Origin of the sequence: Hahnella aquatica (SeqCode), assembly GCF_965194505.1 — a bacterium.
Classification (GTDB): Bacteria; Pseudomonadota; Gammaproteobacteria; order Burkholderiales; family Burkholderiaceae_A; genus Hahnella; species Hahnella aquatica.
On the sequence record NZ_OZ239144.1, the window covers coordinates 277,952 to 392,203 of the forward strand.

The 114,252-nt window shown below is 62.1% G+C and carries 103 protein-coding genes and 2 other RNA genes (2 of these 105 only partly in view); 54 read left to right on the plus strand and 51 right to left on the minus strand.

Annotated features, from left to right (window positions below):
- The 14 genes from AC8GDA_RS01430 to AC8GDA_RS01495 form a co-directional block, all read left to right on the plus strand.
- A protein-coding gene (locus AC8GDA_RS01430) for a glycosyltransferase (protein ID WP_506556542.1) crosses the window boundary here: on the plus strand, positions 1-309 show its 3' portion. The gene continues 900 nt to the left of window position 1, outside the view; 309 of the gene's 1,209 nt are visible here — the last part of the coding sequence; the start codon falls outside the window, past its left edge; the stop codon is at positions 307-309.
- Between the two features lie 193 nt (positions 310-502).
- On the plus strand, positions 503-1,543 hold the full coding sequence (locus AC8GDA_RS01435) for a glycosyltransferase (RefSeq protein WP_506556543.1): 1,041 nt from the start codon (positions 503-505) through the stop codon (positions 1,541-1,543).
- A gap of 61 nt (positions 1,544-1,604) precedes the next feature.
- Positions 1,605-2,327, plus strand: a complete 723-nt coding sequence (locus tag AC8GDA_RS01440) for a class I SAM-dependent methyltransferase (RefSeq protein ID WP_506556544.1) — start codon at positions 1,605-1,607, stop codon at positions 2,325-2,327.
- 357 nt (positions 2,328-2,684) lie between these two features.
- Entirely contained in the window at positions 2,685-3,656 is a 972-nt protein-coding gene (locus tag AC8GDA_RS01445) for a glycosyltransferase family 4 protein (RefSeq protein WP_506556545.1), read from the plus strand.
- A gap of 41 nt (positions 3,657-3,697) precedes the next feature.
- Positions 3,698-5,677 (plus strand): asparagine synthase (glutamine-hydrolyzing), encoded by a 1,980-nt coding sequence (gene asnB / locus AC8GDA_RS01450; RefSeq protein ID WP_506556546.1) that lies wholly within the window; start codon positions 3,698-3,700, stop codon positions 5,675-5,677.
- Positions 5,678-5,691: 14 nt separating this feature from the next.
- Positions 5,692-6,480: a class I SAM-dependent methyltransferase gene (locus AC8GDA_RS01455; RefSeq protein WP_506556547.1), complete on the plus strand. Its 789-nt coding sequence runs from the start codon at positions 5,692-5,694 to the stop codon at positions 6,478-6,480.
- A gap of 81 nt (positions 6,481-6,561) precedes the next feature.
- Positions 6,562-8,841 (plus strand): bi-domain-containing oxidoreductase, encoded by a 2,280-nt coding sequence (locus AC8GDA_RS01460; protein WP_506556548.1) that lies wholly within the window; start codon positions 6,562-6,564, stop codon positions 8,839-8,841.
- Positions 8,842-8,848: 7 nt separating this feature from the next.
- Complete coding sequence (gene wecB / locus AC8GDA_RS01465) at positions 8,849-9,940, plus strand: non-hydrolyzing UDP-N-acetylglucosamine 2-epimerase (protein WP_506556549.1); 1,092 nt, start codon at positions 8,849-8,851, stop codon at positions 9,938-9,940.
- Positions 9,941-10,057: 117 nt separating this feature from the next.
- Positions 10,058-11,821: a heparinase II/III family protein gene (locus AC8GDA_RS01470; protein ID WP_506556550.1), complete on the plus strand. Its 1,764-nt coding sequence runs from the start codon at positions 10,058-10,060 to the stop codon at positions 11,819-11,821.
- 19 nt (positions 11,822-11,840) lie between these two features.
- Positions 11,841-13,058 carry a glycosyltransferase family 4 protein gene (locus tag AC8GDA_RS01475; RefSeq protein ID WP_506556551.1) on the plus strand — a complete coding sequence of 406 codons (1,218 nt, stop codon included), beginning with the start codon at positions 11,841-11,843 and terminating at the stop codon, positions 13,056-13,058.
- Entirely contained in the window at positions 13,055-13,660 is a 606-nt protein-coding gene (locus tag AC8GDA_RS01480) for a sugar transferase (RefSeq protein WP_506556552.1), read from the plus strand. The genes AC8GDA_RS01475 and AC8GDA_RS01480 overlap by 4 nt, the downstream gene beginning before the upstream one ends.
- Positions 13,657-14,307, plus strand: a complete 651-nt coding sequence (locus AC8GDA_RS01485) for an acetyltransferase (protein WP_506556553.1) — start codon at positions 13,657-13,659, stop codon at positions 14,305-14,307. Before AC8GDA_RS01480 ends, AC8GDA_RS01485 begins: the two co-directional genes overlap by 4 nt.
- A gap of 114 nt (positions 14,308-14,421) precedes the next feature.
- A complete protein-coding gene (locus AC8GDA_RS01490) occupies positions 14,422-15,744 on the plus strand; it encodes a DegT/DnrJ/EryC1/StrS family aminotransferase (RefSeq protein ID WP_506556554.1) in 1,323 nt (440 codons plus the stop codon).
- Positions 15,745-15,925: 181 nt separating this feature from the next.
- Positions 15,926-16,174, plus strand: a complete 249-nt coding sequence (locus AC8GDA_RS01495; protein WP_506557167.1) for a type II toxin-antitoxin system Phd/YefM family antitoxin — start codon at positions 15,926-15,928, stop codon at positions 16,172-16,174.
- 60 nt (positions 16,175-16,234) lie between these two features.
- Here AC8GDA_RS01495 and AC8GDA_RS01500 read toward each other — a convergent pair whose 3' ends face one another.
- The 5 genes from AC8GDA_RS01500 to AC8GDA_RS01520 form a co-directional block, all read right to left on the minus strand.
- The gene (locus AC8GDA_RS01500; RefSeq protein ID WP_506556555.1) at positions 16,235-17,203 is read right to left on the minus strand and encodes a class 1 fructose-bisphosphatase; all 969 of its coding nucleotides are present in this window, start codon (positions 17,201-17,203) and stop codon (positions 16,235-16,237) included.
- The gene (gene rsfS, locus AC8GDA_RS01505) at positions 17,200-17,844 is read right to left on the minus strand and encodes a ribosome silencing factor (protein WP_506556556.1); all 645 of its coding nucleotides are present in this window, start codon (positions 17,842-17,844) and stop codon (positions 17,200-17,202) included. The genes AC8GDA_RS01500 and rsfS overlap by 4 nt, the downstream gene beginning before the upstream one ends.
- 96 nt (positions 17,845-17,940) lie before the next feature.
- Complete coding sequence (nadD, locus tag AC8GDA_RS01510) at positions 17,941-18,645, minus strand: nicotinate (nicotinamide) nucleotide adenylyltransferase (protein ID WP_506556557.1); 705 nt, start codon at positions 18,643-18,645, stop codon at positions 17,941-17,943.
- A 21-nt stretch (positions 18,646-18,666) separates the two neighbouring features.
- Positions 18,667-20,019: a chromate efflux transporter gene (chrA, locus tag AC8GDA_RS01515; protein ID WP_506556558.1), complete on the minus strand. Its 1,353-nt coding sequence runs from the start codon at positions 20,017-20,019 to the stop codon at positions 18,667-18,669.
- 11 nt (positions 20,020-20,030) lie between these two features.
- Positions 20,031-20,657, minus strand: a complete 627-nt coding sequence (locus AC8GDA_RS01520) for an SCO family protein (RefSeq protein ID WP_506556559.1) — start codon at positions 20,655-20,657, stop codon at positions 20,031-20,033.
- A gap of 76 nt (positions 20,658-20,733) precedes the next feature.
- Here AC8GDA_RS01520 and AC8GDA_RS01525 point away from each other — a divergent pair, with 76 nt between their 5' ends.
- Positions 20,734-21,831 carry an FAD-dependent oxidoreductase gene (locus AC8GDA_RS01525; RefSeq protein ID WP_506556560.1) on the plus strand — a complete coding sequence of 366 codons (1,098 nt, stop codon included), beginning with the start codon at positions 20,734-20,736 and terminating at the stop codon, positions 21,829-21,831.
- A gap of 12 nt (positions 21,832-21,843) precedes the next feature.
- On the opposite strand, the gene AC8GDA_RS01530 is transcribed toward AC8GDA_RS01525, so the two are convergent.
- Together AC8GDA_RS01530 and AC8GDA_RS01535 are read right to left on the minus strand one after the other, a co-directional pair.
- Positions 21,844-22,242, minus strand: coding sequence for a type II toxin-antitoxin system VapC family toxin (locus AC8GDA_RS01530; RefSeq protein ID WP_506556561.1), 399 nt, complete (start codon positions 22,240-22,242; stop codon positions 21,844-21,846).
- Positions 22,239-22,490: an AbrB/MazE/SpoVT family DNA-binding domain-containing protein gene (locus AC8GDA_RS01535; RefSeq protein ID WP_506556562.1), complete on the minus strand. Its 252-nt coding sequence runs from the start codon at positions 22,488-22,490 to the stop codon at positions 22,239-22,241. The genes AC8GDA_RS01530 and AC8GDA_RS01535 overlap by 4 nt, the downstream gene beginning before the upstream one ends.
- A gap of 102 nt (positions 22,491-22,592) precedes the next feature.
- Here AC8GDA_RS01535 and AC8GDA_RS01540 point away from each other — a divergent pair, with 102 nt between their 5' ends.
- From AC8GDA_RS01540 to AC8GDA_RS01550, 3 genes are all read left to right on the plus strand, one after another.
- Positions 22,593-23,522, plus strand: a complete 930-nt coding sequence (locus tag AC8GDA_RS01540) for a LysR substrate-binding domain-containing protein (RefSeq protein WP_506556563.1) — start codon at positions 22,593-22,595, stop codon at positions 23,520-23,522.
- On the plus strand, positions 23,519-24,367 hold the full coding sequence (gene panB / locus AC8GDA_RS01545; RefSeq protein WP_506556564.1) for a 3-methyl-2-oxobutanoate hydroxymethyltransferase: 849 nt from the start codon (positions 23,519-23,521) through the stop codon (positions 24,365-24,367). The genes AC8GDA_RS01540 and panB overlap by 4 nt, the downstream gene beginning before the upstream one ends.
- Positions 24,368-24,459: 92 nt before the next feature.
- The gene (locus tag AC8GDA_RS01550) at positions 24,460-25,284 is read left to right on the plus strand and encodes a hypothetical protein (RefSeq protein WP_506556565.1); all 825 of its coding nucleotides are present in this window, start codon (positions 24,460-24,462) and stop codon (positions 25,282-25,284) included.
- On the opposite strand, the gene AC8GDA_RS01555 is transcribed toward AC8GDA_RS01550, so the two are convergent.
- The 4 genes from AC8GDA_RS01555 to AC8GDA_RS01570 all read right to left on the minus strand — a co-directional run bounded on the left by AC8GDA_RS01555 (position 25,235) and on the right by AC8GDA_RS01570 (position 28,353).
- Positions 25,235-26,104 (minus strand): Wzz/FepE/Etk N-terminal domain-containing protein, encoded by an 870-nt coding sequence (locus tag AC8GDA_RS01555; RefSeq protein WP_506556566.1) that lies wholly within the window; start codon positions 26,102-26,104, stop codon positions 25,235-25,237. The genes AC8GDA_RS01550 and AC8GDA_RS01555 overlap by 50 nt on opposite strands.
- Before the next feature lie 23 nt (positions 26,105-26,127).
- Complete coding sequence (locus AC8GDA_RS01560) at positions 26,128-26,919, minus strand: hypothetical protein (protein ID WP_506556567.1); 792 nt, start codon at positions 26,917-26,919, stop codon at positions 26,128-26,130.
- Entirely contained in the window at positions 26,900-27,970 is a 1,071-nt protein-coding gene (locus tag AC8GDA_RS01565) for a hypothetical protein (RefSeq protein ID WP_506556568.1), read from the minus strand. The genes AC8GDA_RS01560 and AC8GDA_RS01565 overlap by 20 nt, the downstream gene beginning before the upstream one ends.
- Before the next feature lie 89 nt (positions 27,971-28,059).
- The gene (locus tag AC8GDA_RS01570; RefSeq protein WP_506556569.1) at positions 28,060-28,353 is read right to left on the minus strand and encodes a MarR family transcriptional regulator; all 294 of its coding nucleotides are present in this window, start codon (positions 28,351-28,353) and stop codon (positions 28,060-28,062) included.
- Positions 28,354-28,653: 300 nt separating this feature from the next.
- Between AC8GDA_RS01570 and AC8GDA_RS01575 the strand changes: the two genes are divergently transcribed.
- From AC8GDA_RS01575 to earP, 7 genes are all read left to right on the plus strand, one after another.
- Complete coding sequence (locus tag AC8GDA_RS01575) at positions 28,654-28,824, plus strand: antitoxin MazE family protein (protein WP_506556570.1); 171 nt, start codon at positions 28,654-28,656, stop codon at positions 28,822-28,824.
- The gene (locus AC8GDA_RS01580) at positions 28,821-29,144 is read left to right on the plus strand and encodes a type II toxin-antitoxin system PemK/MazF family toxin (RefSeq protein WP_506556571.1); all 324 of its coding nucleotides are present in this window, start codon (positions 28,821-28,823) and stop codon (positions 29,142-29,144) included. Before AC8GDA_RS01575 ends, AC8GDA_RS01580 begins: the two co-directional genes overlap by 4 nt.
- A gap of 3 nt (positions 29,145-29,147) precedes the next feature.
- Entirely contained in the window at positions 29,148-29,921 is a 774-nt protein-coding gene (locus tag AC8GDA_RS01585; protein ID WP_506556572.1) for an electron transfer flavoprotein subunit beta/FixA family protein, read from the plus strand.
- On the plus strand, positions 29,922-30,869 hold the full coding sequence (locus tag AC8GDA_RS01590; RefSeq protein ID WP_506556573.1) for an electron transfer flavoprotein subunit alpha/FixB family protein: 948 nt from the start codon (positions 29,922-29,924) through the stop codon (positions 30,867-30,869).
- A complete protein-coding gene (locus AC8GDA_RS01595; protein ID WP_506556574.1) occupies positions 30,866-32,377 on the plus strand; it encodes an Rne/Rng family ribonuclease in 1,512 nt (503 codons plus the stop codon). Before AC8GDA_RS01590 ends, AC8GDA_RS01595 begins: the two co-directional genes overlap by 4 nt.
- Before the next feature lie 82 nt (positions 32,378-32,459).
- Entirely contained in the window at positions 32,460-33,020 is a 561-nt protein-coding gene (gene efp / locus AC8GDA_RS01600) for an elongation factor P (RefSeq protein WP_506556575.1), read from the plus strand.
- Between the two features lie 27 nt (positions 33,021-33,047).
- A complete protein-coding gene (gene earP / locus AC8GDA_RS01605; protein WP_506556576.1) occupies positions 33,048-34,253 on the plus strand; it encodes an elongation factor P maturation arginine rhamnosyltransferase EarP in 1,206 nt (401 codons plus the stop codon).
- A 15-nt stretch (positions 34,254-34,268) separates the two neighbouring features.
- On the opposite strand, the gene AC8GDA_RS01610 is transcribed toward earP, so the two are convergent.
- Genes AC8GDA_RS01610 through AC8GDA_RS01620 form a run of 3 tightly spaced genes read right to left on the minus strand, consistent with a single transcriptional unit; the run spans position 34,269 to position 36,735 of the window.
- Positions 34,269-34,628: a type II toxin-antitoxin system PemK/MazF family toxin gene (locus tag AC8GDA_RS01610; RefSeq protein ID WP_506556577.1), complete on the minus strand. Its 360-nt coding sequence runs from the start codon at positions 34,626-34,628 to the stop codon at positions 34,269-34,271.
- The gene (locus tag AC8GDA_RS01615) at positions 34,603-34,833 is read right to left on the minus strand and encodes an AbrB/MazE/SpoVT family DNA-binding domain-containing protein (RefSeq protein ID WP_506556578.1); all 231 of its coding nucleotides are present in this window, start codon (positions 34,831-34,833) and stop codon (positions 34,603-34,605) included. The genes AC8GDA_RS01610 and AC8GDA_RS01615 overlap by 26 nt, the downstream gene beginning before the upstream one ends.
- Positions 34,834-34,869: 36 nt before the next feature.
- On the minus strand, positions 34,870-36,735 hold the full coding sequence (locus AC8GDA_RS01620; protein ID WP_506556579.1) for a SulP family inorganic anion transporter: 1,866 nt from the start codon (positions 36,733-36,735) through the stop codon (positions 34,870-34,872).
- Here AC8GDA_RS01620 and AC8GDA_RS01625 point away from each other — a divergent pair.
- Entirely contained in the window at positions 36,734-37,948 is a 1,215-nt protein-coding gene (locus AC8GDA_RS01625) for an MFS transporter (protein WP_506557168.1), read from the plus strand. The genes AC8GDA_RS01620 and AC8GDA_RS01625 overlap by 2 nt on opposite strands.
- A gap of 6 nt (positions 37,949-37,954) precedes the next feature.
- Here AC8GDA_RS01625 and AC8GDA_RS01630 read toward each other — a convergent pair whose 3' ends face one another.
- Positions 37,955-38,293 (minus strand): hypothetical protein, encoded by a 339-nt coding sequence (locus AC8GDA_RS01630; RefSeq protein ID WP_506556580.1) that lies wholly within the window; start codon positions 38,291-38,293, stop codon positions 37,955-37,957.
- Positions 38,259-39,602, minus strand: a complete 1,344-nt coding sequence (locus tag AC8GDA_RS01635) for an MFS transporter (protein WP_506556581.1) — start codon at positions 39,600-39,602, stop codon at positions 38,259-38,261. The genes AC8GDA_RS01630 and AC8GDA_RS01635 overlap by 35 nt, the downstream gene beginning before the upstream one ends.
- Positions 39,603-39,688: 86 nt before the next feature.
- Between AC8GDA_RS01635 and AC8GDA_RS01640 the strand changes: the two genes are divergently transcribed.
- Together AC8GDA_RS01640 and leuE are read left to right on the plus strand one after the other, a co-directional pair.
- The gene (locus AC8GDA_RS01640) at positions 39,689-40,564 is read left to right on the plus strand and encodes a DMT family transporter (RefSeq protein WP_506556582.1); all 876 of its coding nucleotides are present in this window, start codon (positions 39,689-39,691) and stop codon (positions 40,562-40,564) included.
- A gap of 3 nt (positions 40,565-40,567) precedes the next feature.
- Positions 40,568-41,227, plus strand: a complete 660-nt coding sequence (leuE, locus tag AC8GDA_RS01645) for a leucine efflux protein LeuE (RefSeq protein WP_506556583.1) — start codon at positions 40,568-40,570, stop codon at positions 41,225-41,227.
- Positions 41,228-41,307: 80 nt separating this feature from the next.
- On the opposite strand, the gene ppc is transcribed toward leuE, so the two are convergent.
- The 3 genes from ppc to acuI are packed head-to-tail and all read right to left on the minus strand — an operon-like array spanning position 41,308 to position 45,862.
- Positions 41,308-44,070: a phosphoenolpyruvate carboxylase gene (gene ppc, locus AC8GDA_RS01650; RefSeq protein WP_506556584.1), complete on the minus strand. Its 2,763-nt coding sequence runs from the start codon at positions 44,068-44,070 to the stop codon at positions 41,308-41,310.
- Between the two features lie 26 nt (positions 44,071-44,096).
- Positions 44,097-44,843, minus strand: a complete 747-nt coding sequence (locus AC8GDA_RS01655) for a pseudouridine synthase (RefSeq protein ID WP_506556585.1) — start codon at positions 44,841-44,843, stop codon at positions 44,097-44,099.
- Entirely contained in the window at positions 44,843-45,862 is a 1,020-nt protein-coding gene (gene acuI / locus AC8GDA_RS01660) for an acrylyl-CoA reductase (NADPH) (RefSeq protein ID WP_506557169.1), read from the minus strand. The genes AC8GDA_RS01655 and acuI overlap by 1 nt, the downstream gene beginning before the upstream one ends.
- Positions 45,863-45,914: 52 nt before the next feature.
- Between acuI and nadA the strand changes: the two genes are divergently transcribed.
- The gene (gene nadA, locus AC8GDA_RS01665; protein WP_506556586.1) at positions 45,915-47,051 is read left to right on the plus strand and encodes a quinolinate synthase NadA; all 1,137 of its coding nucleotides are present in this window, start codon (positions 45,915-45,917) and stop codon (positions 47,049-47,051) included.
- Between the two features lies 1 nt (position 47,052).
- Positions 47,053-47,937 carry a carboxylating nicotinate-nucleotide diphosphorylase gene (gene nadC, locus AC8GDA_RS01670; RefSeq protein WP_506556587.1) on the plus strand — a complete coding sequence of 295 codons (885 nt, stop codon included), beginning with the start codon at positions 47,053-47,055 and terminating at the stop codon, positions 47,935-47,937.
- On the opposite strand, the gene nadB is transcribed toward nadC, so the two are convergent.
- The 10 genes from nadB to AC8GDA_RS01720 all read right to left on the minus strand — a co-directional run bounded on the left by nadB (position 47,903) and on the right by AC8GDA_RS01720 (position 57,046).
- Positions 47,903-49,585, minus strand: coding sequence for an L-aspartate oxidase (nadB, locus tag AC8GDA_RS01675; RefSeq protein ID WP_506556588.1), 1,683 nt, complete (start codon positions 49,583-49,585; stop codon positions 47,903-47,905). The two genes, nadC and nadB, sit on opposite strands and share 35 nt — an antisense overlap.
- Before the next feature lie 20 nt (positions 49,586-49,605).
- Positions 49,606-49,780, minus strand: a non-coding RNA gene (ssrS, locus tag AC8GDA_RS01680) — 6S RNA.
- Between the two features lie 19 nt (positions 49,781-49,799).
- Positions 49,800-50,549 carry an HAD family hydrolase gene (locus AC8GDA_RS01685; protein ID WP_506556589.1) on the minus strand — a complete coding sequence of 250 codons (750 nt, stop codon included), beginning with the start codon at positions 50,547-50,549 and terminating at the stop codon, positions 49,800-49,802.
- Positions 50,546-51,265, minus strand: a complete 720-nt coding sequence (gene ubiG, locus AC8GDA_RS01690) for a bifunctional 2-polyprenyl-6-hydroxyphenol methylase/3-demethylubiquinol 3-O-methyltransferase UbiG (RefSeq protein WP_506556590.1) — start codon at positions 51,263-51,265, stop codon at positions 50,546-50,548. Before ubiG ends, AC8GDA_RS01685 begins: the two co-directional genes overlap by 4 nt.
- Before the next feature lie 63 nt (positions 51,266-51,328).
- The gene (locus AC8GDA_RS01695; protein WP_506556591.1) at positions 51,329-51,991 is read right to left on the minus strand and encodes an OmpA family protein; all 663 of its coding nucleotides are present in this window, start codon (positions 51,989-51,991) and stop codon (positions 51,329-51,331) included.
- A gap of 10 nt (positions 51,992-52,001) precedes the next feature.
- A complete protein-coding gene (locus tag AC8GDA_RS01700) occupies positions 52,002-53,450 on the minus strand; it encodes an FAD-binding oxidoreductase (RefSeq protein ID WP_506556592.1) in 1,449 nt (482 codons plus the stop codon).
- Positions 53,444-54,160 carry a class II aldolase/adducin family protein gene (locus AC8GDA_RS01705; protein WP_506556593.1) on the minus strand — a complete coding sequence of 239 codons (717 nt, stop codon included), beginning with the start codon at positions 54,158-54,160 and terminating at the stop codon, positions 53,444-53,446. Before AC8GDA_RS01705 ends, AC8GDA_RS01700 begins: the two co-directional genes overlap by 7 nt.
- Entirely contained in the window at positions 54,157-55,458 is a 1,302-nt protein-coding gene (gene otnK, locus AC8GDA_RS01710; protein ID WP_506557170.1) for a 3-oxo-tetronate kinase, read from the minus strand. The genes AC8GDA_RS01705 and otnK overlap by 4 nt, the downstream gene beginning before the upstream one ends.
- Positions 55,459-55,469: 11 nt before the next feature.
- Positions 55,470-56,369, minus strand: a complete 900-nt coding sequence (ltnD, locus tag AC8GDA_RS01715; RefSeq protein WP_506556594.1) for an L-threonate dehydrogenase — start codon at positions 56,367-56,369, stop codon at positions 55,470-55,472.
- Positions 56,366-57,046 carry a hypothetical protein gene (locus tag AC8GDA_RS01720; RefSeq protein WP_506556595.1) on the minus strand — a complete coding sequence of 227 codons (681 nt, stop codon included), beginning with the start codon at positions 57,044-57,046 and terminating at the stop codon, positions 56,366-56,368. Before AC8GDA_RS01720 ends, ltnD begins: the two co-directional genes overlap by 4 nt.
- 50 nt (positions 57,047-57,096) lie before the next feature.
- Between AC8GDA_RS01720 and AC8GDA_RS01725 the strand changes: the two genes are divergently transcribed.
- Entirely contained in the window at positions 57,097-57,849 is a 753-nt protein-coding gene (locus tag AC8GDA_RS01725) for a hypothetical protein (RefSeq protein WP_506556596.1), read from the plus strand.
- An 18-nt stretch (positions 57,850-57,867) separates the two neighbouring features.
- On the opposite strand, the gene AC8GDA_RS01730 is transcribed toward AC8GDA_RS01725, so the two are convergent.
- The 6 genes from AC8GDA_RS01730 to ssrA all read right to left on the minus strand — a co-directional run bounded on the left by AC8GDA_RS01730 (position 57,868) and on the right by ssrA (position 64,163).
- A complete protein-coding gene (locus tag AC8GDA_RS01730; protein WP_506556597.1) occupies positions 57,868-58,884 on the minus strand; it encodes a nucleotide-binding protein in 1,017 nt (338 codons plus the stop codon).
- Between the two features lie 58 nt (positions 58,885-58,942).
- Entirely contained in the window at positions 58,943-60,262 is a 1,320-nt protein-coding gene (locus AC8GDA_RS01735) for a hypothetical protein (RefSeq protein ID WP_506556598.1), read from the minus strand.
- Positions 60,263-60,397: 135 nt separating this feature from the next.
- Complete coding sequence (locus tag AC8GDA_RS01740) at positions 60,398-61,837, minus strand: hypothetical protein (RefSeq protein ID WP_506556599.1); 1,440 nt, start codon at positions 61,835-61,837, stop codon at positions 60,398-60,400.
- 98 nt (positions 61,838-61,935) lie between these two features.
- Positions 61,936-63,231 carry a type II toxin-antitoxin system HipA family toxin gene (locus tag AC8GDA_RS01745; protein ID WP_506556600.1) on the minus strand — a complete coding sequence of 432 codons (1,296 nt, stop codon included), beginning with the start codon at positions 63,229-63,231 and terminating at the stop codon, positions 61,936-61,938.
- Positions 63,221-63,481, minus strand: coding sequence for a helix-turn-helix transcriptional regulator (locus AC8GDA_RS01750; protein WP_506556601.1), 261 nt, complete (start codon positions 63,479-63,481; stop codon positions 63,221-63,223). Before AC8GDA_RS01750 ends, AC8GDA_RS01745 begins: the two co-directional genes overlap by 11 nt.
- A gap of 317 nt (positions 63,482-63,798) precedes the next feature.
- Positions 63,799-64,163: a transfer-messenger RNA gene (ssrA, locus tag AC8GDA_RS01755) on the minus strand.
- Positions 64,164-64,316: 153 nt separating this feature from the next.
- Between ssrA and AC8GDA_RS01760 the strand changes: the two genes are divergently transcribed.
- The 15 genes from AC8GDA_RS01760 (at position 64,317) to ubiA (ending at position 82,012) form a co-directional block, all read left to right on the plus strand.
- Positions 64,317-65,408, plus strand: a complete 1,092-nt coding sequence (locus AC8GDA_RS01760) for an alkene reductase (protein WP_506556602.1) — start codon at positions 64,317-64,319, stop codon at positions 65,406-65,408.
- Positions 65,409-65,560: 152 nt separating this feature from the next.
- Positions 65,561-68,167, plus strand: a complete 2,607-nt coding sequence (gyrA, locus tag AC8GDA_RS01765; protein WP_506556603.1) for a DNA gyrase subunit A — start codon at positions 65,561-65,563, stop codon at positions 68,165-68,167.
- Between the two features lie 3 nt (positions 68,168-68,170).
- Positions 68,171-69,124, plus strand: a complete 954-nt coding sequence (locus AC8GDA_RS01770) for an AEC family transporter (RefSeq protein ID WP_506556604.1) — start codon at positions 68,171-68,173, stop codon at positions 69,122-69,124.
- 3 nt (positions 69,125-69,127) lie between these two features.
- The gene (gene serC, locus AC8GDA_RS01775; RefSeq protein WP_506556605.1) at positions 69,128-70,270 is read left to right on the plus strand and encodes a 3-phosphoserine/phosphohydroxythreonine transaminase; all 1,143 of its coding nucleotides are present in this window, start codon (positions 69,128-69,130) and stop codon (positions 70,268-70,270) included.
- A complete protein-coding gene (gene pheA, locus AC8GDA_RS01780) occupies positions 70,267-71,379 on the plus strand; it encodes a prephenate dehydratase (RefSeq protein ID WP_506556606.1) in 1,113 nt (370 codons plus the stop codon). The genes serC and pheA overlap by 4 nt, the downstream gene beginning before the upstream one ends.
- Before the next feature lie 27 nt (positions 71,380-71,406).
- Positions 71,407-72,546: a histidinol-phosphate transaminase gene (gene hisC / locus AC8GDA_RS01785; protein ID WP_506556607.1), complete on the plus strand. Its 1,140-nt coding sequence runs from the start codon at positions 71,407-71,409 to the stop codon at positions 72,544-72,546.
- Positions 72,546-73,466, plus strand: a complete 921-nt coding sequence (locus AC8GDA_RS01790; protein ID WP_506556608.1) for a prephenate dehydrogenase — start codon at positions 72,546-72,548, stop codon at positions 73,464-73,466. The genes hisC and AC8GDA_RS01790 overlap by 1 nt, the downstream gene beginning before the upstream one ends.
- Positions 73,467-73,480: 14 nt before the next feature.
- Positions 73,481-75,763 carry a 3-phosphoshikimate 1-carboxyvinyltransferase gene (gene aroA / locus AC8GDA_RS01795; protein ID WP_506556609.1) on the plus strand — a complete coding sequence of 761 codons (2,283 nt, stop codon included), beginning with the start codon at positions 73,481-73,483 and terminating at the stop codon, positions 75,761-75,763.
- Between the two features lie 143 nt (positions 75,764-75,906).
- Positions 75,907-77,643 carry a 30S ribosomal protein S1 gene (gene rpsA, locus AC8GDA_RS01800; protein WP_506556610.1) on the plus strand — a complete coding sequence of 579 codons (1,737 nt, stop codon included), beginning with the start codon at positions 75,907-75,909 and terminating at the stop codon, positions 77,641-77,643.
- Positions 77,644-77,667: 24 nt separating this feature from the next.
- Positions 77,668-77,976: an integration host factor subunit beta gene (locus AC8GDA_RS01805; protein ID WP_506556611.1), complete on the plus strand. Its 309-nt coding sequence runs from the start codon at positions 77,668-77,670 to the stop codon at positions 77,974-77,976.
- A gap of 6 nt (positions 77,977-77,982) precedes the next feature.
- Positions 77,983-78,726: a hypothetical protein gene (locus AC8GDA_RS01810; protein ID WP_506556612.1), complete on the plus strand. Its 744-nt coding sequence runs from the start codon at positions 77,983-77,985 to the stop codon at positions 78,724-78,726.
- A 6-nt stretch (positions 78,727-78,732) separates the two neighbouring features.
- Positions 78,733-79,662, plus strand: coding sequence for a D-glycero-beta-D-manno-heptose-7-phosphate kinase (gene rfaE1 / locus AC8GDA_RS01815; RefSeq protein ID WP_506556613.1), 930 nt, complete (start codon positions 78,733-78,735; stop codon positions 79,660-79,662).
- Complete coding sequence (gene rfaD, locus AC8GDA_RS01820; RefSeq protein WP_506556614.1) at positions 79,659-80,714, plus strand: ADP-glyceromanno-heptose 6-epimerase; 1,056 nt, start codon at positions 79,659-79,661, stop codon at positions 80,712-80,714. The genes rfaE1 and rfaD overlap by 4 nt, the downstream gene beginning before the upstream one ends.
- A 60-nt stretch (positions 80,715-80,774) precedes the next feature.
- Complete coding sequence (locus AC8GDA_RS01825; RefSeq protein WP_506556615.1) at positions 80,775-81,089, plus strand: ComEA family DNA-binding protein; 315 nt, start codon at positions 80,775-80,777, stop codon at positions 81,087-81,089.
- Positions 81,086-82,012, plus strand: coding sequence for a 4-hydroxybenzoate octaprenyltransferase (ubiA, locus tag AC8GDA_RS01830; RefSeq protein ID WP_506556616.1), 927 nt, complete (start codon positions 81,086-81,088; stop codon positions 82,010-82,012). The genes AC8GDA_RS01825 and ubiA overlap by 4 nt, the downstream gene beginning before the upstream one ends.
- Here ubiA and proC read toward each other — a convergent pair.
- Both proC and murJ read right to left on the minus strand, forming a co-directional pair.
- On the minus strand, positions 81,980-82,858 hold the full coding sequence (gene proC / locus AC8GDA_RS01835) for a pyrroline-5-carboxylate reductase (RefSeq protein WP_506556617.1): 879 nt from the start codon (positions 82,856-82,858) through the stop codon (positions 81,980-81,982). The two genes, ubiA and proC, sit on opposite strands and share 33 nt — an antisense overlap.
- A 10-nt stretch (positions 82,859-82,868) precedes the next feature.
- Positions 82,869-84,476, minus strand: coding sequence for a murein biosynthesis integral membrane protein MurJ (murJ, locus tag AC8GDA_RS01840; protein ID WP_506556618.1), 1,608 nt, complete (start codon positions 84,474-84,476; stop codon positions 82,869-82,871).
- A gap of 49 nt (positions 84,477-84,525) precedes the next feature.
- Here murJ and rpsT point away from each other — a divergent pair, with 49 nt between their 5' ends.
- Complete coding sequence (gene rpsT / locus AC8GDA_RS01845) at positions 84,526-84,795, plus strand: 30S ribosomal protein S20 (protein ID WP_506556619.1); 270 nt, start codon at positions 84,526-84,528, stop codon at positions 84,793-84,795.
- 75 nt (positions 84,796-84,870) lie between these two features.
- On the opposite strand, the gene AC8GDA_RS01850 is transcribed toward rpsT, so the two are convergent.
- The 7 genes from AC8GDA_RS01850 to leuS are packed head-to-tail and all read right to left on the minus strand — an operon-like array spanning position 84,871 to position 92,814.
- The gene (locus AC8GDA_RS01850; RefSeq protein WP_506556620.1) at positions 84,871-85,632 is read right to left on the minus strand and encodes a YggS family pyridoxal phosphate-dependent enzyme; all 762 of its coding nucleotides are present in this window, start codon (positions 85,630-85,632) and stop codon (positions 84,871-84,873) included.
- Positions 85,625-86,818 (minus strand): THUMP domain-containing class I SAM-dependent RNA methyltransferase, encoded by a 1,194-nt coding sequence (locus tag AC8GDA_RS01855; RefSeq protein ID WP_506556621.1) that lies wholly within the window; start codon positions 86,816-86,818, stop codon positions 85,625-85,627. Before AC8GDA_RS01855 ends, AC8GDA_RS01850 begins: the two co-directional genes overlap by 8 nt.
- A complete protein-coding gene (locus tag AC8GDA_RS01860; RefSeq protein ID WP_506556622.1) occupies positions 86,815-87,249 on the minus strand; it encodes a CopD family protein in 435 nt (144 codons plus the stop codon). The genes AC8GDA_RS01855 and AC8GDA_RS01860 overlap by 4 nt, the downstream gene beginning before the upstream one ends.
- Positions 87,250-87,254: 5 nt before the next feature.
- Positions 87,255-88,550 (minus strand): glutamate-5-semialdehyde dehydrogenase, encoded by a 1,296-nt coding sequence (locus AC8GDA_RS01865; RefSeq protein ID WP_506556623.1) that lies wholly within the window; start codon positions 88,548-88,550, stop codon positions 87,255-87,257.
- Entirely contained in the window at positions 88,547-89,491 is a 945-nt protein-coding gene (gene holA, locus AC8GDA_RS01870) for a DNA polymerase III subunit delta (RefSeq protein WP_506556624.1), read from the minus strand. The genes AC8GDA_RS01865 and holA overlap by 4 nt, the downstream gene beginning before the upstream one ends.
- Positions 89,460-90,113 (minus strand): LPS-assembly lipoprotein LptE, encoded by a 654-nt coding sequence (locus AC8GDA_RS01875; protein ID WP_506556625.1) that lies wholly within the window; start codon positions 90,111-90,113, stop codon positions 89,460-89,462. Before AC8GDA_RS01875 ends, holA begins: the two co-directional genes overlap by 32 nt.
- Positions 90,114-90,141: 28 nt before the next feature.
- Positions 90,142-92,814 carry a leucine--tRNA ligase gene (gene leuS / locus AC8GDA_RS01880; protein WP_506556626.1) on the minus strand — a complete coding sequence of 891 codons (2,673 nt, stop codon included), beginning with the start codon at positions 92,812-92,814 and terminating at the stop codon, positions 90,142-90,144.
- Positions 92,815-92,923: 109 nt separating this feature from the next.
- On the opposite strand from leuS, the gene AC8GDA_RS01885 reads away from it, so the two are divergent.
- Positions 92,924-95,191: a UvrD-helicase domain-containing protein gene (locus AC8GDA_RS01885; protein ID WP_506556627.1), complete on the plus strand. Its 2,268-nt coding sequence runs from the start codon at positions 92,924-92,926 to the stop codon at positions 95,189-95,191.
- A gap of 21 nt (positions 95,192-95,212) precedes the next feature.
- On the opposite strand, the gene AC8GDA_RS01890 is transcribed toward AC8GDA_RS01885, so the two are convergent.
- Both AC8GDA_RS01890 and alaS read right to left on the minus strand, forming a co-directional pair.
- On the minus strand, positions 95,213-95,443 hold the full coding sequence (locus tag AC8GDA_RS01890; protein WP_506556628.1) for a sulfurtransferase TusA family protein: 231 nt from the start codon (positions 95,441-95,443) through the stop codon (positions 95,213-95,215).
- Positions 95,440-98,067, minus strand: coding sequence for an alanine--tRNA ligase (gene alaS / locus AC8GDA_RS01895; RefSeq protein WP_506557171.1), 2,628 nt, complete (start codon positions 98,065-98,067; stop codon positions 95,440-95,442). Before alaS ends, AC8GDA_RS01890 begins: the two co-directional genes overlap by 4 nt.
- Before the next feature lie 159 nt (positions 98,068-98,226).
- Here alaS and AC8GDA_RS01900 point away from each other — a divergent pair, with 159 nt between their 5' ends.
- The 4 genes from AC8GDA_RS01900 to AC8GDA_RS01915 are packed head-to-tail and all read left to right on the plus strand — an operon-like array spanning position 98,227 to position 102,060.
- The gene (locus tag AC8GDA_RS01900; protein WP_506556629.1) at positions 98,227-98,688 is read left to right on the plus strand and encodes a tripartite tricarboxylate transporter TctB family protein; all 462 of its coding nucleotides are present in this window, start codon (positions 98,227-98,229) and stop codon (positions 98,686-98,688) included.
- Positions 98,689-98,705: 17 nt separating this feature from the next.
- Positions 98,706-100,217, plus strand: a complete 1,512-nt coding sequence (locus AC8GDA_RS01905) for a tripartite tricarboxylate transporter permease (RefSeq protein ID WP_506556630.1) — start codon at positions 98,706-98,708, stop codon at positions 100,215-100,217.
- Positions 100,218-100,246: 29 nt separating this feature from the next.
- Complete coding sequence (locus AC8GDA_RS01910) at positions 100,247-101,227, plus strand: homoserine kinase (protein ID WP_506556631.1); 981 nt, start codon at positions 100,247-100,249, stop codon at positions 101,225-101,227.
- Complete coding sequence (locus AC8GDA_RS01915) at positions 101,224-102,060, plus strand: BPSS1780 family membrane protein (protein ID WP_506556632.1); 837 nt, start codon at positions 101,224-101,226, stop codon at positions 102,058-102,060. The genes AC8GDA_RS01910 and AC8GDA_RS01915 overlap by 4 nt, the downstream gene beginning before the upstream one ends.
- On the opposite strand, the gene AC8GDA_RS01920 is transcribed toward AC8GDA_RS01915, so the two are convergent.
- The 3 genes from AC8GDA_RS01920 to AC8GDA_RS01930 are packed head-to-tail and all read right to left on the minus strand — an operon-like array spanning position 102,061 to position 106,971.
- On the minus strand, positions 102,061-104,982 hold the full coding sequence (locus AC8GDA_RS01920) for a valine--tRNA ligase (protein ID WP_506556633.1): 2,922 nt from the start codon (positions 104,980-104,982) through the stop codon (positions 102,061-102,063).
- Positions 104,966-105,421 (minus strand): DNA polymerase III subunit chi, encoded by a 456-nt coding sequence (locus AC8GDA_RS01925; protein WP_506556634.1) that lies wholly within the window; start codon positions 105,419-105,421, stop codon positions 104,966-104,968. Before AC8GDA_RS01925 ends, AC8GDA_RS01920 begins: the two co-directional genes overlap by 17 nt.
- On the minus strand, positions 105,418-106,971 hold the full coding sequence (locus AC8GDA_RS01930) for a leucyl aminopeptidase (RefSeq protein ID WP_506557172.1): 1,554 nt from the start codon (positions 106,969-106,971) through the stop codon (positions 105,418-105,420). Before AC8GDA_RS01930 ends, AC8GDA_RS01925 begins: the two co-directional genes overlap by 4 nt.
- Before the next feature lie 102 nt (positions 106,972-107,073).
- Between AC8GDA_RS01930 and lptF the strand changes: the two genes are divergently transcribed.
- Positions 107,074-108,213 carry an LPS export ABC transporter permease LptF gene (lptF, locus tag AC8GDA_RS01935; protein WP_506556635.1) on the plus strand — a complete coding sequence of 380 codons (1,140 nt, stop codon included), beginning with the start codon at positions 107,074-107,076 and terminating at the stop codon, positions 108,211-108,213.
- Positions 108,210-109,337, plus strand: a complete 1,128-nt coding sequence (gene lptG, locus AC8GDA_RS01940; protein ID WP_506556636.1) for an LPS export ABC transporter permease LptG — start codon at positions 108,210-108,212, stop codon at positions 109,335-109,337. Before lptF ends, lptG begins: the two co-directional genes overlap by 4 nt.
- 19 nt (positions 109,338-109,356) lie before the next feature.
- Here lptG and AC8GDA_RS01945 read toward each other — a convergent pair whose 3' ends face one another.
- Together AC8GDA_RS01945 and uvrA are read right to left on the minus strand one after the other, a co-directional pair.
- Positions 109,357-110,427 (minus strand): CDP-6-deoxy-delta-3,4-glucoseen reductase, encoded by a 1,071-nt coding sequence (locus AC8GDA_RS01945; protein ID WP_506556637.1) that lies wholly within the window; start codon positions 110,425-110,427, stop codon positions 109,357-109,359.
- A gap of 31 nt (positions 110,428-110,458) precedes the next feature.
- On the minus strand, positions 110,459-114,252 hold the 3' portion of the coding sequence (uvrA, locus tag AC8GDA_RS01950) for an excinuclease ABC subunit UvrA (protein ID WP_506556638.1). The gene runs 1,627 nt beyond the window's last position; the window shows 3,794 of its 5,421 coding nt (coding positions 1,628-5,421); its start codon lies off the right edge, out of view; it ends in the stop codon at positions 110,459-110,461.

The window sequence follows — 114,252 nt, forward strand, 5'->3', positions numbered from 1 at the left end:
AATACAAATCTAAGTACTGCATCCCAAAATAAGCATAACTTTCCGTCAAAATTACTAAGATATCTTTCGTTTAAGAAACCTATCATTAGTACTTGGACGGAAGGGCTTCCGCCGTACTATCGCGGTATGATCAATGTCGTAGACTCGGACTCACCTGAAAAGCTAGCAGAAATGATTGATTATATCGCAAAAAGACCTAAGGATGGGTTGGCGCCGTGTAGGCGAAATCTAGCTTCCTTCGTTGATAACCATTATTGGAAACGTCGCGTCGAATTTTTTTTGAGCTGGGGATTTTCGTCCTCAAGATAAGAAAAAGCTCTTTTATAAAAATTGATGGGTAAGCAACGCAATATAATTTTATTCAACTATTTAGGTTGACTCCCGCCAGTAAATGGATCCATCAAAATTGAATCAAGTTCGTGTTCATATAATAACACCCCATCCTGCCCCATATCGTGACCCTTTATTTAGACTGTTGCACGAGCGGGGGTTTGACATTGAGGTGGCATTCTACTTCAATAGCGATCCTGGTCATCATGAGTGGAAGTGGAAGCCGCTTGTCTATCCATCATGGACGTCTAATCGAAGACTAAGCATTCTAACGTATAATTTTCCCCTTCATCTTGATATATTATCGTGGGTAATCATTTCAAAATATGATGCTTTAGTCGTTTCCGGCTATGATAAGCCCACATCATGGCTTGCGATCCTTTTCGCAAAGTTACGGTTGAAAAAGGTTGTAATGGCGCTTGATACTGTCATGAATCCCGAACAAGTCGGGGCACTTCGAAAGGCTAAGGATTTATTCAAGAATTTGTTGATAGGAAGTTGTGATCTCTACTGGGTTCCTGGCCGTGCTTCTATAGATTACCTGTCTAGCCTGGGTATCCCGGAGGAGAGAATTTTTTGCGGGCTGTATTGTCTTGATCCGCCGTCTCAAAGGCAGTATTCGGATTCTGCTGCTTTGCGTCGACGTAAGCTTAGGTCAAGGTTGGGGATCGCGGATGATGCTATCGTTTTTCTGTTCGTTGGAAAATTGACGCAGGCTAGGAGAGTTGACCTGCTCCTCGACAGCTGGAGCTCAATTGGCGGTGATGTTAAGCGATATTTGGTAGTAGTCGGCGATGGCCCCTGCTTCGAAATTTTGAGTAAAAGGAAAAAGAACTTAAAACTAGTTAACGTTTATTTCTTCGGCGCAGTAGCGTACGCTCGACTACCAGAGGTCTATCAGGCGAGTGACATCTATGTCCACCCAGGTACAGAGCCATACTCAACCGCACTCGAGCGGGCGGCTTTGGAAGGGCTCGCTATTGTGTCTAACCATAATGTCGGCTACGTTAGCGACCTCCTAAGTCGAGGTGCGGTTCCTTATCTTTTTCATCCCGGAGATGTCGTTGACCTCACCCTTAAGATCGAATTGGCAATCTCTGAATGGCCCCTTTCCGAGGCGCTAAGAGGAAGTATCAGAGTCGCGGCACACCAGCGCAACCCTGATTGGGCAGTCTCTCAATTTTCAAGAATGTTGAGTCGGGTAGTACGATGAGTTACTCTCTTTTGTAATAAAGGGAAAATTCTCTAATTCAAATTGACATAGGGCAAGTAATGTGAAGATCGAGTCAATATACCTTAACGGGACTTACCACCAGCACCATCCAAGTTGGGATGAGGAAGATGGGGCGTGGAAAGCAAGAAATGTCAAGAGGCTTTTTGAGAGAAACGGTTTAAATCCGCGTACACTCATAGACGTTGGATGCGGTGCTGGAGGGGTCTTAGCAGAATTGTCTAATTATGATCCAGGCCTCTCCTTAGTCGGTTACGATGTATCCCCACAGTTGAAAGACTTTTGGCACTCAAAGCCGTCGCATATAGAGTTTTTCTTGGCAGACTTCGCCACGCACAACAGGAGAGGTTATGACGCTCTGTTAATGCTAGATGTTTTTGAGCACGTTAGGGATCCGGCGACTTTTCTTGAGACCGCTCGCGGGCACGCAGAATACTATGTGTTCCACGTGCCACTTGATTTAAGTGCGCAAACAATAATTCGAGGAGCTCCACTCCGATCTGCGAGGAAGAATCTCGGCCATTTATCGTTTTACACAATGGATACTGCTTTAATGTTACTTGAGGATTGTGGTTATGATATTATCGATTGGTACTATACGGATGCGCACAAACTAAGCAGGGGGAAAAACGTGTTCTCCAGGTTAGCGAGTTTGCTTAGGGTAATTCTTCAAACATCCGAATCCGACCTCATGGTGCGTATCTTTGGTGGTCAGACGATAATGGTCCTCTGTAAACAATCACACAATTCCCGAGGTGAAAGCTAGCGAAAGTTATACTGTGGAGCGAGGTATTAAGACTCACTGAAAGAGTATGCCTGTTGTTAGTACTTGTCGAAGTGCCTATAAATTATTGTATTCTTACATGGTGCACAAGAACGACATTTATAATAGATTTTCGTGGTTGTTTAAATCGGTGTTTAATCTCGAAATAAGACCTTGCTGAAGCCGAAAGTCCTAATATTCATTGCATATTTTTACCCAGGGTATAAAGCGGGTGGTGCGCTAAGGTCCTCGATAAATCTTGTCAATCTAATCGCTCGGGACCGGGATGTTTATGTGGTTACGTCTGATCGGGACGTGGGAGATAAGTTCCCCTACTCTGACGTTAGAGCGAATCATTGGATGGCCGTAGGCGAATCGCAGGTACTGTACCTGAAGGTTTCCCCCCTTTCTGTACTTTACCTTTTCCGTCATTTAAGGTCCTGCGATTTTGATGTTATCTATCTCAATAGTTTTTTCAATTTTCACTTTTCGATAGTTCCTCTCCTTTTTAGGTTTATTGGGCTCTTAAAGGGATCTAAGTGTGTACTAGGGCCAAGAGGTGAGTTTGATCCCGCCGCACTAGCCGTTGGAAGGCTTAAAAAAATCTCTTATCTTTTTATTGTAAAAGTTCTGGGTTTGCATAAGGGACTTGTTTGGCATGCGAGCACTCAGTTAGAACTAGACCATATAAAAAAAGTATTCGTAGATAGCAGTACTATTTCTGAAGTGATACCTGATCCCCTATTTTTTCGGGAGAAGGTTGGCTCGGTTAATGCTGTACTGAAAGATGGTAGTGGAACTTTCAGGATAATATTTCTATCCCGTATTCACCCCAATAAAAATCTTCTTTTTCTTCTTGATGCTTTATCTCGCATAAGACAGCTTAATATAGTTCTTAATATCTATGGCCCTATTGAGGATGATATGTATTGGTCTTCTTGTCTGAAGCTTTTAAAGGGGCTCAGTCATAACATGACCGTACGCTATCGAGGCACTTTAAGGTACGACGAAGTGTGCCTCGCTTTTGAGGGGCATCACCTTTTCTGTTTTCCGACACTGTGCGAGAACTTTGGGCATGTTATCTTTGAATCTCTAAGCGTAGGCACGCCAGTACTGTTGAGCGACAAGACACCATGGACCGCTTCGGCAATCAGGTCTAAGGGCGGTCTCGTCGTGAGGGGGTTGGACAGTAATGCATGGGCACACTGCATCGAGAGTTGGGCGGCGATGGATGTTGATGAATACATGTCACGCAGAGTGGCAGCAAGGGATCTCTATGATTCATTAGCGGCACCGTCGATGTTGGGGCGATATTTGTCATTGTTGAGATAGTTATGTTCATTATTGTTCGCGCGCTGGTTGGAAATCTATAGATGTGTGGCATTGCGGGTTATTTTAGAAGTGTCAACTCTAAACAATTGTCTTTTCAGCAAGAGTCACTAAGGAGAATTCTTCGGCACCGCGGTCCTGACGATCTTGGATCATTTTGGCATCCCGATTTTGGCGTCGCTCTATTGCACACTCGGCTAGCGATTCAGGATCTGTCGGCATCGGGTCACCAGCCCATGCTCAGTAGTGATGGCAAGGTGGCGTTAGTGTTTAACGGTGAGATTTATAACTTTCGAGAGCTTCGGCTTGAACTTCAGGCCAAAGGTCATAGTTTCCTTGGGGATTCAGATACCGAGGTGCTTCTACGTCTATATCTGGACAATCGCCATCTCTCAAATCGTCCGTTTGAGTTTCTAACTCGATTAAACGGGATGTTCGCTTTTGCGATATGGGATGCGGACCTCAAGAGGTTGTTCTTAATCAGAGATGCTTATGGAATCAAGCCTGTCTACTATTCAGCCCACGAAACTGGATTATTATTTGCGAGCGAACTGAAGGCTTTGCGACCGTGTAGCTCACAAGGTCCAGAGCTGGATTTTGTTGCGCTGAATCGTTATTCTTCTTTTTTGTGGTGTCCTGGACATCAAACTCCGTTCCGGTGCATCAAGAAACTCAATCCCGGTGAGATGCTAGTGGTGGAAAAGGGCGTCATTGTGGAACGAAACGAGTGGTTTAGCGTTCCACGGGCATCACTACTAAGATCGCCTATCGGTTCCCTTTCTATGACTGAAGATGTAGCAATATCTGGAACCAAGAATTTCCTCCGCCGGGCTGTTCACCGACAAATGATGGCCGATGTCCAGGTAGGAGCGTTCCTCTCTGGGGGGCTTGATTCAAGCAGCGTTGTCGCCTTTGCTCGCCAACAAAACCCTGATATTCGATGTTTCACAATCGAGGCAGTGGGTGCCACTGAAGAGGGAATGACCGGTGACCTTCCCTATGCAACGCAGGTAGCCAAGCACTTGCAGGTTCCCTTGGAAGTGGTGCGAATCGACGCTTCCCGCATGGCCTATGATCTGCCTGCAATGGTCGCCCAGTGTGATGAACCCTTGGCAGACCCAGCGCCCCTAAATGTTCTCTACATCAGCCGCCTCGCCCGCGAGCAGGGAATAAAGGTCTTGCTCTCTGGCGCTGGGGGCGATGACCTTTTTACCGGCTATCGGCGCCACCGAGCGTTAATGGCTGAAAAGTATTGGTCTTGGCTGCCACAGGCTGCCCGATTAGGATTAGAGCGATTAACCAGCAGCCTGGATACAACTAGGCCCTTAGGGCGCCGCCTGCGCAAGCTATTTAATGGCGCAGGTTTGGAGGGTGATGAACGGCTGCTGAACTACTTTCGATGGGTCGATCAGGCGGACTTAACCGCGCTCTACAGCGCGGATTTTAAAACCGCCTTGGGCAATAGCCGGGCAGAGGAGCCCATGTTGGATTTTCTGGCCGCACTCCCGCCCGAAACACATCGGCTGGAGCGCATGCTCGCGCTTGAGCAGCGGTTCTTTCTCACAGACCACAACTTGCTCTACACCGACAAAATGTCTATGGCGGTTGGGGTAGAGGTGCGCGTGCCGTTTTTAGATCTTGATCTGGTGCAATTCGCGGCAACCATACCCGTGCGGTTCAAGCAGCGGGGGTCTGAAGGCAAGTGGGTACTAAAGAAGGCCATGGAACCCTATTTGCCAAGGGAGGTTATCTACCGTCCCAAGTCTGGCTTTGGTGCTCCCTTACGCCGTTGGATGCGGGTAGAGCTTCGGGAGCTCTTGGGCGATGTTCTGGGCGAAAGCAGCCTGCGAAACCGTGGGCTGTTTCACCCCGTTGCGGTGCAAAACCTAATTCGTGCCAATGATCAGGGCAAGGTCGACGCAAGCTATACGCTGCTATCGCTGATGTGCATTGAGCTCTGGTGCCGGCATTTTATCGACCGCCCCAGTGCACCTGTGCCTGAGTTTTCTAAGGCGGTGGCGTGACTACAAAATTGCAAGTGCATGACTTCTGGAACGAAGCTTCGTGTGGCGAAGACCTTTACCTTACGACTAATGATAAAGCGGGCTATTCGGCTCAATCGGCTGAGCGCTATCGCCTTGAGCCCTTCATTCTGACATTCGCAGACTTTGAATCGGCAAAAGACATGAAGGTGTTGGAGATAGGTGTTGGTCTAGGTGCGGATCATCAGCGATTTGCTGAGGCTGAAGCAGACCTTCATGGAATTGACTTGACCGAGCGGGCCGTGGAGCACACGAGGCAAAGGCTAAAGCTCTTTGGTCTCTCATCGCACTTAGCGGTTGGCGACGCCGAAAATCTGGACTTTGAAAATGAAACCTTTGATTGGGTCTACTCATGGGGCGTCCTCCATCACAGCCCCAATACCTCGCTAGCAATTCAAGAGCTGTTTCGAGTATTAAAGAGGGGCGGGCGAGCCAAGGTCATGATGTACCACAAGTGGAGCATCGTCGGCGTGATGCTTTGGCTTCGCTACGCCTTGCTTGCCGGCAAACCTTGGCGCAGCTTGCGCAGTGTTTACGCTGAACATTTAGAGAGCCCGGGTACAAAGGCCTATTCAATCGCCGAGGCGCGGCAGTTGTTTGCCGAATTTACTGACGTTCGAATTTCCACTCCATTGGGTCATGGCGATCTACTCGAATCCGATGTTGGCCAGCGTCACCGTGGCCTGGCACTAACACTCGCCAAAAAGCTTTGGCCCCGTTGGTTTATTCGCCACTTCCTTCCCGGCGCTGGCCTGGGCATGATGATTGAGGCGAGGAAACCCTGATTCGGTGACAGTTTGCTAGTCACACTCAGTACTTTCTCCGGCGGACCTGTGCTTCTCCGCCTCAAAAGTTCGCCAACATAGATGAAACAGTTGCTTCAATCCCTCAAAAACGGCATCGGTAAGGTAGTCGATGTGCCAACGCCTGCGCCGTGCTCGGGCCAGCTGCTGATTACAACATCGCGCACCCTGGTCTCAGCCGGCACCGAGCGCATGCTTGTCAATTTCGGGAAGGCGAACCTGCTTGAGAAAGTGCTCCAGCAGCCCGACAAAGTAAAACAAGTGCTTGAGAAGGTACGCACCGATGGCATCCTGCCAACGATTGAAGCGGTTCGCTCAAAGCTCGACCAGCCGCTTGCGCTGGGCTACTGCAATGCGGGCGTGGTAGTTCAGAGTGGCGTAGACGGTTTCGCGGTGGGAACTCGAGTGGTGTCGAATGGGCATCATGCAGAGGTGGTCCGGGTACCGAAGAACCTCTGCGCGAAGATTCCCGATTTGGTGGATGACGAATCTGCGTCTTTCACGGTGCTGGCCGCCATTGGCCTGCAGGGGATACGTTTGGCGCAGCCCACAATTGGCGAAGCCATTGTGGTGCAAGGCTTGGGGCTACTTGGCCTAATGACAGTACAGATGTTACGCGCCAATGGCTGCCGTGTGCTGGGTATTGATTTCGATTCAGCGCGTTGCGAGTTGGCCAGAGCCTTTGGTGCATCTACGGTCAATTTATCAAAGGGTGAGGATGTAATCGCTACAGCTGCAGAGTTTTCTCGCGGTAATGGTGTGGATGCTGTGTTGATCTGCGCATCAACAAAAAGCGACGAAGTAGTGCACCAAGCCGCCGAGATATGTCGTAAGCGCGGCCGCATGGTGTTAGTGGGCGTGGTGGGCCTAAACCTGCGCCGCGATGACTTTTATAAAAAAGAGCTCAGCTTTCAGGTGTCTGCATCGTACGGTCCAGGTCGCTACGACCCCGCCTATGAAGACCAGGGCCACGATTACCCAATTGGTTTTGTGCGCTGGACGCAGCAGCGCAACTTCGAGGCTGTGCTCGATATGATGGCGGCGGGCACTTTGAATGTGAAGCCGCTAATTACGCATCGCTTTGCAATTGAGGATGCGGCGAAAGCGTATGAGTTGCTGGATGACCCGAGCGCGCTGGGAATTGTGATTGAGTACCCCGATAGAGCGAAGCTTTTAGGCGATGGAACTACGGCGGAATCGGTGGATCGTGTCATAGCGTTGCGAGCTAGTCGCGTGCATGATGGGCTGCACGCAACTGTGCCGCCTGGCAATGAACCTGTTGTTACCCAGAGTAGCGATGCGCCAGCCGCCGTTTCCAGCGGCTTAGCCGCGGAGCAATCTACTCCGGTGGTTGGCTTCATAGGCGCTGGCAACTACGCCTCTCGTATTCTGATTCCCGCATTTAAGCAGGCCAGCGTAGAGCTCAACATCTTGGCCAGTAGCACCGGCGTGAGCAGTGTGCACCATGGTCGCAAGGCGGGCTTTGCCCAGGCCACAACCGACCTAAACACCATCTGGAATAGTCCGCGCATTAACACCGTAGTAATCGCCACACGGCACAACGCCCATGCCCAGCAGGTGGTCGCTGCGTTAAAGTCGGGTAAACATGTGTTCGTGGAAAAGCCGTTGTGTTTGACGTTCGGGGAGTTGGAGGAGATTCGCGCCGCCTGTGGATCGCCACGGGCCGATGGCCCTTGCGATAACGGGCCTATTTTGATGGTTGGCTTCAACCGCCGCTTCTCGCCTCACATCCAAAAAATTAAACAGCTGCTCGATACAGTCACTGCGCCGAAATCCTTCATCATGACCGTCAACGCAGGCGCAATCCCGCCCGACCACTGGACACAAGATTCTGAATCTGGCGGGGGCCGCATTATCGGTGAAGCCTGCCACTTTATAGACCTGTTGCGCTTTTTGGCCGCCGCGCCAATCACCGAATTCGACCGCAGTTTTATGGTGAGTCCCACGCGCGACACCGCCTCAATCACCCTGAAATTCGCAGACGGCTCGATGGGCGCCATTCACTATTTCGCCAACGGCAGCAAGTCATTCCCCAAAGAGCGGCTCGAGGTCTTTACCGATGGCCGCGTACTCGCGCTTGATAATTTTCGCAAACTCTCCGGCTACGGCTGGCCCGGTTTTTCCAAGATGAATTTGTGGAGTCAGGATAAGGGTCAGGCGGCATGTGTGAAGGCGTTTGTGGATAGTATCCGACATCAAGATAAGGATGAACCAAGTATCCATCATCGCGAGGCCGCCCAGCAGTCGCGGCGATTCAACGGTTCAATCCCACTCTCTGAAATTTTCGAAGTCGCCGAAATGACGATCAAGCTAGCGAGTTAACAAATACATGCTCATCGATATCATCGCTGGCGCTCGCCCTAACTTTATGAAGATCGCCCCCATCATTCGGGCGATTGAAGTGCGGCAATCGCTGGGCAGCCCACTCAAATACCGACTGGTGCACACCGGCCAACACTATGACGCCCGCATGTCGGGCGATTTTTTTGCCCAGCTGGGCATTCCGCAGCCGCACGTCAACCTTGAGGTAGGTTCTGGCACACAGGCTGAACAAACCGCCGGAATTATGATCGGCTACGAAAAGCTGCTGTTGCAGGAAAAATGCAATCTTTGTTTGGTGGTGGGCGATGTTACTTCCACCATGGCCTGCGCCATTGCCGCGCAAAAGCTCTGCGTGCCCGTGGCCCATGTCGAGGCCGGTATTCGTTCCGGTGACTGGACCATGCCGGAGGAGATCAACCGCATGGTCACTGACTCTATCACTAATTATTTTTTTACTACCAGTGAAGTGGCCAACGAGAACCTCCGTCGCGCAGGCGTTAGCAACGAGCGAATCTTTTTTGTTGGCAACACCATGATCGATACCCTCCTGGCAAACCAATCGCGCTTTGCCAAGCCCGAGTTTTTCGACGCGCTAGGTTTGAAGCCCCATGAGTATTTCGTAGTAACGCTGCATCGACCCGCCAATGTTGATAAAGGCGATTCTTTCAGCCGGTTGCTTTCTTCTATAAGCAGCAGCGCACGCAACATGCCCGTAGTCTTTCCCGTTCACCCGCGCACGGTAAAAACACTGCGTGAGTTAGACGATTTTCCCGCAAACATTCACATGGTAGACCCACAGCCCTATTTAGAGTTTAGTTATCTGGTGGAGCACGCTAAGGCCGTTGTCACTGATTCGGGCGGCGTAACTGAAGAAACTACCGTTATGGGCGTGCCCTGTATGACCCTTCGCTCTTCCACCGAGCGCCCCGAAACAGTCTCTATGGGCACCAACGAACTTTTGGGCATTGACCCTGCTACCCTTGCCTCGGCCTTTGAAAAACTCTTTGCCGGGCAATGGAAGCGGGGTAGCATCCCTCCCTTGTGGGATGGTAAGACCGGCGAGCGTATCGTTGCGCAGCTCGAGCAGCTACTGCGGTAGTAGGTTTTGAGAACCTCCCAACATTGTTTGGCTAGTTGCTTACTCGAATTTCGAACCTGTTGGCGCCTTGGTGCCCGGAACCTGTGGCGTGTGGGCTGGTACCGTGCCCAGTTGCGCTTGGGTTTTCACGCTGCTCAGCGTGTAAAACGTGAGCTTGGTGGGGAGATTTTTTTTAACACCCCCCAATGCGTCTTAAATTTAGAACCTCCTGGGCACTGGCAGAAAACGGCTCTTTACTTCGGTCGTCATCACTTTCCAATTAGTGATCATCCCCCAGACTGGCACTTAAACCCATTCACGGGTGCGCGTGTATCAGAAAGTGCCAAATCCTGGTGGCAAGTCTCTGACTTTGCAAGCGGTGCTGGTGACATTAAAACTGTTTGGGAAGCATCCAGGTTTGATTGGGTTTTGGCTTTTGCGCAGCGGGCCGTTACAGGCAGTAAGGGGGAGTTAGATCGCCTTAATATATGGCTTGCCGATTGGGTAAGGCAGAACCCAGCATATTGCGGCCCAAATTGGAAGTGTGGGCAAGAAGCCTCAATTCGAGTGTTGCATTTAATGATCGCCGCAAGGTTTCTACAGCAGGACAAATCCCCACAGCAGGAACTTGTATCGTTGATTGAAGCGCATCTCGCTCGCATTGCACCAACAATCGATTATGCAGTTGGTCAGGATAATAACCATGCCACCTCCGAGGCAGTAGCTTTGTTCTCGGGGGGGGCATGGTTACATGCCCATGGTGTGAGAGAGGGTGGACACTGGGCAAGGCTAGGGTGTAACTGGCTTGAAAATCGCGTGGCTAATTTAGTGGAATCGAGCGGAAGCTTTAGCCAGCATTCAGTAAATTATCACCGGCTAATGCTTGATACGTTAAGCGTCGCAGAGGTGTGGCGTGTTTGGTTAGAGCTACCCCGGTTTTCTGAATCCTTTTACCAGCGTGCAAAAGCCGCGACTCGTTGGCTATGCGCAATGATCAACCCCGATACTGGCGATGCACCGAATCTAGGTGCTAACGACGGTTCGAATCTCTTGCCGTTAACGAATGCCGACTATCGGGACTATCGGCCCAGCGTAGCACTTGCGGCGCGAGTCTTTGCTGACGAGTCAGTGTATTCCGATGTAAAGCTGGTTCAAGACCATCTTGCTTGGCTGGAGTTGAAGAGCTCAGAAGATACCTCCTCTAAGCCGTTGTGCGGCGACAGTCGAAAAGATCCTGTCTTCAATGCAGCTGGCTACATTCTTCTCAATAAAGGGCCATGGACGCTGCTTTTTCGCTATCCTTTCTATCGTTTTCGCCCGGGACACTGCGATGCCCTGCACGTTGACTTATGGCATCGCTCATTTAACCTGCTGCCGGATGCAGGAAGTTTCAGCTATAACAGCGATGTGGAGACTATTGACTACTTCACAGGTTGCGCAGGGCACAATACTATTCAGTTTGACAGTCGCGAGCCTATGCCCAAGGTAAGTCGGTTCTTACGAGGCGAATGGCTAGAACCTAAGGGGGTGAAGCTTTATGAATCCGATTTAGCCGATTCGCTCTCTGCAAGCGCAGGCTATCGAGACTGGCAGGGCGCGACACACCATCGAGAGATTAAGCTTAGCGAGTCTGAGCTGCGTGTAACGGATCACATAAGCGGGTTTAAAAAGCACGCTGTGCTTCGCTGGCGCTTGGCCCCTGGTGATTGGCAAGTGCAAGGGCGTTCGATTACTAACCAAAGTTTCAATCTCCACATAGAGTCAACCGCACCGATTGAAAAGATCCAGCTCCTGAAAGGTTGGGAGTCACGCTATTATCTCGACCTGCAGGCTTTGCCAGTGCTTGAGGTTTTTGTCGCTACGCCGGGGTGCCTGACAACGGTAGTGCGCCAGGTGCACTGATCTCCGGAGAGAAGAGGTAGTGAAAGTCTTGTATTTCCACCAACACTTCTCCACGCCGAGCGGTGCAACCGGTATTCGTTCGTATGAGATGGCAAAGGCATTGATCGCATCTGGCCATGAGGTAACGATGGTTTGCGGGGGGTACGCGGGGGGTGCTACGGGGCTTGACGGCGCGTTTATGAACGGATGCCGTCGTGGAAGGGTTGAAAATATTGAAGTTATTGAGTTTGATCTTGCCCATTCCAACGCAGATGGCTTTGTCAAACGAACTTTTAGTTTTCTACAGTACGCACTGCGAAGTGTTAAGTTAGCTTCTACAGAAAAGTATGATGTTTTATTTGCGACAACCACACCCTTAACGGCCGGCATCCCAGGAATTTATGCACGATGGCTGCGTGCTAAGCCGTTTGTTTTTGAAGTACGCGATCTTTGGCCGGAACTACCTAAAGCCATGGGGGTGATTCGAAATCCAATAGTGTTGTGGGCAATGGCGGTTTTGGAATGGGCAAGCTATCGATCAGCGCACCGTCTCATTGGGCTTTCGCCTGGAATTGTTGATGGCATAGCCTCGAAGGGGGTTAATCAAGACCAAATTGCGATGGTGCCGAACGGCTGCGATCTGGGAATCTTCTCTCAGCCCGTTGAGCCTTGGCGGCCTTCGGGCGTCTCGCCTGCTGATTTTATGGCTGTCTTCGCCGGAACGCATGGCATCGCCAACGGCCTTGATGCAGTGCTAGATGCCGCAGTGGAGTTAAAGGCACGGGAAAGAAACGACATCAAGCTGGTGTTAATTGGCGATGGCAAGCTTAAGCCTGCTCTTCAGGCGCGCGCCAAGAGTCTTGGTCTAGACAACGTAGTGTTTCATCCCCCGGTTAACAAGCAGAAACTTGCTGGGCTCATGGCGAATGCTGATATTGGAATGCAGATTCTTGCGAACATTCCAGCGTTTTATTTCGGAACATCTCCTAACAAGTTTTTTGACTATATCGCTGCTGGCGTGCCTGTGTTGAATAACTACCCCGGCTGGCTAGCGGAGATTATTGCAGAGGCGGGTTGCGGATACGCGGTCCCGCCAGATAATCCAGTGGCGTTTGCGGATGCTTTAGAAGCAGCTGCCGGGAGTCGTGAGAAACTCAAAGCTATGGGGCAACGTGGGCATGACCTTGCCAAAGAAAAATTCAATCGCCAGCTTTTGGCAAGTCGATGGGTGGAGTGGGTAACCGCAGTGAAAACATGAAGCGAGTTTTCGATATCGCAGTCTGCAGCGTTGCGCTCTTAATTCTTCTCTTGCCACTGTTAATCCTAGCTTGGCTGATTAGCCGAAATCTCGGTGGCCCAATCTTTTTTCGCCAGATTCGCCCGGGCCTGCATGGCAGCCCTTTTGAGATAGTAAAGTTCCGCACGATGACCAGCGAACGCGGCCCTGATGAACAGTTGCTACCCGATTCGGGCCGCCTAACGCCATTTGGAAAGTTTCTACGCACCACTAGCCTGGACGAACTGCCCGAGCTGTGGAACGTATTGAGGGGCGACATGAGCCTTGTGGGCCCCCGCCCGTTACTGATGGAGTACCTGCCGCTTTACACCCCAAAGCAAGCTCGCCGTCACGCGGTACGACCTGGAATCACCGGCTGGGCTCAGGTGAACGGCCGTAATGCGATCAGCTGGGAAGACAAGTTCAAGCTGGATGTCTGGTATGTGGAAAACCAAAGCTTGTGGTTGGATCTAAAAATATTGTGGTTAACAGTGAAGAAGGTGCTCCTGAGAGATGGAATAAGCGCCGAAGGTGAGGCAACCATGCCTAAATTCAGGGGCAGCAGGGCTGGGCAGCGCCCGTGAAGCAAGTAGCTATCTATGGCGTCAGTGGCTGTGGTCGTGGTGTTATTCCGTTGGCCCGCGACCAATGGCATGCCCGCGGCGAACCCCACCAACTGGTGTTTGTGGATGACAACCCGCCCGCTACCGAATTTAATGGCTACAGGGTGTTAACCTACAGGGAGTGGATGGAGGAACCAGCCTCGAGCCGCTACATCAATATAGCCATTGCAGACAGCAAGATTCGTGAGCAACTGGCGGATCGCTGCGAGAACGATGGCGTCTCGTTCTTTGAGGTGCGGGCGCCTAACGTGGTGCAACTAGACGATGTGCAGCTGCAAGAGGGCGCTATTCTCTGCCCCTTTGTTACCCTCACCAGCAACATATGCATCGGCAAACACTTTCACGCCAATTTGTACAGCTACGTAGAGCACGACTGCATTATTGGTGATTTCGTTACCTTCGCCCCAGGTGTGATGTGTAACGGCAATGTGGCGGTGGAAGACCATGCCTATGTCGGCGCCGGCGCAGTTATTAAGCAGGGTCAGCCGGGCCAGCCCGTAGTAATTGGGCGTGGGGCTGTGGTGGGCATGGGCGCCGTGGTTACCAAAAGCGTTCCCCCCGGCGTCACGGTTGTGGGCAATCCCGCCCGGCCGCTAATAAAAGCTTGAGGCGCCTTGACCGCAACCATGCTAGACACCCCTTTTCCGCCCTGGCCCCGCTGCACTTCCGAAGAAGCCGACGCTGTGCATCGCGCGCTGCTAAGTAACACCTAAACCCGCACCATGCTCAATACCCCGTTCTCGCCGTGGCCGAGCTTCACTTCCGAGGAAGCCGATGCAGTGCATCGCGTGCTGCTAGGCAACCGGGTTAACTACTGGACTGGTGATGAATGCCGCGAATTTGAAAAGGAGTTTGCTGCCTGGGCCGGTACCGCTTATGCCTTGGCGCTGGCCAATGGCACCTTGGCGCTTGATGTCGCCTTAAAGGCGCTAGGTATTGGGCCGGGTGACGAGGTAATTGTTACGCCTCGCACCTTTATTGCCAGCGTGTCCTGCGTGGTGAATGCGGGCGCGACGCCTGTGTTTGCCGATATTGATAGCAATTCCGGCAATATCAACGCGCAGACCATTGCGGCGGTGTTAACGCCCCGAACCAAGGCGGTAATCTGTGTGCACCTGGCCGGCTGGCCCTGCAATATGGACCCCATTATGGCGCTGGCGGCCCAGCGCGGCCTAAAGGTAATTGAAGACTGCGCACAGGCGAATGGGGCGCGGTACAAAGGGCGCAGTGTGGGCAGTATTGGGCATGTGGGTGCCTGGAGCTTTTGCCAAGACAAAATCATGACCACGGGCGGCGAGGGCGGCATGGTTACCTGTAACGATGAGTCGCTTTGGCGCGCCATGTGGGCCTATAAAGACCACGGCAAAACTTATGCGGCGGTGTATGAGCGCGAGCACCCGCCGGGGTTTCGATGGCTGCACGAGAGCTTTGGCACCAACTGGCGCATGCTGGAAATACAAGGTGCCATAGGCCGTATACAACTGCGCCGCATGAGAGCCTGGACGGCCGCGCGTGGAGCCAATGCCATGGCGCTGCGTGAGGCGCTGCTGCCGTTTGCGGATGAGGGCGGGGTGGTGCGCGTGCCACAGATGCAGTGCGATTGGTGCCCGGTAAGGGGGGGGTGTCAGGGGGGTGAGGCCGTGGCTGCTTTGGGTGCTGCGGGCGAGGGCGTGGCACTTCGAGGCGGCAGTCGTGAATCGGCATTGCCGGCCGAGGATGATTCCGTTCACGGTTGCCAGCATGCCTTCTACAAGTTTTACGCCTACGTGCGCCCCGAAAACCTAGCCCCCGGCTGGAGCCGCGACCGAATTATTGAAGAGATCCATGCCCGGGGCGTTCCCTGCTACATGGGCTCATGTTCCGAGGTCTACATGGAGAAGGCTTTCGACAGCACCGGCTGGCGCCCCAAAGAGCGACTGCCCGTGGCCAAAGAGCTGGGCGAGACCTCGATGATGTTCTTGGTGCACCCCACGCTGACGCAGGCGGAGATTCGTAAGACCCAAGACGCCATCACCCAGGTTCTCCGCTGTGCCGTAATTCGGTGACGGTTTACTCAATTCAAGTATTTCCATTTCAATCCGTACCAAATACCGCGTCAGCTGCCGTGCTCGCGGGCGAATTCCACAATCTGCAGCGACAGTTCCGGCAGTGCGGCTAGAGCCTTGCTACTTAAAGTGGCGGGGTGTTGTGCACAATATGGTTAGCTACTTTTTGGAAGGTCTAGACATGATAAACGTACCTTTGGCACAGGCGAAAAACCACTTATCAAAACTTATTAGCCGTGTGAAGCGGGGTGAGACCGTGGCGGTAACACGGCGCGGCAAGCCTGTGGTGCAACTCGTGGTGTACCCCACTGAGGGATCACCCCAGCAAGGGGAGCGAGTGCAGCAGGTCTTTGATCGACTGCGCCTGCTTCGAAGTGGGGTATCGCTTGAGGGTGATTTGAAGGCCATTGCTCGCGAAGGCTTGGACTGATGTCTTTTGTGCTTGATAACTCGGTGGTCAGCGGCGCGGGGGGATTGTGTTCGGTGAGGGTTAATAACCGGCGCTGGCGACTCGTGCGACCTCGTCACCTGCACCGGTGACTACCGCAACCCTTTGGTGAAGGGTTGCAGGCTGGATCGTGAGAATATCTTCCATTCCGTTTGTGCTCTTACCCCCGGCCTCGCTCACGAGAAGGGCCATGGGGTTGGCCTCGTAGAGAAGTCTTAGCTTGCCGGGTTTGTCTGGTTCGCGTTGGTCCGCTGGGTAGAGGAACACGCCGCCTCGGCAGAGAATGCGATGAACATCGGCCACCATACTGGCAATCCAGCGCATGTTGAAGTCCTTGCCCCTAGGGCCGGTTCTTCCAGCCAGTAGCTCATTAATGTAGCTCTGGATGGGTGGATGCCAATGCCGTGCGTTGGAGGCATTGATGGCGAACTCCTGTGTTTCCTCTGGGATGCGCATGGGCCCCTTGGTTTGAAACCAAAAGCCTTTCTTGAGATCTAGGGTGAAGCCATAGACGCCTTGCCCAATGGTTATGACGAGTTCGGTGCCGGGGCCGTAGATGGCATAGCCGGAAGCGATTTGCTTGGAGCCAGGGATGAGAAAGTCTGCGTCTCGAATGGGGCGGTGTTCAGCTGGTGCAGGAAGCACCGAAAATATGCTACCAATCGAGACATTCACATCGATATTTGAGGAGCCATCCAAGGGGTCAAAGGCCGCGAGCAGGCGAGCGCCCCCAGGCACATCCACTGCATGGTCCATCTCCTCTGAGGCCAAACCGCAAGCCACTCTAGATCTCGACAACCCTTCAACAAACAGCTCGTTGGCAATTAAATCGAGCTTTTTTTGTTTTTCGCCCTGCACGTTCCCAGTACCAGCATCCCCGTGAATATCAGCAAGTGCCCCCAGGCAGATCTGGCCGCTGATCTCGGCGCAGATTGCGGCGATTTGAAGCAGTAGGCGCTTTAGGTCGTCTGTGGCTTGGGCCTCATCGAGGTAGTGCTCGAGGGTCTTCACTTTGGTGCGGCCTTCTTCTTGGCTGCAGGTTTCTTAGCAGAGGGCGTCTCTGCGGCTGGCTTGCCAGTCGGGGGCTTTGGAGCGGCGGGCCTCTTGGCTGGCGCTTTACTGGAGGCCGGCTTCTTTCCTGTCGGTGTCTTGGCTGCTGGCTTCTTCGCTGGGGTCTTCTTGCTTGAGGGCTTCTCAGTTGCTGGTGTGCTTGCGGCAGGCTGCCTCGGCAGGGGTTTCTTCGTCAATGCATGTTTCTCTGCTGCTCCCTGCCCGCTCGCAGGCTTCGCACGGCTGGGTTGCTTGGTAGCAGGCTTCCTCGCCGGCGCCTTCTTTCGAAATAGTTTGGTGATCTCCTCCAGCGACACAGACACCTCGCCCCAGATGTCCTCCAGGCGGAAGTGGTCTCGCGTGACGGGCTGCATGATGTGCACGACCACATCCCCCAGGTCCACGAGCACCCACTCACCGGTATCGGTGCCTTCCATGCTCAGCACCGGGGCGCCGGCCTCACGAACCTTGTCATGCACGCTTTTTGCGAGTGCACGGGTCTGGCGATTGCTGGTACCACTGGCGAGCACCACGCGGTCGAAGAGGGTGGTGATGGGGGTGGTGTCGAAGACTTGGATGTCTTGGGCTTTGACATCTTCCAAGGCATCGACCACAAGGAATTGCAGGCGGGCGAGGTCAGTGTTCAGGGCGTGGCTCCAAATAGATGGATGGTAAACCGAGTCGGTCTGGCCAACAGCCTAGCCGCCCGAGGTGTAAACCGGGTGGGTTTCCAGGAACCGGGCCACAGCCCGGGGCACGAGGGCATCGATGGGCAGCCCCCTGTGAATTGCCTCGCGCACCTGGCTGGAGGACACAGCGTCTGCGGTGAAGGACACGGGCAGAATGCGGGCGCCGGGTGGGGCTCGATCCAGTGTGCGCTGCTGGGGCACCCTCCTTGGTCGTTCCTCTGCACCTCGTTCTTCGGGATTGGCGCCGGTCGATTCGACCCCTCGTAACTCCGGCCTTGCACACACCGCAAGCGCCATGTTCTGAACGAGCCACTCCCAGCGGTGCCAGGTGGTAAAGGCCTGCAATTGGTCTTCTCCCATGATCCAAACCAAGGGGCGGCCCGGGAAATCCCGCTGCAGCGATTCAATTGTCACCCACGTTGGGTTGGCCCGTCCACCTTGGGCGAGGGAGATCTCTCGGTCGTCCGCCACCATGCGGGGGTCTCCGAGGTCATCCAGCGCCAGGCGAACCATGTCCAGCCGCTGTGCGGGGCTGGCCACCGCGGGCTTGTGCACGGGGGCGGCGGTGACGAGCCAGCGCACTTCCGAGAGGCCCAATTGGTCAGCAGCCGCCTGGGCCATGGCCACATGGGCACGGTGCACGGGGTCGAACCGGCCACCGAAGAGCCCGAGGGCGGGAAGCGCTGGCGTGGCGAGTGGATCAGCGGCCGTCATGGCATCTGGCCTTCTCGCCCACTAGGGCAGGCCCATGACACTGGCAGCCAGGCCCAGTGCCACACAGACCATCATGGTGCGGATCATGCCCACCTTGAACTGCAGCATTAGCAGGATGGCCATCACCGAGATGACCGCGGCCACGATGTCCAGGCTTCGCCAAGAGATAAGGCCAGAGCCTGCCGTGGGCCAGAGGATGTGCTGGGAGAAGGTGAAGGCGAGATCCACAATCACGGCCACGACGGCCGCGCTGATGGCCGTGAGCGGGGCCATGAGCGCGGGGGTTCTGCGGCTCGCTTCCACCCAGGGGGCACCAGCCAGAATAAAAATGAACGAGGGCAAAAAGGTAAAGAAGGTGACCACCACGGCCCCGAGCACGCCCGCCTGAAGGATGCTGAGCGAGGCCAAGTCTGCATGTTGCGAGGCCCCCACGAACCCGATGAAGGCATTGATCATGATGAGCGGGCCTGGTGTGGTCTCGCCTAGGGCCAGGGCATCCATCATCTGCGCGGTGGACACCCAGTGCCGCTGCTCCACGGCCACATCGAACACATAGGGCAGCACGGCATAGGCCCCGCCGAAGGTGACGAGTGCCGCCTTGGTGAAGAAGGCGGCCATCTCCGAGAGCGCACCGGGGAAGTAAACCGTAATGAGTCCATAGCAAAAGGCCCAGAGCGCCACGCCCGCGGCCACGGCCGTGAGCAGGTGCTTGGCATCCGCATGGGCATGCGCAGGTGGCGGGGTGTGGTCATCAATGATGTAGGGCGGTCGGTCGGGCGTGAGTGGGGCGTGGGCCTGGGTGGCAGCCACGGCCAGGCCCGGCAGGGGCGTGCGTGAGAACAGGTAGGCAAGCCAGCCTACGAGCGCAGCCACGCCAATCACAAACACGAAGGAGGCACCCAGGCTGAGCAGCGCGAGCGCCCCCAAGGCAATGCTCCACCAGAGCGTGCCGTGAAGAACCTTTTGCCCCAGCCGAATGCAGGCGGCCATGACAATGGCGAGCACGGCGGGCTTTAAGCCATAGAGCATGCCCTGCACCTCGGGCACTTGGCCAAAGGTGATGTAGAGCGCCCCCAGGGCTGACATGATGAGCAGCGAGGGCAGGATGAAGAGCAACCCGGAGAGCACGCCGCCCCAGGGGCCGTGGAGCAGCCAGCCCATGTAGGTGGCGAGCTGCTGAGCCTCGGGGCCGGGCAGCACCATGCAGTAATTGAGGGCGTGAAGAAAGCGGTGGGGGGAGATCCAGCGGCGCTTTTCCACAAGCTCCTGCTGCATCATGGAGATCTGGGCGGCCGGTCCACCAAAGGATGTCCAGCCGAGGATGGCCCAAAAAGAAAGGGCACGCCAAAAGCTGTAAGTGGCGGGGGGGTTCATTCCCCCAGATGCTAAAGCAACTGCCGAATGTCTGCGGTGAGTTTGTCCACTTCCAGGCCGGCGGGCACCACCAACCGCAGGGCGCCCTTGGTGTCGTACACATACGTGAAGGTGGTGTGGTCGATGGTGTAGCTCATGGGGTCTGCCTTGGCCACCGAAGATTCCACCTTCTTGGCATACACGCGGAAGTCTTTGGTGAGGGCATCGGTCTGCTCACGCGAGCCGCGAAGGCCCACATAGCTCGGGTCGAATGAGGCCAAGAATTTCTTCAAGGCCTCGGGCTGGTCGCGCTCCGGGTCCACGGTGATGAACACCACCTGAAGCTTATCGGCCTCTGGCCCTAACTGGGCCTTTACCTCTTGCATCTTCTGCAGGTGGGCAGGGCAGGCATCGGGGCAGTACAAGAAACCAAAGAACACGGCGGTGACCTTGCCGGGGAAGCTCTTCTCGGTGGTGATCTCGCCATCGAGGTTGGGCAGACTGAAGGCCTGGCCCCAGTTGGCACCGGTGACATCCATGCTGTTGAAGGCGGCGGGCTTTGGGGAGCAGGCCGCAAGCGCCAGAAAGGCGAGAGGCGCGAGGCGTCGAAGATAGGATGTTCGAGAGCGTCGGAGGGGGGTGGGAAGGGTGACTGTCATGGCCCTAGTATAGGAGTCCGACCCCTTACGAAAGTTCGCGCATTTTGCCTTGCCCTTGGTGTTTCCCCCTCTCCCCATGATGAAACAACGAATCGCTGTGATTGGCCTGGGCCTTGCCGGTGCCTGCATGGTTCGGGCGCTCGCCCAATCGGCTGGGCCCGACACCGAGGTGGTGGCCTACGAGGCCGCAGGCGCCCCGGCCACGGGGGCTTCGGGTAACCCCCTCGGGGTGATGCACCCGCTGGTGTCCAAAGACTGGAACCTGGCGAGTCAGTTCTACGCGGCAGGCATTGAAGAGACCTGGGCCTGGTGTGAGTCACTCGGTGGATTGGCGGCCGGTTGGGCAGACCGGTGTGGTGCGCTGCTGATGCCGCAGGGGAATGTGGAGCCCGGCGTGGAGCCCAGTGTGGAAACCTCAGGAGGCTGGATACAGCCGCAGGCACTGGTGGCGGCCTGCCTGGAAGATGCCCGTGCCCGGCTGGGTGGGAGGCTCACGGCTCACTTCAACGCACGGCTTGGGCCTGCGCAGTTTGAGGAGATTCGGGAGGGTTCTGTGGCCGTGGTGGTCTGTGCGGCGGGGGACATGCTTGCCCCATGGGCGTCGGGCCTGTGCTTAAACCGCATTGCGGGGCAGTTGTCATGGCTGCCCGCGCAGCCGCATGAGGGCCCGTCGCAGGTGGTGTGTGGAGATGGCTATGTGGCCCCAGTGGTGCAGGGTCGTTTGGTGGTGGGGGCGAGCTTTGAGCGGCTTGCGGAGGGGGCGGCCGTCGCCGCGTCCCCCTGGCCCGTCACGGCCGAGGGCCACGCCAGCAACCGCTTGCGCTTGGAGACCCTGCTGCCAGGTCTTGCGGCAGCTCTTGCCGACCGTTGGCCGCAGGCTCAAGGCCGGGCATCGGTACGTGTGGCCACTCGAGATCGGCTTCCTCATGTGGGGCAGCTCTGGGACGCGGCCGCTCCATTGCCGCGCAGTGTGTCTCGCCTGGAGCAGATGCCCCGGCAGGCCAGGCTCTACGCCCTGTTGGGCCTGGGTTCTCGGGGCTTGTCCATTGCGCCCATGGCCGCCAGCGCCCTGGCCCGCTGGATCTTGAAAGATGAACCCCCGCAGGGCCGCCTGTGGCAGGCCGTGGACCCAGCCCGCTTTGTTCTGCGGGCCCATCAGCGCAGGGGGGGCTGAGCGCCGAGCCGTCTAGGCCAACAACTGAAATACGGGAAGTCGAGCCGCCAACTTGTCGAAGGTGAGGGTGGTCTCGCATCCGGCCAATTGGGCGGCATGGCCGATGAGAAGGTCGCTTAGCTCCGCCTTGCCGGCTCGGGCGCTGGCCATGACGGCCTGCACCAGCTCCCGGCTCTCCAGGGCAAGGACGGGCATCAGGAGCAGTTCGTGGAGAGTTTCGAGGAGGCTGTCGCGGTCGACGTCGTAGGCCGACTCCAGCACCCAGAGGGTCTCCAACAGAACCATGTTGGAAACATACAAGCGATCTCGGGAGACTTCGGCCTTGTGAAACAAGTCTCGGGCAAGCTTGGACTGACGGGGCTCATCGTTGACCAAGAACCTCACCAGGACATTGGTGTCGATGGCCTTCACTTTTTCTTGAACCCAGCCACGCGTTTGTGAATGGCCTGGTTCATGGCCTCAATAGAGACTGGCGCCTGCTTGGTGCGGTGAAGACGACCAAATACATCCGAGACACTTCGCGTCATGGGCTTGACCAACAGTTCCCCTCGGGGAGTGATGCTGAAGTCAAGTTGATCCCCCGAACTCAAAAGAAGCTCCTCTCGGATGCCTTTGGGAATGGTGACCTGACCTTTGCTGGTGATGGTGGCGGTGGCCATGAGAATTTCCTTACTTTTAAAGTATGTCTTACTTTACTGTAAGAATTAGTCTGGGGCCAGTGCCCCCTGCGCGTCAGACCGTTTTCTTTTAGTCTCAAGCCCATGAACCTGCAACAACTGCGCATCCTCCGGGAAACCGCCCGCCACGACTTCAACCTCACCGAGGTGGCCATGGCGCTTTTTACCTCGCAGTCGGGGGTGAGCAAGGCCATCAAGGAGTTGGAAGAGGAGTTGGGCCTGGAGATCTTTCAGCGCAAGGGCAAGCGCCTGATGGGCTTTACCGAGGCCGGCGTGGCCGTGGCCGAGCATGCCCAGCGCGCCCTTCAAGAAATTGAAAACCTGCGGGCGGTGGGTCAGTCGGTCTTTGAGGCCGATGAAGGCCGGCTCGTGCTGGCCACCACCCACACCCAGGCGCGCTACGCATTGCCAGAGATCGTGCGCGCCTTTCGGGAGCGCTTTCCGAAGGTGCAGTTGGTGCTGCGTCAGGCAAGCCCCCCGGAGATCTCAGACCTGGTGGAGTCTGGCGAGGCGGACATCGGCATCGCCACGGAGTCCCTCACCCAGAACCCGCGCTTTGTCACCTTCCCATTTTTCAAGTGGTTCCATGGGGTGGTGGTGCCCAAAGAGCATGCCCTGGCATCGGGCGGCCTGCTCAGCCTGGCAGCATTGGCCGAGCACCCCATCGTCACCTACCACGAGGGCTTCACCGGCCGCGGCATGATCGATGCCACCTTTGCCAAGGCGGGCTTGAAGCCCCGGGTGGTGCTCGAGGCCCTGGATGCGGATGTGATCAAGGCCTATGTGGCCCTTGGTATGGGGGTGGGCCTCATTGCCTCGGTGGCTTACGATGAGGCCTCTGACGCAGGCTTGGCCTTGTTGGATGCGAGCGAACTCTTTGCAGAAAACACCTCGGTGATTGCGCTTCGCAGGGGCCGATTGCTGCCAGGCTATGTGGCCCATTTTGCAAGGCTCTGCGCGCGTGGGGTGACCGAGGAGGCCCTGCGGGCGGCCGTGATGAAGGAGGAGGCATGACATACCTAAGTGAAGGCGCCGGGGGCGCTGAGGGTGCTGTGGCGCGCCGCAAGGCCGTGACCCTGCCGGGGCTGGCAGCGGCTGCGGCCAAGGGTGAGCGGCTCACCATGCTCACCTGCTACGACGCATCCTTTGCCCATGTGCTGGATGCCGCGGGAGTGGAGATTCTGCTCATTGGCGATTCCCTGGGCATGGTCTTGCAGGGCCACGACTCCACACTGCCCGTCACGCTAGAAGACGTGGCCTATCACACAGCCTGCGTGGCGCGCGCCAAGCCCGCCGCCCTGGTGATGGCCGACATGCCCTTTGGCAGTTACCAGGTCTCGCCCGAGCAGGCCTATGAGAATGCGGCCGCGCTCATGGCCGTGGGCGCGCAGATGGTCAAGCTTGAGGGCGGTGCCTGGCTGGCAGAGACCGTGGCTTTTTTGAAGGCCCGCAGTGTGCCCGTGTGCGTCCACCTGGGGCTCACACCCCAGAGTGTGCATGCCCTGGGGGGCTACAAGGTGCAGGGCCGCGGTGCGGCGGGTGATGCGCTCATTGCCGAGGCCCAGCAGCTGGAGGCCGCCGGCGCAGACATGGTGCTCGTGGAACTCATTCCCACGCCGCTTGGAGAGCGGCTCACGCAGGCCTTGAAGGTGCCCACCATTGGCATTGGGGCTGGGCCCCACACCAGTGGGCAGGTGCTGGTGCTGCACGACATTCTGGATGTCACGCCCGGGCGCAAGGCCCGGTTCGTGAAGAACTATTTAGCCCAGGAGGGCAGCGTGCAGGCGGCCGTGGCGGCCTTTGTGCGGGAAGTGAAGGATGGCACCTACCCAGGCCCAGAGCATGGATTCGAGTCTTAAAACATTGATTTAAATAAGTTTTTCGTCTCCCCCCCCCCGATAAGAAAAACCCTTTTGACAATTTAGTTTTACCGCTTAAAGTCATCCGCTAGATGGATGACGAACTCTCAATCACAGACCTGATCGATTTCTTTTTGGAGACGTGGGTCTCGCTGCTTGCTGCGGCCGTTGGCGGCCTTGGATTGGGATTGGTCTTGAGCCTCGCCCTGCCCAAGCAATACGAGATCAAGGCCTTGGTGCAAATTGCCGAGGTGGGCGGCCTGGGCCGCGCCGAGCCCCCGGCCGTGGTGATTGAGCGCATCAAGACCGATGGCTTTCGGGCACGGGTGGGTCAGGCCTTGGGCGATGCCCAGGTCACGGCGACCATCAAGATCGACCCTGTGCGCAACACTGAGCTCGTGCAGCTCACCACCCGAGCAGAGACCGCCGAGCGGGCCTTGGACATCTCGAAGGCCTATGTGAGCGCCCTGGCCGATGTGCATGCCGAGCGGGTGGCGCCTTATTTGGAGCGCATGCGGCTGCACTTGGAGTCGGTGGAGGCGGAATTGGTGAGGGCCACGGCCATGCGCGATGGCTTTGCGGCTCGGATGATGCGCTCTGCATCGGCCGGTGGGCAGTCCTCGGGGGATGTGATTCTGAAGGGCAGCCTTCTGCAAACCCAGGAGAGCCTGGTGCGCAGCCTGTCAGACCAGGCCTTCAACCTGCGCAATCAATTCGATGAGAACCGAATCTTCCCCACGCGGCTTTTTGTCGAGCCAGTCGTGTCGGTGGGCATTGCGCCCGTCTTCCCTCGGCCCGAGCTCTTTGCCGCCCTGGGCTTCTTGCTGGGCGGCATGGTCATGTTGGTGGTTCAGGTCTTGCGGCGTGTCAAGCGGCCGCAGCCGTCTCCTGTTTCCGATTCGCCCACGCCTGCGTGAGCAGTGCGACCAGCACACCCAAAAACAAGCCCCCCAGCAGCGCCACGAGTGTGACGAGCCGCGTCTTGGGGTAGACCGCGCCCGTTGGCAGGATGACCTCTTCCACGGCCTTGGTAGGCTCGGTGTGAAGGGGTGAGAGGGCGAGTTGTAAGCGCAGTTGACGCTCCACCAGTTGCGCCTGCTGGGTGACCAATTGGCCTTGCATCTGGCCCATCATCACGGCAATGGTGGGGTCGATGCGCGAGAGGCTGCCGGTCTTGCCCAACAAATCTTGCAGCAGCGCCCGGGTGGACTGCAGCTCGTTCTGCGTGCTCGCGAGCGATTGCTCGAGGTTGCGCACCGTGCTCTCGGCCTGCTGGGCGTGCTGCTGCGCGAGGCTCTGGATGGCGTATTCCACGGCCTGTTTGGCCTGCTCTGGCGAGGCGGCCCGTGCGGTGAGCTCGAGCAGGCCCGTGCCCTTGGGCTCCTTGCCGGTGAGCGAGGAGGAGAAGCCCAGGGCACTCTGGGCCTTCAAGGCAAAGGCATCGCTCTGGAGGCGCTGAAGGGTGGCTGGAATGGACTCGATCTGGGTGGAGAGACCGCCATCCCCCCGGATGGCCGCCTGCAGGTTGCCCACCTTGGCGAGTTGCACCAGGCCGCGGGCCTCGTATTGGTTGGGGATGAAGAGCGTGGCCACAAAGGCAAGGGCCGGGGCCGCGATGCCAAAGGCCGCAATGATCTTCCAGCGGGCTCGGAGGGTGTCGAAGATCTCCCAGAGGGAGATTTCATCGTCGTCGTAGGGGTGGAGGTTTGGGTCTTGCTGCGGAGACTGGGCTTTCATCTCCGAGAGTATGACAAATTTTTTTAACGCATCTTGCTCGTGGTTGTTGTGGTCGCAACGGCAGGTTGTTGGACGGGATAGGACACTGCAGACACCCCGTATTTCTCGGCAAGGCCCAGTTCGACTCGAAGTGGAACACCGTCAGCCTCCCGGATCCACAGTAGAAGGTTCGCATCCGCACTGGTCGTTCTCTTCAACTGGAACTGCACCACATTCACGCGGCTCTTGTTGAAGATGATCTCCATCCTTGAGGCCACAAAGGTTTGCTTTGGATGCAGCTTTTTCGCGTCAAAGACAGAGATGGTCAGAGGCTTGGCTTGCACGGGTCTGCCCATCCACAAATACGGCAAGCTCATGAGGTCCGTGACGAGGCCATCGACTCGCTTCTCTTCCACGGTCTTCTGATTGCGCAGGAATGTGATCCGATCCCGCTTTGGGGAGAGCCGAGCCTCGAGGATGTCTGAGCGCGTGCCGCGCTGTTCAAGCATTCGGTGTCCGAGCCATCCGGCCTTGGTGAGCGACCCCTCGGACAGTCGCCTCACCTTGTCGAGTTTGGAGACCAAGGCCACTGTCCTCGGCATGGGGATCTCCGCCTCTAAGCGATAGGTCTTGCCATCGGCCTGCGGCTTGAACTGCTCATCAAAGTCGGAGATGGTGACGTCTTGCCCGAGGAGTTTTCGGGCTGTGGCCGTGGTGGTAGGCACGCCTGCCTGGTCTGAAAATCGCAGTTGCAGGCGATACATCTCAGCAGAAGCATTGCCCAGGGGTAGCACTGCGCAGGTGAGGGCGAGGGTGCTAAGCAGCAGCGGGCGCATTTCGAAGCCTTTTAAAAAGGCGAACCATCAACAGAACAAAGATAGACAGGAACAATCCACCCATGGCTCCGATGGTGATGTATCGGGCCCCCGATCTTGAGGATCCCTCTGGGACTGACGGCGGCGTGAGGAAGTGATGCAACTCGAGATACCGTTGCTTGGATTCCAGGAGCTGAAGTTGCAGGCCCAGTTGTAGCTCTCGCGCGGGCTGAGGCAGCGTGCCCTCCCCGTCGAAGACATTTTTAATCTCGGTTTCAAGTGCAGTCAAGAGAGACTGGCCCGTGCGGTGTTGTTCTGGAAGTCCAGCAATTCGTTGGGCCATGAGCCCAGACCATTTCGCCTGAATCAAAAGCCGGTCAGCATTGCGCTTCAACTCATTCGCATCGGAGATTGCAGTCTCCAGCGCCACGATCTGAGCGATGGGGCTCATGAATCGATTGCCGCCACCTTCGATGCTCACCACTGTGTTGCTCTCCAGTCGCCGTGCTTCTGGGTAATTGGAGAGCACCGCTTTTAGCTCGCTGATGCGGCGTTGAGCCTTGCGGATATCCTCGTCCGCCTTGATGAATTGGCTCTCGATGTTTGTCTGTGTCTTCTCGGCTGACAAGACCGCGGACTGAATGATCTGCCTCAAGTGACGCCACAGAAGAACGTCTCGGATGAATGCGCCTGTGGCCAGCACACCCGCGTGTGCTTCCTCGGGGGTGGGAGCCGACGCCTTTATTTCAAGGCCAAGCAGTTGGTTTGCCTCTTCCTTGAGGCCGACCATATCCTTCAAGTCCTTCTTAGTGACGGAGGCTGCAAGCTTGACCTGGTTGTCCCAAAAGGTTTCGGATCCGAAGTGCGCGGCAGCAAACCTTGCGGCGGGAGTGTCCGGCCCCAGAGACAGGAACGCTTCACGAGCGCTCGTGGAGCGCAGGATTTCGTTGCTGTCTCTCCAAATACCAATCGAGAGACCGGGTGTGCGCAGCATCCCGGAGGACTCGTATTTCGGCGATACAAGCGTAAAGCCGCCGGCAGCCAGTCCGAATGAAGCAGCGCCCAAGGCCATCCACCGCCAGGTCTGAGCGACGAACTCAAAGACTGTCCTCGCGAGTTCCTCTAGGCTGATCTCGTCGTCATAGGCGTTATCTGGAGGGCTCATCCCTTGCTTGATCCGTTCTGTTGATTTGTGAGGAAGGCGGCGAGTTCAGCCTTGGCTGCGTCAAAGAACTCCGGGGCCAAAACAATGTGCTTGAAGCGCTTGTCGCTGCTGTCCTGTTCGAGTTCCAGCAGCCCTCGAGACTGAAAGCTGGACAGCACCATGTGTAGCGTTGGGCGAGACAGGCCTATCTGTTTTGAGAGGTCTGCAATGGAGAGGCGATCCAAGCCACCGCGCTCCGAGGCTTTGGCAAGGAAAAGTGCAACCGTGAGTGATGACTTGGAGGTGAACACATGAACGATAAGAAAACATGACGCGTCAGGAAGTCTTTACGCGTTGTAAGGGTTTTCCCGGATGGGGGGGGGGGGGGTAAAAGCTATCTAACTAAATCAAGTAGTTAATTTGAGAGAGAGTATTTTTTGCTGCAAAAAACCATTTACATAAAAGGTGTTTTGGAGGGCCCGCTTTGGCCGAGTGGATGGGCATTAAAGGGGCATTTTCGGTAACATGTTAAAAATCATGAATTGACTTTGAGGTTCCCAATGCCCACTTCGCAGAGAGTTTTAAACAACGTCAGTCGCTCAAGAGCTCGGATGCGAGAGGCCGGCCTGCGGCCGATCCAGTTCTGGGTGCCAGATACCCGTCGGCCGGAGTTCGCAGCCGAAATTCGGCAGCAGTGTTTAGCGCTGAAACAGGACGCGCTCGAGACCGAGATGCTCGAGTTCACGGAGCAGGCCGCTTCAGAGATCCTTGACTGGAAATGATTCAGCGGGGTGACCTTGTCACCGTGGCGCTCCAAGGGGACTTCGGAAAACCCCGGCCAGCACTGGTGGTTCAAACAAATTTTCTCGCGGAGCTCGAGAGTGTGATTGTTGCGCCGGTCACCAGCGAATTGCGCAACGCGCAGTTTCGGGTGACCATCGAGCCCTCCCCATTAAACGGGCTGAAGGTTCTCTCACAGGTGATGGCGGATAAGTTAACGGCGGTGCCCCGGGCCAAAGTCACCAAGCCATTTGGAAAAATTGACGATGCTCGGTTGCGACAAGTGGACCGATGCATGCTGGTTGTATTGGGGCTTACCTAAGACATGAAAATTCTGGTCACCGTGAAGCGCGTGGTGGACTACAACGTGAAGGTTCGGGTCAAGCCCGACGGCTCGGATGTGGACATTGCCAACGTGAAAATGAGCATGAACCCCTTCGATGAAATTGCGGTGGAGGAGGCGGTTCGGCTCAAGGAATCGGGTGTGGCCACCGAGGTGGTGGCCGTGAGCTGCGGCACCACGGTGAGTCAAGACGTGCTGCGCACGGCCATGGCCATGGGGGCTGATCGTGCGGTGCTGGTGGTGCTCGATGAGCCCGAGGCAGCGAGTTTGGAACCCCTGGCGGTGGCCAAGCTTCTGGCGGCCGTGGTGGCCCGCGAGAAGCCGGACTTGGTCGTCATGGGCAAACAGGCCATTGACGATGACGCCAATCAGACGGGCCAGATGCTCGCGGCCCTGTGCGGCTTTCCGCAGGCCACCTTTGCATCCAAGCTCGAGGTGGTGGGCACAGACGGTCAGCGTGAGGCGCATGTGACCCGTGAGGTGGACGGTGGGCTGCAGACGGTGGCGGTCTGCCTGCCCGCGGTGGTCACGGCAGACCTGCGCTTGAACGAGCCCCGCTATGTGACCCTGCCCAACATCATGAAGGCCAAGAAAAAAGAGATTGAACAACTACAGGCCTCTGAACTCGGTGTGTCGGTGGCGCCTCGCGTGAAGATGCTCAAGGTCTCAGACCCACCCGTTCGCCCCTCAGGCGTGAAGGTGGAGACCGTCTCCGCGCTGGTGGAGAAGCTGCGCGACGAGGCGAAGGTCATTTAAATGAGCACACTGGTTCTGGCAGAACTCGACGATCAGCAGTTGGCGCCCAGCCTGGGTGCAGTGGTGGCCGCCGCCAGCCAATTGGGTGGGCCCGTGGTGGTGCTCGTGGCCGGCGGCTCGGGCAGTGAGCCTACGGCGCAGGCGGCTGCGGCCTTGGATGGCGTGACCCAGGTACTGTTTGCAGAGGGGTCCGCACATGCGCATGGCCTTGCCGAGCCACTGGCAGACCAGGTGCTCGCAGCCATGAAGGCAGGTGGCTACAGCGCGGTGGTGGCCGCGGCCTCGAGCCAGGGCAAAAATGTTTTGCCGCGCGTGGCGGCGCTCTTGGACGTGGGCATGGTCTCGGATGTCACCGTCGTGCTGACACCCGACACCTTCGAGCGGCCCATTTATGCGGGCAATGTGGTGGCCACGGTGCAGACCACAGACGCCATTCGGTTGCTCACCGTGCGGCCCACGAGCTTTGAGCCGGTGGCTAATCGCGTGGATGGCGCGGCACCCGTGGTACCCGTGGACTGTGTGGCGGCATCCACGCAGTCTCGATTCGTGTCTCAAGACAAGGCCCTGCGTGACCGGCCAGAGCTCGGCTCGGCCAAGGTGGTGGTCTCAGGGGGCCGGGGCCTGGGCTCAGCCGAGCAATACCAGGCCTTGCTCATGCCGCTGGCAGACAAATTAGGCGCAGCGCTGGGTGCTTCGCGTGCCGCAGTGGATGCGGGCTATGCGCCCAACGACTGTCAGGTGGGCCAGACCGGCAAGGTGGTGGCCCCGCAGCTCTACATTGCAGTGGGTATGTCGGGTGCGGTTCAGCACCTGGCTGGCATGAAGGGCTCGAAGGTGATTGTGGCCATCAACAAAGATCCAGACGCGCCCATCTTCCAGGTGGCAGATTACGGCCTGGTGGCGGACCTCTTCGAAGCCGTTCCAGAACTCACGCGGCAACTGCCGTGACCACCCCGCCCGTGCTCACCGAGGAGATCTTCCTGCAGGCCACGCCCTTTGAGGCGCGCGCCGTGCGGCTCATTCAAGGGGTGGTGCAAGAGATCGAGGTGGAGCGCAGCTCACAGCGCGGCCATGTGGGCAACATCGTGATGGGCCGCGTGAGCCGGGTGCTGCCGGGCATGCAGGCGGCCTTCATTGATGCGGGATTTGCTCGAACCGGTTTTTTGCATGTGGCCGATGTCTGGCAGGCCAAGCTGCAAGACGGCGAGGCCTTGGAGACCCCACGGCCCATTGAGCGGGTGCTCTACGAGGGCCAGCAGTTGTTGGTGCAGGTGATGAAGGACCCGCTGGGCAGCAAGGGGGCGCGGCTCTCCACCCAGCTCTCGATTGCGGGCCGTTACTTGGTGTACCTGCCTTTCGACACTCGGCCAGACCCCTCAAGCGCAGAGCCTCGCATCGGGATCAGCCAGAAAATTGAAGACCCAGCAGCGCGGGACATCCTGAAGGCAAGGCTCCTGGCCCTGGTGCCCGCGGATGAAGAGGGCAGTTTCATTGCGCGCACCCAGGCTGAGGATGCCTCCGATGAGGCCTTGGCCAACGACATCGCCTACCTGCGCCAGCGCTGGGAAGAAATTCGGAACGACAGCCGCGAGGCTGCACCGGGGTCGGTCTTGTACCGGGAGTTGAATCTGGCCCAACGGGTGCTGCGCGACTGGGTGGGCGACCGCACCACCCGCGTGCTGGTGGACGACCCCTACCGCATCGATGGCCTGCGTGTGTTCGCAAAGCAGTACATGCCAAGCGTGATGCCGCGCCTGGAGAACTTCACGGGCGATCGGCCTCTCTTTGAACTCCACAACATTGAGCAAGAGATTGCGGCCGCCTTGAAGCGTCGCGTGGACCTTAAGAGCGGTGGCTACCTGATCATCGACCAGACCGAGGCCATGACCACGATTGATGTGAACACGGGTGGCTATGTGAGTGGGCGCAGTTTTTCCGAGACCATCTTCAAAACAAATTTAGAGGCGGCCCAGGCCATTGCCCGGCAGCTGCGGCTGCGCAACCTGGGCGGCATCATTCTGGTGGACTTCATTGACATGGCTGATGAGGCCCACCGCGAGCAGGTGCAGCAGGAACTGGGCCACGCCCTGGAGCAAGACCGTACCAAGGTGCGCATCAGCGGGTTTACATCCCTGGGGCTGGTGGAACTCACCCGCAAGCGCACGCGCGATTCCTTGGCCCAGCAGCTCAGCCAGACCTGCCCCACCTGTGAGGGGCAGGGCCGCATCAAGACCGCGCAGACCATCTGCTACGAGATTCTTCGAGAGATTGCCCGCATGGCCAAGCAGTTTCAGCCGCGGGAGTTCCGCGTGATGGCCAACCCCGAGGTGATCGAACGATTCCTGGAGGAAGAGGCCGGTTTCTTGAATGCCCTGATTGATGAGATCGGCAAGCCGATCACGCTCTCGGTGGAGGGGGAGATTCCGCCGGGTGGGTATGACATCGCGCTGCTCTAGCGCACGTGGCATCGCGCTGGGTCGGTGGCGGCGCGAGTCCAGTTAAACTAGCGGACTTCCTCGAACCTTCACTTTTTGAATCATGAAAATCGCTCAAGAACTCCGCCTCGGCAACGTATTCATGCTTGATGGCCAGCCCCAGGTTGTGCTCAAGGCCGAGTACAACAAGTCCGGCCGCAACGCCGCCGTGGTGAAAATGAAATATAAGAATCTGCTCACGGGCTCGGGCTCCGAGCAGGTCTTCAAGGCCGACGAGAAGTTCGAGGTGCTGGTGCTCGACCGCAAAGAGGTCACCTACTCGTACTTCGCAGACCCGATGTATGTCTTCATGGATGCGGAATACAACCAGTTTGAGGTGGAGGCCGACAGCATGGGCGACGCCTTGAACTACCTGGAAGACGGCATGGCCTGCGAGGTGGTCTTCTACGACGGCCGCGCGATTTCTGTGGAGATGCCCACGAGCGTGGTGCGCGAGGTGGCCTACACCGAGCCTGCCGTGAAGGGCGACACCTCCGGCAAGGTCATGAAGCCCGCCCGCATTGCGCCCACCAACTTCGAGATCTCCGTGCCCGCCTTTGTGGACATCGGAGACAAGGTCGAGGTGGACACTCGAACCGGTGAGTACCGCAACCGGGTGAAGTAGGCCCAGCAAGGCCTGGGGTCCACGCCGATGCCCAGCGCCTTTTCTGTGCTCATCGTCTGCCATGTGGTGGACCACTATGGCGATGCCGGCGTGTGCCTGCGGCTTGCGAAGGGCTTGGCGGCTCGGCAGTGCCGGGTGCAATTGGTCATCGATCAGCCGGCGCTGATTGCCAAGATGTCGCCGACCCTTCCTGCGAATTTGCGTGTGACCGAAGGCCTCACCGCCCTGGAGGCGCGCGCTGTGCCAGACCTCCTCATTGAAGCTTTCCAGCACGAGGCTCCATTCGAGTTTCGGATGGACCTGGAGCGTGCGGCTTCGTTGGGTGCGCGGCCGAGGCGCGTGCTTCTGGATTACCTGGCCACCGAGCCTTGGGCTGATGCCACGCAGGATTTGCTTGCGCCCGACCACGCGATCAACCGTGCCTTGAACACCAAGGGCGGGCCACGGCTTGGCGGTTCTGGCCCAGCGGCCCAGCGGGTGTGGATGGCACCGAGTTTTGGGCAGGGGTTGGTAGTGGGGGAGCCGGGGCAGTTTCGGCGGGTGTTGGAGTTTCGTGGGGCGGAGGATGGAGCGGGGGGCGTGGCGGAGGGTGATGACGTAGGAGCACCTGGTGCTGTGTGGCCTTTGCGGGGGAATCGGGTTGGTGGTGCCGCGGGTAAGTCCCGGGCGTTGCGGGCCGAGCATATTGGTGTTGCCACTTCTACCTTTAGGTTTCTTGGCTTCGGCTACGACGACGCCCCTTGGAGTGCACTGGAGGCGGCCGTTGCTGAACACGGGTTGCCACCAGGGTTTGCTGACTTTCACATCCATCGCCCCACGGGTTTGGATTGCAGCCAAGATGAATTCGACATGCAGCTCTGTGCGGCTGACTTCAACTTCGTTCGCGGCGAGGATTCCTTTGTGCGAGCCCATTGGGCGGCTGCGAGCACTCGGGCGGTGCCCTTTGTCTGGCAGCCCTATCGGCAGGCTGATGCCGCACACCGCGACAAGTTGGTCGGCTGGATGAACCAGGTGCTGCCAGGCGATGCGCTTGCAGCTCTGCGAGATTTCCATCTCGCCTTCAATGGGCTGGCTGGCGAGGCTTCGTTGGGGGTTGAAGATGTAGGTGCTGCCTGGCAGCGCCTTTTGCAAGGCTGGGGGGAGATGCGGCGGGCACTTCAAGCCTCTTGTCAGCGGCTCGCCCAACGGCTGTCGCTGGAGGATCGGTTGATTCAGCTGTTAGAGAGGGTTTAGGCACCGCTTTGGGCGTTATCTGTGCAAGTCCAAAAGACGCTCTAGGTTCTCCCTCACCGCGAAGCGATCCCGGTCAGACAAGAGCCCTGCCCTCCGAATCACCAACTGGTTGTCCAGGGTAAACAACTTCATGCGAACCACAGAAGTTGACGACAGCCCTGCGCAAGCTAAGTCTTGTATCGGTGTATCCAATGGCCAATCGGACTTTTTCGCACTGGTAATCATGGCGAGCACCGAGTGACCTGCCTCCAGACCGAACACGCTCGGATTTGAGATGACCAGAGCAGGACGCCTCTTTGAACTCGTGCGTTCCGTAAACGGGAAAGGCACCACCACGACATCAAATACATCAAAGGTCACGATAGGCCTCGTCATCCTCTCGAGAAGACCACTCGCTCAAGGTCCCTTCCAGGGCAGCGGCAAAGACAAGATCGATGGGACCAGCCTTTCGCAGGTGAATACCACCGGCCTCAATGTCAAAGGCGATGGAGTCACCGGCCTCGAGGCCTAGCGAACGACGCACGGGCTCCGGGATGGTGGCCTGATACTTTCGGGTTAGTTTGCTGACGGGTGTTTGCATGACAAGCGCTCCAATAGATAATAGGTAATACTAGCATTACCCATTACTGATTGCTACGTGTTGCGCAACCCCCGCCGCCAGCGTCTCGAACATCCGTTGCTGGCCAAACGACTGCGCAAAGCCCAGGCGGGTCATGGTGGCCAACACCTCAGGCCGCACGCAGGCGAGTCGCATGGTCACTCCACGCCCAGCGAGATGGGCATCCAAATGCTTCAGGGCATCCAGGCCAGAGCTGTCCACCGACAGCAGGCTTGAGAGGTCGAAGACCTGAATGGGTTCGAGCGGCAGCTTTGGATCAAGCAGGTGCTCGAGCCGGCTCACCGCCCCGAAAAAGAGCACACCCGTGAGGCGGCGAACTTCGATGCCATCTAGGCTTTTGCCTTGCCCGCTGTGCGCAGGCGCTTCGCCGACGCTGGCGTCACCGACGCTCGCTTCCTCTACCTCCAGCACCCCGAGGCGCTCAAGCTCCGTCCTGTCCACCACCTCCACCCGTGTGATCTGGGACATCCGATAAATGAAGACTGCACAGGCCATCACCAGGCCCACTTCCACGGCCACGGTGATATCCACCACGATGGTGAGTACGAAGGTGGACAACAGCGTGGCCCGATAGGCGAGGCTGTAAGCCTTCATTTCTTTGAAGGCGCGCCACTCGCCCATGTTGTAGGCCACCACGAGCGCCACGGCCGCAAGGGCTACGAGCGGAATCTGCTCGGCCAGTGGTGCGGCCCCCAGCACAATGGCGAGCAAGACCAGGGCATGCACCATGCCCGAGACGGGCGTCTTCGCACCCGACCGAATGTTGGTCACGGTTCGGGCCACCGTGCCCGTGGCGCAAAAGCCACCGAAAAGGGGGCTCACGATGTTGGCTGCGCCTTGGGCCATGAGTTCTTGGTTCGGGTCGTGCCGCTCTTTGGCCAGGCCGTCGGCAACACGGGCGCAGAGCAATGACTCCACCGCACCGAGCAATGCAATGGTGAGAATCGGCGCAAACAGAAACTGCACGGTGCTCCAGTTGAAGTCCGGCAGGCTGGGCGCGGGCAGGCCCCTCGGAATCTCACCAAAGGCACTGCCCACGGTTTCTACCGGCAGGCCCAACACGGCCACCAGCAGCGTGCTGCCCACAATGGCCATGAGCGTGCCGGGCAGGCGAGAGACGATGCGCCCCACCATGGTGGGCTGTGGGTTGTAGCTCTTGGGCCACAGCAGAATCACCGCCAGGCAAGCGAGCCCAAGGCCAAAGGTGAGCGGGTCTGCCGTGGGCAGGGCCTGCGCCAACGCCTGCATTTTGGAAAAGAACTCCGCAGGCAGTGCAGGGCCGTCAAGGCCCAAGAAGGCCTTGATCTGCGAGAGGGCGATGAGCACGGCAATGCCACTGGTAAAGCCCATCACCACCGAGATGGGCACGAGCCGAATGAGGTTGCCCATGCGCAGCAGTCCCATGAGGATCATGAGCAAACCCGCACAGGCCGTGGCAATGAGCAGGTTCGGAATGCCATAGCGCTCCACGATGGCGTAGACCACCACGATGAACGCGCCCGCAGGCCCGCCGATCTGAACCGAGGAGCCGCCGAGCGCTGAGATGAGAAAGCCCGCGATGATGGCGGTGATGAGCCCCGTCTCTGGTGGCAGGCCCGATGCGATGGCAAAGGCCAGCGCCAGGGGCAGGGCCACGAAGGCCACGGTAAGGCCGGCCGAGGCATCCGCCACAAAGGTCTGGCGGTTGTAGTCCGCCAGGTGATCCAAAAGCTTGGGGCGAAAGTGGGGTCGCCAGTGAGGCTGAAAGGGCAGCCAGCCGAATGTCCTGCTCAGGGACTTGCTCAGTGACCGGGTGATGGCTGCCATGCCATGATCGCGTGTGCGCACAGCCACCAGCATACTCGCCGCCCACGTCTTGTCCATGTTGGGCTTTTCCAGCTATGCCGTGAGCCTGGTGGAGTTACAGGCTTTATGGCAACTCTCAAACACCGAGTCTGGGCTGGTGGCCAGTGCGTTTTTCATTGGCTACATGAGCCTGGTTTCGATGTGGAACGCACTCACCGATCGGCGAGACCCTCGCGAGATTTATGCCGTGGGCTCGGCCCTGGCCGCAGCCGGCAGCCTGGGCTTTGCACTCTTTGCTTCGGGCTTTGTATCTGGATTCTTCTGGCAGTTCTTGCTCGGTGCCGGGGTGGCCGCCACCTACATGCCTGGCCTGCGGATTTTGTCGGATCAGTTCGAGCCAGGTGCGCGGCAGAGCCGATTTGTGTCTTTCTACACCGCCTTCTTTGGTGTGGGTGCAGCGGCGTCCTTGTGGCTCTCGGGCTGGGCCGTGGATGCACTCGATTGGCGATGGTCCTTCGGGCTTGCGGCCCTGGGCCCAATGGCTGCCTGGGCACTCATGTGGATGGTCACCCAGCCGTGCAAGCCTCCAGAGGAAGCCATCGAGAACCTAGCACTCTCGAGTGCAGGGCCGCACTGGGCTTGGCGGTGGGCCATGATGATTTTTCCAGTGCCGGCGTGGAAGGTGGCCTGGCAGAGCCCAGCTGTAAGGGGCTACACCATCGGCTATGGGGTGCACTGCTTGGAGTTGTTTGGCTCGCGCGCGTGGACGGTCGCCTTCTTGGTGTTTGCATTTGGGGTGGGCTCCGGTGCCTCGCCTTGGTCGGCTGCAGCAGTGGCGGCCTTCGTGAATCTGATCTCCACACCGGCCTCCATTCTGGGCAACGAGTTTGCCCTTCGCATGGGCCGGCGCCGTTGGATTCTCTGGGTGATGGCCTCTGGCAGTTTGGTGGGGGTGGCCATGGCCTTGCTGGCCCAGGGCCCGTGGTGGATGGTGGTCGTGCTCATGAGCATTTACTCGTGTTTGATCATGGCGGATTCGGCCACGCTCACGGCGGGGTTCGTGGGCAGTGCCCCCGCGGCGGTGAAAGGTGCCGCCATGGGGCTTTATTCCTTGGTGGGCTTTGGGCTTGCGGCGGTGGGCCCGGCCATCTTTGGGCTGGCGCTGGATCTCTCCGGTGGTGCGCAGGTGCCCATGGCGTGGGCGGCGGCCTTCTTGGCGATTGGCGCGGGCTGCTTGGGCTATGTCTTTGCGGAGCGGCGGCTCTTCAGAGGCGAGGGTCAGCCTGGTTAGCGTGCTTTAAGGCTGTAACCCCTCAACCTCTCGCGGCATGTTCGAGGTGCACCCGGCCATTCGGAAGAGCGGCGTGGGCAGCGCCACGGCAAGGGAAATGCCTTGGGCACGGAGCTCGGCGCGCTGCGTTGGTGTGGTCTCAAGCCACCACCATCCGGGGGCAAGGCGATTCAGAATCCAGGGCGCCTGTGCGAGCATCTGCGCATCGGAGACCTCCCCGGCCCAGACCAAGGTGGGCAGCGGCTCGTCTCGATCGGACTGCACAACAAGCCAGATGGCCGCAAGCACCATGCCCACGGCCAGCAAAAAGCTAATGGCTTGGAGATGGGGCTGGCGTGGCCACATAGAGTCGTTCTGCAATGGGCAGGTGCACCAGCGCCGCAGCCAGTGAGAGTGCCACACTGACCCACCACACGATGTTGTAGGAGCCCGTGGCGGTGTAGAGCACACCGCCCAGCCACACGCCCACGAAGGCGCCCACCTGGTGAGATAGAAACACGAAGCCGAAGAGGGTGGAGAGGTAACGGTTACCGAACATCACGCCGACCAACTGCACGGTGGGCGTGACGGTGGAGAGCCAGAGCAGGCCCATGCCAGCACCAAACAATAGGGCCGAGGTGGTGGAGATGGGCAGCAACAGAAAGAGACTGAAGAGCACGGCCCGAGACAGGTAGATCCAGACAAGCAGCATGCGTCGAGAAATTCGGGTGCTCAGGCTGCCACTCGCATAGCCCCCCACCACATTGAAAAGGCCAATGAGCGCGAGAGACCAGCTCGCCACCTGGGCGGACAAGCCCATGTCGTTCAAGTAGGGCGGCAGGTGCACGCTCACGAAGGCCACATGAAAGCCGCAGACAAAGAAGCCCGCCATGAGCAGCCAGTAGCTGTTGTGGCCGAAGGCCTGGGTGATGGCATCGCGCAGGCTGTGGGCGGTGGATGTGGTGGTCGTGGGTGGGCTGGATGGCGCGTTGGATGGCGTGCCCTCGCCGGCGGCGACCTGTGCAACCTTTTTCTTCTTGGCCCGCAAGGCGAGTGCCAGGGCCGGGGTGGTGGCCATGGCCACGGCCATGATGAGCACGGCCGTGCTCCAGCCATAGGCCTCGATGAACCCTTGGCCAAGTGGCACCACGAGGAACTGACCCAGGCTTGCCGTGGCGATGCACAGGCCCATGGCCCAGGCACGTCGCTCGGGTGGCATGAGCTGTCCGAATGCGGCCAGCACAATGTTGTGACCTGCCCCACTCATGCCCAGCCCAATGAGGATGCCTGTGCTGAGGCTAAAGGAGGTTACATCGGACGACACGGTCATGAGCACGAGGCCCACAGCAAAGAGCACGCCGCCGCCCGCGAGCACCCGCCATGGGCCGTAACGGTCGGCCAGGGCACCAGCAATGGGCTGGCCAATGCCCCAGGCCAGGTTCTGAAGGGCCAGCGCGAATGCAAAGGCCTCGCGGCCAAATCCAAAACTGCCGGGCAGGTCTGGCTTGGAGACGGGGTCCACGAAGAGGCCGAAGCTTGAGCGAATGCCAAAGGCGAGCAGCCCAATGAGGCAGCCGCAGATGAGCAGCAGCCAAAGCGGGCGCGTCATGTTTGAGGAGGGCGCCATGGCCTCGGGGTTCATGCCGTTGGGGCTGGCATCATTGGGTTTGGACATCGGACTCCGCCTTGAAAAATCTCCCGCATCTTGCCTTAGTCTTCAACGCCTTGGTGTGGGGGCTCTCCTGGATTCCCTATAAGTGGATGGAATCCCAGGGTCTCTCGATCCTCTGGGCCACGGCCATTGGCTACCTGCTCTCCACCGCGGTGCTCGGGCTCTTTCAGCCAGCGGTGCTCTCGCGACTGCTGCGGCCACACCCCCTGTGGATGATGGGCCTGTTTTATGGCCTCACCAACACCTGCTTCAACTGGGCGCTGGCCCTGGGCGATGTGGTGCGGGTGGTGCTGCTGTTCTACCTGATGCCGCTGTGGGCTGCGCTCTTTGCGCGCATCATGCTCAACGAGCGCCTCTCGGCCGAGGGCATGGCCCGGCTGGTCTGGGCCTTGGCGGGTGCGGCGGTGGTGCTGGCCTGGCCGGTCCAGGTGGGGCCTGTCGCAGGCGAAGTGGCGGTCAATGCCCACGTGCTCGCCCCACAGCAGGGTGAATTGGTCTGGGTGGCAGACTGTTTGGCCCTGGCTGGTGGCTTGTTCTTTGGATTGGCCAATGTCTACCTGAGACGCTTTGAGGCCGCCACGCAGGCCGAGCGCACGCTCACCATGTTCATGGGCTCCGGCCTGGTGCCCTTGATGGTGCTTCTGGTGTTGGCGCTGGTGCATCAGTTCGTGCTGGGTGGGGAGGGGTCCTTGCCCTCGCTCATGCCGCCCTGGGAGGCCAGCATGGCGGCCTGGGCACTGGTGCCTCTGGTGGCGCTCTTCTTGGGCCTGGCCAATTTCAGTTTGCAGTACGGCGGCTCACGCCTGCCCACGCAGGTCACGGCACTCATCATGCTCTCGGAGATTGTGTTTGCCGCAGTGTCGGCGGCCTTGGTGCTCGGCAAGCAGTTGAGCATGGCCGAGTGGGTGGGTGGGCTAATGATTGTCTCGGCCGCGGTCTGGGCAAGCCTGCGCAGAGGGCGGTAGGCCGTGCCTTTCATCGATCTCGGCATTCACTCCTTCTGGGAGTTTTTGATTGGCACGATCATCATCGTGGTGCTGCCGGGACCGAACTCGCTCTATGTGATCACGGCCTCGGCCAGGCTGGGCGAGCGGGCCGGCTGGCGCGCGGCCTGGGGCATCTTCACCGGCGACACCATTCTGATGGCGGCCACTGCCGCCGGTGCAGCCTCGATGATGACGCTCTTTCCCACGGCATTCACGTTGATGAAGGCGTTGGGGGCGATCTTCCTCGGATGGATTGGACTGCAGTTGTTGCGGGATGGCATGCAGCGCTGGAAGGTTCCAGGCGAGGACACGTCTTCGGTGGAGTGGACGCAGCCCGATGCAGAACGCTCCGCCCCCTTCTGGAAGGCGCTCGGCCTCTCGCTCACCAACCCCAAGGCCATTCTCTTTTTCATTGCCTTCTTCACCCAGTTCGTGCGGGCCGATGCACCATCGGCGGCGATCGCCTACCTCACGCTGGGCGTGGTGGTGCAGGTGGTGAGCCTCTCCTACCTGGCGCTACTCATCTACGCAGGCCTTAAGCTTCAGGGCGCATTCGGGGCGCACCCGCGATGGGCCGCGGTGGGCATTGTCGTGGTGAGCCTGTGCTTCCTGGGCTTTGCGATCTCCATACTGCTGGGCTGAGAGTTCCACTTGGGATGACCCTGCGCTGCGGGCAACACCCTTCGGCTGAGGCCAGGCCGGGCCTCGGGCTCCGGCTCAGGTCATCCGGTGTTCCGCAGCCCCGCCGCAATCCCGTTGATTGAGATGTGAATGCCTCGCTGGGTGCGGGCATCACTCTCGCCTGCGCGGTGCCTGCGAATGAGTTCCACCTGCAGGTGGTTGAGTGGGTCGATGTACGGGAAGCGGTGCCGAATGGAGTCTGCAAGCACTGGATCTTTGGAGAGCCGCTCGCGCGTGCCGGTGAGCAGGTTGAGCGCGCGCTCGGTGCGGGCATGTTCGGCCTCGATGGCCTTGGAGATGCGTTGGGCCAGGCGCTGGTCTGAGACCAGGCTCGCATACCGGCGGGCCAGGTGAAGGTCCACCTTGGCGAGCACCATGTCCACATTCGAGAGCAGGGTCTGGAAGAACGGCCATTCGTTGGCCATCTCGATGAGCAGGCTGCGGTTGGCGCGCATGGCCTTGGGGCTCGCGTCTTGATTTAAGAAGGCATCAATGGCCTGGCCCAGGCCATACCAGCCCGGCAGGTTCACGCGGCTCTGGCCCCAGGAGAAGCCCCAGGGAATGGCGCGCAGGCTCTCGATGGAACGCTTGCCTGGTGCACCCGGCCGGGCTGCAGGCCGAGAGCCAATGTTGAGTGCGGCAATCTCGCTGATCGGCGTGGCCTCAAAGAAGAATTCTGCAAAGCCAGGGGTCTCATAGACCATGGCCCGGTAGGCCCTCTGGCTCTCGCGCGAGAGCATCTCGGCCGCGGCCAGCCAAGGCTCGGGCACGGTGGCACTCGACTGCAGGAGGCTTGCCTCCAGTGTGGCGGCCACCAGGGTCTCGAGGTTGCGCCGGCCCACGGTGGGCTCGGCGTACTTGCTGGTGATGATCTCGCCCTGTTCGGTGAGCCGCAGTTGGCCTGCCACCGTGCCCGGGGCCTGGGCCAATATGGCTGCATAGCTGGGCCCGCCGCCGCGGCCCACGGTGCCACCGCGGCCATGAAAGAGCCTGAGAGACAAGCCACGCTTGTCGGCAAAGAGTGAGACAAGCCGCTGGCTTGCGCGGTAGAGCGACCAGCTGCTCGTGAAGACACCGCCGTCTTTGTTGCTGTCGGAGTAGCCGAGCATGACCTCCTGCTCACCACCCGAGCGCCGCATGAGCGCCTCGATGCCGGGCAGCTCGTAAAAGGCCCGCATGATGGGCTCAGATTCTTCCAGGTCGGCAATGGTCTCGAAGAGCGGCACCACGATGAGGCCGAGCCGGCCATTGCGCAGCGTGCCCGCGAGCAGGCCCACTTCCTTCTGCAGTACCAGCACCTCAAGCAGGTCGCTCACCGTTTCGGTGTGGCTGATGATGCAGTGGCGAATGGCATCGGGCCCAAGGGCATCTCGAACATCGCGCGCCTTCTCAAAGATGGCGAGCTCTCGTTGGGTGCGCTCGCTGTAGGTGGCACGCGGCACGCGAAGGCCACGGGGGTCTGCAAGCACCTCGAGCAGCAGGCTCTGGCGCTCGTGCTCGGGGCGCTGTGCGTAGTCCGTGCACAGGCCTGCGGTCTGCAGGAGTTCGGCCACGGTCTCTTCGTGCACGTCTGAGCTCTGGCGAAGGTCGATGGTGGCTAGGTGAAATCCGAAGGCCTGCACCGCGCGCATCAGGGGCCGCAGCCGCTCATCGGCCAGGCGCGCCCCCTTGTTGCGAATCAGGGCGGCCTCGAGTGTGCGCAGGTCCGCAAGGAAGTCATCGGCACTCGCATAGGGCTCCGAAGGGGGCAGGGCATGCCGCAGGGCCTGGGTGCCCGTGAGCCGCGTGAGCGTGGCGGCCAGGCGAGCATAAAGGCCCACCAAGGCCTGCCGATACGGCTCATCCTGCCGGTGCGGGTTGGCATCGTGGGCGGCCTGGGCGAGTGCTTCGAGGGCCGGGGTGGTGCCCCTGAGCAGGCGTGAGACCGAGAGCTCGGTGCCGAGCAGGTGCACCTCGGTCAGGTAGTACCGCAGCGCCACCTCAGCATGCTTGCGCACGGATTCCTCCAGCGTCTGGGCCGAGACATTGGGGTTGCCATCGCGGTCGCCACCAATCCAATTGCCCATGCGCAAAAAGGCGGGCAGCTTGGCCTCATCGAGCCGCTCGGCGAGCTCTCCCATGATGGCCGGAATCTGGCGCAGGAAGGTGGAGCGGTAGAAGGAGAGTGCGTTCTCGATTTCATCGGCCACGGTGAGCTTGCTGGTGCGCAGCACCCGGGTCTGCCAGAGCTGGGCGATACGGGCCCGCAGGGCGCGCTCGTTCGCTGGAAGCTCGGCGGCCTGCCCCAGGGATTGGTGCCGATGCCGTTGCGCGAGCAGCTCCGCAATGCGGCGCTCGGCATCCATCACGCTCTTGCGCTGCACCTCGGTGGGGTGGGCCGTGAGCACCGGCGAGACCAGCGCCTGCTTGAGCACGGCCAGCAGGGCAGGCTTGCGAATGCCCGCCTGCTTGAACTGAGACAGGCTGTGGGCGAGTGTGCTGGGTGACTGAGCGGCCTGCGCTTCATCGGCCAGTGCATGCGCCTCGCGCAGCCGGGCCTGGTCCTCGGCGATGTTGGCCAGGTGCGAAAAATAACTGAAGGCCCGAATCACGAGCACGGCCTCTTCGGCGCTCAGGCGGTTCAACAGTCGGTTGAGCCGTTGGCCGGCCTTGGCATCGGCATGCCGCCGGAAGGCCACGCTCAGCTGGCGGACCTCTTCCACCAGGGCGAAGGTCTTCTCGCCTTCTTGCTCGCGCAGGGTGTCGCCCAGCAGGCGGCCGAGGAATCGAATGTCGTCTCGCAGGGTGAGGTCGGTGGTGCGCATGCGTGATTCCTTGGTTGGTCGCGACATTAAAAAACTTCGTGGGGGCCAAGCCGTCGCCAGTGGCCCATGGGCAGTGGGCCCAGCGCAATGCGGCCCATGCGAATGCGTTTCAGGCCCACCACCTTCAGGCCCACGAGCTCGCACATGCGACGAATCTGTCGCTTCTTGCCTTCGCGCAAGACAAAGCGCAGCTGCTGCTCGTTCTGCCAGGACACTTTGGCAGGCTTTAAGGGTTTGTCATCGAGCTTGAGGCCGTGTTGCAGGAGGGCGAGGCCCTTGGCATCGAGGCTGCCCTCCACTCGCACGAGGTATTCCTTCTCAATGGCGGAGTCTTCTCCGATGAGCACGCGGGCGATGCGGCCATCTTGTGTGAGCACGAGCAGGCCGGTGGAATCGATGTCCAATCGGCCCGCGGGTGCAAGGCCTCGGGTGGAGAACGGTGCGGGCCTGCGGGGTGGGGCCTTGGGGTCTACCCACTCGCGGTCGGGCGTGATCAGGCTCACCGCGGGCGGGTACTGGCCGTCGTCATCGGCATGCGAGACATAGCCAATGGGCTTGTTCAGTAAGACCGTGAGGCGCTGGGCCTGCTGGAGCTGCGCGCCCTTGGCCAAAGAGACCGTCTGACTGGGGTGGGCCCGGGTGCCGAGCTCGGTGACCGGCTGGCCATCGAGCAGCACAAGGCCTTGTTCAATGTATTGGTCGGCCTCTCGGCGTGAACAGATGCCGCGCTCGGCGAGCAGCTTGGAGACGCGAACGCGGCCGTCCTCGGACATCAGCGGTTCACATCCACCACCAATCGGCCACGCACCTGGCCATCAAGGATTCGGCTGGCCATGGGAATGGCCTCGGCCAGGCCAATCTCGGTGGTCATGGCATCGAGTGCCGCGGGCGAGAGCAGCCGTGCGAGGTCGGCCCAGGCCGCATCGCGTGCAGCACGCGGCTGCGTCACGCTATTGATGCCATAGAGCGTGACGCCTCGAAGGATGAAGGGCGCCACGGTGGCGGGGAAGTCCATGCCTTGGGCCAGGCCACAGGCCGTGACCGCACCAAAGCTTTTGGTGGCCGCGCAGGCATTGGCCAGCGTGTGGCTGCCCACGCTGTCGACCACGCCGGCCCATTGTTCTTTTTGCAGGGGCTTGCCGGGGGCAGACAGGCTCGCCCGATCGATCACGCGGGCCGCACCCAGGCCCATGAGGTAGTCGGTCTCGGTGGCGCGGCCGGTGGAGGCCACAACAGAGAACCCCAAGGCTTTGAGGAGGGCCACGGCCACGCTGCCCAAGCCGCCGGCTGCACCGGTGACCAGCACCTCGCCCTGCGACGGTTCGAGGCCGTGCTTCAAGAGTGCCTGCACGCAGAGCATGGCGGTGTAGCCGGCTGTGCCCACGGCCATGGCCTGGCGGGCCGAGAGCCCTGCGGGCTTGTGAATGAGCCAGTCCCCCTTCACGCGGGCCTCTTGGGCCAGGCCACCCCAGTGCTGCTCGCCCACGCCCCAGCCGTTCAGAATGACCTCATCGCCGGCCTTGAAGTGCGGGTCGTCGCTGTGGATCACGCGGCCGGCAAAGTCGATGCCCGGCACCATGGGGAACTGGCGCACCACGGCGGCGCGGCCCGCCCCGCCGGTGATGGCCAGGCCGTCTTTGAAATTGATGGTGGAGTAGGCCACCTGCACATGCACATCGCCCTCGCCGGTCTGGGGAAGTTGCTCGGAAGAAAGAGACTGCACCGAGGCCAGGGTGGCCTGGGCGTTGCTCGATTCGGCGGGGGGCTTTTCCAACAAGATGGCATTGAACATGGTGGGTGCTTTCATGGGAGGGTGCACGGGGGACACCCCGTAGAATAAGCCAATGAACACACGCGTTTCCTTCGACTTCCCACGCCCGGATGCCGCAGGCAGTGTCTGCACGGCGCAGGCCTGGGCCCGTGTGCCCGACCCAGTGGCTGCCGAGGCGCGTGCGCCCCTGGTCGAGGAGATCAAATCACTGCTGAAGGCCCGTAATGCGGTCTTGGTGGCGCACTACTATGTGGACCCGTTGCTGCAAGACCTGGCCTGGGAGACGGGCGGCTTTGTGGCCGACTCGCTCGAGATGGCCCGCTTTGGCCGCAACCATGCGGCCAGCACCCTGGTGGTGGCGGGCGTTCGGTTCATGGGCGAAACCGCAAAAATTCTCTCGCCCGAGAAGACCGTGCTCATGCCCGACCTCGAGGCCACCTGCTCACTGGACCTTGGCTGTCCCGTGGATGACTTCACCCGCTTTTGCGATGCCCACCCCGATCACACGGTGGTGGTCTATGCCAACACCAGTGCGGCGGTGAAGGCCCGTGCCGATTGGATGGTAACCAGTGGCTGTGCGCTGGCCATCGTGCACGAACTCCACCAGCGCGGTGAGCGCATTCTCTTTGCACCGGACCGGCACCTGGGCCGCTACATTGCAGACCAGACGGGCGCCGACATGCTGCTCTGGGAAGGCCATTGCATTGTTCACGATGAGTTCAAGGCAGCCGAGCTTGCGTCCTTGAAGGCCAAGCATCCGCAGGCCATGGTGCTGGTGCACCCGGAGTCGCCGGCCTCGGTGATTGAACTGGCCGATGTGGTGGGCTCCACGAGCGGCATGATCAAGGCGGTGGTCGAGGGCGTGGCCCAGGAATACATTGTGGCCACCGACCAAGGCATTCTCCACCGCATGCGCCAACTCGCTCCGGGCAAGACCCTGATCGAGGCGCCCACGGCGGGCAACAGTGCCACCTGCAAGAGCTGTGCGCATTGCCCATGGATGGCGATGAACGGCCTGGTGGGCCTGAAGGCCTGTTTGTCTTTTGAGATGGATGCCGCGCGCGCCAACCCTTACGAGGTGCAGGTGGATCCAGCCCTGGGCGTGAAGGCCTCGACCTGCATCACCCGCATGCTGGATTTCACGGCGGCCCATCCCGACAAGCTTGCCAAGGCGCAGCACGGTTTTGTGAAGAACATCGGCGCAGCCTGACATGCTGGCCTTCGACGACAACGAGGGCCTGGAGGCCGCCCGGGCCCGAAATATTCTGGATGCCCTGCGCGAAGACATGGGCCTGCGCGACCACACCGCCCAGCTCGTGCCGGATCGTCCTGTCACCGCGCAGTTGGTGGTGCGAGAGCCTGCCGTGCTCTGCGGCTGCGACTGGTTCGAGGGCTGCCTGCTCGCACTCGATGCCGATGCACAAGTGCACTGGGCCTTCGAGGAGGGCGATGACATGCCGGCCGATGCCGTGGTCTGTCGCATCCAGGCCAAGGCCCGCGCACTGCTCACGGCCGAGAGACCCGCGCTCAATTTTCTGCAGACCCTCTCGGCCACGGCCACGACCACGCGTGCCCATGTGGCAGCGATTCGGGGGGCCAGCCCCAACCCACAGGGATGCCAAGTGCTCGACACGCGCAAGACCCTGCCCGGCCTGCGTCAGGCACAGAAGTATGCCGTGCGTGTGGGCGGTGGCCACAACCAGCGCATGGCGCTGTGGGCGGGCATCTTGATCAAAGAGAACCACATTGCGGCGGCCGGTGGCATTGCGCAGGCGGTCGCTGCTGCACGCGGGCTGGATGCGGGCGTGCCGATTCAGGTGGAGGTGGAGAACCTTGACGAGTGCGAGACGGCCTTGATGGCGGGCGCGGAGCAGGTGCTGGTCGACAACTTCAGCCTGGACGACATGCGCGCGGCGGTGGCCTTGGCGGCCGAGGTGGCGCAGCGCACGGGTCGGCCCCGAGCACAGCTGGAGGCCTCGGGTGGGCTGGACCTCTATGGCCTTCGGGCCGTGGCCGCCACCGGCGTGGACCGCATCTCGGTGGGCCGGCTCACCAAGGATATTAAAGCGGTCGACTACTCCCTTCGCGTCCTTTGATGGGCGTGAGGATGGTGGGGTAGGCTACGGGCCAGGTCTTTGGGTAATCGCGGCTGTAATGCAGGCCGCGGCTCTCCTTGCGCATGAGGGCTGAGCGCACGATGAGCTCGGCGCACTCAAGCAGGTTGCGCAGCTCCAACAGATCGCGTGAGACACGGAAGTTCGCGTAGTACTCCTGCACCTCGTCTTTCAAAAGTTCAATGCGGTGCAGGGCGCGCTCGAGCCGGCGGTTGGTGCGCACAATGCCCACGTAGTTCCACATGAGCAGGCGCAGTTCATCCCAGTTGTGGGAGATGACCACGGCCTCGTCGGCATCCTCCACCTGGGATTCATCCCAGGCGAGCACGGGCTGGTTGTCGATGGGGTCTGCGCGAAGAATGGCCTGGGCGGCATTCTGGCCCACGACCACGCACTCGAGCAGTGAGTTGCTGGCCAGCCGGTTGGCCCCATGCAGGCCGGTGTAGCCGGATTCGCCCACGGCGTAGAGGCCGGGCAGGTCGGTCTGACCATCGAGGTCGGTGACCACGCCGCCGCAGGTGTAGTGGGCCGCAGGCACCACCGGGATGGGCTGGGTGGCGATGTCGATGCCGAGTGCTGCGCACCGCGCATGAATGTTCGGGAAGTGTTCTTTGAGGAAGGCCTCACCAAGCTTGGTCGCATTGAGGTGCACGTAGTCCAGGCCGTGGCGCTTCATTTCGAAGTCGATCGCACGGGCCACGATGTCGCGCGGGGCAAGTTCGGCGCGGGCATCGTGCTGGGGCATGAAGCGGGTGCCGTCGGGCAACTCCAGGGTGGCACCTTCACCGCGCAGGGCCTCGGTGATGAGGAAGCTGCGGTCTTGCGGGTGGTAGAGGCAGGTGGGGTGGAACTGAATGAATTCCATGTTGGCAATGCGACAGCCCGCGCGCCAAGCCATGGCCACGCCATCACCGGTGGCCGTTTCGGGGTTGCTCGTGTAGCGGTAGACCTTGCCCACCCCGCCCGTGGCCAGCACCACGCCGGCTGCGGGCATGGCCTCCACATGGCCGGTCTCGAGGTTTAAGGCATAGAGGCCGTAGCAGGCCTTCGCAGGCTTGGGCGGGCCGACCCTGCGGTGGGCCAGGTGCCTGCGCGTGATGAGGTCGATGGCCATCCAGCCTTCGAGCAGTCGGATGTTTGGGTGGGCGCGGGCTTTGTCGAGCAGCACCTCATGGATGGCCTTGCCGGTGGCATCGGCCGCATGCGCAATGCGCCGATGGCTGTGGCCGCCTTCCTTTACGAGGTGCAGGCCTTCAGGGCCGGTGGGGTCGGTGGTGAAGGGCACGCCGTGGGCCTGCAGCCACCGGATGGCCTGGGCACTGTGCTCGGCAATGTGGCGTGCCACGGGCTCGACCACCAGGCCTGCGCCAGCATCGAGCGTGTCGTTCACATGCGCCTGGATGTCGTCCTTCTCATCGAGCACGCCCACGATGCCGCCCTGGGCCCAGGCGGTGGCCGACTCGGCCAGGCTGCGCTTGGCGAGAATGACCACGGGCTGCTGGTCTGCCAGTTCGAGCGCCACCGTGAGGCCCGCGAGGCCTGAGCCCACGATGAGCAGCGGCAGGCGGTCGCCCGGCTGCGGCGGGGAATAGGGCGTGGTGCTCGAAGGGGCGTGTGGGCTGGAGGACATGGATGCGCGCAGAGGAGGAGGGGTTGCCCGTGGATGCGAAGGCTCCGACCCCGAACCGGGCGGTTCAGGTGGGCGCGGTCAGCCGGGCTTCGGGTTCATCCGACGGTGGGACGATCACGCCCACCCGGCAATTTCCATGCCCTTTGGGTACACATTGGTTCAGAGGAATATGAGGCCTCCGCACCACAGGCGCTTTGAGCATAGGCCTCTGGGCTCAGTCGCGCAACAAGTCCATCAGGCTGTGTCCGGTTGGCGCCACGGCATCGGCACCCCATTCGTCCACGGGTCGGTCGCTCGAGCAAAAGCCAAAGGCCGCCGCGATGTTGTAGCAGCCGGCATTGAAGCCGCTCTGGATGTCGCGGAAGTCGTCGCCCACATAGATCACCCCTTCGGCGGGCAGGCCCATGGCCTTGCAGGCATGGCGAAGCGGTTCGGGGTGGGGCTTGGCATGCGGGGTGGTGTCGCCACTCACGCACACGGCCACGCGGGTGTGAAGGCCAAGGGCCGACACGAGCGGGTTTGTGAAGCGCTCGAACTTGTTGGTGACAATGCCCCAGGGAATGTGGCGCTGCTCGAGGTCTTCGACCACAGCCTCGAGGCCCTCCATGAAGGTGGTGTGGCGGCTCAAGTCTTCTTGGTAGATGTCCAAGAAGCGATTGCGCAGGGCCTCGAAGCGCTCGTCGTTCCACTCGATGCCCAGCGCCTTTTGAATCATGCCGCGCGCACCTTTGGAGGCATAGGGCCGCAGGTCGGAGATGGGCAGCGCGGGCAGGCCAGCATCTTCACGCAGGCGATTGGCCACGCCGCCCAGGTCGGCTGCCGTGTCGAGCAGGGTGCCATCGAGGTCAAAGAGCACGCCGCGCCGAGGCTGGGCGAGCCAGCGCTCGCGCCAATCTGCACGCGGCTTTGGCAGTGGCCAGTCGGCGATCTGCAGGTCGGGGTTGGTGAGGCCTTGCGGGGTCATGCGGCCCGGGCCTGGGCCATGGGCTTGCGACAGGCGAGGATGTAGTTCACATCGGTGTCGGTGGAGAGGGCATAGACCTTGGTGAGCGGGTTGTAGGTCATGCCCACGAGTTCGATCACCTCGAGGCCGGCATCACGAGCCGAGCGTGCGAGTTCTGCGGGCTTGATGAACTTGTCGTAGCTGTGAGTGCCCTTGGGCAGCAGGCGCAGCACATACTCCGCACCCACAATGGCAAAAAGCCAGCTCTTGGGGTTGCGGTTGATGGTGGAAAACACCAGCGTGCCGCCGGGCTTGGCCAGTTGCGCGCAGGCCTGCACCACGGCGTGTGGGTCCGGCACATGCTCGAGCATCTCCATGCAGGTCACGAGGTCGAATTGCTCGGGGGCTTCTTGGGCCATGGCCTCGGTGGACACGATGCGATAGTCCACGGGCACGCCCGATTCACGGCCATGGAGTTGCGCCACCCGAATGGATTTCTCGGCAAGGTCGATGCCCGTGACGTTGGCACCCTTGCGGGCCATGGCCTCGGCAAGAATGCCGCCGCCGCAGCCCACATCAATCACCGTCTTGCCGGCCACGGGGGCCATGCCATCAATCCACTCCAGGCGCAGCGGGTTGATCTCGTGCAGCGGCCGGAACTCGCTGGTGGGGTCCCACCAGCGGCTTGCGAGCGCGCTGAATTTCTCGAGCTCGGCGGGGTCGACGTTCTGGTTCATGAGGTGGTGTGGCCCACAAGCCGCGCCGATGTTCTGGCGCGGGGCTGGGTGATGGTGGTTGGTTTAACGCTTGGCAATGCGGCTGCCGATGACTTCCACGGCCACACGGCGGTTCTGCGCGCGGCCTTCGGCCGTGGCATTGCTGGCCACGGGCTGCAGCTCACCATGGCCCTCGGTCTTGATGAGGTTTGGGGCTACACCCTCTTTTTGAAGGAAGGCCTTCACCGACTGCGCACGACGCTCGGAGAGGGCCTGGTTGTAGGCACGCGGCCCGATGGAATCGGTGTGGCCTTCCACCAAAATTTGCTCGATGGTGATGTCTTTGGCGTTGGCCAGCAATGCACGCAGGGCCTGTTGACCGGCGGAATTGAGCATGGCCTGGTCGAAGCCAAAGAAGCTGTCGGCCTTGAAGGTGACCTTCTGTGGCGCGGGAATGACCTCTGGAATGGTCTGGCCAGCCGGCATGGCACCGGCCGTGGCCGATGCCGGCGCAGGGCTCGCAGCCGACTTGGCCGCCAGGCTGGGCTCGCAATCGGGGGTGGCCAGTGCGGGGGTGAAGAAGCCAGCACGCACGCACTGGCCGCTGCCGTCGCGCACGATCACACCACCAGAGTCTCGCCAGTAGGCCGAGCCTGGCTGCGGCGCGGGTGCCTGGGCGAGCACGAGGCTTGGTGAGAGGCTGGCCGCCAGGGCCAGGAGCAGGGTGGAGCGCGTGGTGTTTTTCATGTCTACCAGTCTAATGGATGGCTGGACGGGTGGGCAGGACTTTCCCAGGGTTCAAAAGGCCTTCTGGGTCAAATGCACGTTTGACGCGCAGCATGAGGTCTTGTTCCGTGCTGGATTTATAAAAGGCGGCCTCGTCTCTGCGCAACTGGCCGAGGCCATGCTCGGCGCTGATGGAGCCCCCGCGGGCCATCACGGCGTCATGCACGATGCGGCGCAGTCGGTCCTCGTGCTCATCTACAAAGGCTTTGAAGCGTTGGTGGCGCTCGGCGCGCGCGAGGCCCTCGGCCCAGGCCAGGGGTGCTGCAAGGTTGAAATGCAGGTTGCCATCGCCCAGGTGCCCAAAGTTGGAGCAGCGCACGCCGGGCAGGGCACGCGCCAGGGCCTGGCTCATCTCTTCGCAGAAGTCCGCAATGCGGGAGATGGGCAGCGAGATGTCGAGTTTGATCTGTGGGCCGTCTTCGGCGGCTGCCAGCGTGATGTGCTCCCGCAGGGCCCAGAAGGATTGTGCCTGCGCGAGTGACTGGGCGAGTGCGGCATCGGCCACCAGGCCTTGTTCGATGGCCTGGGCCAGGGTCTCCTCCAGGCCCTCGGGTGCTTCGAGCAGCACCAAGGCGGCGTTCGGCGAACCCATGCGCAACGGTGTGGCGAGGTCGGGGTAGTGCTGCGCCACGGGCGCGGTGGCCGTGGGGCTCATGAACTCAAAGGCGGTGAGGCTGGCCTGGCTGAAGGCTTGGGCGGCCTGCAGCAGGGCCACGGCGGCACTGGGGCCTTCCAGGCTCACGAGGGCGGTTTGCGTGTGGGCGGGCTGCGGCCACAGGGCCAGGCTTGCGGCCGTGATGATGCCCAGGGTGCCCTCCGACCCGATGAAGAGGTCGCGCAGGTCGTAGCCGGTGTTGTCCTTGCGAAGGCTGCGCAGGCCATTCCAGACCTCACCCTGCGCGGTCACCACTTCCAGGCCTAGGCAGAGTTGGCGTGCGTTGCCATAGCGCAGCACGGCGGTGCCTCCGGCATTGGTGGCGAGGTTGCCGCCGATGGTGGCCGTGCCACGGGCGGTGAGGTCCAATGGAAACATGAGGCCCATGGCCTGCGCGGCCTCTTGAATGGCCTGCAGGCTCACACCCGCCTCAGCGATGAGTGTCTTGTTCGCTGCATCCTTCGCGCGAATGCGGTTCAGGCGGGTGAGGCAGAGCACGAGCTGCTTGCCCGAGGCATCGGGCGTGGCCCCTCCGGAGAGGCCTGTGTTGCCGCCCTGCGGAACGATGGGCACGCGATGTGTGGCCGCGAGCCTCACCAGGGCTGCCACGGCGTCTGTGGTCTCGGGGAAGGCGATGGCCAGTGCGCGGCCGGTGTATCGGCCTCGCCAGTCGGTGAGGTAAGGGGCCTGGTCTTGTGGGTCGGTGATCAGGCCGCGAGGGCCCAGCAAGACATGGGCGGCCTCAAGAAAGGCGGTGGTCACCACCGGGCCCCGAATGCAGAACGAAGTTCGTCAATGGCGGCGTCTGACAAAGACTCGGCCTGCGGCACCGCGAGCGTGAGCCGCGCAGTCTCTTCGAGCTCTTCGAGCACCGCGAGGGTGGCCTCGGGGCTGCTGTGCCAGACAGTGGGCCCGAGCCGCGCGAGCATCACGGCCCGAATGGGATGCCCCGCCTGGCCATGCGCGTTGATGGCCGATTCCACAACCTTCACCACCGAGGCGGCACCGGGCCGGGCATAGGGGATGTGCGGCACATGGCCCACCTTCATGACGAAGTAGGGCGTGACAGGCGGCAAGAAGTCTGGCGGTTCGGTCTGTGCGTCGATGCGCGTGTCGGCCTGCATGTCGGTGGCCTGCGGCTGGCTGCAGAGCAGGAGGCTGCGGGCCACACAGGCATGGCTGTGGGTGTGAAGCACACAGCATGTCTCGGGGTCGAATGCGCGGGCTGTAGCCACGATGGCCTGGTGGAGCGCGATGGTCTTGCTGGGCCGATCGCCGCTCAGGTGTTCACCGGTAAGTGAGACCTTCGAGAGTGCGGCCGGGTCGAGCTGGCCCAGGCAGGCATCGGTGGGGGTGATGAGCACGGCCTCGGGCAGGCGGATGCTGATGTTGCCCACGGTGCCGTGCAGATAGCCCCGTTGATACAGGCGCTCGCCCATGCGGCAGATGGCGTCGCGGGCCTGGGTCTCGTTCATGCGAGTTGGGCGAAGGCCTTCGTGAAGAAGTCTGTGCTGCCGAAGTTGCCAGACTTCAATGCAATGTGCAGCCCGTTGGCATGGCACCAGGGCACACCGGGGTCGATCTGCGGGCCGATCTGCAACTGGTGCAGGCCCAGTGCCTGCACACAGGCGCCGGCCGTCTCACCCCCCGCGACCACCAACTGGCCCACACCGAGCGCAGGCAGGCCTGCGGCAATGGCTGCCATCAAGCCCTCAAGCGCCTCGCCCACCGCCATGGCACCAGACTGTGATTGATGGGCCTTCACGGCATCGGGGCTGCTGGTGCTGTAAATGAGGATGGGCCCGCGGGTGGTGGCGAGCGCATCCTTCGCCCAGGCGAGTGCCTCGTGCGCCACGGGGGCGCCGGCGAGTGCGCGGGGCACATCGATGGCCAAGGCTGGCTGGCCCGTCGTTTGAAAATGGGCCACCTGTTGGTTGCTCGCCACCGAGCAGCTGCCCGAGAGCACCACGGCACGGCCTCGGGCTGGCGGCAGGCTGGCGGCCTGGTCTGCATGGGCGAGTGCATGGTTTTGCGCAAGGCCAATGGCCACGCCGGAGCCCGCCGTGATGAGGGGCAGCCCTTTCAGGGCGGGGCCCAGCGTGATGAGGTCTTCATTGGAGACGGCATCAACCACGGCCAGGCGAATGCCTTCTTTGCGCAGGGCCTGGATGCGTTGCTCGATGGCCTCGGCGCCTGCGGCCACGGTGCGGTGGTCGATGAGACCGACCCGCCCCTGGCACTGGGACTGCAGTACCCGCACGAGGTTGGAGTCCGTCATGGGGGTGAGCGGGTGATGGGCCATGCCGCTCTCGTGCAGGAGTTGGTCGCCCACAAAGAGGTGGCCCTTGAAGACGGTGCGGCCGTTGTCTGGGAAGGCGGGCGTGGCGATCGTGAAGTCGGTCTTTAGTGCGGCCATGAGGGCCTCGGCCACCGGGCCAATATTGCCCGCGGGTGTGCTGTCGAAGGTGGAGCAGTACTTGAAATAGATTTGTTGGGCACCGGCTGCACGCAGCCATTCCAGCGCGGCACACGATTGCGCCACGGCCTCTTGGGCCGGAATGGTGCGCGACTTCAACGCAATCACCACCGCATCGGCTGGGCTTGTGAGCGGCGCGGTGGGCAGGCCGTTGATCTGAATGACCCGAAAGCCGGTGCGCACCAGGTTGTTGGCCAGGTCGGTGGCGCCCGTGAAGTCGTCTGCGATGCAGCCCAGGGCAACAGGCCCGACGGCAGGCGCGCCTGCGCGATGGTCTTGGGGGGCAGCAGTGGCCATCTGCATGGCCGTCATGAGGACGTGTTGTCGCCCGGGGTGGGCAGGTCGATGCCCGGAAAGATTTTGATCACCGCGCTGTCGCCTTCACCGCCATGGCCGGCGGCGGAGGCCTGCATGAACATCTGGTGTGCAGTGGCCGACATGGGCAGCGGAAACTTGGTGGCCCGTGCGGTGTCGAGCACGAGACCCAAGTCTTTGACGAAGATGTCCACGGCCGAGAGTGGGGCGTAGTCGCCCGAGACAACCTGGGTCATGCGGTTCTCGAACATCCAGCTGTTGCCCGCGCTGTTGGTGATGACCTCATAGAGCGAGGCGGGGTCGAGCCCCTCGCGCAGGCCCAGGGCCATGGCTTCGGCGGCCGCGGCGATGTGCACGCCCGCAAGCAACTGATTGACGATCTTTACCTTGCTGCCCGCTCCGGCCGGCCCGAGCTTGTAGACCTTGGCGGCCATGGCATCTAAATACGGCTGAGCGATGGCATAGGCCTCGGACTCGCCGCCCGTCATCATGGTGATCTCGCCCTTGGCGGCCTTGGCTGCGCCGCCTGAGATGGGTGCATCGAGGTAGCGGATCTTTTTTTCGGCGAGTCGGCCCTCGAGTGTCTTGGACCAATTCGGGTCGACGGTGGAGCACATCACAAAGAGGCTGCCGGGGGCAAAGGTTTCGAGCAGGCCATTGGGGCCAAAGAGCACGGCTTCGGTCTGGGCGGCATTGACCACCACGCTGATGACCACCTGGCAGTGACGGCCCAATTCGGCGGGCGTGCTGCAGGCGGTACCGCCTTCCTTAGCAAAGGCTTGGGCCGCCTCGGGTCGAGCATCGCAGACATGGGGCACGTGGCCTGCGCGTCGCAGTGACTGGGCCATGCCCAGGCCCATGGCGCCCAGGCCAATGACACCCACCGTGGTCATGACTTGGTCTCGGGGTCGCTGAGGGTCTGAAGGGCTGCTCGAAGGCGCGCGAGTTCGGCCCGGGCCTCGGGCGAGAGGTCGGGCACGTTCTTTTGTAGTCGGGCGAGCACCTGTTGAATGGAGGCGTCGTCTTCCATGTTGATGTTGGTTGCACCGTGCGCAGCCGCATCACCTGCATGCGGGGCGGCCGCGCCATTGGAGGCGTGGGCGGATGTGTGGGCAGCGGCGGGATCGGCAGCCGTGCCGGTTCCGGTTTCGCGGGCATGGAGGCTGGGCTCGGCAGATCCGTGTGCCATGGCGCTTGCGCCAGCTGATTGGAAGGCCGTTTGAAGTGCGGGCTCGGAGGATGCATGTGCGGCAGGGGCATTGGCGGTGTGGGCCTGCGCGGCCTGGGATTCGCCCGGGGTGTTGGCCTGTGCAGCAGCGGCGCGGCGCTGTTGGCGTTCCACCATCAAACTAATGAGAAGCCAGCCTGCGCTGAGCACCAGCCACAGGCAGAGCACGGCACCCGCCGAGACCTGGGCCTGGCTGCTGAGGTCCGCGAGTTCGGTGCCAAAAGAACTCCATGGCAAGGCTTGAAGCCAGCCGAGATGACCCCCTTCAGACTGGGTGCGTTGACCCAATATGAGCAGCAGAAGCAGGCTGTTGAGCAGCAGAAGCAGGCGGTTGGCCGTCATGATTGATACAGTAGCAGACATCACCACTCGATTTCGGATCACGCGGCCCGATGAACAACGAATTCGAACTCCCCACCGAGGGCGTCAAAATCTACTCACCCGAGCAGGGCTGGCAGTCTGCGGGACAGCCCCAGCACGAGGCGCAGGATGTGCGGCCCCACGGAACTGATGGGACCGATGGGCCCGTGGGCCCGGCCGCGGCCGCATCCGCGGCGTCCTTCGAAGAACCCGTGGAAGAGGTGCGAGATGACGACACCGTGCTCGTGGCGGAAGACCCGTCTGTGCAGGAGCTCGAGGTGGCCCCTGCGGTGTCGGCCTATGTGAACGAAGAGCGGCTCGCGGAAGCGGATGACGATGCGCCGCGTTACGAAGAGATTGCACGCATGCGTGCCGAGCGCACGATCGATGACAGCCCGCTGCCCCCTGCACTGGCAGCCGACCAGGCCCGTGCGCAGGTGGCCCAAGGCGAGGCGGCTGCCCTGGCCCAGGTGGGCGATTCCCTCAACAGCCTCTTCCTCGCCTTGCAGGCCAGTGCCCCAGGCACCGACCTCACCAACCGCGGGCCCACCTGGCGCGATGTGGCCGACATCAGCCGGCACATGGAAGAGTGTTTGTCTGCGCGGCAAGAGGCGCTCGCGCAATTGGCGAACATCGAGCGTCAGATTCGAGACACGCGCGAAGACCTTCTGGAGACCCTGCGGCTGCTCGCGGCCATGGAACAACAGAACTTAGAGGCCGCCACCGTGCGCGCGAACATCAGCGCACTGGCTGCGAACGTCATCTCGAAGCGATTTACGACCTAGCCTTCGGGGGTTGAAGACTTAGCGTTTGTTGGGGCCGTTGCCGCCGAAGAGTCGTGAGACCAGGCGCAGCACCGGCTTTTGAGCGGGTTCGGCAGCCGCCTTCTCAATGGGCGCGCCGCTGGTGGGAGCGCCATTGGCCACAGCCGTTTGCGGGCTGGATTGCTGAATGGGTGCCGCAGGCGGCCGCTTGGCAATGCTCGGCGGAATGGCCAGCGGCTTGCCCACATGGGTGACGGTGGTCTGGGCCGTGGCATTGCGCTCGGCCTGTGAGACCGCCACGCGGTATTTCAAATTCGAATGCAGCAAGGGGCTGCCACCCACACCAGCGCTGCCGCCCGTGGTCATGGGCCGCTTGTTGTTGGCTGAGTGCAGGGCCATGGCCTGCTCAATGGCGCGTGCAAAGGCGAGGAAGGATTCCTGCAGGCGTTTGTTCTTGTGCTTGACCAGAAACTGCTCGGCAAAGGCGCGTTTGGCGTCGACGGCATCGAGGATGGGCGGCGTGAGCACGAAGGAGACGGGGAAGCGCTCGGAGGAGCTGTGCACGGCGGTGATCTGGTCGGCCCGCACGCGGCTGGGCGCGATGACCAGGGTGGGGTGGTAGCGCGGGGCCTCAAAGACCCACTTGTGCTTCTTCGCGAACTCGATGGTGGTGACCAGTTCCACTTCAGAGACGGCCGAGGGCATGACCACGAGGTCGAATTCAAACAGGAGCTCGCCGTCCAGGAAGTCGTTCCAGGTGAGGTCGGCCAGCAGGATGTCGGTGTCGTCGTTCAGGGTGCGCAGGGTTTTGCGCACATCGATGAGCAGGCGATTGAAGCCACCATCCTTGGGGAAGGTGATGGTCTGCAGTCGGATGGGGTTGGGCGTCTCCGCGGACTGGGCCCCACGAATCCAGCGGCTGGACGAGCCCTGGCTGTCGAAGTCGAGCAGGGTCGTGCGTTTTCCGAGATGGGCCGCGAAGTAATGCACCAGGTTGGCGGAGATGGTGCTCTTGCCCACTCCACCTTTTTGGTTGGTGACGAGAATGCGGAACATGTCTAGAAATCGGAAAGGGGGAGGGAAACTATAGTGTGCATGGGTTCATTTGTACAAACTAGAGTTTCTCACCTTGGCCCAGAACGCGCACGGTATTGAAGCCATATCGGGCCATGATTTCTTCCTCGGAGTAGTCGGGGTTGTATTCCATGGCGTGGGCAATGGTGGCGGCCTCCCAGGCCGGGCCCGTCACGGGGCCGTTGAGCACGAGGGTGGGCGGAATCTTCCAGTTGGGCCTGGATTTTTCCAACTCGGCCTGGGTGGGTCGAAACTTCTCGGGCCGCTCATTGATGAGCTCGAGCACCCGCGTGGGCGTGGTGCCGCCGAGTGACTTGAAGCGGCCAATGTCGTAGATGCCCAGGGATTTCAGCTCGGTGAGGTCGGTCTTCAGGGCCGTGACCTTCTCGGTATCGATGCCGCCGGGCACGGTGGGGTCCTCGACCATTTTGTAGGCTTGGTAACGGCTCACTTTGCTGGGGAAGTCTCGCAGGCTGAGGTCGTTGGCCACAAAGATGTTGGTCAGGATGTTGTTCTTGTTCTGGCGAAGGCTGTCCTCGAAGGCCTGCAGCACGGTCGTGCCGGGGGGCCAGGTGGGGTAGAGGGCCGTGATGCCGGCCTCTGCCAATTTCTCACTGGCCACCAGGGTCTTTTCCAGGGCCTCGGCATCGAGTTCCACGCCATCGATCTGCGGAACGGCAATCTTTTGCCGCAGATAAACCCAACTGAGGCCCTCTGGGAAGCGCTCGGGCAGGCCATCGGGGGTGAAGCCATCGACGTTGTCGGGGTCTGGGGTGAGGCCCAAGGCGGTAATGGCTGCGAGTACTTGCTCACCCAGGCCGGCCTCCAGCAGAGAGGCCTTGGCCTCGGCTTCGGCGGCCAGTTGGGCGGCGAGCGCCTCGCCATCAGCATCTTCGTCGACTTGAAGTCGGTACTGGTTGGCAATGCCGAGGACGGACTGATCGGCCACTGCGCTGCGCAGCTTGTCCGGCATGATTTGGTCGCCCACGACCTTGTTGCGGGTGACCATGGCCCGAGCGTCGGCCCAGGTGACGCCGGCCGGGAAGCGGCGCAGTTCGTCACCCGCGCGCACGGCGGGGTTGCCCTCGGGGTCTTCCTCAAAGGGGGTGTCGGGCAGGCCGAGGAGTTCAGCCTTGGCCGCGGTATTGCGGGCTTCGATTTCTTCTTGTTTGGCGGCTGCGGCTGCGAGGGACGGGTCTCTGGCCAGGGCCGCAGCGCGGGCTTCGGCCGGGAGGTTGTCCAGCGCGGCAAGCCGGTTGAGCTGGGTGGCAAAGGCGTTTTCCCAGGTGCCGTACGAGCGCGAACGGGCCGCGAGTGCACTCGCTGCGCTGGTGGACGAAAAGTCGACGGACGTGACCATGCCGGGCCTCCTGTGTTGCCTACAGCTGGGTATAAGCAAGAGGAGTGCCAGGAGGGGCGGGAGTGGCTCGAGGTGCCTAGATCGCCAGCGACTCAGGGAGGGGCGCAAGCGCTCGATTTCGCCTTTTGTCTGGGCTCACTCGTCATCCTCGAGTTCATCACGCCGCTCGTAATCCTCTCGGCGCTGCGCCGCAAATGCCTCAAAGGCATCAAGCAAAGCATGCTTGGCAGACGTTCTTGAAAACACGGGTCGCATCGGTGCTCGACGATTCCCTGTGACCGCGAGGACTGGATCGTCAAGTTCCTTGAGTTCTACGGGCATATCGGGCAGGGCCAGGACTGCCCAGCCATTGATGTAATCGCCGCGAGAGCCCGCCGTGGACCACTCGTTGAGGAACGTGTGCACAGCCCAGTCTGAGCACGACATGCTCGCGATCCAACGGAGAAATCGCAGCAACTCCGCATCAAAGCCCGGGATAAATTGCTTTGCAGGGTAGGCGTCTCTGGAGGGGGTGGTGCTGGTGGCCCTTGCAGAGAGTTGAAGCAGGCGCCCTTGGCGACGCCGAGTCTCGATCGCGGCCTCCGTCCATCCAGTGTGCTCCATGACCATGGCGAGGTCCCAGTACCGCCCTCGGTCCTCTAAATTAAGGTCGGTCGATTTCAGGCCACTCAGTTCGCCGTCCGGACAAAAGACATGGGCCATTCCAAAGAACAGGTCCTCTGAGTGATCTGCATGATCTATTTCCCTGACGGCCTGTCGGAGCTTCTCTTGTTCGGCCTCTGTCTCCTCTGGGCCACCGTGAAAGGAAAACTCATATGTGATGGCGCCGATCAACTCATGCAAAGTAATGGATGGTGGGGCTTCATCTGAGCCCAATGGCGCACAAACTGTTCGCCTGTCTTTGCGTCGCCTGCCGGCAATAATAAAGGTCATGACACCTGCACCGATGCGCAGCGGTAAATCAATGCACTGGTCAAACATGGCGCTGACCGAGTAGTTGATATGACTCCCTTCTTTGTAGTGCACGCCCGAATACTCGGTGTCGTGCGCGAACGGCGTCGACCGACCACTGACATCCCAGCGTCTCGATGTGTCTCTGACGGTGTAGGACTTGGAGTCGTCTATGGCCCGATGCTCGTCCTCTCCGCTGACCAAGTTCAAATACGGCGTTGCGGTGGGTGAGTTTGGATCCTGTGCAGCCACGATGGTCGACAAAAGTTGATGAGGGATTCGGAGTTCTTGACGCAATGAAAGCTCCAAAGCCTCCAACGCGGGCTCCCCGGAATCATCGCGAGGATGCGCTCGGATGATGTCGCCGGATCGTATGGCCTCATACCTTTCCAGGTAAGCGTGAACCCAGTCACGGGTGTAGACCTCCTGCAGTGACTCGTTCGCTTTTAGTAACTCGAAAATCGCTGAGAGATTTGTGCCAGCCTGAAGAGCGATCTCCTGGTCAAGCCAATGGTGTGCCGCATCGGTTATGTCGGACACACTTTCTCGTAAGCCGCTAGGCGTCTCTACTTGTTGTCTTTTCAGTAGGCGCCCGCTGCCGGTGAGTTCAATTCTTGGATACATGATGTTGCTTCCCTGCTGGGTATGTTGCTCTCGCTTTCCTTATAACGCTACCTTCCACTTGCGCAGTTGGCTGAATCCCCGACCGATCGCATGGTGCTTCACATTGAGGGTTCAGCGGTTCCGTCATTGTCGGCGGCGGGGGCGGTGAGCGTCCGAATGGTCAGGGCACAGCGTTGCTCAATCAGAGCATTGATTCGCTCAACCACGGCATTGCCAGCAAAACGGTGTACGGGGTCAGACTGGAGTTTGCGGGCCGTCGCTGGCAGTAACGATGCCAACTCCAGAATGCGCCGTTTGGCCTGCGCCTTGGTAAAGCCTGTGTCCTTGGCGAACTGCTCCCAATGCCGCGCCTGGACTTCGCTGAACTTGTACTTGCTGCCGATTTTCATCGCCATCTTCTGCGTCAGTGTCGGATACACCGCCGTCGAGAGCGTGTCGTAAAACGGCGCCAGAACGGGTGTCTTGCCCGAGTACAGCAGAGAGACATTCTTGGCGTGTGCATCATGATTGCCAATCAGCGCATTGAACAGCACGTAGTCGAGCAGTCGCAGGACTTGCGGCGCACTGGGGCGCGTCGCACTGCGCACCAGATCAAAACACTGGGCCAGATCCGGGCCACCTTCACTCTGGTATTTCATTTCCGGCACCACGCCCAGCGCCTGGCAAAAGTCCTCTTGATGAAGCCGTTGCCGCTGACCCTGGACATCAATCAGTCGGTCGTAGCGCTCAACCAGCAGAAACGAGCGATCCAACACCCAGTGCACTTTTGATTTTGCTGGTTTGAGCTGCATGGCCTCGGCCAGTGCCATGCAAAACCCCTCGTTGATCACGCTGTCTTCAATGGCGTGGATGGCCGGTTTCAGGATGTGGGAGCTGGGCGTGCCGCGGAGTGGCAGTCCGATGCGCCCATCATCGAAAACCACTGGCAACTTGTCCTGAGCGCCCGCCAATGAGAGTCGCAAGCCGTCTTTGCCTGCCAGCATGGGACGACGCGGCAATTCATCGAGGATTGCCACGACCTCCTCGTTGCTCAGCCATTGAACGTCGTCTTTGCGGCTCGGCACAGGCAATGCCTGCCCCGGCTTAAGGAATGTCACGGCTCCAGCGCACTCACCACCGATGTGGTCCAGCAGCGCAAAGTCGTTTTGGCCCGAGACCTGAAACCGCTGCGCAATCAGTCGGCGCATCTGCCCTTCCGGTAAAAGGCCAGCAAAGAAGGGGCGCGTTTTACGATCATCGAATGGCTCTGCTTGCAGTGGCAGCGAGGCGGACAAGGCCACGGCGTCTTTGTGTGACAACCAACCGGGTGCGTAGCAAAAGTTCAGCCGCCCATCGACCAGCGCCAAAGTACCGACACGATCGGCGAAAAGCCAGACGTCTAGCTCATGCGCCATGGCCGTCGTCCTCTCGTTGATCGTCGGACCCAACGGATGGCAACCCGCTTAAATGGATTCCTCCGCCCAGGGTATCAATGACCCGCAGCACATTCTGCAGCCGCAAGGTGGGCTTGCCCGCCTCAAGGTCCACAATGAAGCGCACACCCACCCCAGCCGCCAGCGCCAACTGGGGCTGGGTCAGCCCGAGTTGCTTGCGAGCGGCACGCAGTGCATCGCCGAGTTGTTGCGGTGATCGAATGGATATCATGGCTTGCATAGTTTCCCGTTCGGGAAATTATGAGGCACAACCGGAGTCAATGAAAGGTTTATTTCCCGATTGGGAAATAAAAAAACTGAATCTTGCCCTTGCAAAAGGAATGTTACCGATCGGGAAATAATTACACTTTCGATTCCACGCTGGCGGGAGTGGCTCCGACATAACTTTGCTACGCAAAGTGAGTCTTCGCCGAACTCCGCAGCCTTTGGCTGCTCCGCTTCGAACCGCGCGTCCGGGCCGTCCACGGATTCCCCGTTCAACAACCCTATCCAAAAACACAAAAAGCCCACGAGGGGCTTTTGTGTTTTTGGTGGAGCCGGCGGGAATCGAACCCGCGTCCGCAAGCCTTCCAAAGACAGTTCTACATACTTAGTCGGTCTATTTGGATTTAATCGAGTTGCTTAGCCGACAGACAGGCCGGCAACCGACGATCCGCTTGTTTTAGGCACCTGACCCACGGCTTGTCCGGTGACGATCTGATGTAAATGACACTGCTGCGGGTTTTACCCCGCCTGGCCCATCAGAGAACCAGTGCAGCGCCCGCCGGGTTTAAGCGGCGAGAGCGAAACGCTCGTCGTTGGCGTTTATTAATGTCCGAATGGATTTACGAGGGAATCGGTCCTCGGTATGCCCTGCGCTCCTTCACTGCCCACGTCGAAACCAGGTCGGCCCCAATTTCAATGCGAGGACGAAGTATTGACCCAACCCCCTGCAGACGCAAGCCTTTTCAGTATGATTTTTCGCAGGCTGTGCACGTGGCGGCGGCACCCGTGGTGTGTTGCACAATCAAGGCTTCCCCACCCCATTCACCGACCAGGAGCGCCGCATGTCCAGCCTGTTTGATTCCTTTGCCTTGTCTGACCTGAGCCTGCCCAACCGCATGGTCATGGCCCCGCTCACCCGCAGTCGCGCAGGTGCAGGCAATGTGCCCACGCCGCTGATGGCCACCTATTACGCGCAGCGCGCCACCGCCGGGCTGATCATTGCCGAGGCCACCCAGGTCTGCCCCGAGGGCCAGGGTTACATCTCCACGCCGGGCATTCACTCGGCCGAGCAGGTCGAGGGCTGGAAGTTGGTGACCGACGCGGTACGTGCGGCGGGTGGTCGTATTTGTCTGCAACTTTGGCATGTGGGCCGCATCTCGCACACGAGCTTTCAACCCGGTGGTGCGGCACCGGTGGCCCCCTCGGCCATCGCGGCCGACATGAAGGCCTATACGACTGAGGGCTTCGTGCCTTGCTCGACGCCGCGGGCTCTGGAGACGAGTGAGCTGCCCGGGCTGGTCGAGGCCTACCGTCAGGCAGCGCTTCATGCCAAGGCCGCGGGCTTCGACATGGTCGAGGTGCATGCTGCCAACGGCTACCTCATCGACCAATTCCTGCGCGACAAGACCAACCACCGCACCGACGCCTATGGTGGCGCCGTGGAGAACCGCGCGCGCCTGCTGCTGGAGGTGGTGGATGCGGTGGCCTCGGTCTATCCGGCCGGCCGCGTGGGCTGCCGCATCTCGCCGGTGTCGGGATTCAATGACATCGACGACTCCAACCCACAGCCCCTCTTCGCGCATGTGGCCAAGGCTCTGGGCAGCCGCGGCCTGGGCTACCTGCACATCATTGAAGGGCAGACGGGCGGCCCGCGGGATGCCGACCAGCGGGTGGACTTTGCCGGCCTTCGGCGCAGCTTCAAGCAGGCGGGGGGCCTCTGCACAGTGGTGAACAACGGCTACACCAAGGCCATGGCGCAGGCGGCCGTGTCATCGGGGGATGCAGACCTGGTGGCCTTTGGTGTGCCCTTTCTGGCCAACCCGGACCTCGTGGCCCGCTTCAGGCTGGATGCGCCTCTGAATGCACCCGATGCGTCCACCTTCTATGGTGGCGGCGAGAAGGGCTACACGGATTACCCCACCATGGCCCGCTGAGCACCCTCCGGGCGGGTTTTGGACAGGTGGCATCGGCTGATGTGCCTGTTATTTCCGCATTTGAGCGGTTTGAGCACCCCGCACGCAGGGGGGTAGGGCTTCGGGCGTCAGGCGCTCAAAACGAGTAAAATCGAGGGATTTCAAGAGGCCTCATGGACTCCTTCGCCAAAGAAACCCTTCCCGTCAGCCTCGAGCAGGAGATGCGTCGCTCCTACCTCGATTACGCGATGAGCGTGATCGTGGGCCGCGCCCTGCCAGATGTTCGCGATGGCTTGAAGCCCGTGCACCGCCGGGTGCTCTTTGCCATGCACGAGCTCAACAACGACTGGAACCGGGCCTATAAGAAGTCGGCCCGCATCGTGGGTGATGTGATTGGTAAGTACCACCCCCATGGCGACTCGGCCGTCTACGACACGATTGTTCGAATGGCCCAGCACTTCTCGCTGCGCTACATGCTGGTCGACGGCCAGGGCAACTTTGGCTCGGTCGATGGCGACAACGCCGCCGCCATGCGTTACACGGAGATCCGCCTGGCCAAGCTGGCCCACGAACTCCTGGAAGACCTCGACAAGGACACCGTCGACTTCGGCCCGAACTACGACGGCTCTGAGAAAGAGCCGCTCATCATGCCGGCCCGCATCCCCAACCTGCTCATCAATGGGTCCTCGGGCATTGCGGTGGGCATGGCCACCAACATTCCGCCCCACAACCTCACGGAGGTTGTGGCCGGCTGCCTGCACCTGCTCGAGAACCCCGAGGCCACGGTCGACGACCTCATGGGCTTCATCCCCGCGCCAGACTTCCCCACGGCCGGCATCATCTACGGCGTGGAGGGGGTTCGCCAGGGCTACCGCACGGGCCGTGGCCGCTGTGTCATGCGGGCCAAGGTGCACTTCGAAGACATGGACAAGGGCTCCCGCCAGTCGATCATCGTCGATGAGCTGCCCTATCAGGTGAACAAGCGCTCACTGCTCGAGCGAATTGCGGAGCTGGTCAACGAGAAGCGCCTGGAGGGCATCTCGGACATTCGCGATGAGTCAGACAAATCGGGCATGCGGGTGGTGATCGAGCTCAAGCGCGGCGAGCTGCCCGAGGTGGTGCTCAACAACCTCTACAAGAACACCCAGCTGCAAGACAGCTTCGGCATGAACATGGTGGCCCTGGTCGATGGCCAGCCGCGCACCCTCAACCTCAAGCAGATGCTCGAGTGCTTCCTCTCGCACCGTCGCGAGGTGGTCACACGGCGCACCGTCTTCGAACTTCGCAAGGCCCGCGACCGCGGCCATGTGCTCGAGGGCCTGGCCGTGGCGGTGTCGAACATGGACGAGATGATTGCCCTCATCAAGGCCTCGCCCACGCCGGTGGAGGCGCGCGAGGGCCTGATGGGCCGGGCCTGGAAGGCCGACCTGGTTCGTGAACTGCTGGCCCGCGCCACCGAGACCACCGTGGCCGAAGCCTTCAAGCCCGATGGCCTGTCGGCGGCCTATGGTGCCCAGGCCGATGGCTATCGACTCAGCGAAACCCAGGCCAACGAGATTCTTCAGATGCGTCTGCAGCGCCTCACGGGCCTGGAGCAAGACAAGATCGTCTCGGAGTACAAAGAGATCATCGAGAAGATCGCAGACCTGCTGGACATTCTCTCGAAGCCCTCCCGCATCACGGCCATCATGACCGAGGAGCTGCAGGCCATCACGAAGGAATTCGGAGACGGCCGCCGCTCGGTCATTGAGCTCAATGCGGAGGAATTTCAGACCGAGGACTTCATCACCCCTCAAGAGATGGTGGTCACGCTCACCCACACGGGCTACATCAAGAGCCAGCCGCTCAACGAGTACCAGGCCCAGCGCCGTGGTGGGCGTGGCAAGACGGCCACGGCCACGAAGGAAGACGACTGGATCGACCAGCTCTTCATCGCCAACACCCACGACACCATCCTGGCCTTCTCCAACCGCGGGCGCGTCTATTGGCTCAAGGTCTGGGAAGTTCCGCAGGGCTCGCGCACCTCGCGTGGCAAGCCGCTGGTCAATGTCTGGCCGCTGGAAGACCAAGAGAAAATCACCGTGGTGCTGCCGGTGAAGGTCTTCTCGGACGACCATTTCGTGTTCATGGCCACGGCCCTGGGCACGGTCAAGAAGACACCGCTGTCGGCCTTCTCGCGTCCGCTCAAGCGCGGCATCATCGCCTGCTCACTCGACGAGGGTGATTACCTCATCGGCGCGGCCCTCACCGACGGCGCCCACGACGTGATGCTCTTCTCGGATGCGGGCAAGGCGGTTCGGTTTGCCGAGGGCGATGTTCGGCCCATGGGCCGAGAGGCCCGTGGTGTTCGAGGCATGTTCCTCGAAGAAGGCCAGTCGCTCATCAGCATGATCGTGGCCGAGGACGAGGCCGCCTTTGTGCTCACGGCCACCGAGAACGGCTATGGCAAGCGCACGGTCATCTCTGAGCACACCCGCCATGGTCGCGGCACCAAGGGCATGATTGCCATTGCCACCAGTGAGCGCAACGGCAAGGTGGTCTCGGCCTGCCTGGTGCGCGAGGGCGATGAAATCATGCTCATCACCGACAAGGCCGTGGTGGTTCGCACCCGCGTCTCGGAGGTGCGGGCGCTCGGCCGTGCCACACAAGGCGTTACGCTCATCTCCATCGACGAGGGCGGGAAACTGGTGGGCGTGCAGCGCATTGCCGACACGGGTGACCTCCCCGAGGTGGATGACGCCGAGGAGCCTTCCGACACCGATCCATCTATTGCCACCTAGGGTGTGACAGACGCCCTTCTTCAGGTCTTCCTGATCGTCTCGGTCGGGATCCTGGTGGCATGGCTGGGCTGGATCGACGAGGCCTCGACCAACCTGTTCTCGGGGCTGGTGCTTCGGGTCTTCATGCCGGCCTTGTTGTTTCGGTCGATGGCCTCGGTCTCCTTTGAATCCCTGAGCGTCACGCCGATTCTGAGTTACCTCACGGCTGGCCTGCTCATGTATGCACTGGCCTTTGTGGTGGCCCGCTACTGGGGGCCACGGGCCGACCGGCAGGAGTCGGTGGTGGGCTTGTCGGCGGCCACGGCCATTTGCGCCATCTTCTCGAACAATGTCATGGTGGGCATTCCCATTGTGAAGCTCTTCTACGGCCCCGAGGGCCTGGTGGTGCTGCTCACGGTGCTCTCGATGCATGCGCTGGTGCTGCTGGGCTTTGGCACCTTGGTCTTTGAACTCACCAGCAAGGGCCGCTCGCCTCAGAGCCGTTGGCTCACGGCCCGGCAACTGGTGCAGACCGCGGTGCTGCACCCGGTGGTGGTGCCCATTCTGCTGGGCGTGGTGGTGAGCTACTTCGCCATTCCCATGCCCATCCTCATCGACTCCACGCTGGCCGCCCTGGGCCAGGTGGGGGTGCCCTGCTGTCTGGTGCTGCTCGGGGCCTCGGTCTTTCATGCCCGCAATCGGTTCCAGGCCCGCGGGGTGGGCCTGATCATCCTCTTCAAGCTCGCCCTGATGCCGGCGGTGGTTTTCCTGTTGGCCCAATTTGTATTTGAACTCGAGCCGCTGGCCGTGGCGGTGCTCACGACCATGGGCGCACTGCCCACGGGCGCCAACCCTTACCTGCTCACGCAGCGCTACAACCAGGGCGTCTCGATGGCAGCCACGGCGGTGGCAGCCACCACGGCCTTGTCTGTAATTTCGCTACCCTATGTCTTGTCGCAGTTTGCCCATGTGAGATAACCCGTGCCCAGCCATCGTCCTTACAACTTCGCGCCCGGCCCTGCCACGCTGCCAGAGCCAGTGCTCGCGCGGGCTGCCGACGAGATGGTGAACTGGCGGGGCAGTGGCATGTCAGTCATGGAAATGACCCATCGCGGCGCGCTGTTCTCGGGCATCCACGAGAAGGTGCTCGCCGACTTTCGCCGGCTGCTTGCGCTCCCGGACACCCACGAGATTCTCTTCATGCAGGGCGGCGCCACGGCGCAGAACGCCATCGTGCCCATGAACCTGCTCGCATCCAACGCCAAGTGCGATTACCTCAACATGGGGCATTGGTCGACGAAGTCGCTGGAGGAGGCCCGCAAGTATGGCGACATGCATGTGGTGGCCTCGGCCGAGGCGCCCCAGCGCATGGATGACCAGGCCTGCGGTGCATTTGGTTACATCCCACCTGTGAAGGATTGGTCGGTGCGGCCGGATGCGGCCTACCTGCACATCTGTGGCAACGAGACCATTGGCGGTGTGGAGTTCCACCAGTGGCCCGACATGGCCAGCCTGGGTATCCCCAACGTGCCGCTGGTGATCGACATGTCCAGCCATATTTTGTCGCGGCCCATGGACTTCTCAACGGTGGCGCTCGCCTACGGTGGCGCCCAGAAGAACATCGGCCCCTCGGGCCTCACGTTTGTGATTGTGAACAAGGCCCTCTTGGAGACCACGGCCCCCGCAGCCATGGGCATCTGCCCATCGGTCTTCGACTATCGCAAGGTGGCCGCGAACCAGTCGCTGCTCAACACACCCTCAACCTTCGCCATTTACATGGCGGGCCTGGTCTTTGAATGGCTGGAGGCCCAGGGTGGTACCGAGGCCATGGGCCGCATCAATGGCCAGAAGGCTGCGATGCTCTATGGCACCCTCGATGGCTCGGATTTTTATCAGACCCGTGTGGCCCGCGCAGCGCGCTCGTGGATGAACGTGCCCTTCTACCTGCCGGACGACCGCCTCTATGAGCCCTTCCTGGTGGGGGCCAACGACCGTGGCCTGCTCAACCTCAAGGGCCACAAGGCGGTGGGTGGCCTGCGTGCGAGCATCTACAACGCCATGCCGCTCGAGGGTGTGGTGGCCTTGGTGGATTACCTTCAGGCCTTTGAGAAGGAGCATGCATGACCCCCGAGATGCTCAAGTCGTTTCGAGACCGCATCGATGCCCTCGATGACCAGCTCATTGCCCTGCTGGCCGAGCGGGCCTCCATCGTGCAGGAGGTCGGCCGCAACAAGCACAAGGTGGGCGCGGCCGTTTTCCGCCCCGAGCGGGAGGTGGCCATCATCGAGCGGATGTGTGCGGCCAACCGAGACCTTCAAGGCCCATTGCCGGACCAATCCATTGCGGCCATTTGGCTGGAAATCATTTCTGGTTGCCGGGCGCTCGAGCGTGAGATGCGCATTTCTTATCTCGGCCCTGCAGGCACCTACAGCGAACAAGCGGTTCGGGTTCTCTTTGGGCATCGCGCGGCCTACTTCCCCTGCGCCTCGCTGGATGAGGCGCTGGCGATGGCCGAGAAGGGCCTGGTGGATGTTGCACTGCTGCCCGTGGAGAACTCGATTGAGGGCACGGTGGGCCGCACGCTTGATCTGCTGCTGAGCACGCCCTTGAAGATCAGCGCCGAGGTCTCGATCCCGATTCATCATCGGCTGCTGCATGCCACTGGTGAGACTGCGGCAGTCACGCAGATCGTGGCCCATGCCCAGGCGCTGGCCCAATGCCAGCAGTGGCTCGACGCCCATTGGCCCAAGGCCGACCGCATTGCCGTGGCCAGCAATGGCCATGCGGCCGAAATGGCCTCGAAGGATCCAAGCCTGGCGGCCATCGCAGGACAGGCTGCCGCCGAGCATTACAAGTTGCAGACCTTGGCCGATCGCATCGAGGACGACCCGAGCAATCGCACGCGCTTTGCAGCACTGGGGGCCTTTGAGCCCGAGGGCTGTGGCACCGACCAGACCTCGCTGATTCTCTCGGTGCCGGACAAGGCTGGGGCCATGCTCTCGCTCATCGAACCACTGGCCCGCCATGGCGTGTCGATGAAACGCTTTGAGTCGCGACCCGCCCGGCAGTTGGGCAGCGGCGGCTGGGAGTACTTTTTTTATGTGGACCTCGTGGGCCACCGCGAGGACGCGAGCGTGGCCGCAGCCTTGGATGAGATTCGTGCCCGGGCCGGCCTCTTCAAGCTCTTGGGCTCCTACCCTTTATTCGACAAGCTCACGGCCCCGCCGGCCTGAGCGACCTGCACGCACAAGGCACACGACATGGCCATTCAAGACCAGGCACCTGAGCACATTCGGGCCATCGCCCCCTATCAGGGCGGCCTTCCCATCTCTGAGATTGCGCGGCGCTATGGCTTCTCGGAGGCGCAGGTGGTCAAGCTTGCCTCCAATGAGAATCCGCTGGGCATGGGCCCGAAGGCGCGCGCGGCCATGCTCGCGGCCAGCCAAGACCTGGGCCGATACCCGGATGGCAATGGCCATGACCTCAAGGCGGCCTTGTCCAAGCGTTTTGACCTGCCGGCAGACTGGATCACGATTGGCAACGGCAGCAACGACATCCTGGAGCTCGTGGCCCACGCCTTTCTGCGGCCAGGCCGTGCCTCGGTCTTCTCGGCACATTCGTTTGCTGTTTATGCCCTGGCCACGCAGGCCACCGGTGGCACGGCCGTGGTGGTGCCGGCCCTGGCTGACACCCTGGGCCACGACCTCTCGAGCTTTCTTTCCCGCATCGATTCGAACACAGCCGTGGTCTGGGTGGCCAACCCGAACAACCCCACGGGCAGTTTTCTGCCGGGCGCTGACATTGAATCCTTCTTGAAGCAGGTGCCCTCCGATGTCTTGGTTGTGCTCGATGAGGCCTACACGGAATACCTCGAGCCTGAGGATCGTTACCCTGCTTTCGACTGGGTGCGCAGCTTCCCGAACCTGTTGGTCTCGCGATCGTTTTCCAAGGCCTATGGCCTTGCGGGCCTGCGTGTGGGCTATGGGGTGGCGCAGCCCGCGGTGACCGACCTGCTCAACCGGGTGCGCCAGCCCTTCAATGTGAACAGCCTGGCCCAGGCCGCCGCCGCTGCCGCGCTCTTCGATGAGGACTTTCTCGCCGCCTCGGCCCAGCTCAACCGCGAGGGCCTGGCGCAAATGCGTTCGGGGCTTGCCGCACTTGGTGTGAGCGTGTTGCCTTCTTGGGGCAACTTTGTGTTGGCCGATTTGTCCTCCCACCGAGGCACGAAGGCCGGTGCGGGTGGTCGGTGCTTTGAAGCCTTGTTGGCCAAGGGCGTGATCACACGACCGGTGGGCAACTATGGGCTGCTCGACCATCTGCGCATTTCGATTGGCACGGCTGCGGAGAACGATGCCTTCCTAAAGGCGATGGCCCAGGTCTTGCCGGGTCTGGCCGCCTGATGCAGCAGTTGGTCATTCTGGGCGCCGGCCTGATTGGTGGATCGGTGGCGGCTGCGGCCCGTGCCAAAGGGCTTGCAGAACGCATTGTTGTGATCGACCCGGACCCAGCCCAGGCCGCACTGCGCCTGGGCTTGGCCGATGAACAGTTTGAGAGCCTTCAGGCCTGGCAGGCTTCGCACGCAGGATCTTCGGCTGGATCGGGTTCATCCGGCACCAATCCCCCCGCCTCGGGCACCACGGCCGTGGTGTTGGCGGCGCCGGTGCCTGTGATTGCGAATAGCCTTGCAAGCCTGGCCGATCATTTTCAAGAGATCTCCCCCGCCTGGGTCACCGAACTTGGCAGCACCAAGCATGCCTTCTTGGAAGCCTTGAACGGCCTGCGTGGCCACCCAGCCGAGTCGGCCTTGCGCGCGCGTTTCGTGCCGACTCACCCGATGGCGGGATCGGAGGCCAGCGGCGCGCAAGCAGCCAGCGCCACCTTGTTTCAAGATGCACGCATTCTGGTCTGCGACCTTCCCGAGAACACGCCCGCTGCGGTGGCCGCGGTGGAATCCTTCTGGCTGAGCCTGGGTGGTCAGCCCACCCGACTGCCCCTGCAAGACCACGATGCCGTTCTGGCCGCGATCAGTCACTTCCCGCACCTCTTGGCCTATGGGCTGGCGGGCCTGCTGGCCCACACGCCGGTGGCCGGCCTCGCCCAAACGTTGCACGGTGGCGGACTGCGAGACACCACACGCATTGCAGCCTCGTCTGCCAGCCTGTGGGCCGACATTCTTTTGGACAACCGGTCTGAACTGCTTCCATTGATCTCGGCCTGGGAGCAGTCGTTCGGTCAATTGAGCAAGGCCGTGGCCGACGCCGACCGCGCTCGACTGGTGGCTCTTCTGGAGGACGCCGCACGCTGGCGGAGGGGGTTTTGAGCAGCCCGTCTCTCATGACGTCCTACACGATGGACTGCCGCGAAGGGGCCCGTGGCACGGTGGTGCTGCCGGGCAGCAAGAGCCTGAGCAATCGCGCGCTGCTGCTGGCCGCCCTGGCAAAGGGCACCACGGAGATTCATGGGCTGCTGGCCTCCGACGACACGGCGGTGATGATCGACTGCCTGCGGCGCCTTGGGGTGTCGCTCACGGAGACGGCCGCAACGGACAACTCGATCGACAATCCAACCCACAACTCGCCGGGGTCTTCAATCTGGCGAGTGGAAGGCACGGGCGGCGTGTTTCCGGAGAAGGGCTCGGCCGCCTCGCTCATCGACTGTTTCGTGGGCAACTCGGGCTTGACGATTCGCACCCTGCTGCCGGCCATGGTGGTGGCCCAGGCCGGCACGGGGTCTCACGCAGTGCTGCGCGGTGTGCCGCGCATGCACGAGCGGCCGATTGGCGATCTGGTGGACGGCCTTCGTCAATTGGGTGCCGACATTCACTACCAGGGCAACGAAGGCTTTCCGCCGCTACGTGTGACGGGCGTGGCCTTGGCCGAGCAGGAGGTCATTCGCGTGCGTGGTGACACCTCGAGCCAATTCCTCACAGGCCTCTTGCAGGCGGCGCCGCAATTGGCCCAGCAGTGGGGGCGGCCCGTGACCATTGAAGTGGATGGCCCACTCATCAGCCGGCCGTATGTTGATTTGTCCCTGGGCATGCTCGCGGCCTTTGGTGTGCGCGTGGCCGAACCGCAGCCCAATTGCTTTGTGGTGCAGCCGGGTGTCTTGATGAGCCCTGGTCGTCTGGTGGTGGAGGGCGATGCCTCGTCTGCGTCTTACTTCCTGGCAGCGGGCCTTTTGGGTGGTGGGCCCGTGCGGGTGCAGGGTGTGGGCCGCACGAGCCTGCAGGGTGATGTGCGATTTGCAGATGCCCTGCAGGCCATGGGTGCGGAAATCACCTGGGGTGAGGATTTCATCGAGAGTTGCGCGGCCGCGCGAGATGCGAGTGGCCGGCCCGTGGTGCAGGGCGTGGACCTCGACTGCAATCACATTCCCGATGCGGCCATGACCCTGGTGGCCGTGGCCCTCTACGCCAAGACACCCACGCGCCTTCGCAACATTGGTTCATGGCGGGTGAAGGAAACCGATCGCATCGCGGCCATGGCCGCCGAGGCCCGAAAGTTGGGCGCGGCCGTGGAGGAGGGGGCCGACTTCATTGTGATCACGCCACCGACCACCCTGCGCTCAGCATCCATTCACACCTACGACGACCACCGCGTGGCAATGTCCTTCGCGCTGGCGAGCTTTTCTCACGCTGGTGACCTCGCGCAGCAGGTCAAGCACGCTGGCGAGGGGTCTTCAATCGGCGGCGAGAAGCGCTGGCAACCTGGCGAGGGGGTTCAGGCACCCGACGAGAGTCACCCGAATTTTGGCGAGGGGGTTAATGCCCCCGTCGGTGAGACCGTGGTGTATTCGGTCGAGACGCGGGGGCATTCTCCCGAGCCGAGATCAGAGCAGGTCCGGTCCATCACCATTGAAGACCCCGCCTGCGTGAACAAGACCTTCCCCACTTACTTTGATGCCTTCGCCGACATCTGCGCCCAGGCCGTGCCGGTGGTCGCCATCGACGGGCCCACGGCATCGGGCAAGGGCACCGTGGCCAGCCGCGTGGCCCAAGCACTGGGCTTTGCCTACTTGGACAGCGGCGCCCTCTATCGGCTGCTGGCCTTGGCCAGCATGAACAAAGGGCTGCCACCCACAGACGCCCAGGGCCTCGGTGCACTGGCGGCATCCATGGACATTGGCTTTGAGGGTGAGGTGATCTGGCTCGATGGCCGTGATGTGAGCGCCGAGATTCGAGCTGAGGTGGTGGGCAACCGGGCCTCGGAGGTGGCAGCCATCCCCGCGGTGCGCCAGGCGCTGCTGCGCAGGCAGCGGGACTTCGCCCGCCTGCCTGGCCTGGTTGCCGATGGGCGAGACATGGGCTCGGTGGTCTTTCCGCAGGCGCAGACCAAGGTCTTCCTCACGGCCACGGCCGAGGCCAGAGCCGCCCGCCGTGTCAACCAGTTGCGTGCCCGCGGTGAGGCGGCGGACCTCGCCACCATCACGGCCGACCTGGCCGCCCGCGATGCCCGCGATGCCAACCGGGCCGTGGCCCCCCTGAAGTTCATGCCCGGCCAGGGTGTGGTCTACCTCGACACCACCGACTGTGGGATTGAGGCTGCGGTGGCGGCGGTTCTTGAGGCGGTTGCGGCCGGGGCGGGCCGAGCACCGCACGGCCCCGCGACAACCATTTGATCCAGCAGGTTTTTCAGACTATTCTATTGGGCTAGCCGGCTGCGTCCCTCGGGCGCGGTCATTTTCTCGCAGGCCCGCCAAAGGCCTTCGATCAACGCCATCGTCCACGCTGTTGGGCGATGTGAAACTGGAAACCTTTTTGAATGTCCGCTCAACTTAACCAACAAGGTGCACCTGCACCTGATTCGTTTGCCGCTTTATTTGCTGAATCCATTGCCCGCCAAGAAATGCGCGCGGGAGAAGTCATCACCGCAGAGGTGCTGCGCATCGACCAGAACCATGTGGTGGTCAATGCAGGGCTGAAGTCTGAAAGCTTCATTCCCGTCGAAGAATTCCACAACGACCAAGGTGAACTCGATGTCAAAGAGGGCGACTTTGTGTCGGTTGCAATCGAGTCGCTCGAGGATGGCCGCGGTGAAACCCGCCTCTCGCGCGACCGCGCCAAGCGTCTGGCCGCCTGGGTGAGCCTGGAGCAGGCCCTGGAGTCGGGCGAGCTGGTGGTGGGCACCGTAACCGGCAAGGTCAAGGGTGGTCTCACGGTCATGACCAATGGCATCCGCGCCTTCCTGCCCGGTTCGCTGGTCGACACCCGTCCCATGAAGGACACTTCCCACATCGAGAACAAGACCCTGGAGTTCAAGGTCATCAAGCTCGATCGCAAGCGCAACAACGTGGTGCTCTCCCGCCGTGCGGTGGTCGAGACCTCCATGGGCGAAGAGCGCGGCAAGCTCATGGAGACCCTCAAAGAGGGCGCCGTGGTCACTGGCCTGGTTAAGAACATCACCGACTACGGCGCATTCGTCGACCTCGGTGGCATCGATGGCCTGCTGCACATCACCGACATGGCCTGGCGCCGTGTGCGTCACCCCTCCGAGGTGCTCACCGTGGGCCAAGAAGTCACGGCCAAGGTGCTGCGCTTCGATCAGGACAAGAACCGTGTGTCCCTGGGCATCAAGCAGCTGGGCGACGACCCGTGGGATGGCATTGCACGCCGCTACCCCCAGGGCACCCGCATGTTCGGCAAGGTCACGAACATCACCGACTACGGTGCATTCGTGGAGATCGAGCCCGGCATCGAAGGCCTGGTCCATGTGTCTGAAATGGACTGGACCAACAAGAACGTGAACCCCGGCAAGGTGGTTCAGGTGGGCGACGAGACCGAGGTCATGGTGCTGGAGATCGACGGCGAGCGTCGCCGCATTTCGCTGGGCATGAAGCAGTGCCGTGCCAACCCCTGGCAGGAGTTCGCGGCCACGGTGGCCAAGGGCGACAAGGTCAGCGGTCAGATCAAGTCCATCACCGACTTCGGCGTCTTCATCGGCCTCAATGGCAACATCGATGGCCTGGTTCACCTCTCCGACCTCTCCTGGTCTGAGGCGGGCGAGGAGGCGGTTCGCAACTACAAGAAGGGCGATGAGGTCGAGGCCGTGGTGCTGGCCATCGATGTCGAGCGTGAGCGCATCTCCCTGGGCATCAAGCAGATGCAGGGCGATCCCACTGGCGGTGCTGGCACCCCCAGCACGGGCGGCGGCCGCTTTGAAAAGGGCATGGTTGTCACGGGCACGGTGAAGTCGGTCGATGCCAAGGGCGCCACCATTGGCCTGGCCGATGATGTCGAGGGCTACCTTCGCGCATCGGACATCTCCCGCGACCGCGTGGAAGATGCCCGCAGCCACATGAAGGAAGGCGACACCGTGGAGGCCATGATCGTCAACGTCGATCGCAAGACCCGCACGATCAACCTTTCGATCAAGGCCAAGGACAACGCCGAGGCGGCCGATGTCATGCAGAAGATGGCCTCGGAGAGTTCCGGGTCGTCCGGCACGACCAACCTTGGTGCTCTGTTGAAGGCCAAACTCGACGGGCAGCCAGACGCCTAAGGGGTTCGCCCAGCGCGCTCAGCCATGACCAAGTCTGAACTCATTCTTCGTCTGGCTGAGCGTCTGAACAACCCGGCCCTGGGCCTCAACGCCCAACTGGTCCAAAAAGATTGTGAGGTCTCGGTTCGCCTGCTGCTCGAGGCATTGAGCCAGGCGCTGATCCAGGGTCATCGCATTGAGATTCGTGGCTTTGGAACCTTCTCGGTCAACAGCCGGCCACCGCGTGTGGGCCGCAATCCAAAGTCTGGCGAAGAGGTGGCGGTGCCGGCCAAGCGGGTGCCGCACTTCAAGCCCGGAAAAGACCTGCGCCTGCGCGTGAACCAACAGGCCTGACCTGCCTTGATCCCGGTCGATCCCCTCTGGCTCCTGGCCCTGCCCATTTTGTTTGGCCTGGGCTGGTTCACGGCCCGACTGGATCGCCGTCAGTCTGAGCGTGCGGCCGATCCGGCCCAGGGGCAACTCATTCAAGCATTGCTCGCGCTGGTGGACCAGCAGCCACGCGCTGCCGTGGACGCCCTGCTGGCGGCCGTGCGCGAGAATCCCGATGCCCTGGAATTGCAGCAGGCGGTGGGCAGTCTCTTCCGACGCGTCGGTGAGCCCGACCGGGCCATTGAGGTGCACCTCTCCTTGCTCGGCCGGCAGCGGCTGCCCGCAGCCCTTCGTGAGGCCTGCCTGCTGGAGCTGGCCCGTGACTACATGGATGCCGGCATCATGGATCGTGCGCAAGACAGCCTCGAGCTGCTCTCGGCCTCCCCCGTGCATGCAGCCACTGCCCTGACTTTGTTGGTGGACCTCATGCAGCGTCAGCGCCGCTGGGCCGATGCCCTCTCGGCCCTCGACCGCCTCTCGCAGTGCGCCGATGCAAAGCCTCCGGCTGCCCTGCGCTTTCACCTGCTCATGGAATTGAATCGCCTCGAGGAGGCCCGCAGCCTGCTGCCCAGCCATCCAAGGCTCTCCAGCCCATCGGCCCCCGAGTCCACGGGTGGCCTGCAGGTTTGTGTGCAGTGTGGCTTTCAGGCGCGACAGCCGTCCTGGCAGTGTCCGGGCTGCCGCAGCTGGGACAGCCTTCGGCCCATCGCATAATCGGTCATGGACTTTTCTTCTGCACGCGTGCTGGTGGTCGGCGACCTCATGCTCGACCGTTACTGGATGGGCGATGTCGATCGCATCTCGCCCGAGGCCCCAGTGCCCGTGGTGCGCATTGCACGCCAGGAAGAGCGACTGGGTGGCGCGGCCAACGTGGCTCGCAACCTCGCCTCGCTCGGCGCCAAGCCCATGCTCATGGGCGTGGTGGGTCCAGACGAGGCGGGTAGAACCCTTCGCCAGCTCCTGGCCCAAGAGGGCATTGAAGACCGGGTCATCGAAGACCCGGCCATTGCGACCACGCTCAAGCTGCGGGTCATTGGTCGCCAGCAACAATTGGTGCGCCTGGACTTCGAGGCGCAGCCCACCCACGAGGCCCTGCACAACAAGCGCGCCGAGTTTGAACGCGCCCTCGCAGCAGTCGATCTCGTGGTGATGTCGGACTATGGCAAGGGTGGCCTCACCCACATCCGAGATTTCATTCGCATGGCCCGAGAGATGGGCCGCCCCATTCTGGTGGACCCCAAGGGTGACGACTACGCCCGATATGCGGGGGCTACCATGCTCACGCCCAACCGCAGCGAGTTCTTCCAGGTGGTGGGCCGCGCCACCGACGAAGCAGACTTCGCCACCAGGGCGGAGTCCCTGCGGGCATCGCTGGGCCTGGATCACCTGCTGGTCACGCGCAGCGAAGATGGCATGACCCTCTTTTCGGCGAACCAGAAGACACTGCATGTTCCCGCCCAGGCCCGTGAGGTCTTCGATGTGAGTGGTGCAGGCGACACGGTCATTGCCACGCTGGCTGCCGCCATGGCCGCTGGCCTGTCGGTTGAGGCCGCAGTGCCCCTGGCCAATCGGGCGGGCGGCATTGTGGTGGGCAAGTTGGGCACGGCCGCCATTCGACACGACGAACTTTTCTCGGGAGTGCAGCCATGACGATTCTTGTGACGGGCGCGGCAGGCTTCATTGGCAGCAACCTGGTCAAGGCCCTGAATGACCGGGGTGAGCAGCAGGTTGTGGCGGTGGACACGCTGCGTGAGGCCGACCGCTTCCTGAACCTCATCGACTGCGACATTGCCGATTACCTGGACCGCGATGAATGCCGCAGGCTGGTCACGGGCCGGCCCTCCGACTTCAACGATTGGCTCGCTGCCCGCGGCCTTGCGCCCATTCGGGCTGTGCTGCATCAGGGGGCCTGCTCCGACACCATGGAGACCGACGGTCAGTACATGATGGATAACAACCACCGTGTCTCGTGCGAGTTCTATGACTGGTGCCAGGCGCAGGGTGTGCCGCTGCTCTATGCATCGTCTGCCGCCGTCTATGGTGGCAGCACTGTCTTCACGGAAGACCGTGCCCATGAGGCCCCGCTCAACATCTACGGCTATTCCAAGTTCCTCTTCGACCAGGTCGTGCGGCGCCGGGCGTCGTCGGCCCGCGCACCCGTGGTGGGCTTTCGCTACTTCAATGTGTATGGGCCGCGCGAGCAGCACAAGGGCCGCATGGCCTCGGTGGCCTTTCACCACTTTAATCAGTTTCGCGCCGAGGGCCTGGTGCGCCTCTTTACGGGCCACGAGGGCTGGGCGGCCGGCTGTCAGCAGCGCGACTTTGTGTCCGTGGAGGATGTGGTTCGGGTCAATCTGCATTTCCTGGACCAGGCCCTTCGGGAGCCCAAGACCCACGGCATTTTCAACCTGGGCACTGGCCGGGCACAGACCTTCAACGAGGTGGCCACGGCCGTGATCAACACCCTGCGCGAACAAGAGGGCAAGCCTGCCATGACCACCGAGGCGCTCGTGAAGGCCGGCCAAATTGTCTACATCGATTTTCCAGAGGCCCTCAAAGGGAAATACCAAAGTCATACGCAGGCCGACCTAACCCGACTGCGCGCGGCTGGCTACGCTGGCGCGTTTCTCTCGGTGCAGGAGGGTGTGGCCCGGTATGTGCGGGCCAGGCTGGGCCTGGATGCGGGAGCACCGCGGGGCTGATCGTTCGTCAGGGTCGCCCGTGCGGCCCTTCTGTCTGGCGAATTGAAAGGACGATCAGAAATGCAATCCAGAAAGACCTTGGGATGGGTGTTGGGCGCCTTGTGGCTTGGGCTCGCGAGCGCGAGCTTTGCGCGTGTGGATGTGAACCGGGCCACGCAGGCGGAGCTCGAGTCGGTGCGCGGCATTGGGCCGGCCATGTCGGCCCGAATCTTGGCCGAGCGGGAGCAGCGCGGCCCCTTCCGCAGCCCTGCAGACCTCAGCCGCCGGGTGAGCGGCATTGGCGAGAAGACCCTGGCCAAGCTGCAGTCCAATGGCCTCACGGTGCCGGCTCAGAAAATTCCCGAGCCCACGCGGCCGCCTAAAATGGAGAAATGACACCAAGCCCCGACGCGCCTGAGACCACACCGCAGCCCAGTCGCCCGGTCTTGTATTGGCGACTGGCGCGGTTCGACAAGCCCGTGGGCATTCTGCTTTTGCTCTGGCCCACGCTCTGGGCGCTGTGGATTGCGGCCCAAGGCCTGCCAGACCTGCCCCGGCTGGCGGTCTTTGTGGCGGGAACCATCCTGATGCGGGCAGCCGGCTGCGTGCTCAACGACCTGGCCGACCGGCGCTTTGATGGTGCTGTAGCCCGCACCTCGCAGCGGGTCTTGGCCACGGGGGCGGTCTCGGTGGTCGAGGCCGTGCTGGTGGCGGTGGTGCTGCTTGCAGCCGCGGCCAGCCTGCTGCATTTTCTCAACGACCTGGCCGTGCAGTACGCCTACCTGGCGGTGTTTGTGGCGGCGATCTACCCCTACTTCAAACGATTCTTCCCCGTGCCCCAGGCCATCTTGGGACTGGCCTTTGGCTTTGGCATTCCGATGGCCTTCGCGGACACGCACGGTCAGGTGCCGATGGCGGCCTGGCTGATCATGTTGGGCAATCTGGTCTGGGCCGTGGCCTATGACACGGCCTACGCCATGGTGGACCGTGACGATGACACCCGGCTGGGCCTGCGCAGCAGTGCCCGCACCTTCGGCCGCTTCGACCTGCTGGCGGTGGGCCTCTGCCAGGCCATCTTCCTGTCGGTCATGGCCAGCCTGCCGCTTTTCTTCCAGTTGGGCGTGGTCTATTGGGCTGGCTGGCTGGCGGCCATGGTCTATTCCGTGCACCTGTGGTGGCGGCTTCGCAGTCGCAGCCGAGAAGACAGCTTCTGGGTGTTCCAGCGGCATCATTGGCTGGGCGCCATTTTGTTCGTCGGCATGGCCGCCGACTTTGCAGCGGTGAGCCTACTGGGCCTCTCGACGACGCTCGTCCCCTAAGGCAGCGGCTCGGTCTGCTGCGGCCTTGAGGGCAGCCTCGATCAGCGGCACAAAGCCACCGTGCTCCAACGCCTTCAAGGCCGCCTCGGTGGTGCCCCCCTTGGAGGTCACCTTCTCGCGAAGGCTTGCGGGCCCCTCGGGCGAGGCCTGCAGCAGGGCCATGGCACCTGAGACCGTGGCCTTGGCGAGCTGCTGGGACTGCTCGGCGGAGAGCCCGAGTGCCACGCCCGCCGAGGTGAGCCCTTCAATGAAACGAAAGACATAGGCCGGGCCGGAGCCAGACAGTGCGGTCACGGCATCGAGCAGTGTCTCGTGGTCGACCCAGAGCACGGGCCCCACGGCCTGCAGCAGCCGGTGGGCTTGATCGCGCGCGGATGCAGGAAGGCTCGGGTCTGCGAAGGCGCCACTGATGCCCTGGCCCACGAGGGCGGGGGTGTTGGGCATGCCACGCACGAGCCGGTGGTGACCCACCCAGCCGGCGAGCACCGACATGGGCAGGCCCGCGGCAATGGAGAGCAGGGCGGGCGCATGCAGCCATGCCTTGGCCGATGGAGAGACGGCAGTGAGTGCGTCTCTTGCCTGCTGTGGCTTGACGGCGAGGAGCAGCCAGTCGCTCGGTGGCAGGTGAATGGCCTCTTCCACGGCACTGAAGCAGTGCAGGGCCACGCCTGCAGACAAGGCCTGGGCACCAATGGAGGTCTCGATGACAGTGCGCGTGGCCGCCACGGGCTCAATGACCACGAGTTCAGACACGGGCGCAGGCGAGCGCAGCAGCCCGGCCAGCAGGGCCTGCGCCATGTTGCCGCCGCCAAGGCTGGTGAGACGAATGGGGGAGGAGCGGGTCATGGTCTGGGCCTCACGGGGATGGTGGGGTGGGTGCTGAGGTGGATGCGGAGGGAACGCGTCGCAGGAAGTCTTGCCAGCGAACCCTCAGCACGGTGAGCATGAGCAGGTAGCACAGGGCCGAGACGAGCACGATGCCAAAGAGCGCCCCCAGCCGCGTAAAGGGTTCTGCCTGCAAGGCCACCCAGTTGAAGTGGCTCGCAGCACTCCAGCAGACGGCGGCCATGGCCAGCCCCGAGACGATCACCTTGAGCCAGAGCCATCCCCAGCCGGCCTCCGGTGTGTAACTTCCTTTTTGACGAAGCCGAATGAGCAGCAGGCCTGCGTTGCACAGGGCGGCCACGCTCGTGGCCAGGGCCAGGCCGGCATGGTCGAGCACGGGCACGAAGACAAGGTTGAGCAGCTGCGTGAGCACCAGGGTGAAGATGGCGATCTTCACGGGCGTTCTCACATTCTGCTGGGCATAGAAGCCGGGTGCGAGCACCTTCACGCCAATGAGTCCGAGCAGGCCCACGGCGTAGGCCATCATGGCCTGGGCCGTCATCATGAGGTCGTTGGCCCGGAATGCACCGTAGTGAAAGAGGCTGGCGGCCAGGGGCTCGGCCAGCAGGGCCAGGCCGATCGAGGCGGGCACGGCCAGCAGCACCACCAGTCGGAGGCCCCAGTCGATCAGTGCTGAGACGCGGGCTGGGTCGTTCTCGCCGTGGGCCTTGGTGAGGCTGGGCAGCAGCACGGTGGCCAGGGCCACACCCAGCAGCGCGGTGGGGAACTCCATGAGCCGGTCGGCATAGGTGAGCCAGGAGACGCTGCCGGTCTCGAGCCGAGAGGCGATGTGGGTGTTGATGACCAGGCTGATCTGGGCCACCGAGACGGCCAGGCTCGCCGGCAGCATGAGCCGTAGCATGCGGCGCACCGAGGGGTTGCGCCAGGCCTCGGCCAGGCTTCGAAAGGGCTTGAGGAAAAGCCCGGGAATGTCTGCGAGCAGACCCAGCCGATGGAGCCCCCAGAGCTGCAGGCCCACCTGGGCGACGCCGCCCACGAGCACGGCCACCACGAGCGCCCAGATGGGGGTCTCGAGTCGGGGGGCCAGAAAGAGGGCTGCGGCAATGAAAGCAAGGTTGAGCAGCACCGGCGTGAAGGCGGGCAGCTTGAAGGATGACCAGGTATTGAGCACCCCTGCGGCCAGGGCCACCATGGAGATCAGCACGATGTAGGGGAACATCCAGCGGGTCATGGCCGTGGCCAGCTCGAACCTTGTCGTGTCGCCCGAGAAGCCGCCGGTCATGAGCCAGACCAGCAGGGGGGCGGCCAGAATGGCCAGCGCCGTGATGAGGGTGAGCACGACCAGCAGGAGCAGGGCGACCTGGCTGGCCAGCCGGCGGGCGGGATGCTCGCCCTCCTGGGCCTTGACCTGGCCGAGTACCGGCACAAAGGCCTGGCTGAAGGCGCCTTCGGCAAACAGGCGTCGAAGCAGGTTGGGAAGCCGGAAGGCCACAAAGAAGGCGTCGGTCTGGGCGCCGGCGCCAAACAGGCTGGCCGTGAGGGTCTCGCGGGCCAGCCCAGTGATTCGGGAAATCAAGGTCAGGCCACTGACGGTGGCGACGGTCTTGAGTAGATTCATCTAAGACGCTATAGTGACAGGCTTTCCTTTTCAGGATCCAGGATTATCCATGGCCAACTCAGCTTCAGCTCGTAAAAGCGCCCGCCAAGCGGCGGCCCGTCGTCTGCTCAATGCAGGCCTTCGCTCGTCCTACCGCACGGCGGTGAAATCGGTTCGCAAGGCCGTGGCCGCAGGCGATGCCAAGGCCGCCGGCGTGGCCTTCTCGGCTGCAACCAGCGTCATCGACCGCATCGCAGACAAGAAAATCGTTCACAAGAACAAGGCTGCTCGCCACAAGAGTCGTCTGGCCGCCGCGGTCAAGACGCTCCAGGCCGCTTAACCAGTCGCAAACGCGCAGGTCGGAAACACGCAGTAGGAGAAGTGCAGTAGGTTCGGCGCACCAAGCGCTGTGCCGTCAGGGGGCCGGTCGGGCCCCGAAAATGGCGGTGCCAATCCGAAGACACACCTGCGTCTCGAAGCCAGCCCGTGCCGCCTTGGCCTGGGCTTCGAGCGCTAACTCCCAGTCGTCTGACATGCCCATGGAGGCCACCGGCCTGCCCATGGCCGTGCGCATCTCTTCATTGAGGCCCTGCCAACAGGCCTGTAGCAGTTCGAGCAGCCGATCAAAGGCTTGAACGCCCGCACCGGGCGCTGGAATGGCCATGAGGCCGCGCATCTGAATACGGCCGGGGTTGGCCTGGGCCAGCTGGGCGATGGCCAGAAAGGTGGTCACGGCCTCTTGTTCGGGCACGCCTGACTTACTCGCTTCGTCACCAATGTTCACCTGCAGGCAGAGCTGCATGGGCGGCAGGCCCTCGGGCCGTTGGTCGGCCAGGCGCTGGGCAATCTTGAGCCGGTCGACCGTGTGCACCCAATCGAAGTGGGCTGCGACGTCGCGGGTCTTGTTGCTCTGGAGCGGTCCGATGAAGTGCCACTGCGGCGGGTGGGCAGGCGCCTGGGCTTGCACGTCTACCACCTTCTGAACGCCCTCCTGCACGTAGTTCTCGCCGAAATGGGCTTGGCCTGCGGCAATCGCCACGCACACCGAAGATGCTGGGTGGGTCTTGCTCACGGCCACCAGGCCCACGGCCTGTGGAGCAAGCCCCAGGCGCTGCTGGGCAGCCTGAATTCGGCCCTGAACCGCAGCGAGCCGCTCGGGCAGGCTGGCCTCAGCCACGGGCCGACCCCGAGACCATGTCGAACCGCATCCAACGGCATTCGATGTCGCCATTGAAGACGGGCATGCGCCTGGCGGCCTTGAGCCGAAGCGCGGAATCGAACTTGGGGTCATCGGTGAGCAGCCAGGCCGTCCAGCCGGCGTAGTGGCGCTTCAAGACTTCACTCAGACGACGCACGTCTTGATCGAGCTCCAGGCGCTTGCCGTAGGGTGGGTTGGTGATGAGCAGGCCTGAGGCGTCTGGGGCGGGCGTCCCGAAGAAGTCTGCCTCTTCCACCCGCACCTGGGCAGCCAATTCTGCAGGCAGTGCTCGGTCTAGGTTCTCGCGGGTGGTTCGCACCAGGTGCGCGGAGAGGTCTTTGGCGAAGACCTTGGGCAGCTGCAGGCTGGACGCGGCCTGCCAGGCCTTGGCGCAGGCCTGGCGCAGTACGGTCATGTTCACCCGAGAGAAGGGTGAGCCGCTGCCGAACTGCTCAAATGCAAACCGCCTTGGATTGGCGGGATGAAAGCCAGGGGCCAGTCCCGCCCAGCGCGAGAGTGTTTCGATGATCAGGGTCCCGCTGCCGCACATGGGGTCGAGCAGGCTCTGCTGGCCGTTCCAGTTGGCCTCCGTCGCCAGGGCCGCGGCCAAGTTCTCACGTAGCGGCGCCTCGCCCTTGGCCTGCCGCCAGCCGCGCTTAAAAAGTGGTTCACCGGTGGTATCGATCGACAGCGTGGCCTTCTCGCCATCGACAAAGAGCCAGATGCGAATGTCGGGCTGGCGCGTGTCCACCGAGGGCCGCTCACCGGTGCGCTCGCGCATGCGATCACACAGGCCGTCTTTCACGCGAAGGCCAGCAAAGGGCAGGGCCAACTGAAAGCTGGGACTGCGGCCCTGGTTGACGTCCACCCGAAAGGTCTGGGCGGGCGTCATGAACTGCTCCCAAGGGATGCGTCGGGCGGCCGCCAGGATGTCATCGGCCTTTTGAAGGCGGCACTGGTCGAGCAGGAGCAGCACGCGGGTGGCGGTTCTCAGCCAGAGGTTGGCGCGGGCGAGGCCATTGGCATCGGCCCGAAACTGCACACCACCGCGGGCGGCCTGGACCTCGGAGAGCCCTTCGATGGCCTCGCATTCTTTGGCCAGCAGGGGCTCGAGCCCCGACGGGCAGACGGCAAAGCCCGACAGCAGTTGACCGGCGGGAATCAAAAGGGCTTGACCACCACCAGCACCACTGCACCGAGCAGCATGAGCACGGGCACCTCGTTGAACCAGCGAAACCAGATGTGTGACTTGCGCATCTGGCCGGCCTCGAACTTCCGCAGCATGGCGCCACAGACATGGTGGTAGCCCACCAGAATCACCACGATGAGCAGCTTGGCATGCATCCAGCCATTGCCGGGGCCCATGCCAATGCCGTAGCCGAGCCAGAGCCAGAGGCCGAAGACAAGCGTGCCAATCATGAGCGGCAGCATGAACCGGTAGAGCTTGCGGGCCATGAGCAGCAGGCGGGCCCGCTCGGGGGAGTCGCCCTCGGGCACCATGGCCAGGTTCACGAAAATGCGCGGCAGGTAGAAGAGGCCCGCAAACCAGCTGGTGACAAAAATGATGTGCAGCGCCTTGATCCAGAGAAGGGCCATCTGCGTTAACTCCTGATCTCGCCGTTGCCAAAGACCACCCATTTGTAGGTGGTGAGACCCTCGAGCCCCACGGGGCCGCGGGCATGAAGCTTGTTGGTGCTGATGCCGATCTCGGCGCCGAGCCCGTACTCAAAGCCATCTGCAAACCGAGTCGAGGCGTTGATCATGACCGATGCGGCATCGACCTCCCGCAGGAACTGCATGGCCTTGGTGTGGTTCTCGGTGAGGATGGCATCGGTGTGCTGCGACCCGTACTGGTTGATGTGTGCGATGGCCGCCTCGAGGCTGTCGACCAGTTTGATCGACAGGATGGGCGCCAGGTACTCGGTCTGCCAGTCGTCCTCGGTCGCATCCTTCAATGCCTTGGTGTCGAGGCCAGCAGCGATGAGTGCAGCCTTGGTCTTGCCGCAGACGCGAAGCTCCACGCCCTTCTCTTGGTAGATGTGAACGAGTGGCACGAGCGCAGAGGCGACCATGGCCTCGTGGACCAGCAGGGTCTCCATGGTGTTGCAGGGCGCGTAGCGCTGGGTCTTGGCGTTGTCGGCCACACGAATGGCCTTGGTGGGGTCGGCCTCGTTGTCGATGTAGACATGACAGATGCCATCGAGGTGCTTGATGACTGGCACCGTGGCCTCGCGGCTGATGCGCTCGATGAGTGACTTGCCACCCCGCGGCACGATCACATCGATGAAGGCTGGCATGGTGATCATCATGCCCACGGCGGCGCGATCGGTGGTGGGCACCACCTGCACGGCCTGGGCGGGAAGGCCTGCAGCTGCAAGGGCCGGCCCCATGAGGGCGGCGAGCGCCTGGTTGGTGTGCAGGGCCTCGGAGCCGCCGCGCAGCACCGTGGCATTGCCCGACTTGATGCACAGGGCTGCGGCATCGATGGTCACATTGGGCCGCGACTCATAAATGATGCCAATCACGCCGAGCGGCACGCGCATCTGCCCCACACGAATGCCCGAGGGCCGGGCCCGCAGGTGGGTGATCTCTCCGATGGGGTCCTCGAGCTGTGCGATCTGCAAGACCCCCTCGACCATGGTCTCGATGGCCTTGTCGGTCAGGCCAAGCCGATCAATGAAGGCTTCATCATGGCCTGCGGCTCGGGCGGCCTCCAGGTCCTTCTGGTTGGCGGCCTGCAGGGTGGCTCGATTCTTCGAGATGGCTGCAGCCATGCTGTGCAAGACCTGATTCTTCTGCGCGGTGGTGGCGCGCGCCATTTCACGCGAGGCCTGCCGTGCGGCAAGGCCAAGGGCTTGCATGGCCTTGGCCACGGGCGTGTTGGAGAGGTCTGTCATGGTCTTGGTGAGGGCTGGGCGAGTTGCAGGGCCAACTGTTCGAGGGCCACCCAGGGGTCTTCCCCGTGGAGTCCTTTGACCATTGTATCGATGCGCCCCAGGCTGCGCAGTGCAGGGCCTGCACGCGGTGTGGGCAGGCGGCGACAGGCTTGGGCCACGCTCCAGACCAGAATGGGCAGGGCCTCGCCCTCCTCGCGCAGCCCCCGAAGAACCCGCAGGCTGCGGGCGGCATCGCCAGCCACCAGGGTGTCACCCACGGTGAATGGGTTGAAGCGTGCATGGTCGGTCACGGCAGCCTGCATCCGGGCAAGGTCGATGCGGGCCTCATCGCCCGGGGCCGGCGGCAGGTGGGTGAGCTTGAGAATCTCTTGGTGGCCTGCGGCGAGGTTGCCCTCGCAACGGCTGGCGAGCCATCGAACCGCCTCGGGTGTGGCGGAGAGTCCGTGCTGGCTGAGCCTGGCCTGCACCCAGGCGGGCAGGTCGGCGGCAGACACATCGGGCACATTCACCACCGTGCTTGCCTGCTCCACCTGTTTGAACCAGGCAGCCCCGGCCAGGGTTCGGTCGAGCCGTGGCAGCAGCAAGAGGAGGGTGGTTTCGGCCGGTGGGTTTTGTGCCCAGGCCGACAGGGTCTTCGCTCCTTCGATACCCGGCTTGCCGGTGGGCAGGCGCAGCTCCACAAGGCGCTGGCTTGCAAAGAGGGATGGCATGCGGGCGGACTCGAGCCAGGCCTGCCAGCCAAAGCTGCGATCGGGGGTGTCGGTGGTGCGCTCGTCGCAGCCACCGGCTCGAAGGGCTGCACGCAGGGCATCGGCAGCCTCGGTCTGCAACAAGGGGTCGGCACTGCAGATGGCCCAGACCCGTCCGCTGGCCTGGCCCAGGGCCGTGGCCAGGCGGCCTGTGAAGGCCTCAGGCCGGAGGGGGTCGAACCGGAGTTGCACGGCGGCTCAGTCCCGAGAGGCGGCGCAGGATCTGTTGGATCAAATCTTCCTCCATGGCGTTGATCTGGAAGCGCTCGGCATCATCCGACGAGAGCACGTCGGTCTCATTGATGCTGATCGTGCGCCGCAGTTCGAGGACATCGGTGGGAATGAGAGGACGGCCGATGGGGTCCTCGATTCGGAATTCCAGGGAGGTCTTGAGTTCGATTTCGCGGGGGCGGCCGGTGCCGGAGAAGCCCACCACCAGGCGCTGCGGCTGCAGGCTGATGATGCGCAGCACGACCTCTGCATCGTTGGCGCGCGTGACGAGCGTGCGACGGTAGCGGGCGCTCAGCTCTCGGCGTAGGCGTTCGGAAAAGCCACCGCCAGACACCGCTTGGGCCAACTCGGGCTCTGCTGCAGGCGCACCGGCTGGGCTGCCACTGGCCTCGACGGCGCGGCCTCGATCAATCTGTGGGCCTTGGCCCGGGGCCACCACCATGATGCGTTGGAAGCCGAAGTCCATGGCGCCACGAATGCGCCAGCCACAGCCAGAGACGGCCAGAACGGTGGCCATGCCACTGGCCACCAGCAGCACACGCCGCCGGGGGCTTGGAGGGGAGACCCTTGGGGGAAGCACCATGTCGCTCAGATTAACACTCGGGGATTGGTCAGACGACCAGGTTCACGAGCCGGCCTGGCACCACGATGGCCTTGCGAACGGCCTTGCCGTCGCTGAACTTGGTGAAGGCCTCGTGGGCTGTGGCCAAGGCGATGATGTCGTCTTGGCTGGCCTGGGCTGGCACCGAGAGGCTGCCGCGCAGCTTGCCATTGACCTGCAGCATGAGCTCCACGGTGTCGCGCACCAGCGCCTGCTCATCCACCTGGGGCCAGGGGGCATCGAGCAGGCTGAGGCGGTCGGGGCCATGGCCGAGCGCCATCCAGAGCTCGGTGGTCAGGTGGGGCACGATGGGGTAGAGCACCCGCAGCAGCACGCCCATGCCCTCTTGAAGGGCGGCCTTCATCGGCGCACCCATCTGTGCTTGCGACTTCGCAGCCTCCTCCAGCGTGTTGAGCATCTTCATGGCGGCCGAGACCACGGTGTTGTACTGGCGTCGGCCCAGGTCGAAATCGGCCTGTCGGAGCAACTCGTGCACCTGTCGACGCAGGTCTTGTGCCTGGGTGTCGCCCTGCACCGCGGCCCGTGTGGCCTCGGCCGCAGGCGTGGCTGCGACCGTGAGTGCGGACTGGTGGGCCTGGGCAAAGCCCCAGACCCGCCGCAGGAAGCGATGGGCACCCTCCACACCTGCATCGGACCACTCCAGGGTCTGCTCGGGCGGTGAGGCAAACATGGTGAAGAGCCGGGCGGTGTCTGCGCCGTAACGATCGATCAGGGCCTGCGGGTCGATGCCATTGTTCTTGGACTTCGACATCTTCTCGGTGCCACCGATGGCCACGGGCTGCCCGTCGCTTCGCAGTACAGCGGCCTGCGGCCGGCCACGCTCATCGGTGTGGAGGTCGACATCGGCAGGATTGAACCAGGTCTTGCGGCCGTTGTCGGCCTCTCGGTAGTAGGTCTCGTTGAGCACCATGCCCTGTGTGAGCAGGTTGGAGAAGGGCTCTTCGAAGGTGACCAGTCCCAGGTCGCGCATGACTTTTGTCCAGAAGCGTGCATAGAGCAGATGGAGCACGGCATGCTCAATGCCACCGATGTACTGGTCCATGGGCATCCAGTAGGCCACGCGGTCATCGACCATGGCCTCTGCTGCATCGGGGCAGCAGTAGCGCATGTAGTACCAGCTCGAGTCGATGAAGGTGTCCATGGTGTCGGTCTCGCGCCGCGCCTCGGCCCCGCATGTGGGGCAGGCCACCTTCAGGAAGGCCTCACAGGACTGCAATGGGTTGCCACTGCCATCGGGCACCAGGTGGTCGGGCAGCACCACGGGCAGGTCTGCTTCGGGCACGGGCACTTCACCGCAGGCCCGGCAGTGAATGATTGGAATGGGCGTGCCCCAGTAGCGCTGCCGAGAGATGCCCCAGTCGCGCAGTCGGATGGTGGTCTTGGTTTCTCCCAGACCCTTGTCGGCAAGCATCCTGGCCACGGTCTCCACGGCCGTGGTGTGGTCGAGCCCATCGAGCGGGCCGGAGGCCACGCAGGTCACGCCCTGCTTGTCGGCATACCACTCCTGCCAGGCGGCATCTGAGAAGGTCTGCCCCGGTTTTTGAATGACCTGCCGAATGGGCAGGCCGTATTTTTTGGCGAAAGCAAAGTCGCGCTCATCATGGGCAGGCACGCCCATGACGGCACCATCGCCATAGCTCATGAGCACATAGTTGCCCACCCAGACGGGCACGGCCTCTCCGGTGAGGGGATGAGACACGGCAAGGCCCGTGTCCATGCCTTCCTTCTCGCGTGTGGCGAGGTCGGCCTCGGCCACGCTGCCCGACTGGCAGCGCTCCACAAAGGCTGCCAGTGTGGGGTTGGATGCGGCAGCCAGGCTGGCCAGTGGATGCTCGGGTGCCACGGCCATGAAGCTCACACCCATGATGGTGTCGGCCCGCGTGGTGAAGACGTGGGTGAGGCCACCCTGCACCAGGCTGCCCGAGGCATCACGAATGGTGTGGGGGAATGCAAAGCGCACGCCCTTGGACTGGCCAATCCAGTTCTCCTGCATGAGCTTGACCCGATCGGGCCAGCCCAGGCCCTCGAGCCCATCGATGAGCGCCTGGGCATAACGGGTGATGCCCAGGTAGACCATCGGGATCTCACGCTTTTCGACCAGCGCACCCGATCGCCAACCCCGGCCATCGACCACCTGCTCATTGGCCAGCACGGTCTGGTCGACGGGATCCCAGTTCACGGTGCCTGTCTTTACGTAGGCAATGCCCTTCTCGCGCATTTTGAGAAAGAGCCACTGGTTCCATTTGTAGTAGTCGGGCTTACAGGTGGCGGTCTCTCGCGACCAGTCGATGGCCAGGCCCATGGACTGCATCTGGCGCTTCATGGTGGCGATGTTGTCGTCGGTCCAGGCGGCTGGTGCCACCTGGTTGGCCATGGCTGCATTCTCGGCCGGCAGGCCAAAGGCATCCCAGCCCATGGGCATGAGCACGTTGTAGCCCTGCATGCGCAGGGCGCGGGCCATCACATCATTGATGGTGTAGTTGCGCACATGGCCCATGTGGAGCTTGCCCGAGGGGTAGGGCAGCATCGAGCAGGCGTAGTACTTGCCTTTCGGAAAGCGTGGGTCATGCTCCACCGCCCGGTGTGCATCGCGGGCAGACCACTCGGCCTGAAGGGCGGGCTCCAGCGAGGTGGGTTCGTAGTGTGGGGAGAGGGCGGCCATGGTGGGGTGTCTGAGAGGGTGTCGAGCCGGGCTCGTGAAGCCGCTCATTTTAGCCGGTCGCATGGCGGCTCGCCGATGGGGGCTGCAGACGCAACCGTAGAATGCAGGGATGTCTTCGTCCCTCGTCTCTGCCCTGCTTCAGGGCCTCAACGCACCGCAGGAACAGGCGGTGACCCTTCCACCCGAGCCCGCCCTCATTCTGGCGGGGGCTGGCAGCGGCAAGACCCGCGTGCTCACCACCCGTATTGCCTGGCTGATCTCCACGGGCCAGGTGAGTCCCTTGGGCATTCTGGCGGTGACCTTCACCAACAAGGCGGCCCGCGAGATGCTCGCAAGGCTGGGGGGCATGATTCAGGTGAACCTCAAGGGCATGTGGGTGGGCACCTTCCATGGCCTGTGCAATCGGTTTTTGCGGGCCCACCACCGAGATGCAGCCCTGCCGGCCACCTTCCAGATTCTCGACAGCCAAGACCAACTCTCGGCCATCAAGCGGCTGATGAAGGGCCTGGGCGTGGATGATGAGAAGTACCCGCCCAAGCAGGTGCAGTCCTTCATCAACAGCGCCAAGGAGCAGGGCCTGCGGGCGCCCGATGTCGACGACTCCGATGGCTACAACCGTCGATTCATTGAGCTCTACCAGGCCTACGACGACCAGTGCCAGCGCGAGGGCGTGGTGGACTTTGGCGAGCTCATGCTGCGCTCGGTGGAACTGCTGCGTCGATCCGATTCCATTCGTCACCACTACCGGTCTCGGTTCCAGCATGTCCTGGTCGATGAGTTTCAGGACACCAACCCATTGCAGTACGAGTGGCTCAAGCTGCTCTCGAACCCCGGTGGTGGCATCTTCGCCGTGGGCGATGACGACCAGAGCATCTACGCCTTCAGGGGCGCCGATGTCGCCAACATGAAACGCTTCGAGACCGAGTTCGGCGTACGCCACCTGATCAAGCTTGAGCAGAACTACCGCTCACACGGCCACATTCTGGATGCCGCCAATGCGCTCATTGCCAACAACACCGGCCGCCTTGGCAAGAACCTCTGGACGGAGGCTGGCGCGGGTGAGCCCATTCGGGTCATGGAAACCGCAAGCGATCTGCTTGAGGCCCAGTGGCTGGTCGACGAGGTGCGTGGCCTGATTCAAGAGGGGATGATGCGCAGCGAGATGGCGGTGCTCTATCGCAGCAACGCCCAGTCCCGGGTGGTCGAGCAGGCGCTCTTTCAGGCGGGCGTGCCCTACCGTGTCTTTGGGGGCCTGCGGTTTTTTGAACGGGCCGAGGTCAAGCATGCACTGGCCTATCTGCGGCTCATGGAGAATCCGCACGAGGACACGGCCTTCCTGCGGGTGGTGAACTTTCCCACGCGGGGCATCGGGGCCCGGAGCATCGAGCTGCTGGCCGATCAGGCCAAGCAGCAGGGCAGCAGTTTGTACGTGGCCGCGGGCGTGCTCGATGGCAAGGCCGGCCATGCGGTGCGCGGCTTCGTGCAGCTCATCGAGTCGCTGCGCTTTGAGACCCAGGGCCTGAGCTTGAAGGAGATGGTGGCCGTGATGCTCGAGCGCTCGGGCCTCGTGCGCCATTACCAGGCCGAGCGCGAGGGGCAGGAGCGTGTCGAGAACCTGGAGGAATTGATCAACGCAGCCGCAGCCTTCGACCTCGATGGGGGCGTGCCCGTGGAGGAGGGCGGTGTGGCCATGAGCCCACTGTCAACCTTCCTCAGCCATGCCTCACTGGAGGCTGGCGACAACCAGGCCGCTGAAGGCCAGGATGCGGTGCAGCTCATGACCATTCACTCGGCCAAGGGCCTCGAGTTTCAGGCCGTGTTCCTCACGGGCCTGGAGGAGGGGCTCTTTCCGCATGAGAACAGCGTGACCGAGCCCAACGGCCTTGAGGAGGAGCGCCGGCTCATGTATGTGGCCATCACGCGCGCTCGACGCAGACTCTATGTCTCGATGTCCCAGACCCGCATGCTCCACGGTCAGACCCGCTACAACATGCGCAGTCGTTTTCTGGAAGAACTGCCTGAAGGCTGTCTGAAGTGGCTCACGCCACGGCTGGCGACACGCTCTGCGGTGTCATCGGCCTGGGAGTCCGCTGAGGACAGTGACCGCTCGGCCTGGGGACGATCAGCCGGTTCCTGGACGCGCCAGGGGATGGGCGATCGCGGTGCCGTGGCGCCATCCTTTCAGCGTCCAGCCTTGCCAGGTCATGCCCACGACAGTGGTTATGCGGTGGGCCAGTCGGTTCGCCACGGACGCTTTGGCGATGGCGTGATCATGGCCTTGGAGGGGTCGGGCTCCGACGCCCGTGCGCAGGTGAACTTCAAGCGAGAGGGTGCCAAGTGGCTGGCCCTCTCGGTGGCCAAGCTCGAACGGCTTTAGGCTCTTGCGGGGGTGCGCCGCTCAGCGCACCCGAATCCGAAAGCAGAAGACGCCGTCGGTCTCGGTGCGCGATTCGAGCGTGTGGCCCGTGCTCTGACAGAAGTAGTCGAAGTCATCCCAGGCGCCGCGGTCGGTGGCCTGAACCTCGAGCGTGTCACCAGAGGCCAACTCTGAGAGGGCCTTCTTGGCCCGCAGGATGGGCAGGGGGCAGCTGAGGCCCTTGACGTCTAGCGATCGGGTGGCATCGCTCATGCCGCGCCCGCCAGTTGCGCCTGGGCGTAGGTGCGCAGGCTCTCGAGCGCGCCGGGCAGGGCCGCAGGCTGTGTGCCACCGCCCTGGGCCATGTCGGGCCGGCCGCCGCCCTTGCCGCCCACTTGGCTGGCCACATGGTTGACCAGGTCGCCCGCCTTGATCTTGGCGGTGAGGTCTGGGGTGACACCCGCAATGATGGTGACCTTCTCGCCCTCCACGCTGGCCAGCACAATGGCCGCCGACTGAAGCTTGGACTTGAGCTGGTCGAGCAACTGGCGAAGGTCGCCGCTGGAGGCCCCTTCAATCACGGTGGCGAGCAGCCGATGGGCACCCACGGCAATGGCCTGGTCGGCGAGGTCGTCGCCGGCCGATGCAGTGAGCTTGGACTTGAGCCGACCGATCTCTTTCTCAAGGGTGCGGTTGGCCTCCACGAGCTGGGCAAGCCGTTGCTGTAACTCTGCGGGAGAGGCCTTGAGCAGGCCTGCGGCCTGTTGCACCTGCTGGTCGAGCAACTGCAGGTGGCTGAGCACACGGTCGCCGGTGATGGCCTCGACCCGGCGGATGCCTGCGGCCACGCCGGACTCCGACACGAGTTTGAAGAGGCCGATGTCGCCGGTACGGGCCACGTGGGTGCCGCCGCAGAGTTCACGGGAGCTGCCGATGTCGAGCACGCGCACAGCATCGCCATATTTCTCGCCAAAGAGGGCCGTGGCCCCGCCCTTGACCGCCTCATCAAAGCCCATGATCTGCGCCTGGGCGGGGGTGTTGAGCAGGATCTCTGCATTGACCTTGGCTTCTACCGTGGCCATTTCCTGAGCGGTCATGGGCTGGTTGTGGGCAAAGTCGAATCGGGTCTTGTCGGCATCCACGAGCGACCCCTTCTGCTGCACGTGCGCCCCGAGCACCTCTCGCAGGGCCTTGTGCATGATGTGGGTCACGGAATGGTTGCGCGCCGTGCGGGACCGACGAACGAGGTCCACCTCGGCCATGAGAGCCTGGCCCATCGTGACCTGCCCTTGAACCACGCGACCGTGATGTCCAAAGACCTCGGCTGAAATCTTCTGGGTGTCCTCGATCTCGATGCGAAGGCCGTCGGCCCGCAGAATGCCGGCGTCGCCCACCTGGCCGCCCGATTCCGCATAGAAGGGCGTGGTGTCAAGCACCACCACCACGGCATCGCCCGCCTGGGCCTGCGTACAGGCCGTGCCATCGCGGTAGAGGCCGGTCACGGTGGCTGACTGCGAGAGTCGCTCGTAGCCCACGAACTGGGTCTGGGCGCCGGTGTATTCGAGGCCTGCGGCTGACTTGAACTTGCTTGCAGCGCGGGCCTGGTCTCGCTGACGGCCCATGGCGGCCTCGAAGGCGTCTTCGTCAACGGTCAGGCCGCGTTCACGGCAGACATCGGCGGTGAGGTCTAGTGGGAAGCCATAGGTGTCGTAGAGCATGAAGGCGGTCTGGCCATCGAGGGCAGCGCCCTTGGGCAACTCGGCCAAAGCGGAGGAAAGAATGGCCATGCCTTTTTCCAGGGTCTCGCCAAAGCGCTCTTCTTCCTGCTGCAGGGTGTCGGCCACACGCTGCTGGGCCTGGGCGAGCTCGGGGTAGGCCTCTCCCATCTGTGCGACGAGGTCTGGCACCAGTTTGTAAAAAAATGGCTTGGTCTGGCCTAGCTTGTGGCCATGGCGAAGGGCCCGTCGAACGATTCGGCGCAGCACATAGCCGCGGCCTTCATTGCCCGGAATGACGCCATCAACAATGAGAAAGCTGCAGGCGCGGATGTGGTCTGCAATGACCCGCAGCGATGGGTTTTCGATGTCGGTGCAGCCGGTCTCGCGGGCAGCCGCGCGGATCAGGCCCTGGAAGAGGTCGATCTCGTAATTGCTGTGCACGCCCTGGAGCACCGCGGCAATGCGCTCAAGGCCCATGCCCGTGTCCACACAGGGGCGGGGCAGTGGGTTGAGCACACCGGCCTCGCTGCGGTCGTACTGCATGAAGACCAGGTTCCAGATCTCGATGTAGCGGTCGCCGTCTTCATCTGGGGAGCCCGGGGGGCCGCCGGCCACATTCGGGCCGTGGTCGTAGAAGATTTCGCTGCAGGGGCCACAGGGGCCGGTGTCGGCCATCTGCCAGAAGTTGTCGCTGGCGTACCGCGCGCCCTTGTTGTCGCCAATGCGAATGATGCGGGCCTCGGGCACACCGATCTCGTTCTTCCAAATGCCATGGGCCTCGTCGTCGTCTTGGTAGACGGTGACCCAGAGCTTTTCGGGGGGCAGCTTGTAGACCTCGGTGAGCAGGCGCCAGGCATGAGAGATCGCCTCGCGCTTGAAGTAGTCGCCAAACGAGAAATTGCCCAGCATCTCGAAGAAGGTGTGGTGGCGGGCGGTGTAGCCCACGTTTTCCAAGTCGTTGTGCTTGCCGCCCGCGCGCACGCTGCGCTGCGAGGAGGTGGCCCGCACATAGGGGCGGGTCTCCCGGCCGAGAAAGACATCCTTGAACTGCACCATGCCACTGTTGGTAAACAGCAGGGTGGGGTCGTTGGCGGGCACCAATGGGCTCGAGGCCACCACGGTGTGCCCCTGACTCGCGAAGAAATCAAGAAACTTTCGGCGAATCTCGCTCACGCTCATCATGGTCTGGATCGCTTTCCAACGGGTCTAAAGGGTTCAGAGGGCCTCAAAGTTTAATGGATGCTGGCCCGGGGGGAGGGAATTCCTGAGTGGGCAGGCCTGAGTTACAGAGCATCCCTCGCGCATAATAGGCCGCTTGAGTCACACAAGGATGCGGCCATGACCCTCCACAACAAGCGAGACCTCTTCGCTGGCCTGATGTTCATTGCCTTTGGGCTGGTGTTTGTCATCGTGGCCCAGGACTACACCATGGGCACCTCACGCCGCATGGGCCCGGGCTACTTCCCCACCATTCTGGGTGCGCTGCAATTGTTGCTGGGCCTTGTGGTGTTGGTGGCTGCCTTTATGAAGGTCAATCGGGACGACGAGCCCATGACCCAGACCGACTGGCGCGGCCTGGGGCTGATCATCGGCAGCGTCATGCTCTTTGCCCAGTTGTTGCCGCTGGCGGGCTTTGTGGTGGCGGCCCCTTTGTTACTCATGGTGGCCGCCTTGGCGAGCCCCGAATCCAGTTGGCGTGAGCGGATTGTGCTCACCCTGGTGCTCACCGTGAGCACCATTCTGGTGTTTCGTGTGGGTCTGGAAATGCGATTCCCGCTCTTGCCGCCGGCACTGAATTAAACCGAGGACCCCTGCACATGGAACTCCTGAGCAACCTGGCCATCGGCATCGAGACGGCCTTCACCCTGCAGAACCTGATGTGGTGCTTCATCGGCGTATTGCTGGGCACCCTGATTGGTGTGCTGCCCGGCATTGGCCCGTTGGCCACCATCGCCATTCTGTTGCCCATCACCTACAAGATGGCCGACCCCTCCACCGCCCTGATCATGCTGGCGGGCATTTACTATGGTTCCCAGTACGGGGGTTCCACCACCGCCATTCTCGTGAACCTACCCGGGGAGTCGGCCTCGGTGGTGACGACCCTGGATGGCTATCAAATGGCCCGTCGCGGCAAGGCGGGCCTGGCCCTGGCCACCGCGGCCCTGGGCTCGTTCTTTGCTGGCACCGTGGCCACCTTCCTGATTGCAGCCTTTGCACCACCGTTGGCCGAGATCGCTTTCAAGTTCGGGCCGGCCGAGTACTTCTCGCTCATGGTCATGGGTCTTATTGCCGCGGTGGTGCTTGCCCATGGTTCGTTTATCAAGGCCCTGGCGATGGTGATGTTTGGTCTGCTGCTTAGCCTGATTGGAACGGACGTCAACTCGGGCGCAGCCCGTTTTACTTTCGGCGTTCCGGAGCTCATCGATGGCATCGACTTCGCGGTGATCGCCATGGGCCTCTTTGGTTTCTCTGAAATCATCTACAACTTAAAGGCCCAGGAGACCCGTGAACTCCTCAAGGAGAAGGTCACCGACCTGGTCCCCTCCCGGGCGGATGTGAAGCGTGCGGCGCCGGCCGTGCTGCGTGGCACGGCGCTGGGCTCGCTCTTGGGTATTCTGCCGGGGGGCGGGGGCATCCTGTCGTCGTTTGCCTCGTATGCCATCGAGAAAAAAATCTCCAAGCATCCCGAGGAATTCGGCAAGGGTGCGATCGAGGGCGTGGCCGGCCCCGAGTCGGCCAACAATGCGGGCGCCCAGACCTCCTTCATTCCCATGCTCACACTGGGCATCCCCACCACGCCCGTCATGGCACTCATGATCGCGGCCATGATGATTCACAACGTCCAGCCGGGCCCACAGGTCATGACCTCCAACCCCAGCCTCTTCTGGGGGCTGATTGTCTCGATGTGGGTGGGCAACTTCTTCCTGGTGATCCTGAACCTGCCGCTCATCGGCATGTGGATCAAGCTGCTGCAGGTGCCTTACCGCCTGCTCTACCCGGCCATTCTGTTGTTCTGCTGCATCGGGGCCTACAGCCTCAACAACAATGTCTGGGATGTGATCATGATCATTCCATTTGCCATCCTGGGCTACTACTTCAAGAAGTGGAAGTGCGAGCCGGCCCCCTTGCTCTTGGGCTTCATTCTGGGCGAGATGATGGAGGAGTACCTGCGTCGGGCACTCACGCTGTCGAGGGGCGACTGGGGCGTGTTGTTGGATCGTCCGCTGTCGGCCACCCTGCTGGGCATCTCTGCTGTGCTCATTTTGCTCATGCTGCTGCCATCGATTCGCAAGAAGCGCGAGCAGGCCTTCGAGGGCGAGCAAGACTGATCATCTAGCCCGCCGTTACACTCAGGCCCATGGCGGTTTTCACTTCGGTTGATGAGGCGGGCCTGCGGGGCCTGCTCTCTGGCTACGCGCTGGGGGAGTTGGTCTCCTTTGAGGGCATTTCGGCCGGCATTGAGAACACCAATTATTTTGTCGACACCACACAGGGCCAGCATGTGCTCACCCTGTTCGAGAAGCTCACTGCGGCAGAACTCCCGTATTACCTCGGCCTGATGCGGCACTTGGCTGAGCATGGCGTGGCCTGCCCTGCGCCCATTCCAACGACCTCGGGCGCGCTGTTCACCGAATGCGCGGGCAAGCCGGCCGCCTTCGTGAGCCGACTGCGCGGGCGTGACACCGATGCGCCCAGCCCCGCGGCCTGTCGTCTGGTGGGGGCGGCCTTGGCCAAGGCCCACCTGGCGGGCGCAAGCCTTGGCCTGCATCTGCCCAACCCCAGGGGGCTGGACTGGTGTGAGCAGACGGCACCCGCGGTGATTCCATTTCTGGAGGCGCCTGCCCAGGATTTGCTGGCCCAGGCCTTCTCGGACCAGCGGGCGTTTGTGCAAGGCAATGTCTTTCGCGCATGCCCTGTGGGCCCGATTCATGCAGACCTCTTTCGAGACAACGTGCTCTTCGACCAACTCGGTGAGTCGCCGGTCTTGGGGGGTTTCATTGATTTCTACTTTGCAGGCGATGGCCCCTGGGCCCACGACCTGGCCATCACCGTGAATGACTGGTGCCTCGTGTCGAACGATGATGGCAAGGCCCTCGACCGGCCCCGGCTCGCAGCCATGCTCGAGGGCTATGCCAGCGTGCGGCCGGTCACCTCAGCCGAGAAGGCCGCATGGCCCCTGTTCCTTCAGGCGGCTGCGCTTCGCTTCTGGCTCTCACGACTCTATGATTGGCATTGCCCCCGCAGTGCAGCCCTCTTAAAGCCCAAGGACCCATCCCATTTCGAGGCCATGCTGCGGTCCCGACGTCAACCCCTTCCAGAATGGGCCCAGTTGCCATGAAGATGCAGGACCAGCCCCGCCAATTGCCCAGCCGTGCCGGCCAGACCTGGCTGATCGATGGCATTCGCATCTTTCATCGCCAGCCCTTGGTCTGGGTGCTCTCGCTCATGACCTACTGGGCCGGGCTCGTGATGGTGGGCATCCTGCCGGTGGTGGGCCTCTTCCTGCCCTTGCTCTTCACGCCGGGCCTGGGCTTTGGATTCATTGTCCTGGCCGAGGCCGTCGATCGCCAAGACCCCGCCAAGCCCGCCACGCCAACGCTCCTGCTGGCGGGCTTTCGCGATGGCCATGCCCGAAGCATGCTGCAGTTGGGCCTGGCCTATCTCGCCGGCCTGACCATCGTGCTGCTGCTGGCCTGGCTGGTGGATGGAGACCAGATCGGCAGCATGATGCGTGACGGGCCGAGCCAAGAAGAGGTGGAGGTCATGCGCAAGAGCCTGCCCATGGGCCTGCTGGTGGCCATGCTGGCTTACATTCCGCTGATGATGGCGCTCTGGTTTGCGCCGCAACTGGTGGTCTGGCGAGGCTTTACCGTGGGCAAGGCCTTGTTCTTCTCCTTCTTTGCCGTGTGGCGCAACAAGGCTGCCTTCCTGCGCTACAGCCTGGCCTGGCTGGTGCTCATCTTCCTGGTCAGTGGGCTGTCCTCCCTGATCATGGACCTCTTCCAGATCAATGCCCAGAGCCTGCTGGTGACCCTGCTGCCGGTGAGCATGCTGCTCCTGGCCATTGCGCAGGCCTCGTTCTATGCGAGCACGCGCGATGTCTTCCAGGAGGATGACTCGGCCATGGCACCAGCTGTGGCACCAGCGCCGCCACCCCCGCCTGAGTCGTAGCTAGGCGGGGAGCTGGTCGCGCTGCTCGGTCAGGCGGCTGAGCGTGGATTCAAACTCGGCCAACCGGGCCCGCTCCTGGGCCACCACGGCCTCGGGTGCGCGGGCCACGAAGGATTCATTCGAGAGCTTGGCCGTGGCCTTCTGCACCTCTGCCGCCATGCGATCAATTTCTTTGCTGAGTCGAGCCCGTTCGGCGGCCGGGTCCACCTTCACTTCGAGCATGAGCTTGAGGCTGCCGACAATCTGAACCGGGGCCTGCAGACCAGGGTTGGGCTGCTCCAAGGTCTTGGTGAATCGAACGCCACTGGTCTTGCCCAGCATCTGCAGGGCATCGGCGATCAGTTGCTGGTCGTCGGGTGTTGTAACCCGGGTGGAGGCATCTTCCACGCAGACCTGCAGGGGCACGCGGTCGGCGGGTGAGAGGCCCATCTCGGCGCGCAGCGAGCGAATGGCAGAGACCAAGGCCTGGAGTTCGGCCATCTGGGCCTCGGCCTCGGGGTCGAGTTTCTTGAGGTCTGCCACGGGATAGGCCGCGGTCACGATGCTGTCGGCCTCGCCGTTGGCCAGCCGGGCGGATCGGCCGGCCAGGGGTGCCACCACCTGCCAGAGGGCCTCGGTGACAAACGGAATGATGGGATGGGCCAGCCGAAGAATGGCCTCCAGCACACGCAGCAGGGTGCGCCGCGCGGCCTTGGCCTGGTTCTCCTTCTCGCCCTGGAGCGCACGCTTGGCGAGTTCCACATACCAGTCGCAGAAGTCGTTCCAGACGAACTCGTAGATCTCTTTGGCGGCGAGGTCGAACCGGTAGGCCGTGAGGTGCTGGTGGACATGGTCCTCGGCCCGCTGCAGCCGGGAGATGATCCACCGGTCGACAAAGGTGAAGTGCAGGGGCCCATCGGGGCCGCAGTCGCCTGCACAGACGGAGAGCCCGCAGTCCTTGCCCTCGGTGTTCATGAGCACGAAGCGGGTGGCATTCCAGAGCTTGTTACAGAAGTTTCGATAGCCCTCGCAGCGCGAGAGGTCGAAGTTGATGTTGCGGCCGGGTGTTGCGAGGCTGGCGAAGGTGAATCGCAGGGCGTCGGTGCCGTGGGCCGTGATGCCTTTGGGAAACTCAGCCCGTGTCTTCTTCTCGATCTGCGAGGCCTGCTTGGGATTCATGAGGCCTGCGGTGCGCTTGGCCACCAGGGCATCGACCTCAATGCCATCGATGAGGTCGATGGGGTCGAGGGTGTTGCCCTTGCTCTTGCTCATCTTCTGGCCTTCGCCATCGCGAACCAGGGCATGGACATAGACATCGCGGAAGGGCACCTGCCCCGTGAAGTGGGTGGTCATCATGATCATGCGAGCCACCCAGAAGAAGATGATGTCAAAGCCGGTGACCAGCACGCTCGAGGGCAGGAACTGGGAGAGGCCAGGCTGAAGGTTGGGCCTGCCGTCCTTCCATTCCTCGCCCGGCACCACCAGTGTGGAGAACGGCACCAGGGCCGAGGAGAACCAGGTGTCGAGCACATCGGGGTCTCTCACGAGGGCACCCGACCAGCCGGCCGCCTTGGCCTTGGCCGTGGCCGCCTCGAGGGAATCGGCCACAAAGACGCTGCCATCTTGAATGGGCTGGCCTTGGTCGTCGGCCTTGTAATAGGCTGGAATCTGATGGCCCCACCAGAGCTGGCGTGAGATGCACCAGTCTTGAATGTTCTCGAGCCAATGCCGGTAGGTCGTGGTCCAGTTCTCTGGAAAGAAGCGCACCTCGCCGGTGTCGACCACGTCGAGCGCCCGCTGGGCAATGGAGCGACCGGGGGTGAAGCTGCCCTGCGGCGCAGGCTTGCTCATGGCCACGAACCATTGGTCGGTGAGCATGGGCTCGATCACGACGCCCGTGCGGTCACCACGGGGAACCATGAGTGTGTGGGGCTTGGAGGCCACAAGCAGTTCTTGGGCCGTGAGGTCTGCAAGGATGCGCTTGCGTGCCTCTTCACGGCTCAGGCCTCGATAGGCCGCTGGGGCCTCATCGTTGATGCGGGCATCCAGGGTGAATACATTGAGCATGGGCAGGCCATGCCGCTGGCCCATGGCGTAGTCGTTGAAGTCGTGGGCGGGCGTGATCTTCACGCAGCCGGTGCCGAAGGCCGGGTCGACATAATCATCCGCGATGATCGGAATCTCGCGGCCCACCAGGGGAAGGCGAATCATCTTGCCGATGAGGGACTGGTAGCGGGAGTCGTCGGGGTGCACGGCCACGGCCTGGTCGCCCAGCATGGTCTCGGGTCGTGTGGTGGCCACCACCAGGCTGCCGCTGCCATCGGCCAGCGGATAGCGCAACTCCCAGAGGTGTCCCTGCTCCTCCTCACTCACCACTTCCAGGTCGGAGACCGCGGTGAGCAGGGTTGGGTCCCAGTTCACCAAGCGTTTGCCGCGGTAGATGAGGCCCTGCTCATAGAGCTGGATGAAGACGGCCTGCACCACCGCCGAGCAGGTCGGGCTCATGGTGAAGTATTCCAAGGACCAGTCGCAGCTCGCGGCGAGCCTGCGCATCTGTCCGGTGATGGTGGTGCCCGACTGCTCCTTCCAATCCCAGACCTTTTTCAGAAAGCCCTCTCGGCCGAGGTCGTGGCGGGAGACGCCCTGGGCATCGAGCTGACGCTCGACGACGATCTGTGTGGCGATGCCGGCATGGTCGGTGCCCGGCAGCCACAGGGTGTTGTCGCCGCGCATGCGATGCCAACGGGTGAGGGTGTCCATCAGGGTCTGGTTGAAGGCATGGCCCATGTGCAGGGTGCCGGTGACATTGGGCGGTGGCAGTTGGATGCAGAAGGCCTCGGCCTTGGGCTGCTGGCCGGCTGCATAGAGGCCACGACGCTCCCACTCCGGCCCCCAGTGGGCTTCGAGTTGGGCGGGTTCAAAGGATTTATCGAGCGTCGACATGTTGGAGATCGTGGCGGGTGATGGGATAACCGCGGTCGCGGTAGAAGGCAAATCGCAGGCGGGCCTTTTGTTTGTCGATGTCATCGGGCCCAACGATTTCAAAGACACGGTCAAAACTGCTGAAGAACTCGGGCACCTCGTCGTCGAGGTTGACCAACAGGTGTGGCGTGCGGGGTGCCGAGGGCATCCAGGGTGCGCCGCAGAGGATCACTGGGGACTCCTCGGCCAGGGGATGGTCGGCCGGCACGTGGGGCAGGAAGTCTTCGTCGGAGAACTCGTAGAGGAGGTCGTCGAACTGGGCCAGCCGGGCCGCCTCCGCGCAAAAGACAATGAGCGGCTTCTCCTCGGTGGCGGCCTTGGACCGCAGTGCCTTGCGGACCAGGCGGCAGGCGTGGGTCAGGCGGTCTGGCGTGTTGAAGTGGAAGTCAACACTGGTCACGCCAGGCCGTTCTTGAGGAACTCCACCAGAAGGCCCACGGGCCGGCCCGTTGCGCCCTTGTTCTGGCCACTTCGCCAGGCGGTGCCCGCGATGTCGAGGTGGGCCCAACGATAGTTCTTGGCAAAGCGCCACAGGAAGCAGGCGGCGGTCACGCTGCCGGCCGCTCGGCCACCGATGTTGGCCATGTCGGCAAAGGGCGACTTCAGCTGCTCTTGATAGTCCTCCTCGAGCGGCATGCGCCAGGCGGTGTCGAGGCGGGTCTTGCCCGCATCGATGAGGGCCTGGGCGAGCGCATCGTCTGCACTGAAGAGGCCAGAGTTCACGGCACCGAGTGCAATCACGCAGGCGCCGGTGAGTGTGGCAATGTCCACCACGGCCGCGGGCTTGAACTGCTTGTCGACATAGGTGAGGGCATCGCAAAGGATGAGACGGCCTTCGGCATCGGTGTTGAGAATCTCGACGGTCTGCCCCGACATCGTCTGCACGATGTCGCCGGGTCGGGTGGCCGAGCCACTGGGCATGTTTTCGGCCGTGGGGATCACGCCGACCACATTGCGCTTGAGGCCCATCTCCGCCACGGCATGCATCACCCCCAGCACGGTGGAGGCGCCCGACATGTCGTACTTCATTTCATCCATCTCGGCCGGTGGCTTGAGCGAAATGCCGCCGGTGTCGAAGGTGATGCCCTTGCCCACCAGCACCAGTGGCGCTTCTTTGGCGGTGCCACCGTTGTGCTGGAGCACGATGAACTGGGGCGGCTGCACGGAGCCCTGGGCCACGGCCAGCAGGGCATTCATGCCGAGCTTTTCCATGGCAGCGCGGTCGAGCACCTCGGCCTTGAGCCGGAACTGGCGGGCGAGGGTCTTGGCGGTGTTGGCCAGGAAGGTGGGCGTGCAGATGTTGGGGGGCAGGTTGCCGAGGTCTTTGGTGAGCTCGATGCCATTGGCCAGGGCCTGGGCCTCTCCAATGATCTTGGGCGCATCGGTGGGTCGCAGGTCGCCGGGCAGGAGCATCTCAACGCTTCGCAACGAGGGCTGATCGGCCACCTTGGTGGCCTTGGCCGTTTTGGCCACGGGCTTTGCGGCGCCCTCGGAGCCGGCCTTGCTCTTGAAGCGGTCGAACCGATAGAGGGCCTCGCGGCAGGCGAGCACGTGGGTCTGCACACGCCAACTGCCGTCGCGGCTGCCCACGGCCACCTCGGTGAGGTAGGAGGACACCCGCTTGACGCCCTTCAGGGACACCATGGCCTTGGTGGCCGACTTCACCGCATCGGCAAAGACCTTCTCTGTGAGGGCCTCCTTCTTGCCGAGGCCCACGAGCAGCACGCGGGTGCTGGCCAGGCCGTCGAGGTCGCGCAGCAGCAGGGTGGTGCCGGCCTTGGCATCGAAGTCGCCAGCCTTGAGCAGTCGGGCCAGGGCGCCGTTGGAGACCTTGTCGACCACGCGGGCGGGCATGGTGAGCTCCACCCCGTTGGGTGTGGCAAAGAGCGCCACCCAGGCGCAGTCGGCGCCGGCCCGATCCACGGGCTTGTTGCTGGCGATAAATTCAATGGATTCCCGAGCTTCGCCCGGGTCTTTGACTTCTTTCATGCTGGAAGCAACGGTCATGACAAAATGCCTAGCAATGGACGAAAACCCTCATTATAAAAGCCCGTGATCTTTCACAAAGCCCTATTGCAAGAACTCAGGGCCATGGGCGGTGTGGTTTTTGCCACCCTGCTGACGATTGTGGTCACGACCACGCTCATCCGAACCCTGGGCCGGGCGGCCTCTGGGAAGGCGGACAGCGAGCTGGTGCTCCCCCTGATCGCCCTCTCCACGGTGAATTCCCTGGGCCTGGTCATTAGTCTGACGGCCTTCATTTCCGTGCTCATGGTGCTCTCGCGGCTCTGGCGGGATTCGGAGATGGTGGTTTGGCTGTCCTCTGGCAAGAGCCTGTTGAGCCTGGTGCGGCCGGTCTGGCGCTTCATTTGGCCCTTGGCCCTTGCGGTGGCCACGATCAGCCTGGTGGTCTCGCCCTGGGCCCGTCAGCAGTCCGAGGAACTGCGCCAGCAGTTCGACACCCGCGAGGACAGTCGCCGCATTGCGCCGGGCCAGTTTCGAGAGTCCAACCGCGGCACCCGAACCTTTTTTGTGGAGAACCCGAGCGAGGAGTCGACCGAGCTGGGCATGGTCTTTGTGGTCACGCGCGAAGTCGATGGCCGCGAGTCGGTGCTGCTGGCCGCCCGCGGGCGATTTGAATCCGATTCGTCCGGTGAGCCCTGGGTCTACATTCAAGACGGCACGCGCACGGATTTCCAACCTCCCAGCGGTGGTGCAGCCCTGGCGGTGCGCACCATGACCTTCGAGGGCTATCGGCTTCGAACCGATGCCGCACCGGGTGGCAAGGTGGTCGACCCGTCCGTGCGGGCCCTGCCACTGCACGTGCTCATGGCCATGCCCGGGCCGCAGCCCTTGGGTGAACTGGCCTACCGTGTGGGCCTGCCGATCTTGTGTGTGCTGCTGGGCTTTCTGGCCATTCCCTTGTCCTTCTCCAATCCGCGGGCCGGGCGCTCCTTTCACCTGCTCTTTGCCTTTCTCATCACCATGGTGGCCAACAACCTCTTGGCCGTGAGCCAGGCCTGGATTTCTCAGGAGCGCATCAGTTTTGCGCTGGGCTGGTGGCCCATTCATGTTGGCCTGGCCTGCCTGCTGGCTGGCCTCTTCTGGTTCCGAATGGGGCTGCGTCGCGGCCCCATGGACTTGCTCTGGGCTACGGTTCGAGGGCTCCGCACTGGGGGTTCGGGCCGGTGAAGACCTTCTCTGCCTACCTGGCCCGTGGCATCTACGGACGGGTGGGCTTTGTGCTGCTGGGCTTCGTGGCCCTCTTTGCGCTCTTTGATTTTGTCTCCGAGCTCGAGGAAATTGGCCGCGGCAATTACCGACTGGCCGACGCCCTGCAGTACATCGTCCTGCGACTGCCCGCCATGGCCTACGAGCTCTTGCCCATTGCCTGTCTCATCGGAGGCCTGTGGGCCCTGGCGGGGCTGGCTGCCAGTTCTGAGTTCACCGTGGCCAGGGCCTCGGGCTTTCGTCCTGTGGATGCCCTGAAGACCATTGGCTGGACGGGCCTGCCCCTGGTCGTGGCCTGCGCCCTGCTCTCGGAGTGGGTGGTGCCATTCTCGGAGAACCTTGGCAGTCGACTGCGTGCAGAGGCCCTGGGCAGCTCCAGTGTGCAGTCCTTGCGCAGCGGCTACTGGCTGCGCGATGCGCTCACGGGTATTCCAGGCCCGGTGCGGGAGCGGATGATCAACCTCGTGGGGGCGAGCCCCGACCAGCGCCTCTTGGGCTTGGTGCTCTATGAGTTCGACCAAGACCGTCGCCTGCTGCGGGTGGTGCGTGCGGAGTCGGCCCGCTTTGAGTCGATTGAATCCCAAGGCTCGGTCGATGCGAGTGTCTGGCAGCTCACGGGCGTTCGCATGCTGGAACTGGGCCGGGACGAGACGGTGCGCCAGCGCAATGAGCCCACGCTGCGCATGCTCTCCGGTCTCTCGCCCACCACCTTGGGCGCGCTGCTGGTCAAGCCGGATCAGATGTCGGCCCACGACCTCTTCCAGTACACGGGCTACCTCAAGTCCGGCCGGCAGAGCGCCACCCGCTATGAGCTCGCCTTCTGGAAGAAGGTCTTCTACCCGCTGGCCGTCTGGGTCATGCTGCTGCTCGCCTTGCCTGCGGCCTACCTGCTGTCTCGGGGCGGCACCGTGGGCCTGAAGGTGTTTGTGGGTGTGCTGCTGGGCGTGGCCTTTCACCTGCTCAACAGCCTCTTCTCCCACCTGGGCGTGCTCAACACCTGGCCTGCGCCAGTGGTGGCTGCCATCCCCACGGGGCTCGCACTGCTCCTGGCGATGGCAATGCTGCTGAGGGTGCAGCGAACCTAGGCTGTTGCTCGGTTTGTTCCTAGGCCGGCTTGCTGCTCGCGGCCTGCTTGGCGAGGTCTGCAGCGGTGGTGAAGGCATCCGCAAAGAACTCGTCTTCGGGCAGCCCACATTGGGCCACGAAGTCACGCTGGGCCGACTGCACCACGATGGGCGCACCACAGGCGTAGACGGAATGGCCTGAGAGGTCTGGGTGGTCTGCCATCACGGCCTGGTGCACAAAGCCTGTGCGGCCCGACCATTGGTCTTCGGCCAAGGCATCACTCACCACCGGAATGTACGAGAAGTGAGGAAGCGTCTTGGCCCACTGCTGTGCCAAGTCGTCCATGTAGAGGTCCTGTGGCCGACGGCCACCCCAATAGAGGGTCATGGGCCGCTCGATGCCCTTGAAGATGGCGTGCTCGATGACGGCCTTGATGGGCGCAAAGCCCGTTCCGCTTGCGAGAAAGACGATGGGCTTGGCGCTGTCCTCGCGCAGGAAGAAGGTGCCCTGTGGGCCCTCGAATCGGAGGATGTCTTTTTCCTTGACCGCGTTGATGGATGGGGTTCCGGTGCCAAAGAGGGCGTCGGTGAAGGCGCCGCCTGGCGTGTGCCGAATGTGAAGCTCCACCTGCTGGTTGTCGTGGGGGGCATTGGCCATGGAATAGCTGCGACGCTTGCCGTCCTTGAGCAGGATGTCGATGTACTGGCCGGCAAGGAACTGAAAGTTCTCGGTGGCGGGCAGTTGCAGTTTGATGATGGCCACGTCGGCGGCAGCACGCTCAATGCTGGCCACCCGGCAGGGCAGCTTGCGTGAGGGAATCATGCCGTCGGCGGCGACCACGCGGGCCGCCACGGTGAGGTTGCTGCGGGCGGTGGCCTGGCAGAGCAGCAGCTGGCCCTTGGCCCGCTCTTCATCCGAGAGGGCCTTGGTCTGGTACTCACCGTAGTCGACCTCGCCTTCTGAGAGGGTGGCCTTGCAGGAGCCACAGGCGCCATCTTTGCAGCCGTAGGGCAGCACGATGTTGGCCCGCAGGGCGGCCGCAAGAAGGGTTTCGCCATCATCGACGGAGAAGGATTTGCCAGATGGCGTGAGGGTGCAGGTGTGTGTCATGGTGGCCGCATTGTACCGGCGGGCCCGAGGGCTAGCGTTTCAGGAAGCGAGCAAGCGCAAGGCCCGTGGGGCTTTTCTGTTTGGCGATCTCGCGGGGTGTGCCGCTTGCGACCAGGCGTCCGCCATGGGAACCGCCGCCCGGGCCAAGGTCGATCATCCAGTCCGACTGGGCCCAGAGGTCTAGCTGGTGCTCGATCACGAGCACGGTGTTGCCCGCCTCCACCAACTGATGAAGGGCATGAATGAGCCGTTCCACATCGGCCATGTGCAGGCCCACGGTGGGCTCATCGAGCACATAGAGGGTCTTGTGATTGGCCTTGGCCTTGGCCAGTTCGGTCACGAGCTTGATGCGCTGAGACTCGCCACCCGAGAGGGTCGGGCTGGGCTGGCCGAGCTGAAGGTAGCCCAGGCCGACATCCTGCATGCACTGGAGTGGGCGCCGCACCGATGGAATGGGATCGAAGAAGGCCAGGGCCTCATCGACCGACATCTGGAGCACCTCGGAGATGGTCTGGCCACGCCAGCGCACCTGCCGCGTCTCGGCATTGAACCGTTGACCACCGCAGGCATCGCAGACCACTCGAACATTGGGCAGGAAGTTCATCTCCACGGTCTGCCAGCCTTGGCCATCACATCGGTCGCAGCGGCCGTCGCCTGTGTTGAAACTGAATCGGTTGGGCTTCCAGCCTCGCCGCCGCGCATCCTCGCCATCGGCAAAGTGCTTGCGGATGTCGTCCCAGAAGCCAATGTAGGTGGCCGGTGTGGAGCGCGGTGTTTTGCCGATCGGGGTCTGGTCGACCTCCAGCACTCGGGCAATCGACTCCCAGCCCTGAATGCTCGCGCAGCCACGCCAGTCGATGGCGCTGGCTCGGCCGGCCTTGGAGCGCTGCAGGTGCACCACGCGGCTGAGGTTGCTGCGAATCACATCGCGCACCAGGCTCGACTTGCCCGAGCCTGACACGCCGGTCACGACCGTCAGTCGATTCAATGGAATGCGTGCATCGACACCCTGCAGGTTGTGGAGCCGTGCGTCCTTCACCACCAGCCAGTCTTCGGGAGGCGGGCGCAGGGGTTGGGCGGGGTGCTCCATGGGGCTGCGCAGGTAGCGCCCGGTGACCGACTCGGGGCTGGCCTCCAGGTCGGCCTGGCTGCCCTGGGCCACCACTTCGCCGCCTCGGCGTCCTGCCCCCGGCCCCATGTCGATGAGGTGGTCGGCCATGGCGAGCGTCTCCTCATCGTGCTCGACCACCACCACGGTGTTGCCCTTTTGTTGGAGCTTGCGCAGCAGCACCAGAAGTGCCTGGTTGTCCTTGGGATGCAGCCCGATCGAGGGCTCATCGAGGATGTAGCACACGCCCTGCAGGTTCGAGCCCAGTTGCGAGGCGAGTCGAATCCGCTGGGCCTCACCACCCGAGAGGGTCGGTGCTGCGCGGTCCAGCGAGAGATAGCCCAGGCCCACCGAGCAGAGGAAGTCCACCCGGCTGCGAATCTCCTTCACAAGGTTCTCCGCGATGGCGAGGGATCTGGCGTCAAAGCCTCTGGTCAGGGCCTCGAGCCAGTCGGGCAGTTCTGAGATGGCCAGCCGTGAAATCTCATGCAGGCCTTGGCCATGGATGGTGATCGAGCGGGCCACTGGGTTGAGCCGGGCGCCCTCGCAGTCGGGGCACCACAAGGGGTCGAGGCCGGCCTCCTCATCGGTGTCCTCGTCCACGAGAAAGGCATCCTCCTCGCCCGTGTCGTCCTCGGCCAGGCCGGACTCAAACAGGCCCGTGCCCGTGCAACGGGGGCACCAGCCGAGTCGGGTGTTGTAGGAGAAGAGGCGTGGTTCGGGCTCGGGCAGGCTCTGACTGCAACTGGGGCAGGTGCGCTTGGTGGAGTAGAGCCGTGCGGTGGGAGCCACCTGCTGCAGTCGTGGGGTCTGGTCGAGCGGCGCGAGCACGGTAAGGCTGCCCTGGCCCAGAGAGAGTGTCTTGCCCACGGCCTCTCGCAGGGCGGCTTCGACGGATGCATCAATGGCGAGGTCTGCCACGGGCAGCTCGATGGTGTGCTCACGGTAACGGTCGAGCCGCGGGAAGCGGTCGGTCGGCATGAACTCGCCATCCACGCGCAGGTGGGTGTGGCCTCTGGCAGCAGCCCACTTGGCCAGGTCTTGGTAGATGCCCTTGCGTTGAATCACCAGGGGGGCGAGCAGCCCAATGTGTTGGCCCGCGTTTTCTTTGAGGATGCTCGCCACGATGGCCTCGGCCGACTGGGGCGCAATGGGAATGCTGCAGCTGGGGCATTGCTGCTGGCCAAGCTTCACATAGAGCAGTCGCAGGAAGTGGTGAATCTCGGTGAGGGTGCCCACGGTGCTCTTGCGGCCACCACGGCTGGTTCGTTGCTCGATGGCCACCGTGGGTGGAATGCCGTAGATGGCATCGACCTCTGGCCGGGAGGCAGGCTGCAGAAACTGGCGTGCATAGGCATTGAGCGATTCCAAGTAGCGGCGCTGGCCCTCGGCAAACAGAATGTCGAAGGCCAGGGTGGACTTGCCCGAGCCCGAGACCCCCGAGACCACGGTGAGTTGGTTGCGCGGAATCGACAAGGAGATGTCTCGCAGGTTGTGCTCGCGGGCATGCAAAATCTCAATGGCCGCATGGCCGGGGTGTGGCGCGGCTGCAATGCGTTTTGGCGAGGCCACCCGGGGCGTTCGGGCCAGTCGAAGGGCCTCTCCCGTGTGCGACTGCGGGCATGCGATGAGGTCCTCCACACTGCCCTCGGCCACCAACTGTCCGCCATCGGGACCTGCATCGGGGCCCAGGTCGATGAGCCAGTCGGATGCCTGCATGAGGTCCAGGTTGTGCTCAATCACCAGCAGGGAGTGGCCTGCCTTGACCAGGGCCTTCAAGGAACGAATCAGCTTGGCAATGTCATCGAAGTGCAGGCCCGTGGTGGGCTCATCAAAGAGCAGCAGCATGCCCTGCTTGGCTTTTGCGCCACGTTCGGCCGCATCCGCCAGGTGGCCGGCAATCTTCAGGCGCTGGGCCTCTCCGCCCGAGAGGGTTGGCACGGGCTGCCCAAGCCGCAGGTAATCCAGGCCCACATCCACCAGGGGCTGCAGCCGGCGTTTCACCTCACGGTCGTCTGCGAAGAAGGCCAGGGCCTCCGACACGGTCATCTCGAGGATGTCTGCAATTGATTGGCCTCGCACCGAGACCTCGAGTGTCTCTGCACGAAACCGTCGGCCTTGGCACTCGGGGCATTTGAGGTAGACGTCCGAGAGGAACTGCATCTCCACCTGCTCAAAGCCACTGCCATTGCAGGTGGGGCAGCGGCCTGTGCCGGCATTGAAGCTGAAGGTGCCCACCGAGTAGCCCCGCTGCAGGGACAAGGGCGCCTCTGCGAACTGTCGGCGAATGGCATCGAAGGCGCCCACATAGACCGCGGGGTTGGATCGTGTGGTCTTGCCAATCGGAGACTGGTCGACCATGAGGACATCCGAGATCAGTCCTGCACCCTCGAGTCCTTGAAAGGAGCCTGGTGCATCGGTGGCCTTGCCGAAGTGTTTACACAGGGCTGGGTAGAGCACGTCCTGCGCGAGCGTGGATTTCCCCGAGCCAGAAACCCCGGTGAGGCAGACCAGGTGCCGCAGTGGGATGCTGACATCAATGTTCTTGAGGTTGTTGGCACGCACGCCCAGCAGCCGCAGGCGCGGTGCTTTGGCCACCACCTCGGCGGGGGCCGGCGGCGTGGACTCCACACGGCACTCACCACGCAGGTAGGCGCCCGTGAGTGTGGGCCCTGTGACCAGTCCCGCGAAGTCACCGTTGTACTGAATCTCGCCGC

Bases quoted from the DNA above. Each gene is read 5' to 3' on its own strand.
- AC8GDA_RS01445 (WP_506556545.1), top strand. From the start codon at position 2,685: ATGGCCGTAGGCGAATCGCAGGTACTGTACCTGAAGGTTTCCCCCCTT.
- asnB (WP_506556546.1), top strand. From the start codon at position 3,698: ATGTGTGGCATTGCGGGTTATTTTAGAAGTGTCAACTCTAAACAATTG.
- AC8GDA_RS01460 (WP_506556548.1), top strand. From the start codon at position 6,562: ATGAAACAGTTGCTTCAATCCCTCAAAAACGGCATCGGTAAGGTAGTC.
- wecB (WP_506556549.1), top strand. From the start codon at position 8,849: ATGCTCATCGATATCATCGCTGGCGCTCGCCCTAACTTTATGAAGATC.
- AC8GDA_RS01480 (WP_506556552.1), top strand. From the start codon at position 13,055: ATGAAGCGAGTTTTCGATATCGCAGTCTGCAGCGTTGCGCTCTTAATT.
- AC8GDA_RS01490 (WP_506556554.1), top strand. From the start codon at position 14,422: ATGCTCAATACCCCGTTCTCGCCGTGGCCGAGCTTCACTTCCGAGGAA.
- AC8GDA_RS01495 (WP_506557167.1), top strand. From the start codon at position 15,926: ATGATAAACGTACCTTTGGCACAGGCGAAAAACCACTTATCAAAACTT.
- nadD (WP_506556557.1), bottom strand. From the start codon at position 18,645: ATGACGGCCGCTGATCCACTCGCCACGCCAGCGCTTCCCGCCCTCGGG.
- chrA (WP_506556558.1), bottom strand. From the start codon at position 20,019: ATGAACCCCCCCGCCACTTACAGCTTTTGGCGTGCCCTTTCTTTTTGG.
- AC8GDA_RS01520 (WP_506556559.1), bottom strand. From the start codon at position 20,657: ATGACAGTCACCCTTCCCACCCCCCTCCGACGCTCTCGAACATCCTAT.
- AC8GDA_RS01525 (WP_506556560.1), top strand. From the start codon at position 20,734: ATGATGAAACAACGAATCGCTGTGATTGGCCTGGGCCTTGCCGGTGCC.
- AC8GDA_RS01535 (WP_506556562.1), bottom strand. From the start codon at position 22,490: ATGGCCACCGCCACCATCACCAGCAAAGGTCAGGTCACCATTCCCAAA.
- AC8GDA_RS01540 (WP_506556563.1), top strand. From the start codon at position 22,593: ATGAACCTGCAACAACTGCGCATCCTCCGGGAAACCGCCCGCCACGAC.
- panB (WP_506556564.1), top strand. From the start codon at position 23,519: ATGACATACCTAAGTGAAGGCGCCGGGGGCGCTGAGGGTGCTGTGGCG.
- AC8GDA_RS01550 (WP_506556565.1), top strand. From the start codon at position 24,460: ATGGATGACGAACTCTCAATCACAGACCTGATCGATTTCTTTTTGGAG.
- AC8GDA_RS01555 (WP_506556566.1), bottom strand. From the start codon at position 26,104: ATGAAAGCCCAGTCTCCGCAGCAAGACCCAAACCTCCACCCCTACGAC.
- AC8GDA_RS01560 (WP_506556567.1), bottom strand. From the start codon at position 26,919: ATGCGCCCGCTGCTGCTTAGCACCCTCGCCCTCACCTGCGCAGTGCTA.
- AC8GDA_RS01565 (WP_506556568.1), bottom strand. From the start codon at position 27,970: ATGGCCTTGGGCGCTGCTTCATTCGGACTGGCTGCCGGCGGCTTTACG.
- AC8GDA_RS01575 (WP_506556570.1), top strand. From the start codon at position 28,654: ATGCGAGAGGCCGGCCTGCGGCCGATCCAGTTCTGGGTGCCAGATACC.
- AC8GDA_RS01580 (WP_506556571.1), top strand. From the start codon at position 28,821: ATGATTCAGCGGGGTGACCTTGTCACCGTGGCGCTCCAAGGGGACTTC.
- AC8GDA_RS01585 (WP_506556572.1), top strand. From the start codon at position 29,148: ATGAAAATTCTGGTCACCGTGAAGCGCGTGGTGGACTACAACGTGAAG.
- AC8GDA_RS01590 (WP_506556573.1), top strand. From the start codon at position 29,922: ATGAGCACACTGGTTCTGGCAGAACTCGACGATCAGCAGTTGGCGCCC.
- efp (WP_506556575.1), top strand. From the start codon at position 32,460: ATGAAAATCGCTCAAGAACTCCGCCTCGGCAACGTATTCATGCTTGAT.
- earP (WP_506556576.1), top strand. From the start codon at position 33,048: ATGCCCAGCGCCTTTTCTGTGCTCATCGTCTGCCATGTGGTGGACCAC.
- AC8GDA_RS01610 (WP_506556577.1), bottom strand. From the start codon at position 34,628: ATGACGAGGCCTATCGTGACCTTTGATGTATTTGATGTCGTGGTGGTG.
- AC8GDA_RS01615 (WP_506556578.1), bottom strand. From the start codon at position 34,833: ATGCAAACACCCGTCAGCAAACTAACCCGAAAGTATCAGGCCACCATC.
- AC8GDA_RS01625 (WP_506557168.1), top strand. From the start codon at position 36,734: ATGTTGGGCTTTTCCAGCTATGCCGTGAGCCTGGTGGAGTTACAGGCT.
- AC8GDA_RS01620 (WP_506556579.1), bottom strand. From the start codon at position 36,735: ATGGACAAGACGTGGGCGGCGAGTATGCTGGTGGCTGTGCGCACACGC.
- AC8GDA_RS01630 (WP_506556580.1), bottom strand. From the start codon at position 38,293: ATGTGGCCACGCCAGCCCCATCTCCAAGCCATTAGCTTTTTGCTGGCC.
- AC8GDA_RS01635 (WP_506556581.1), bottom strand. From the start codon at position 39,602: ATGTCCAAACCCAATGATGCCAGCCCCAACGGCATGAACCCCGAGGCC.
- AC8GDA_RS01640 (WP_506556582.1), top strand. From the start codon at position 39,689: ATGGAATCCCAGGGTCTCTCGATCCTCTGGGCCACGGCCATTGGCTAC.
- ppc (WP_506556584.1), bottom strand. From the start codon at position 44,070: ATGCGCACCACCGACCTCACCCTGCGAGACGACATTCGATTCCTCGGC.
- AC8GDA_RS01655 (WP_506556585.1), bottom strand. From the start codon at position 44,843: ATGTCCGAGGACGGCCGCGTTCGCGTCTCCAAGCTGCTCGCCGAGCGC.
- acuI (WP_506557169.1), bottom strand. From the start codon at position 45,862: ATGTTCAATGCCATCTTGTTGGAAAAGCCCCCCGCCGAATCGAGCAAC.
- nadA (WP_506556586.1), top strand. From the start codon at position 45,915: ATGAACACACGCGTTTCCTTCGACTTCCCACGCCCGGATGCCGCAGGC.
- nadC (WP_506556587.1), top strand. From the start codon at position 47,053: ATGCTGGCCTTCGACGACAACGAGGGCCTGGAGGCCGCCCGGGCCCGA.
- nadB (WP_506556588.1), bottom strand. From the start codon at position 49,585: ATGTCCTCCAGCCCACACGCCCCTTCGAGCACCACGCCCTATTCCCCG.
- AC8GDA_RS01685 (WP_506556589.1), bottom strand. From the start codon at position 50,549: ATGACCCCGCAAGGCCTCACCAACCCCGACCTGCAGATCGCCGACTGG.
- ubiG (WP_506556590.1), bottom strand. From the start codon at position 51,265: ATGAACCAGAACGTCGACCCCGCCGAGCTCGAGAAATTCAGCGCGCTC.
- AC8GDA_RS01695 (WP_506556591.1), bottom strand. From the start codon at position 51,991: ATGAAAAACACCACGCGCTCCACCCTGCTCCTGGCCCTGGCGGCCAGC.
- AC8GDA_RS01705 (WP_506556593.1), bottom strand. From the start codon at position 54,160: ATGAACGAGACCCAGGCCCGCGACGCCATCTGCCGCATGGGCGAGCGC.
- otnK (WP_506557170.1), bottom strand. From the start codon at position 55,458: ATGGCCACTGCTGCCCCCCAAGACCATCGCGCAGGCGCGCCTGCCGTC.
- ltnD (WP_506556594.1), bottom strand. From the start codon at position 56,369: ATGACCACGGTGGGTGTCATTGGCCTGGGCGCCATGGGCCTGGGCATG.
- AC8GDA_RS01720 (WP_506556595.1), bottom strand. From the start codon at position 57,046: ATGACGGCCAACCGCCTGCTTCTGCTGCTCAACAGCCTGCTTCTGCTG.
- AC8GDA_RS01725 (WP_506556596.1), top strand. From the start codon at position 57,097: ATGAACAACGAATTCGAACTCCCCACCGAGGGCGTCAAAATCTACTCA.
- AC8GDA_RS01730 (WP_506556597.1), bottom strand. From the start codon at position 58,884: ATGTTCCGCATTCTCGTCACCAACCAAAAAGGTGGAGTGGGCAAGAGC.
- AC8GDA_RS01735 (WP_506556598.1), bottom strand. From the start codon at position 60,262: ATGGTCACGTCCGTCGACTTTTCGTCCACCAGCGCAGCGAGTGCACTC.
- AC8GDA_RS01740 (WP_506556599.1), bottom strand. From the start codon at position 61,837: ATGTATCCAAGAATTGAACTCACCGGCAGCGGGCGCCTACTGAAAAGA.
- AC8GDA_RS01745 (WP_506556600.1), bottom strand. From the start codon at position 63,231: ATGGCGCATGAGCTAGACGTCTGGCTTTTCGCCGATCGTGTCGGTACT.
- AC8GDA_RS01750 (WP_506556601.1), bottom strand. From the start codon at position 63,481: ATGATATCCATTCGATCACCGCAACAACTCGGCGATGCACTGCGTGCC.
- AC8GDA_RS01760 (WP_506556602.1), top strand. From the start codon at position 64,317: ATGTCCAGCCTGTTTGATTCCTTTGCCTTGTCTGACCTGAGCCTGCCC.
- gyrA (WP_506556603.1), top strand. From the start codon at position 65,561: ATGGACTCCTTCGCCAAAGAAACCCTTCCCGTCAGCCTCGAGCAGGAG.
- pheA (WP_506556606.1), top strand. From the start codon at position 70,267: ATGACCCCCGAGATGCTCAAGTCGTTTCGAGACCGCATCGATGCCCTC.
- hisC (WP_506556607.1), top strand. From the start codon at position 71,407: ATGGCCATTCAAGACCAGGCACCTGAGCACATTCGGGCCATCGCCCCC.
- AC8GDA_RS01790 (WP_506556608.1), top strand. From the start codon at position 72,546: ATGCAGCAGTTGGTCATTCTGGGCGCCGGCCTGATTGGTGGATCGGTG.
- aroA (WP_506556609.1), top strand. From the start codon at position 73,481: ATGACGTCCTACACGATGGACTGCCGCGAAGGGGCCCGTGGCACGGTG.
- rpsA (WP_506556610.1), top strand. From the start codon at position 75,907: ATGTCCGCTCAACTTAACCAACAAGGTGCACCTGCACCTGATTCGTTT.
- AC8GDA_RS01805 (WP_506556611.1), top strand. From the start codon at position 77,668: ATGACCAAGTCTGAACTCATTCTTCGTCTGGCTGAGCGTCTGAACAAC.
- rfaE1 (WP_506556613.1), top strand. From the start codon at position 78,733: ATGGACTTTTCTTCTGCACGCGTGCTGGTGGTCGGCGACCTCATGCTC.
- rfaD (WP_506556614.1), top strand. From the start codon at position 79,659: ATGACGATTCTTGTGACGGGCGCGGCAGGCTTCATTGGCAGCAACCTG.
- AC8GDA_RS01825 (WP_506556615.1), top strand. From the start codon at position 80,775: ATGCAATCCAGAAAGACCTTGGGATGGGTGTTGGGCGCCTTGTGGCTT.
- ubiA (WP_506556616.1), top strand. From the start codon at position 81,086: ATGACACCAAGCCCCGACGCGCCTGAGACCACACCGCAGCCCAGTCGC.
- proC (WP_506556617.1), bottom strand. From the start codon at position 82,858: ATGACCCGCTCCTCCCCCATTCGTCTCACCAGCCTTGGCGGCGGCAAC.
- murJ (WP_506556618.1), bottom strand. From the start codon at position 84,476: ATGAATCTACTCAAGACCGTCGCCACCGTCAGTGGCCTGACCTTGATT.
- rpsT (WP_506556619.1), top strand. From the start codon at position 84,526: ATGGCCAACTCAGCTTCAGCTCGTAAAAGCGCCCGCCAAGCGGCGGCC.
- AC8GDA_RS01860 (WP_506556622.1), bottom strand. From the start codon at position 87,249: ATGGCCCTTCTCTGGATCAAGGCGCTGCACATCATTTTTGTCACCAGC.
- AC8GDA_RS01865 (WP_506556623.1), bottom strand. From the start codon at position 88,550: ATGACAGACCTCTCCAACACGCCCGTGGCCAAGGCCATGCAAGCCCTT.
- AC8GDA_RS01875 (WP_506556625.1), bottom strand. From the start codon at position 90,113: ATGGTGCTTCCCCCAAGGGTCTCCCCTCCAAGCCCCCGGCGGCGTGTG.
- leuS (WP_506556626.1), bottom strand. From the start codon at position 92,814: ATGGCCGCCCTCTCCCCACACTACGAACCCACCTCGCTGGAGCCCGCC.
- AC8GDA_RS01885 (WP_506556627.1), top strand. From the start codon at position 92,924: ATGTCTTCGTCCCTCGTCTCTGCCCTGCTTCAGGGCCTCAACGCACCG.
- AC8GDA_RS01890 (WP_506556628.1), bottom strand. From the start codon at position 95,443: ATGAGCGATGCCACCCGATCGCTAGACGTCAAGGGCCTCAGCTGCCCC.
- alaS (WP_506557171.1), bottom strand. From the start codon at position 98,067: ATGAGCGTGAGCGAGATTCGCCGAAAGTTTCTTGATTTCTTCGCGAGT.
- AC8GDA_RS01900 (WP_506556629.1), top strand. From the start codon at position 98,227: ATGACCCTCCACAACAAGCGAGACCTCTTCGCTGGCCTGATGTTCATT.
- AC8GDA_RS01905 (WP_506556630.1), top strand. From the start codon at position 98,706: ATGGAACTCCTGAGCAACCTGGCCATCGGCATCGAGACGGCCTTCACC.
- AC8GDA_RS01910 (WP_506556631.1), top strand. From the start codon at position 100,247: ATGGCGGTTTTCACTTCGGTTGATGAGGCGGGCCTGCGGGGCCTGCTC.
- AC8GDA_RS01915 (WP_506556632.1), top strand. From the start codon at position 101,224: ATGAAGATGCAGGACCAGCCCCGCCAATTGCCCAGCCGTGCCGGCCAG.
- AC8GDA_RS01920 (WP_506556633.1), bottom strand. From the start codon at position 104,982: ATGTCGACGCTCGATAAATCCTTTGAACCCGCCCAACTCGAAGCCCAC.
- AC8GDA_RS01945 (WP_506556637.1), bottom strand. From the start codon at position 110,427: ATGACACACACCTGCACCCTCACGCCATCTGGCAAATCCTTCTCCGTC.